The 81,994-nt window shown below is 69.7% G+C and carries 73 protein-coding genes and 1 tRNA gene; 36 read left to right on the forward strand and 38 right to left on the reverse strand.

All coding sequences use genetic code 11. The features are described from left to right. Nucleotides 1-197: 197 nt before the first annotated feature. Nucleotides 198-797, reverse strand: coding sequence for a TetR/AcrR family transcriptional regulator (locus CCN37_RS20850; protein ID WP_086823691.1), 600 nt, complete (start codon nucleotides 795-797; stop codon nucleotides 198-200). A 95-nt stretch (nucleotides 798-892) separates the two neighbouring features. On the opposite strand from CCN37_RS20850, the gene CCN37_RS20855 reads away from it, so the two are divergent. Both CCN37_RS20855 and CCN37_RS20860 read left to right on the forward strand, forming a co-directional pair. Continuing rightward, nucleotides 893-3,949, forward strand: a complete 3,057-nt coding sequence (locus CCN37_RS20855; protein ID WP_086823694.1) for a bifunctional cytochrome P450/NADPH--P450 reductase — start codon at nucleotides 893-895, stop codon at nucleotides 3,947-3,949. 103 nt (nucleotides 3,950-4,052) lie between these two features. Continuing rightward, entirely contained in the window at nucleotides 4,053-4,334 is a 282-nt protein-coding gene (locus CCN37_RS20860; protein ID WP_143261712.1) for a DUF6355 family natural product biosynthesis protein, read from the forward strand. Here CCN37_RS20860 and CCN37_RS20865 read toward each other — a convergent pair. The 3 genes from CCN37_RS20865 to CCN37_RS20875 all read right to left on the reverse strand — a co-directional run bounded on the left by CCN37_RS20865 (nucleotide 4,291) and on the right by CCN37_RS20875 (nucleotide 10,210). Continuing rightward, nucleotides 4,291-7,383 (reverse strand): type 2 lanthipeptide synthetase LanM family protein, encoded by a 3,093-nt coding sequence (locus tag CCN37_RS20865; RefSeq protein WP_086823702.1) that lies wholly within the window; start codon nucleotides 7,381-7,383, stop codon nucleotides 4,291-4,293. The two genes, CCN37_RS20860 and CCN37_RS20865, sit on opposite strands and share 44 nt — an antisense overlap. Nucleotides 7,384-7,450: 67 nt before the next feature. Continuing rightward, nucleotides 7,451-7,672: a hypothetical protein gene (locus CCN37_RS20870; RefSeq protein ID WP_086823704.1), complete on the reverse strand. Its 222-nt coding sequence runs from the start codon at nucleotides 7,670-7,672 to the stop codon at nucleotides 7,451-7,453. 63 nt (nucleotides 7,673-7,735) lie between these two features. Beyond that, nucleotides 7,736-10,210, reverse strand: coding sequence for a M14 family zinc carboxypeptidase (locus CCN37_RS20875; RefSeq protein WP_086823706.1), 2,475 nt, complete (start codon nucleotides 10,208-10,210; stop codon nucleotides 7,736-7,738). Nucleotides 10,211-10,414: 204 nt separating this feature from the next. Here CCN37_RS20875 and CCN37_RS20880 point away from each other — a divergent pair, with 204 nt between their 5' ends. The 3 genes from CCN37_RS20880 to CCN37_RS20890 are packed head-to-tail and all read left to right on the forward strand — an operon-like array spanning nucleotide 10,415 to nucleotide 13,786. Further along, nucleotides 10,415-11,176 carry an ABC transporter ATP-binding protein gene (locus tag CCN37_RS20880; protein WP_086823708.1) on the forward strand — a complete coding sequence of 254 codons (762 nt, stop codon included), beginning with the start codon at nucleotides 10,415-10,417 and terminating at the stop codon, nucleotides 11,174-11,176. Further along, nucleotides 11,161-13,053, forward strand: coding sequence for a hypothetical protein (locus tag CCN37_RS20885; RefSeq protein WP_086823710.1), 1,893 nt, complete (start codon nucleotides 11,161-11,163; stop codon nucleotides 13,051-13,053). Before CCN37_RS20880 ends, CCN37_RS20885 begins: the two co-directional genes overlap by 16 nt. Before the next feature lie 16 nt (nucleotides 13,054-13,069). Continuing rightward, a complete protein-coding gene (locus tag CCN37_RS20890) occupies nucleotides 13,070-13,786 on the forward strand; it encodes a hypothetical protein (RefSeq protein WP_086823712.1) in 717 nt (238 codons plus the stop codon). Here the strand turns inward: CCN37_RS20890 and CCN37_RS20895 are convergent. Next, nucleotides 13,773-14,462 (reverse strand): DNA alkylation repair protein, encoded by a 690-nt coding sequence (locus tag CCN37_RS20895; protein ID WP_086823714.1) that lies wholly within the window; start codon nucleotides 14,460-14,462, stop codon nucleotides 13,773-13,775. The genes CCN37_RS20890 and CCN37_RS20895 overlap by 14 nt on opposite strands. Beyond that, nucleotides 14,459-15,013, reverse strand: a complete 555-nt coding sequence (locus CCN37_RS20900; RefSeq protein WP_086823716.1) for a TIGR03086 family metal-binding protein — start codon at nucleotides 15,011-15,013, stop codon at nucleotides 14,459-14,461. Before CCN37_RS20900 ends, CCN37_RS20895 begins: the two co-directional genes overlap by 4 nt. 164 nt (nucleotides 15,014-15,177) lie before the next feature. On the opposite strand from CCN37_RS20900, the gene CCN37_RS20905 reads away from it, so the two are divergent. Together CCN37_RS20905 and CCN37_RS20910 are read left to right on the forward strand one after the other, a co-directional pair. After that, nucleotides 15,178-16,707 (forward strand): MFS transporter, encoded by a 1,530-nt coding sequence (locus tag CCN37_RS20905; RefSeq protein ID WP_086823808.1) that lies wholly within the window; start codon nucleotides 15,178-15,180, stop codon nucleotides 16,705-16,707. 120 nt (nucleotides 16,708-16,827) lie between these two features. Then, a complete protein-coding gene (locus CCN37_RS20910; protein WP_143261713.1) occupies nucleotides 16,828-17,199 on the forward strand; it encodes a hypothetical protein in 372 nt (123 codons plus the stop codon). Nucleotide 17,200: 1 nt separating this feature from the next. On the opposite strand, the gene CCN37_RS20915 is transcribed toward CCN37_RS20910, so the two are convergent. Further along, nucleotides 17,201-17,713 (reverse strand): DUF4240 domain-containing protein, encoded by a 513-nt coding sequence (locus CCN37_RS20915; protein ID WP_086823720.1) that lies wholly within the window; start codon nucleotides 17,711-17,713, stop codon nucleotides 17,201-17,203. 19 nt (nucleotides 17,714-17,732) lie between these two features. Further along, entirely contained in the window at nucleotides 17,733-18,023 is a 291-nt protein-coding gene (locus CCN37_RS20920; protein WP_086823722.1) for a hypothetical protein, read from the reverse strand. Between the two features lie 450 nt (nucleotides 18,024-18,473). On the opposite strand from CCN37_RS20920, the gene CCN37_RS20925 reads away from it, so the two are divergent. Then, a complete protein-coding gene (locus tag CCN37_RS20925; protein WP_168200768.1) occupies nucleotides 18,474-19,919 on the forward strand; it encodes an immunity 49 family protein in 1,446 nt (481 codons plus the stop codon). Here the strand turns inward: CCN37_RS20925 and CCN37_RS20930 are convergent, their stop codons facing one another. Then, nucleotides 19,920-20,708 (reverse strand): TSUP family transporter, encoded by a 789-nt coding sequence (locus CCN37_RS20930; protein WP_246843207.1) that lies wholly within the window; start codon nucleotides 20,706-20,708, stop codon nucleotides 19,920-19,922. Next, on the reverse strand, nucleotides 20,701-21,756 hold the full coding sequence (locus CCN37_RS20935) for a low specificity L-threonine aldolase (RefSeq protein WP_210408132.1): 1,056 nt from the start codon (nucleotides 21,754-21,756) through the stop codon (nucleotides 20,701-20,703). Before CCN37_RS20935 ends, CCN37_RS20930 begins: the two co-directional genes overlap by 8 nt. Before the next feature lie 402 nt (nucleotides 21,757-22,158). On the opposite strand from CCN37_RS20935, the gene CCN37_RS20940 reads away from it, so the two are divergent. The 4 genes from CCN37_RS20940 (at nucleotide 22,159) to CCN37_RS20955 (ending at nucleotide 28,524) form a co-directional block, all read left to right on the forward strand. Continuing rightward, on the forward strand, nucleotides 22,159-22,893 hold the full coding sequence (locus CCN37_RS20940) for a hypothetical protein (protein WP_143261715.1): 735 nt from the start codon (nucleotides 22,159-22,161) through the stop codon (nucleotides 22,891-22,893). 100 nt (nucleotides 22,894-22,993) lie between these two features. Then, entirely contained in the window at nucleotides 22,994-25,171 is a 2,178-nt protein-coding gene (locus CCN37_RS20945) for a TerD family protein (RefSeq protein WP_086823728.1), read from the forward strand. A gap of 132 nt (nucleotides 25,172-25,303) precedes the next feature. Further along, complete coding sequence (locus CCN37_RS20950) at nucleotides 25,304-28,033, forward strand: LuxR C-terminal-related transcriptional regulator (protein ID WP_086823730.1); 2,730 nt, start codon at nucleotides 25,304-25,306, stop codon at nucleotides 28,031-28,033. 122 nt (nucleotides 28,034-28,155) lie between these two features. Beyond that, the gene (locus tag CCN37_RS20955) at nucleotides 28,156-28,524 is read left to right on the forward strand and encodes a YciI family protein (protein ID WP_086823732.1); all 369 of its coding nucleotides are present in this window, start codon (nucleotides 28,156-28,158) and stop codon (nucleotides 28,522-28,524) included. Nucleotides 28,525-28,535: 11 nt separating this feature from the next. Here the strand turns inward: CCN37_RS20955 and CCN37_RS20960 are convergent, their stop codons facing one another. Further along, the gene (locus CCN37_RS20960) at nucleotides 28,536-29,312 is read right to left on the reverse strand and encodes a CPBP family intramembrane glutamic endopeptidase (RefSeq protein WP_086823734.1); all 777 of its coding nucleotides are present in this window, start codon (nucleotides 29,310-29,312) and stop codon (nucleotides 28,536-28,538) included. A gap of 134 nt (nucleotides 29,313-29,446) precedes the next feature. On the opposite strand from CCN37_RS20960, the gene CCN37_RS20965 reads away from it, so the two are divergent. From CCN37_RS20965 to CCN37_RS20980, 4 genes are all read left to right on the forward strand, one after another. Beyond that, nucleotides 29,447-30,559 carry a sensor histidine kinase gene (locus CCN37_RS20965; RefSeq protein ID WP_143261716.1) on the forward strand — a complete coding sequence of 371 codons (1,113 nt, stop codon included), beginning with the start codon at nucleotides 29,447-29,449 and terminating at the stop codon, nucleotides 30,557-30,559. Continuing rightward, complete coding sequence (locus CCN37_RS20970; protein ID WP_086823738.1) at nucleotides 30,556-31,191, forward strand: response regulator transcription factor; 636 nt, start codon at nucleotides 30,556-30,558, stop codon at nucleotides 31,189-31,191. The genes CCN37_RS20965 and CCN37_RS20970 overlap by 4 nt, the downstream gene beginning before the upstream one ends. Continuing rightward, nucleotides 31,188-32,150, forward strand: coding sequence for a sigma-70 family RNA polymerase sigma factor (locus CCN37_RS20975; RefSeq protein ID WP_086823741.1), 963 nt, complete (start codon nucleotides 31,188-31,190; stop codon nucleotides 32,148-32,150). The genes CCN37_RS20970 and CCN37_RS20975 overlap by 4 nt, the downstream gene beginning before the upstream one ends. Nucleotides 32,151-32,237: 87 nt before the next feature. Then, on the forward strand, nucleotides 32,238-33,071 hold the full coding sequence (locus CCN37_RS20980; RefSeq protein WP_086823743.1) for an SgcJ/EcaC family oxidoreductase: 834 nt from the start codon (nucleotides 32,238-32,240) through the stop codon (nucleotides 33,069-33,071). 23 nt (nucleotides 33,072-33,094) lie between these two features. Here the strand turns inward: CCN37_RS20980 and CCN37_RS20985 are convergent, their stop codons facing one another. Further along, nucleotides 33,095-34,348 carry an NAD(P)/FAD-dependent oxidoreductase gene (locus CCN37_RS20985; protein WP_086823745.1) on the reverse strand — a complete coding sequence of 418 codons (1,254 nt, stop codon included), beginning with the start codon at nucleotides 34,346-34,348 and terminating at the stop codon, nucleotides 33,095-33,097. Between the two features lie 90 nt (nucleotides 34,349-34,438). Here CCN37_RS20985 and CCN37_RS20990 point away from each other — a divergent pair, with 90 nt between their 5' ends. After that, nucleotides 34,439-35,440, forward strand: coding sequence for a YafY family protein (locus CCN37_RS20990; RefSeq protein WP_086823746.1), 1,002 nt, complete (start codon nucleotides 34,439-34,441; stop codon nucleotides 35,438-35,440). On the opposite strand, the gene CCN37_RS42410 is transcribed toward CCN37_RS20990, so the two are convergent. Both CCN37_RS42410 and CCN37_RS40925 read right to left on the reverse strand, forming a co-directional pair. After that, nucleotides 35,441-35,617 carry a hypothetical protein gene (locus tag CCN37_RS42410; protein WP_168200769.1) on the reverse strand — a complete coding sequence of 59 codons (177 nt, stop codon included), beginning with the start codon at nucleotides 35,615-35,617 and terminating at the stop codon, nucleotides 35,441-35,443. Continuing rightward, complete coding sequence (locus CCN37_RS40925) at nucleotides 35,581-35,907, reverse strand: ArsR/SmtB family transcription factor (protein ID WP_371504673.1); 327 nt, start codon at nucleotides 35,905-35,907, stop codon at nucleotides 35,581-35,583. The genes CCN37_RS42410 and CCN37_RS40925 overlap by 37 nt, the downstream gene beginning before the upstream one ends. 451 nt (nucleotides 35,908-36,358) lie before the next feature. On the opposite strand from CCN37_RS40925, the gene CCN37_RS21000 reads away from it, so the two are divergent. From CCN37_RS21000 to CCN37_RS21015, 4 genes are all read left to right on the forward strand, one after another. After that, nucleotides 36,359-36,697 carry a lactococcin 972 family bacteriocin gene (locus tag CCN37_RS21000; protein WP_086823748.1) on the forward strand — a complete coding sequence of 113 codons (339 nt, stop codon included), beginning with the start codon at nucleotides 36,359-36,361 and terminating at the stop codon, nucleotides 36,695-36,697. An 80-nt stretch (nucleotides 36,698-36,777) separates the two neighbouring features. Further along, on the forward strand, nucleotides 36,778-38,742 hold the full coding sequence (locus CCN37_RS21005; RefSeq protein WP_086823750.1) for a hypothetical protein: 1,965 nt from the start codon (nucleotides 36,778-36,780) through the stop codon (nucleotides 38,740-38,742). 36 nt (nucleotides 38,743-38,778) lie between these two features. Next, a complete protein-coding gene (locus CCN37_RS21010; RefSeq protein WP_086823752.1) occupies nucleotides 38,779-39,450 on the forward strand; it encodes an ABC transporter ATP-binding protein in 672 nt (223 codons plus the stop codon). After that, a complete protein-coding gene (locus CCN37_RS21015) occupies nucleotides 39,447-39,803 on the forward strand; it encodes a hypothetical protein (protein WP_086823754.1) in 357 nt (118 codons plus the stop codon). Before CCN37_RS21010 ends, CCN37_RS21015 begins: the two co-directional genes overlap by 4 nt. A gap of 4 nt (nucleotides 39,804-39,807) precedes the next feature. Here CCN37_RS21015 and CCN37_RS21020 read toward each other — a convergent pair whose 3' ends face one another. Next, complete coding sequence (locus CCN37_RS21020; RefSeq protein ID WP_086823756.1) at nucleotides 39,808-41,244, reverse strand: HEAT repeat domain-containing protein; 1,437 nt, start codon at nucleotides 41,242-41,244, stop codon at nucleotides 39,808-39,810. Between the two features lie 310 nt (nucleotides 41,245-41,554). After that, on the reverse strand, nucleotides 41,555-42,031 hold the full coding sequence (locus CCN37_RS21025; protein WP_168200770.1) for an EF-hand domain-containing protein: 477 nt from the start codon (nucleotides 42,029-42,031) through the stop codon (nucleotides 41,555-41,557). A gap of 163 nt (nucleotides 42,032-42,194) precedes the next feature. On the opposite strand from CCN37_RS21025, the gene CCN37_RS21030 reads away from it, so the two are divergent. The 3 genes from CCN37_RS21030 to CCN37_RS21040 are packed head-to-tail and all read left to right on the forward strand — an operon-like array spanning nucleotide 42,195 to nucleotide 45,170. Next, complete coding sequence (locus CCN37_RS21030; RefSeq protein WP_168200771.1) at nucleotides 42,195-43,253, forward strand: SDR family oxidoreductase; 1,059 nt, start codon at nucleotides 42,195-42,197, stop codon at nucleotides 43,251-43,253. Then, complete coding sequence (locus tag CCN37_RS21035) at nucleotides 43,250-44,932, forward strand: fatty acyl-AMP ligase (protein ID WP_086823762.1); 1,683 nt, start codon at nucleotides 43,250-43,252, stop codon at nucleotides 44,930-44,932. The genes CCN37_RS21030 and CCN37_RS21035 overlap by 4 nt, the downstream gene beginning before the upstream one ends. Further along, complete coding sequence (locus CCN37_RS21040; RefSeq protein ID WP_086823764.1) at nucleotides 44,925-45,170, forward strand: acyl carrier protein; 246 nt, start codon at nucleotides 44,925-44,927, stop codon at nucleotides 45,168-45,170. Before CCN37_RS21035 ends, CCN37_RS21040 begins: the two co-directional genes overlap by 8 nt. Before the next feature lie 68 nt (nucleotides 45,171-45,238). On the opposite strand, the gene CCN37_RS40035 is transcribed toward CCN37_RS21040, so the two are convergent. The 3 genes from CCN37_RS40035 to CCN37_RS21050 all read right to left on the reverse strand — a co-directional run bounded on the left by CCN37_RS40035 (nucleotide 45,239) and on the right by CCN37_RS21050 (nucleotide 47,199). Beyond that, nucleotides 45,239-45,397, reverse strand: coding sequence for a hypothetical protein (locus CCN37_RS40035; RefSeq protein WP_168200772.1), 159 nt, complete (start codon nucleotides 45,395-45,397; stop codon nucleotides 45,239-45,241). Between the two features lie 685 nt (nucleotides 45,398-46,082). Next, the gene (locus tag CCN37_RS21045; RefSeq protein ID WP_168200773.1) at nucleotides 46,083-46,499 is read right to left on the reverse strand and encodes an Imm1 family immunity protein; all 417 of its coding nucleotides are present in this window, start codon (nucleotides 46,497-46,499) and stop codon (nucleotides 46,083-46,085) included. A gap of 49 nt (nucleotides 46,500-46,548) precedes the next feature. Next, a complete protein-coding gene (locus CCN37_RS21050; protein ID WP_086823768.1) occupies nucleotides 46,549-47,199 on the reverse strand; it encodes a DddA-like double-stranded DNA deaminase toxin in 651 nt (216 codons plus the stop codon). 217 nt (nucleotides 47,200-47,416) lie between these two features. Here CCN37_RS21050 and CCN37_RS21055 point away from each other — a divergent pair, with 217 nt between their 5' ends. Together CCN37_RS21055 and CCN37_RS21060 are read left to right on the forward strand one after the other, a co-directional pair. Then, on the forward strand, nucleotides 47,417-48,379 hold the full coding sequence (locus CCN37_RS21055) for a LacI family DNA-binding transcriptional regulator (RefSeq protein ID WP_168200774.1): 963 nt from the start codon (nucleotides 47,417-47,419) through the stop codon (nucleotides 48,377-48,379). Further along, nucleotides 48,372-49,523 (forward strand): MFS transporter, encoded by a 1,152-nt coding sequence (locus tag CCN37_RS21060; protein WP_086823772.1) that lies wholly within the window; start codon nucleotides 48,372-48,374, stop codon nucleotides 49,521-49,523. The genes CCN37_RS21055 and CCN37_RS21060 overlap by 8 nt, the downstream gene beginning before the upstream one ends. A 108-nt stretch (nucleotides 49,524-49,631) precedes the next feature. On the opposite strand, the gene CCN37_RS21065 is transcribed toward CCN37_RS21060, so the two are convergent. From CCN37_RS21065 to CCN37_RS21090, 6 genes are read right to left on the reverse strand one after another with little or no spacing between them, the layout of a single operon-like run. Next, the gene (locus CCN37_RS21065; RefSeq protein WP_086823774.1) at nucleotides 49,632-50,009 is read right to left on the reverse strand and encodes a hypothetical protein; all 378 of its coding nucleotides are present in this window, start codon (nucleotides 50,007-50,009) and stop codon (nucleotides 49,632-49,634) included. A gap of 33 nt (nucleotides 50,010-50,042) precedes the next feature. Next, entirely contained in the window at nucleotides 50,043-51,968 is a 1,926-nt protein-coding gene (locus CCN37_RS21070; RefSeq protein WP_086823776.1) for a hypothetical protein, read from the reverse strand. After that, entirely contained in the window at nucleotides 51,968-53,080 is a 1,113-nt protein-coding gene (locus tag CCN37_RS21075) for a VWA domain-containing protein (protein WP_086823778.1), read from the reverse strand. Before CCN37_RS21075 ends, CCN37_RS21070 begins: the two co-directional genes overlap by 1 nt. Beyond that, the gene (locus CCN37_RS21080; RefSeq protein WP_086823779.1) at nucleotides 53,077-55,344 is read right to left on the reverse strand and encodes a DUF5682 family protein; all 2,268 of its coding nucleotides are present in this window, start codon (nucleotides 55,342-55,344) and stop codon (nucleotides 53,077-53,079) included. The genes CCN37_RS21075 and CCN37_RS21080 overlap by 4 nt, the downstream gene beginning before the upstream one ends. Next, nucleotides 55,344-56,432, reverse strand: a complete 1,089-nt coding sequence (locus CCN37_RS21085) for an AAA family ATPase (RefSeq protein ID WP_086823780.1) — start codon at nucleotides 56,430-56,432, stop codon at nucleotides 55,344-55,346. Before CCN37_RS21085 ends, CCN37_RS21080 begins: the two co-directional genes overlap by 1 nt. 16 nt (nucleotides 56,433-56,448) lie before the next feature. Continuing rightward, nucleotides 56,449-59,022: a WGR and DUF4132 domain-containing protein gene (locus CCN37_RS21090; protein ID WP_086823781.1), complete on the reverse strand. Its 2,574-nt coding sequence runs from the start codon at nucleotides 59,020-59,022 to the stop codon at nucleotides 56,449-56,451. Nucleotides 59,023-59,115: 93 nt separating this feature from the next. On the opposite strand from CCN37_RS21090, the gene CCN37_RS39115 reads away from it, so the two are divergent. The 3 genes from CCN37_RS39115 (at nucleotide 59,116) to CCN37_RS21100 (ending at nucleotide 62,915) form a co-directional block, all read left to right on the forward strand. Continuing rightward, on the forward strand, nucleotides 59,116-59,328 hold the full coding sequence (locus CCN37_RS39115) for a hypothetical protein (RefSeq protein ID WP_143261717.1): 213 nt from the start codon (nucleotides 59,116-59,118) through the stop codon (nucleotides 59,326-59,328). A 605-nt stretch (nucleotides 59,329-59,933) separates the two neighbouring features. Further along, nucleotides 59,934-62,372 carry a hypothetical protein gene (locus CCN37_RS39120; protein WP_143261718.1) on the forward strand — a complete coding sequence of 813 codons (2,439 nt, stop codon included), beginning with the start codon at nucleotides 59,934-59,936 and terminating at the stop codon, nucleotides 62,370-62,372. 258 nt (nucleotides 62,373-62,630) lie between these two features. Beyond that, nucleotides 62,631-62,915, forward strand: a complete 285-nt coding sequence (locus CCN37_RS21100; RefSeq protein ID WP_086823783.1) for a hypothetical protein — start codon at nucleotides 62,631-62,633, stop codon at nucleotides 62,913-62,915. Nucleotides 62,916-63,174: 259 nt separating this feature from the next. Here CCN37_RS21100 and CCN37_RS21105 read toward each other — a convergent pair. The 3 genes from CCN37_RS21105 to CCN37_RS21115 all read right to left on the reverse strand — a co-directional run bounded on the left by CCN37_RS21105 (nucleotide 63,175) and on the right by CCN37_RS21115 (nucleotide 64,857). After that, nucleotides 63,175-63,248 (reverse strand) — tRNA-Pro (locus CCN37_RS21105). A 96-nt stretch (nucleotides 63,249-63,344) separates the two neighbouring features. After that, a complete protein-coding gene (locus CCN37_RS21110) occupies nucleotides 63,345-63,767 on the reverse strand; it encodes a hypothetical protein (RefSeq protein WP_086823784.1) in 423 nt (140 codons plus the stop codon). Beyond that, nucleotides 63,757-64,857, reverse strand: a complete 1,101-nt coding sequence (locus tag CCN37_RS21115) for an adenylate/guanylate cyclase domain-containing protein (RefSeq protein WP_143261719.1) — start codon at nucleotides 64,855-64,857, stop codon at nucleotides 63,757-63,759. The genes CCN37_RS21110 and CCN37_RS21115 overlap by 11 nt, the downstream gene beginning before the upstream one ends. Before the next feature lie 220 nt (nucleotides 64,858-65,077). Here CCN37_RS21115 and CCN37_RS21120 point away from each other — a divergent pair, with 220 nt between their 5' ends. The 4 genes from CCN37_RS21120 to CCN37_RS21135 all read left to right on the forward strand — a co-directional run bounded on the left by CCN37_RS21120 (nucleotide 65,078) and on the right by CCN37_RS21135 (nucleotide 71,870). Further along, entirely contained in the window at nucleotides 65,078-65,887 is an 810-nt protein-coding gene (locus CCN37_RS21120) for an SDR family NAD(P)-dependent oxidoreductase (protein WP_210408135.1), read from the forward strand. A 617-nt stretch (nucleotides 65,888-66,504) separates the two neighbouring features. Then, a complete protein-coding gene (locus CCN37_RS21125; RefSeq protein WP_143261720.1) occupies nucleotides 66,505-69,837 on the forward strand; it encodes a transglycosylase domain-containing protein in 3,333 nt (1,110 codons plus the stop codon). A gap of 317 nt (nucleotides 69,838-70,154) precedes the next feature. Beyond that, nucleotides 70,155-71,447, forward strand: a complete 1,293-nt coding sequence (gene aspS, locus CCN37_RS21130; protein WP_168200775.1) for an aspartate--tRNA(Asn) ligase — start codon at nucleotides 70,155-70,157, stop codon at nucleotides 71,445-71,447. A 9-nt stretch (nucleotides 71,448-71,456) separates the two neighbouring features. Next, complete coding sequence (locus CCN37_RS21135; protein WP_086823789.1) at nucleotides 71,457-71,870, forward strand: hypothetical protein; 414 nt, start codon at nucleotides 71,457-71,459, stop codon at nucleotides 71,868-71,870. Here the strand turns inward: CCN37_RS21135 and CCN37_RS21140 are convergent. The 5 genes from CCN37_RS21140 to CCN37_RS21160 all read right to left on the reverse strand — a co-directional run bounded on the left by CCN37_RS21140 (nucleotide 71,867) and on the right by CCN37_RS21160 (nucleotide 75,239). Further along, nucleotides 71,867-72,391, reverse strand: a complete 525-nt coding sequence (locus tag CCN37_RS21140) for a hypothetical protein (protein ID WP_086823790.1) — start codon at nucleotides 72,389-72,391, stop codon at nucleotides 71,867-71,869. The genes CCN37_RS21135 and CCN37_RS21140 overlap by 4 nt on opposite strands. Continuing rightward, nucleotides 72,388-72,744 carry a DUF6114 domain-containing protein gene (locus CCN37_RS21145; protein ID WP_086823791.1) on the reverse strand — a complete coding sequence of 119 codons (357 nt, stop codon included), beginning with the start codon at nucleotides 72,742-72,744 and terminating at the stop codon, nucleotides 72,388-72,390. Before CCN37_RS21145 ends, CCN37_RS21140 begins: the two co-directional genes overlap by 4 nt. Continuing rightward, nucleotides 72,744-73,346 (reverse strand): DUF6230 family protein, encoded by a 603-nt coding sequence (locus CCN37_RS21150; RefSeq protein WP_086823793.1) that lies wholly within the window; start codon nucleotides 73,344-73,346, stop codon nucleotides 72,744-72,746. The genes CCN37_RS21145 and CCN37_RS21150 overlap by 1 nt, the downstream gene beginning before the upstream one ends. A 145-nt stretch (nucleotides 73,347-73,491) precedes the next feature. Beyond that, on the reverse strand, nucleotides 73,492-74,358 hold the full coding sequence (locus tag CCN37_RS21155; RefSeq protein ID WP_246843209.1) for a trans-aconitate 2-methyltransferase: 867 nt from the start codon (nucleotides 74,356-74,358) through the stop codon (nucleotides 73,492-73,494). Next, nucleotides 74,355-75,239: an NAD(P)/FAD-dependent oxidoreductase gene (locus CCN37_RS21160; RefSeq protein WP_086823795.1), complete on the reverse strand. Its 885-nt coding sequence runs from the start codon at nucleotides 75,237-75,239 to the stop codon at nucleotides 74,355-74,357. The genes CCN37_RS21155 and CCN37_RS21160 overlap by 4 nt, the downstream gene beginning before the upstream one ends. 78 nt (nucleotides 75,240-75,317) lie before the next feature. Here CCN37_RS21160 and CCN37_RS21165 point away from each other — a divergent pair, with 78 nt between their 5' ends. Next, entirely contained in the window at nucleotides 75,318-75,908 is a 591-nt protein-coding gene (locus CCN37_RS21165) for a helix-turn-helix domain-containing protein (RefSeq protein ID WP_086823797.1), read from the forward strand. 201 nt (nucleotides 75,909-76,109) lie between these two features. Here CCN37_RS21165 and CCN37_RS21170 read toward each other — a convergent pair whose 3' ends face one another. From CCN37_RS21170 to paaI, 3 genes are all read right to left on the reverse strand, one after another. Further along, nucleotides 76,110-76,706: a TetR/AcrR family transcriptional regulator gene (locus tag CCN37_RS21170; protein WP_086823798.1), complete on the reverse strand. Its 597-nt coding sequence runs from the start codon at nucleotides 76,704-76,706 to the stop codon at nucleotides 76,110-76,112. Then, on the reverse strand, nucleotides 76,699-77,949 hold the full coding sequence (paaK, locus tag CCN37_RS21175; RefSeq protein ID WP_086823816.1) for a phenylacetate--CoA ligase PaaK: 1,251 nt from the start codon (nucleotides 77,947-77,949) through the stop codon (nucleotides 76,699-76,701). The genes CCN37_RS21170 and paaK overlap by 8 nt, the downstream gene beginning before the upstream one ends. Nucleotides 77,950-78,014: 65 nt before the next feature. Next, a complete protein-coding gene (paaI, locus tag CCN37_RS21180; RefSeq protein WP_086823800.1) occupies nucleotides 78,015-78,389 on the reverse strand; it encodes a hydroxyphenylacetyl-CoA thioesterase PaaI in 375 nt (124 codons plus the stop codon). Nucleotides 78,390-78,507: 118 nt separating this feature from the next. On the opposite strand from paaI, the gene CCN37_RS21185 reads away from it, so the two are divergent. Together CCN37_RS21185 and CCN37_RS21190 are read left to right on the forward strand one after the other, a co-directional pair. Continuing rightward, the gene (locus CCN37_RS21185) at nucleotides 78,508-79,674 is read left to right on the forward strand and encodes a thiolase family protein (RefSeq protein ID WP_086823802.1); all 1,167 of its coding nucleotides are present in this window, start codon (nucleotides 78,508-78,510) and stop codon (nucleotides 79,672-79,674) included. Between the two features lie 11 nt (nucleotides 79,675-79,685). Next, a complete protein-coding gene (locus tag CCN37_RS21190; RefSeq protein WP_371504685.1) occupies nucleotides 79,686-80,534 on the forward strand; it encodes a 3-hydroxyacyl-CoA dehydrogenase family protein in 849 nt (282 codons plus the stop codon). A gap of 84 nt (nucleotides 80,535-80,618) precedes the next feature. Here CCN37_RS21190 and CCN37_RS39125 read toward each other — a convergent pair whose 3' ends face one another. Next, nucleotides 80,619-80,939, reverse strand: coding sequence for a hypothetical protein (locus tag CCN37_RS39125; RefSeq protein WP_143261721.1), 321 nt, complete (start codon nucleotides 80,937-80,939; stop codon nucleotides 80,619-80,621). Between the two features lie 85 nt (nucleotides 80,940-81,024). After that, complete coding sequence (locus CCN37_RS21195) at nucleotides 81,025-81,792, reverse strand: GntR family transcriptional regulator (RefSeq protein ID WP_086823806.1); 768 nt, start codon at nucleotides 81,790-81,792, stop codon at nucleotides 81,025-81,027. Between the last annotated feature and the right edge of the window lie 202 nt (nucleotides 81,793-81,994).

An 81,994-nucleotide genomic window follows, 5' to 3' on the forward strand; every position in this document is an offset into this window, starting at 1 on the left:
ACCGTGTCCACACACCATCCTCACCCACAGTAAACTGCCATCATGCACCCCACCCTCCCGCTCGCCTCATCGCGCGCCGGAGTGGTCTAGGCCTTCCCGTTTCGTACTCATAGCGGGATTTGGGAGCGCTCTCTTTCCCGGGTTGAGTACGAAACGGGTTTTGGGGTGCCCGGGGGACGTTGAGGGTCAGCGGGGGCTCAGATGTGGCCGAGGGCCATGGCGACCGAGGCGGTGATGAGGTGGGTGAGGGACGCCTCGTGCACGTCCAGGTCGTCCAAGAGGAGGCGGTGGGTCATGAGGCCGTCGAAGCCGGCTAGGAAGAACCGGGCGACGTCCTCGGGGGGGTGGGCCAGCTGGACGCCGGTGCGTTCGGCGGCGCCGGAGACGATGTCCGATGCGGCCGCGAGCACTCCGCGCAGGTGCTCGCCGACGCTCTCGCGCAGGCCGGGGGAGCGCACGGCGTAGGCGCTGAGTTCGACGAGCAACAGGCCGTGACCGGGGTTCTCGCGCACGGCCGCCCACAGCTCGCGCGCCATCGCCGTCACCGTCTCGGGGAAGCTCCTGCCCTCGGGCTCGGCCGCGCGGACGCGGGCGATCAGCTCCTCGGAGAGGTGTTCGAGGACCGCGCGGTACAGCTCCTCCTTCGAGCCCAGCGTGTAGTGCACGGTCGCCTGGGCGACGCCCAGTTCGGCGGCGACGGCTCTGGTGCTGCCCGCCGCGATGCCCTCGCGCGCCATCAGGTCGATGGCGGCCTTGATCAGCTGGGGGCGGCGTTCGGCGGCGGAGACGTGGGCCATGCGCTCATCCTAACCGTGTGAGTCGAGCGACTTTGTCGATCGACAAAGTCGCCTGTACGGTGGGTGTCGCAGCCACGCGGACCCAGGAGGCCGACATGACCGTCCCGATTCCCGAGGGCCCCGCCCTGCCGCTGGTCGGCCACCTGTTCTCGCTGCTGGGCAAGGACCAGCTGACCAGCTCGATGGAGCAGGCGCGCGAGCTCGGGCCGATCTTCCGGGTGCGGGTGCCCGGCAACGAGGTGGTGATCGTCTCCGGCGCGGAGCTGGTCGCCGAGCTCTCCGACGACACGCGCTTCCGCAAGAACGTGCACACGGAGCTGGAGAACCTGCGCGACATCGGCGGCGACGGCCTGTTCACCGCGTACAACGACGAGCCGAACTGGCGCAAGGCGCACGACATCCTCATGCCCGCGTTCTCGCTGGGCGCCATGCGCGGCTACCACTCCGCGATGCTCAGCGTCGCCAGGACGCTGGTCGCCAAGTGGGACCGGGCCGAGCACGTGGACGTCGCCGCCGACATGACGAGGCTGACCTTCGACACGATCGGCCTGTGCGGCTTCGGGCAGACCTTCGACTCCTTCGCCTCCGAGGAGCCACACCCCTTCGTCGCCTCGCTCTCCGACGCGCTCGCCCACGCGCAGGCGCAGAGCACCGCGTTGCCCGGCGCGAAGTACTTCCAGCGCGAGAAGGGGCGCAAGTACCAAGCGGACCTCAGGCTCATGCGCGAGGTCGTCGACGGCGTCATCCGCAGGCGCCGGGAGGCGGGTGACGAGCGCACGGACGACCTGCTCGGCCGCATGCTGCACACGACGGACGAGGTGACCGGGCAGCCGCTGGACGACGTCAACATCCGCTACCAGACGATCACCTTCCTGATCGCCGGGCACGAGACGACCAGCGGCGCGCTGTCCTTCGCGCTGTACTACCTGGCCAAGCACCCCGAAGTGCTGGCGAAGGCGCAGGCCGAGGTCGACGAGCTGTGGGGCGAGGACCCCGACCGGACACCGGAGTTCGCCGACGTCGGCAAGCTCCGCTACCTGCGCCAGGTGCTCAACGAGGCCATGCGGCTGTGGCCGACCGCGCCCGCCTACGGCGTGGAACCGTTGCAGGACACGGTGATCGGCGGCAAGTACAGCGTCCGAAAAGGACAGACGCTGCTCGTGCTCATCCCGCAGCTGCACCGCGACCCCGCGTGGGGCGACAACGTCGAGCTGTTCGACCCCTCGCGCTTCGCGCCGGAACTGGAGGACTCGCGCCCGGTCCACCTGTACAAGCCGTTCGGCAGCGGTGAGCGGGCGTGCATCGGGCGGCAGTTCGCGTTGCACGAGGCCCTCCTGGTACTCGGTCTCGTCGTGCACCGTTACCGGCTGGTCGATCACGCGAACTACCAGTTGAAGATCAAGAACACGCTCACCATCAAGCCCGACGGCTTCACCCTGCGACTGCGCAGGCGCACTCCGGCCAAGCGGCAGAGTGCGCCCGTCAAGCACGCGGAGAGCACAGCGGTTGCCACGGCCAGCGGGCGGCTCACCGTGCTCTACGGCTCGAACCTGGGAACCTGCAAGGAGATCGCGAAGGATCTCGCCGAGCAGGGCGCTGACCGCGGCTACACCACCACGATCGCGCCGCTCAACGACGCGGTCGGGAAGCTGGAGGGCCCGGTGCTCATCACCACGGCCTCCTACAACGGCAAGCCGACCGACGACGCCGCTCAGTTCGTGGAGTGGCTGGGCACCCTGGAGCCCGGATCGCTGGCAGGACTGGAGTATGCGCTGCTCGGCGTCGGCGACCGCAACTGGGCGTCGACCTACCAGCGGATTCCCACGCTCATCGACGAACGGCTCACCGCCGCCGGAGCCAGCGCGCTCCTCCGCCGGGGTGCCGCCAACGCCTCGGGTGACTTCGCCTCCGACGTGAACGGCTGGACCGACGAGCTGTGGCGGACTTTGGCACCGGGTTCCACAAAGGACTCCGGCCCCCTCTACATGGTCGAAGACGGGCCGGAGTCCGTAGTGGGCGACATCGCGAACCGTTTGGGCCTGAGTTCCATGGAGGTCGTGGTCGCCGAAGACCTTGTCGACCTGGACCACCCGCTCGCCCGCGCCAAGCGGCTCATCCGGCTGCGCCTGCCCGACGGCGTCAGCTACCGCACGGGTGATCACCTGACGGTCCTCCCGGAGAACCCGGCCGAGTTGGTCGCCACCGCCGCCAAGCGCTTCGACCTCGACCTCGACCACAGAATTCGCCTGCGCACCACTGGGAAGGGGCGCGCCGCCCTGCCTGTCGGCCGCAGCATGAGCGTGCGCGAACTGCTCACCCACTGCGTCGAACTCCAGGAACCCGCCACCGCCGAGCAGGTCCGCGTCCTCGCTGAGCACACTCAGTGCCCTCCGGAACGCAGTGCCCTTGCCGCCGGGCGCACCGTGCTCGACCTGCTCGTCGAGAACGCGAGCTGCGAGCTGCCGTTCGCGCTGTTCCTCGAACTGCTGCCCGCGCTGCGCCCGCGGCACTACTCGATCTCCTCGTCCGCGCTCGCCGACCCCGGCACCGTCGACCTGATGGTGTCGCTGCTGACCGGGCCCCACCGTGACGGCGACGGCCAGTTCACCGGCATCGCCTCGCACTACCTGCACTCCGTCAAGGCCGGAGACCTCCTCCAAGCCCGCGTGTCACCGTGCCGTGAGGCGTTCCGCCTGCCCCAGGACCCAGCGACTCCCGTGATCATGGTCAGCGCGGGCACCGGCCTCGCCCCCTTCCGTGGCGCGATCGCCGACCGCGCGCATTCCGGCCAGCACGGAAACCTGTTGTGCTACTTCGGTTGTGACCACCCCGACGTCGACTACCTGCACCGCGCCGAGCTCGAAGCCGCTGAGGCCGCGGGTGCCGTCAGCCTGCGCCCCGCCTTCTCGCAGACTGAGAAGCGCTTTGTCCAGGACCGGATCACCGCCGAGGGTGAGGAAGTGCTCAGCCTGCTCGACGCCGGGGGCCGGGTGTACGTCTGCGGCGACGGCCGGAACATGGCCCCCGCCGTGCGCGCCGCGTTCCTGGCTCTGCACAAGGAGAAAACTGGTGCGAGCCCGGAGGAGGCCGAGGCGTGGCTGGCCTCGCTGACCGACTCCGGCCGCTACGTCGAGGACGTCTGGGTTGGCTGAGATCACTCTGAAACCCGTTGACACCCCGTTCGCACGTCCATAATTTCGGACTGAAATGTCAGTGGGGCAAATCTATTCGGAAATCGGTGGCAATCTCATGCGTGTGTCGTATCGCGTCGTCTCGGCCGTCGCTCTCGCGGTCGCGGCCACCGCGGTCTGGTCGTTCCAGGCGTCGGCGACCGACGGGATTCCCGGTTTCTACAAGAAGAACGGCAAGGCCTGGTACAACCACGTCACCACGGACAACAGCAGCGTCTACGTGACGTACCGGCTGCACGACGGCGCGGAGCGCACGGTGTGCCTGCCTGCGGGGGCGCACGTCCTCGGCCCGGCGGAGGAGATCACCAGCGCTTGGTACGCGGGAAAGCCGGTGGGCACAGGGTGAGCACGGCGGGCACCTGGTCGGGGGCGCCGAGGCGGAGCAGGCCGAGCCCGATCCCGGCGAGCCCGTTCATCAGCCCGGGCGTCTCCACTCCGCCGGGCACACCGCACGCCCAGCCGTTCTCCGCGAGGTCGTCGAGCACACCGCCCGCGATCCGATAAGTGCGCTCCAGCAACGCGTTGTCGCCGAGGACGCGCGCGGAGTGCAGCAGCAGTTCGAGGTTGCCGAGCGAGCCGTGGCACAGCGAATGGTTGAGGTCGAGGCCGTTCGCGGTCGTGGTGGCCACGGCGACGTCCAGTTCCGCGCGGACCTCGGGCGTGGGCAGCACATCGAGCGCGTGGGCCCTGGCGAGGCCGACACCGGGCGCGCCGTGGCACCACGCGGTCATGAACGACAGGTCCGACACGGCGCGCAGATCCGGCCAATTGGCTTCACTGGGCGAAAAAACGGACCGTTCGTAGTCGAATGCCTGCGAAGCCGCGTGCAGGTAGCGGTCATCGCGGGTGACCCGGAACAAGCGCAGCAGGGCGTGGGCGACACCGGAAGCGCCGTGCGAGAAGCCCGCGAGCGGTGCGGGGTCCCGGTCGTCGCGCCACGAGAACCCCGTGGTGCAACGCGAAGCCAATTGGTCGCCCGCGCGAACAGCGGCGGAGAGCACGCGAGGGCGCACCTCGCGCAGGCCGAGCAGCACGCACAAGAACCCGGCGAGGCCGTTGATGATGTCGAAGCCGGTCGCCCGCTCGGAAAGCCGCAGTGCCAACGCCTCGGCCTCGTCGAGCAGGTCGTCGCGTCGCCAGAGCGCGCCGAGGTGGGTCAACAGGTAGACGGTTCCCGCCTGGCCGTCGAACGCGCCCGTGCCCGGAGCGTCGGACGCGCGAACGGCTTCGAGCACGCGCTCGGCGGTCGCGGTGTGCCGTGGTTCTCCGGTGACGTGGCCGAGGTAGGCGAAGAACAGCGCGAGCCCGGCCAGCCCGTCGTACAGCTCGCCGGTCAGTTCCCGCAGCGACCACGCGCGCTCACCGGCCAACGACAACCCCAGCCAAGAAGCCTCGTCCAAGCGCACGTGGGCGAGGTGATCACCGACCCGCGCCGCGGCCCCGACGAGCTCGGCGCTGCACGCGGGACGAGCGCGTTCGTGGAGCGCGCGCTCCGGCCACTGCGCCCTTCCTTCGCCGAGCGCGAGCGTGGCGAAGGAAGCGCGGATGATCCACGTCTGCCGTCGAACTTGGCTGGCGTCCAACGACTTCACCCGCTCACGTGCCACGTCGAGCACGGCGACGCCCAGCAGGCCGGGGTGCCGGTGGCCGTCCGCGCACCACAGATCGCGCGAGCCCGGCTGCGCGACGAAAACGGGGATGTCGCCGCGTTCGAGATCGCGGCGCTCGCAGTGGAAAACGGCGTTCAGCGCGGGGTTCTCGGCGGCGGAGGTCCACAGGTTGTCCAGGAAGCGGTCCCGGGCGAGGCCGTCGCGCAACAGGTCGGGGTGGGTGGTCTCGATCAGCATGGAGCCGTAGGTCTGCGTGGCCCGCAGGACGCAGCGCACCTCGTCGCCGCCGAACTGGGCGAGCGGACCGTCCTCGGCGAGGAGTTCGTTTCTGTGCGGCGTGATCACGGCGCACATCTGCGTGAAGCCGTCCACGACCTGCTCGATGTGGTCGGAGGAGTCAGCCGCGGTGTCGCCGAGCCTGGCCACGTTGTCCCCGGCCGGGATCTCCACGCTCTGGTACACCACGCGCATCCGATCGGTCCCCGCGTCCTCGACCGTGGCGACATCGGCCGAGCTGCGTCCGCTCGCGCCGGAGGAGAGCCCGGAGAAGTCACCCACCTCGTCGTCGCGCCGTTGCGGCAGCAGGCCGGTTGCCAGAACCGAAGCCCGCGCGTCACGGGGCTCGGCGGCGCCGGACAGGAGTTCGCCGGTGGGGTGGAACAGCGCCTCCAGGTCCACGAGCACGGGGTGCTCGCCGTCGGCGATGATGTTCTCGTAGTGGAAGTCAGTGGCGCACAAGCAGTGCAGCAGCGCGAGGTAAGCGCCCTGGCGGTGGAAGAAGCGCTCGACCTCGGCACGCGTGTCACACCCCCGCGCCGACACGAACTCCACCCAGCCGTGGGTTCCCTTGTCCAGCACGGTGAGCACGCGGAACGGGTGGACGGCGCCCTTGGAGTTGCACCACGCCAGCAACTGCTGGAAGTGCACGTCAGTGGCGAGCGAACGTGGCTTGTGCACGAGCCGCTGTCCGCCTTCGAAGCTCAGCATCGCGACCGAACGGCCACGTCGGTGCACATCGCCGGCACCCGAGTCGACGACGGTCAGCAGCCCGGGATCGATGCCGCCGAAGAACGTCGTGACGAGGTCGGCGCGGTCGGCGGCGAACCTGCCCAGTAACTCGATCGCGGCCTCGGCCCAGTGCCGAGCGGTGGTCACGACATCCCTTGCCAGCACGGGGTATTCGCGCAGCAGAGCCAGGGACGCGCTCCGGTCGCGAAGACTCTCGGCGAACGCGCGGAACCCGTCTTCCGAGGGCAGCCTGCCTTCGAGCCCCGCGACGTGCAGCTCCAGGATCACCGTTCGGGTCAGCCTCGCCATCAGCTGGCTTCCCAGGTGACGCAACAGGGAGTGCTCCACGGCGCCCGGATCGAGCACGTCGCCGAGTTCGTCGAGCCGGGAGCGCACGCGCGCGGCGGCGGCCTCGATGACCGGCTCGACCGCGTACAGCATCAGCGAGGCATCGTCGTGGACAAGCCGATCGAGCAGGCGCCCGTCACGCGGGCGGTCGTAGGCGTCGAAGAGATCGACCACCCACGAAGGACTGTCAGACAGCCGTTCCCGCAACGAATCGGGAGTTTCGGCGAGCAGCGCACGAATGTCCACTTCGGACATTGCATCCTCGGCGAGCCGTTCCGCGAAGCGCTTCTCGTCGCCGTCGAACACCGGCTGCGCGAGCCACCTGCCCACCCTGCGGGCCAGGACCTCGTCCTCAGCAGGGACTTCGACGGGAGCGGGCAGCCGCTCGCGCAGCGTGCACGCCCGGTACCAGTCCGGATCACTGGTCATGATCGCTCCCTTCCAGACGAGGCGGTGCCGGTGAGCCAAGGCCCACCGGCACCGTCTTGTGGCGTCGTCAGCAGAAGCCACCGATGATGCCGGGCTTGCGCCGCGTGGTCACCGTGCAGCACCAGAGGCTGTCATCGGTGCGCATGCCCGCGAAGCTGCCCGCGCCGCGCAGCGCCGAGTCCGGAACACGCACGTCACCCGCGGGGTTCAACAACCCCAGGGCGACCTCGCCGAGGCTCGCCCGGTAGTCCTCGTCCTTCAACGCGCGGACCGTGTCGACCTGTCCCATTTCCTGCCTCCTTTGTGTCCACAATGGAGTAACCGTTCCGATTGCCGGAACGTCTTGGGGGCGTCACCGTGGCAGCACCAGGGCGAGCGGGCGCACTCCGGCCTCGCTCAGCCGTTTCGGCAACCTGGACGCCCACGGGTGTTGACGGCGCTCGAAGCTGTCGCGGTTCTCGATCAGGAACGTCGTGCGTCCAGCGGTACCGCGTTCGGCCCACCGCGCACCGAGTTCGGACAGCACGGTCCGAGTCGCGGCTACGCTTGCCGAAGCCACGGTGACCCGGAAGCCGCTCCGCGTCTCGGGCAGCTGCCGCGCTGCTCGTTCGGCAGCCGCTGTGTCGCCGCGAGCCACCGCGCTGCGCGGGTCGGCGGAAGGCCGCAGCACGGCGTTGCGCAGCAGCTTGGCCATGCCGTCGGTGAAGGCGCGGAAGTTGGGCTCTCCGCTGAACAGCGTCACCCTGCCGCCGCCGAACGGCTCATCGGTGAGCACCGCCGTTCCGCCCAGTTCGCTGGCGCCGACCTCATGCCCGGAGACGAACCAGTCCGGCGAGCCGTACGGCGGGTAGGACGCGACGACGAACGCGGGATTTGCCGCGCGCAGCACCAGATTGCTGTCATTGAGGTGCCACGTGGTCGAAGGCGTGCCGCTACCCAGCGGATGGTTGGTGTCCACGAGCACGCGGATCAACGCGCCGGGAACCTCGCCGGTCGGAGTGGACAGCGAGGTCGAGGTGATCCCGAGCAGTGCGGCGAGCTGGGCGGTCCCACCCCAGCCGACGTAGCGCCCGCCCGCGCTCACCCACTCCCGCAGCGCGGCGCGACCGGCTTCGCCCAGGATGTCGTGGGACACCTGCGCGGGAGCGTCGGGAACCACCAACACCTCGATCCCGCGCAGGCTCTCCTTCGTGACACCCTGACCGGGAACCGTGCGGAACGGCATTCGCCACACGCGTTCGAGGCGGTGGTTGAGCCAACCCACCGATCCGAGCACCGGGTAGTCCGGCGGCAGGAAGCGCAGCACACCGAGCGCTGGCGCCTTCGCGGGCGGCGCCTGCGGCTCCGGAAGCAATGGGATCGGGTACGCGATGGGACTCAGTTCCGCGCCGGAGAACGCGGCGTCGACGCCCGCGAGCAGCGGAAGGCTCCACGAGGAGATGTCGGAGAAGACCGGTGGTGTTGCGTGGTTCTGCTCGCCCAGCATGGCCTGCACCCAGTGCTTCGCGGGCTGGGCCAGCGGAATCCAGTAGCTCCCGGCCGGAACCGTCTCGGCGCGCGCGGGCCTGCCGTGGAGGCGCAGGTCGGGCACCCGCAACGGCGCGGCGAGCTTGTGGATCTCCACCCCGCGCTGCTGCAACCGCCACACGACCTCGGCCGTGGACTCTCCAGCGAAGAGGAAGTAGTTCCGTACCAAAGGGAACCCAGTACCTTGAAGGTGTCCGCGCTTGCCCTGCTCGAACGCTTCGCGGTGCGCGGAGTTCCACGCGCGCAGCAGTTCCACAGGCCGCGCGGCCACCGTCGCGAGCGACATCCACGAGGCCAGGTAGTGCTCGCCGACGCGGTCCGGAACCGGGCTGTCGAGCCCCTTCTCCAGCGTGATGCCCGCCGCGAGCCCGGCGATGCTGTTGGCCGCGTCCAAAGTGCCGGGGTAGAGCAGGTCGAACTCGCGCCCGGAGAACAGGTCGATGCCCTGCCTGCCGAACTCCTCGGCGACGGCCGGGCCGAGCTTCGACTCGCGCGCGAACGCCGGGACCTCGTGGTGGATCGGAGCGGCGTAGGGCGGCGCGAAGTAGCTCTCGCCCTCCATCTCGTGCAGGTCGAGCGCGGCGATCGGGGGCAGCTTCGCCATCGCGGCGGTCACGGCGCGCGTTTCTGGCTGTGTGAGGGCGAACCAGTCGCGGTTGAGGTCGAATCCGTAGCTGTTCCAACGGTCGCCGGTCGCGTAGCCCTCCGGGTTCTGCACCGGGACGATGACCACCACGGTCGTGCTGACGATTGCGCGAGCAGCGCAGTCGTCACGATCGGCCAGATCGCGCAGGACCCGCAGAACCGCGTTGGTGCCACCGGGTTCGCTGCCGTGGACGCCGGCGGTCAACCACACCACGGCGGGCGTGTCCTTGACCAGCCGTTCGACGATCGCTTGCGGAGTGCGAGGATCGCGCAGCAGCCGCAACCGCTCGCCGATCGCCGCGATCCCTTGCGGCGTAACCCTTTCCGGTTCGCCGACCACCGCGTACCGCAACGGCTTCCCGCTCGGGGACTTGCCCAGCGTCGACGCTCGCACGCGCGGACTGGCCGCCGCCACCGCGTCGAGGTACCGATCGGCTTCCGTCAGCGTGAAGGGCCGATCGGTGAAGTCGACGCCGAGCACCGCCTTCGGCGCCGGCACGTCGCCGCGATAGCGGGGCGTCGTCGTGACCGGGTGGCAGGGGCTGTCCGGCTGCGCGGCTCGCGCGCTCGTGGTGCCCAACGAGAACGTCAGCAGTCCAGCACCGGCGAGCACCGCTCGCCGCCGGATCGTCGGTTCGTGTCTGCCTTCCAGCACTCAGCCCCCTCGATGATCTGCACGACGGTACCCATCCGACGGCGATTCGACCCGGAGGGTTCGGTCAATTCGAAGTGATTCGGACTGGAGTGAATGTGATTCGCGATCGCGTTGCTCGTCTCGCAGTGTGGTAATCGCGCGGCCGCGGCGGCACGCGTTGTTTAGTGTGGTCAGGATGTCTGGAAGTGGTGGGGAGAGAAGCACGTGACCGCATCCGCCGCCCTGGAACTCGCCGGTCTGGTGAAGGTCTTCGGGTCGAAGACGGCTGTCGACCACGTGGACCTGGTGGTGCCGTCAGGGTCGTTCTACGGCCTGGTCGGACCGAACGGCGCTGGCAAGACGACGTCGTTGCTGATGGCCGTCGGCCTGCTGAGACCCGACGGCGGGCACGCGCGCGTCTTCGGCGTGGACGTGTGGCAGGAACCCCTGCGCGCCAAGGGGATGATCGGTTTGCTCCCGGACGGGTTGGCGATGCCGGAGCGACTGACCGGGCGCGAGTTCCTGACCTACTGGGGACTGCTGCGCGGCCTTGACCAGTCGACCGTGGCCGCGCGGGCGGGCGAGCTGCTGGCCGTGCTGGACCTGGAGAGCGCCGAGAGCACGCTGATCATCGACTACTCCACGGGAATGCGGAAGAAGATCGGGCTCGCCGCCGCGCTGCTGCACGGCCCCCGGCTGCTGGTGCTCGACGAGCCGTTCGAGGCGGTGGACCCCGTCTCGGCCGCCACGATTCGCGGCATCCTTGAGCGCTTCGTCGCGGGCGGCGGCTCGGTCGTGTTCTCCAGCCACGTGATGGTCCTGGTCGAGCACCTGTGCTCGCACGTGGCGATCATCGCCAAGGGGCGGGTCGCGGCGGCGGGAACGCTGGCGGAGGTCGCCGGGCCGAACGGTCTGGAAGCGCGCTTCGTCGAGATCGCGGGCGGGAACACCGGTGCTGGGGACGGGCTGTCGTGGTTGGCGTCCTGATCCAGCTCAAGCTCCGGTTGCTGCGCAACAGCTTCGGCGGGGCGCAGGCGCTCACCACGGGACTCGGCGCGGTCTTCGGCCTCGCGCTGGCCGCGCTCGGCGTCTGGATCGGCCTGCTCGACCTCGGCTCGCCCTCGGTCGTCGTGGACCTGCTCTGCCTGCTCTTCGCGCTGTGGAGCCTCGGGTGGGTGATCGGCCCCGTCTTCCTGGGCGGCAGCGGCGGTTCCCTGCCACCGGAGTTCTTCGCCTCGCTGCCCCTGCGACCACGACGACTGGCCTCCGGTCTGCTCGCCGTGTCGTTCGTCGGCGTCGGCCCGGCGGTGACAGCCGTCGCGTTCGCCGCCGGGATCGTCTTCGCCGCGCGCTTCGACACCGCGACCGTGCTCGTCGCCGCCATTGCGATGCCGCTGCAACTGCTGCTCGTGGTCGCGCTGTCGAAGGTCGTCGTCGACCTGGTCGGAGCGGCGATCACCTCGACCGCGCGCGCTGTGGTGTCCGCGCTGCCGTGGGCGATCCTCGGCGGCTTCGTCGCGCAGTCGTGGCTGCTGCTGCCGTTGGTGTCGCGGATCGACGGGTTCGACCCCGCGCTCTCGACCGTCCTGCGCCTGTTGCCCTCGGGCTGGGGGATGCTCGCCGCCGAGTCGGCAGCAGAACAGGACTGGCTGAGCGCGGTCGCGGCACTCCTCGCGCTCGCCGTGCTGTTCGCTCTGCTCGTTGTGGCGTGGTCGAAGCTGATCGTGCGGCGCACCACCACCGTGCTCACCGTTCGTCCCGCCACCGCGCGCAGCGCCGACGACGGGTTCGGGCCGCGATCGGGTCTGCTGCGGTACCTGGTGCCCGCTTCGGCCGTTGGCGCCGTCGCGGCCAAGGAGATCCGCACCACCGCGCGCGATCTCAACCGCGCCTTGCTGCTGTCGTACTCGGTGGCCTTCGGCCTGTCCGTGACGCTGGTGCCCCTGCTCGTCGGGGAGCGCGGCTACCTCGCCGCGGCCGGTGTGATCGTGGCGCTGGTGGCCACCACCGGTGCCGCGCAGCTCTACAGCAACGACGGCACGGCGTTGTGGCTGACGCTGATGGCACCGGGTACCGAATGGGCCGACGTCCGCGGTCGTCAGCTCGCCTGGCTCCTGCTCGTCGCGCCCGTCACCCTCGTGCTCACCGTGGTCGGCGGGCTGCTCAGCGGCGCGGAGTGGATCTGGCCGTGGACGCTGTCGCTGCTGCCCGCGGCGCTCGGCGGCGGAGCCGGGATGACCGTGCTCGCCTCGGTGTACGCCCTGGTCCCGCTGCCCGATCCGCGCAAGCGCGCCAAGGGGGCCGCGGGCGGTGACGGCTCCACCGGCCTCATCGCGTGGGCGGTGCTCCCGCTCTGCCTGCTCACCGTCCTGCCCGCGGCGGTGTTCCCGTTCATCGGCACGCTGACCGACAACGCGGCGCTGAGGTGGGTCGGAGTTCCAATTGGTATCGCGATCGGTGTCAGCTGGGCGGTCGGTCTCGGCAGGATGGCGCACAAGCGACTGCGCGTGCGCGGACCGGAACTGCTCGCGCGCATGCGCAGCGGTCCCACAGCCGCACTGCGCAGCTCTGCCGAGGACAACGCGGTGCCGCAGCGACCCGTGCCCGTTGGCAAGGCGGTGCTGGCGTGGCTGCTGTACGTGGGTGGCTTCGTCATGCTGGTGGCCCAGGTCGGCGTCGCCTCGATCCTGGCGGCCAACGACGTCGCGGTCCGAACGTGGTTCGTGGCCCTGTATCTTCCCGCTGACCTGCGGACCGCCGGGCTGATCGCGCTCGCCGTCGTCGGTGTGCTGGCCGTCGTCGGGGGCTGGCTGCTGACGAAGGTGCACGACAAGCCCGAGCGGAAGAAGTTCGGTCTGCCCTGATCTGGAGGAACCCCTGATGCTGTCGCCGACCGAGCAGAACGATCTTCTCGCCGAGATCGCCCGGCTGCTCACGACCGTGATGCCGCCGAGCTTCGAGCTCGCCGAGCTGAACGGCTTCGTGCTCGCGGGCACCTCCGGCTACCAGTTGCTGGTCGACAAGGGCGACCCGGAGAAGATGCGCCGGATGCAGGTCCCCTACGGGCTCGACCAGGTGATGCGCGAACTCCGGCGCGGAATGTACGACCCCGAGCGGGGTTCCTGGTACAGCTTGATCTTCGAGCTGTCCGGGGACGGCAAGTACTCCGTGCGCTACAACTACGACCGTCGGCCCAGCAAGTCGATCCTCGACGACGAGTTCTCCCGCGACCTCTCCGGCTTCCCGCGCGCCGAGGAGCACGTCCCGGAGTGGCTGAAGGAGCTGATGTCCAAGGCCTCCAACGTCTTCGGCCTGGTGCTGGACACGCCGGAGGTGCCCAACCCGCACCGCGTCGCCGAGGCGTTCCGCGATGCCGGCTGGACCACCGAGATGAACGCGGACACCGAGTACGCGCTCACCACCGACTGGGCGCGGCTGAGCACGAAGAACACCCACCCGTTCGTCAGGTTCGCCGGGCGGGCCGAGCTGTCCCGGATCGCGGAGCTGCGCGCCGTGCTCGCCGCGTTGCCGTGGCGCGCGGAGTTCGAGACCTACGACGACCGAGGGCTGCTCATCGAGGAGTTCAAGCCCGCTTGAGCAGGTCGGCGCGCACCGCCGCCGGCAGCTTCTCGGTGGCGTAGCGGAGCGTGACGCGGGGAACCGAGTGCCCGCGCAGGAAAGCGACGAGCCGGTCCTGGTCGATCTTGCCGACCTCGCGCAGCGCGGTGCCGACGGACTTGTGGATCAGCTCCTCCTCGTCGTCCAGCAGCAGTTCGGCGATGCTGAGCGCGTCGTCGACCTCGCCCTGCCGGATGAGCCAGAACGTCGCGGTGATCGCGGTTCTGCGCTCCCAGGTGTCCGACGAGCGGGCCAGCGCGTGGAGCGGGTCGCGCGGCTTGTCGAGCAGGTACCAGCCGATCACCCTGGGCGCCGCGCGGTCGACCAGGTCCCAGCTGTCGATGCGGTCGTGCCGACGCAGGTAGAGCTCGTACAGCTCGCGGCGCTCGGCGTCGCTGATCCGCTTGCGCCTCGCCTTGAAGTCCAGGACGCTGACCGCGCCCATCCGCGCCTCGTAGTACGGCGAGTCCAGCAGCATCTCGACCTCGCTCAGCGGCATGTCGACGAACTGGGCGGCGGTGTCGAAGAGCGTCTTCATCCGGACGCCGATCACCGCGCCGCCGCTGCCCCGGAAGTGCCTGTCGGTCTTGGCGCGCTCGGCGTCGGACTGGAACGCGCGCAGCGTGCTGAGGAAGGACTCCGCCGTCAGGTTCACGGACGCCAGGCGGGGTCGCGGCCGATGAAGGCCATCAGCCGGTCCTGCGCGGGAGCGTCCTCGGCAACCGGCATGGCGGCGCCGAACTGACCGCTGTCGCGCAGCACCTGCTCCATCGGCGCCATCCCGGCCAGCGCGGCGGCGCTGCGCTGCTCGCCCAGCTCCGGCTCGCGGCCCAGTGCCTTGGCCAAGTCCCACGAGTGCATCCAGACGTCCGCCGTGTAGAACCGGTCGATCGCCGTGTCCACCGGCAGGTCGCCGGTGTGCGGGTTGCTCAGCACCCGACCCGCCGGTTCGTCGAGGATCGCCTGGACGTCGGTGACGTGCTGCCTCCACGCGGCGGCCGGGTCGGCGTCCACGTCCAGCGCCGGGAGGTCGATCCCCGCGCCCTTCAGGAAGCCGCGCGACCACTCCACGAGGTGCTTCACGACGTCGACGGCCGCCCACTCCGCGACCGGGCTCGGGCGCTGCCAGTCGTCGGCGGAGGCGGACTCGACCAGGTCGGTGAACCGCGCCGCGTCCTGCGCGTGCTGCTGGGCGGGGCTGGTCATCTGGGCTCCCTTGTCCTCAACCGATGGGTTGAACAGCAAGGTAGATGGGGGTGTGACCGTTGTCAACCCGGTGGTTGCGGAAGATTTTCCGCCCGCGATGTCGATTCCGGCCAGCGTGGTTCGACGTAGTTGTGACAGGGCCGGACGAGCTGTGGGAGTTGACGATGAGGGCAGGACGACGTGAGTGGTGGGGGCTGGCAGTGCTGGCGCTGCCGACGCTGCTGCTGTCGCTGGACATGAGCGTGCTGCACCTGGCGGTCCCGCACCTGGCCGCCGATCTGCGGCCGAGCGGGACCGAGCTGCTGTGGATCATCGACATCTACGGCTTCATGATCGCCGGGTTCCTGGTCACCATGGGCACGCTGGGGGACCGGCTGGGGCGGCGGAAGCTGCTCATGATCGGCGGCGCGGCCTTCGGGCTCGCCTCGATCGCGGCGGCGTGGGCGAGCAGTCCGGAGATGCTGATCGCGGCGCGGGCCGTGCTCGGGATCGCCGGGGCGACGCTGATGCCGTCCACGCTCGCGTTGATCAGCAACATGTTCCAGGACGCCAAGCAGCGCGGCACCGCGATCGCGGTGTGGATGAGCTGCTTCATGGGCGGCATGGTGATCGGCCCGGTGGTCGGCGGAGTGCTGCTGGAGCACTTCCAGTGGGGCTCGGTGTTCCTGATGGCCGTGCCGGTGATGGTGCTGCTGCTGGCCGTCGCGCCGAAGCTGCTGCCGGAGTACCGCGACACCACCGCCGGGCGGCTCGACCTGGCCAGCGTGGTGCTGTCGCTGGGCGCGATCCTGCCGTTCGTCTACGCCCTCAAGGAGATCGCCAAGGCCGGCGTGTCCGTGGTGCCGCTGGTCGTGCTCGCCGTGGGCGTCGCGGTCGGCGTGGTGTTCGTCCGCCGTCAGCGCGCGCTGGCCGACCCGATGCTGGACCTGGGGCTGTTCCGGGTGCGGGCATTCAGCGCCGCGGCGAGCATCGTGCTGGTCGGCGCGCTCACGATGGGCGGCGTTTTCCTTCTGGTGAGCCAATACCTGCAGATGGTCGCCGGGCTGTCCGCTGCGGAGGCCGGGCTCTGGTTGGTGCCGCAGGCCGGTGCGGTCGTGGTCGGCTCGATGATCGCGCCCCGGCTGGCGCGGCGCTGGCGGCCGGAGTTCGTGCTGGGCTTCGGCATGCTGATCGCCGCGGGCGGCATGGTGCTCTTCACCCAGGCCGACGGCCCCGGCGGTGTGGCGTTCGTCGTGGTGGGCATGTCGATCGCGGGCTTCGGCATGGGGCCGCAGGGCGTGCTGTGCACCGAGATGGTCGTCAGCTCCGTTCCGCCGCAGCGGGCCGGTGCCGCGTCGGCGATGTCGGAGACCAGCGCCGAGTTCGGGATCGCCATGGGCATCGCGGTCTTCGGCAGCATCGGCACCGCCGTCTACCGCGACCAGATCTCCGTCCCCGCAGGCGTTCCCGCCGAGACCGCCGCGCTCGCCACCGACAGCATGGCCGGAGCGCTCCAGGCGGCGAGCGCGCTCCCCGCTCCGCTGGCCGAGGAAGTCCTTGCCACCGCTGGGAACGCCTTCACCGCCGGGCTGCACACCGTCGCCTGGATCGGCGCCGCGCTCGTCGTGGTCTTCGCGGTCGCGGGGATGATCGCGCTGCGCAAGCCCCGTCGGGAGAGCGTCGCCGAGCCGGTCTCCGTTCTGCAGAACAGCTGATCAAGCAACGGATTCAGGTAGCGGTGAAACCGTTGTCGCAGGTCCTCGACGTGCCGTTCGGCGGGGGTAACGTCCCCGCCGTCCGGGCACGACAGGACCTGCGAACTTCGGGGAGTGACAATGTCCTTGCGCACGAAGGTTTCCGCTTTAGTTGTCGGATTGGCAACCGTTTCCGGGATGGTCGTCGCCGCACCCGCCGCGTTCGCCGAGGGATGCTGGACGGACCACTACGGCAACAGGACGTGCACGGCCGAGCCCAGTAGTGGTGGAACCGTCAGCCTCCACCATTACGCGGGCAGCAACCAGATGCAGGGCAAGGACAGCTTGAACCGGCTCGTCCACCTCGACCGGTACCGCCGGGATGGCAGTGGGTGGGACGGCCCGCTCGGTATGCGCAACGGAACGACCGACGCGTTCCATCGCGCGGGTACAGCGTGGCGCGCTTGCGTGAACGTGGGCGGCGGCCGCTACCACTGCACCGTCTGGGCCTGATTCAGTCCTCGTAGAGCGCGGCCAAGCGTGGCAGCGGGTACTCCTCCGAGGCATCCTGGTCCAGCTCCGGGTAGCGGATGGTGAAGGCACCAGTGGGAAACGCCTCTCCGGTCACCGCGAGGTGAGCCTCCACGGCGATGCCCAGCGCGTCCTCGCACTCCAACTCCTCCCCGTCGTTCGCGGCAGCGCGGACGACGGGGAGCTCCGCCAACGTGTCGGGGTCGGCGACGGCTCGCTCGAACACCTCGCAGCCCTGCGTGATCAGCCACCCGCGGAAGTACTCGAAGCCGTCGTCGGAGGTCCCACCGTTAATCAGCCGCGCGGCGGCCAGCAGCGGAGCGCGGTAGGAGAAGGCCATCAGGTCCCACAGAACCTGTTGGGCGGCAACGATCTCGCCCCGAGGAAGGGTCGCGATCAGGGTGCTGGCGCCAGCGGCGACCGCGTCTGCGTCCGCCGGGTCGCCGACCTGCTCCCTGACGTCGTCGATCAGCTGCCAGAACTGGTGAACGTCCACAGGGAACAGTGTGCCAGGGTCAGCGGGTGGTCAGCGCCGAACGGGCGGTGGAGATCACCTTCTCCGACAGGTCCTTGGGGATCTGCTGCTCGCTCTCGATCAGCAGCACGCTGGCGGTGTTGGCGTTCAGGAACGCGGCCACGGCGGTGATCCGCATCGAAGGCGGCATGCACTTCCCGCCCGGAATGGCGACGTCGATCGTGGTGACAGCGGCGTCCGCAGTTCCTTGTGCCACCTGTGTTCTGCTGCGCTGGGGCGCACTCGCGGTGCCGCCGGTCTCCTTCGCGAAGGCGTCTGCCCGCTCCGGCATAGCCGTGGTAGCTGGGCTGGCCTTCGCAGGAGTGGAGCCCGTACAGCGTTCCACCGAGCACCGCCACCTTGCCCCGGAACTTGGAGCGGTCCGCTGGCTCAAGCTTCCAGTCAGCGGGCGCGTCGTAGGCGGCGGGCTCCGCGAACGACCGCACGCCCTGCCAACCGGGCACGACGGCGGGCACCGTCTTCAGCAGGAGCCGGTGTGCTCGTCGTAGCCTGTCCTCCGGTGCTGCCACCCTGGTTCATGAGCACGAGCGTGGTCGCCACTCCTGCCACGGCCAGCACGAGCGCGACCAGCCCGACGATCAGCGGGGTGCGGCCGCGCCCGGTTCGGGGAACCTCGCCCGTTCTGCCACATCGACGATTAGAATCCGCGATCACAGCATTCCGGGACGAGGAGAACATGGGCAACCAGTCGCCGCTAGACCCGTTGGAACAGAAGGAAAAGATGGATCAGATCGACGGCCTGCTGAAGAGTGTCGAAGGCGATCCGCTCCAGTTGGACGCGGTGCTGCGGACGTCGTCGGCGGTGCTGAATCTCCACGCGGACGTGGCTGCCACGGCGCTGCGCGCGGGCTACGCGATCTTCGCGGCGGCCATCGCGACGGACGACGTCACGGTGGAGGTCGGCGGGCGCGAACTCGTCCTGGCGGCCGGGTCGACCAAGGAGATCGCGAACGCCGACAACTGGCTCACCACCTGCTTCCTCGGCATGGTCTGCCGCGATTCCACCGTGCTGGAAACCTTGATGAACAACCACATCAAGGGCAATGCCGAGGTCGACGCGATGCAGTCCTACCTGCGCGAGGGCCGGGCCGCCAGCAGGAAGTCCGAAGATCCGACGATCAAGGCCCTGTCGTGGTTCCTCGGCAACCAGCCGAAGTTGTTCGCCGAGGCGCTGACGCGAGCGTTGGAGGACGCGACGGGAGGCCTCGCGCTCGGTCCGCTCGCGGTGGCCTGCGCTGCGTTCGATCAAGGCTTCCCGATCGGGATCGATTCCGGCCTCCTGCCGAAGGACATCGTCGAACGCAAGTGGCGCAACGAGAATCCGGTGCCGTCGCTGGCGGCCGTGAAGCGGACGTGGCGCATCGTCGACCGGCACGAGGCCGACGCGGGCGTGGCCGACCGCGAAGGCGACGCGCTGACCGCGGAGCTGAACGAACTGATCGAGCGGGACCCGGGCCAGCTCCACGTGATCGGGCCGAAAGCGTTGCAGGAGACGGGATACCACCTCATCAACGATGAGCACGGGGCCTGGATTCACACCTGGGACAGCCTCACGCTGGCCATGCAGGCCTACTACGGCATCTTCGTGCGGGCGATGAGGCCCGGGGAGACGTCGGTGCGCCTGCGGGACGACGCGGTCCTGCTCCCGGCGACCGGTGCAACGCCGCACACGAACGCGGACACGTGGCTCAAAGCCATGTACCTCAGCATGATCTGCCGCGACCGCAACCGCGTGAACGACCTCTTGCGGGTGCCGGAGGAGCTGCGGCGCAGCACCGGCACGGACCACGACGAGGCCGTGCACGAGTGGGTCAAGGTGCTGTACGGGTACTGGTACGGCGGCTACAGCATGTCCAAGAGCTCGCTGGAAGCCGTGCCGCAGGACGACGACCTGCTCTACCCGACCGCCGAGCTCTTCTACCAGATCTCCGAGGACGACCAGACCGGGTTCACCGACTCGCTGGCGCGGGCGCTGGAGCGGCACCGGCGGTACTGGACGCGGACCGATGAGCTGGCGAAGGAACCGGAGGGTTTCTTCGCGCTCGCGCCGCTCGCGCTGGCCAACCGAGCAGTGGACTCGGGCTGGCTCCGCGTCACCGTGCGCTCCTCGTATCTGCCGCTGACGCTGCTCAACGGCGGCCGGATCGGTGAAGGAGCGCCGAGGTGATCACCCGAGCAGCTTGACGCCGACGGTGGCGATCAGCGCGATCGCCACCGCGAGGAACACCCGGCGGATGAAGGTGGCACCCCGGCGCACCGCGATCAGGGTGCCCACCACGCCGCCGACGACGTTGCAGACCGCCATGGCGATGCCGAGCCCCCAGAGCACGGTGCCCGCCGGGATGAAGAAGAGCAGCGCGCCCAGGCTGGTGGCGACGTTCACGACCTTGGCGATCGCCGAGGCGCTGAGGAACGAGTGACCGGCGAGGCCCACCAGGAGGAAGACCAGGAACGAGCCGGTTCCCGGCGCGCCCAGCCCGTTCCAGAACCCGATGGCCGCACCGCCGAGCACCGCCACCACCGTGCGCGTGCCGTGCGTCCGCTCGGCCATTCCCAGGTCGGGGTTGCGCACGGTGTGCACCACGACGAGCAGGAGCGCGACCAGCACCACGACGTTGAGCGCGGCGGCGGGAAGCGCTGACGCGCAGGCCGCACCGGCCATCGCCGCGAGGAAGCCCGCCGACGACATGCGCGCCACGGTGCCCCAGTCCATCGGCGTCTTCCGCGAGTAGGTGAAGCCGGTCGCAGCCGCACCGATCGTGCCGACGACCTTGCTGGTGGCGATGGAGTGGATCACGTGGCCGCCCGGCATGACCACGAGCAGCGCGGGCAGCTGGAGCAGGCCCCCGCCCCCGACGATCGCGTCGACGGCGCCCGCCAGCAGCGCCGCCGCGCACAGGAAGAGCACGCCGACCCACGAGACGCCGCCGAAGTCCAGGCCAGCCAGTTCAGGCAACGGCTACGGGCCCCTTCGCCCGCTCCGCCACCGCGAGCAGCCGCTGCGCCGCCGTGCGGATCGCCGCCTCGTCGATGCCCAGCCGGGTCATCGCCCGGACGCTGGTCGGGGTCCGCACCGCCAGGAGCACTCCCTCATCGGCGGCAACGCGCACGAACTCGCTGGCGGGCAGACCGGTCCCGGACACGTCCACCACGAGGACGTTCGTCCGCACCGCGCCGAGCTCGACGCCGAACGCCGGGTGCTGCCCGAGCAGTTCGCCCAGCAGCCGCGCGTTGTGGTGATCTTCGGCAAGGCGTTCGACGTTGTGCTGGAGCCCGTACAGCGCCGCCGCCGCCATCACCCCCGACTGGTGCAGGCCGCCGCCGTAGGCCGAGCGGTAGGCGGTGGCCTTCTCGATGAGTTCCGCCGGGCCGGCCAGAACGCTGCCGAACGGGGCCGCGAGCCCCTTCGCGAAACACATCGAGACGGTGTCGGCGGTGTCCGCGAACTCGGCCAGCGACACCCCTGAGGCGACGCTGGCGTTGGCCAACCGCGCGCCGTCGAGATGGATTGCCAGCGCGGCGTCGAGGGTGTGCTGCCGCAACGCGCGCAAGCTGCCGAGCGGGACCACCCGTCCACTGTGGAAGTTGACGGTGTTCTCCGTGCACACCAGCTTCGGCGCGGCGTACAGCGGCTTCCGGGCCTTGCGCCGCAACGCGAACTCCACCAGCTCCGGGGTGAGGACACCGTCCGGACTGTCCACTGTGTTCAGTGCGACTCCGGCGAGACCGGCGCTCGCGGCGCTCTCGTAGAAGTTGACGTGGTACTTCGTGTCCGTGATGACCTCGTCGCCGGGGCGGGTGTGCACGCGCAGGGCCAGCTGGTTGCTGAGCGTGCCGCTCGTGGTGAACAGCGCGGCCTCTTTCCCGAACAGCTCGGCGCACCGGTGTTCGAGCCGCCGCGTCGTCGGGTCCCCGCCCCAGACGTCGTCGCCCACCTCGGCGTCGGCCATGGCCTTGCGCATCTGGGGGCTCAACTGGCTCAGCGTGTCGCTTCGCAGGTCCACTCGCGCAGACTCGAACAAGAAACCGTCCTGACATCTCGACGCCTGAATGGCCGAATGGCGTTTCGCGAGCCTAGGCAGGGGCCTCTCGCCCTCACAAGCGACCGGACGACGGTTCAGTCTCGGTTGAAACTTGATCACTGGGCAGCCTCAGCTCCGGGACTTCACGGTGAATCACTGAGTAGTTCTGCTCATTATTTGTCGCACATTTGCAATTCGCGTCGCGCGGTGCCCATCATGTGCGCCATGAAGAATGAGAGCCGATTCGCGAGTGTGCTCGGGGCGCCCGTGCGACTCCAGGTTTTCCTCCTGGTCACCGGGCTGTTCGCAGGCTGGGCGTTGACCGGTGACAAGTCGTCGCGGCTTCCGGAGGGAACGCGGCCGGATTATTTGGTAAGTCCTCTGATGAGTAATCCTGTCGTGGATGCGGTGCTCGGTTTCGGTGCCGTGCTGTTCATCGCCGCAGTGCTTTTCGGTGTGCTGCGGTTCCAGGAATTGGATCGCCGGTGGTACTCGCTCCTGCTCGTGACGCTGGCGATCGGCGGCTACCTCGGCCACGCCGCGCGCATCGTGACCGCGGGCGGGATCGGGGTGAACCTCGGGGCGATCTTCGTGCTCTGCGTCGAGCTGCCGATGATCGGCGTGGTGGCCGCTGTGCTCGCGGTGCGGACCTCACGACTGCTCCGCGCTCCTGACACCGGCGCCGAGCAGCACCCGGCGGGGGCTCCGCTGCGCTCCCAGGTGCACCTGGTGGTCTCCGGCGCGTTCGCGGCCTGGTGGCTGGTGGGGGACCTGAGCGCGAACGTGTCGCCGGGCGCGCGGCTGGACTACCTGGTGCCGCCGCTGCCGGTGGTGTCGCTGACCCCGGCCATCGACGTGCTGGTCGGCAGTGTGGCGCTCGCCCTGGCCTCAGGGACGCTGCTGGTCACCGCCACGACATCGGCGCGCAGCCGCTGGCTGGGCCAGTTCCTCAGCGCGTTGGCGCTCGGCGCGGTGCTCGGCTTCTTCTTCCGCGTCCTGACGGCGGGCGGGATCGGGGCGAACATCGGCGGCGGGCTCGTGCTGCTGCTGGGGCTGCCGCTGCTGGTCGCCGCCGCCGGTGCGCTGGCGTGGCGGACGACCCGCCTGCTCCGCGCCTGACGAGCGTCCCTGGTCCCGGTGACACGGCCGGGAAAATCGTTCCCGCTCGTTCGTCGGCGGTGGCAGGCTTGCGACCCTCGTTCGACGACAGGACACGCCCGTGCTCACCCAGACGATCATCCGCAAGACCCTTCGAGTCCCGCGCAGCACCGCCGCGTCCGGCAACGGCTCCGCCCTCGCGCGACAGATGGACGCGGTGCTCACCCGGGTCGGGTTCAAGGCGTCCCAGGAACTCTTGGAGCACCTGTCCGGTCTCAAGCCGCGAGCGGCGAAGAGCCTGGCGCTCAACGTGATCGAGGCCGTGCGCGGGCTAGTCGGTGATCACGTGAGCCACAACAGCTACTTCGTCGACTTCCCCGACGGAGTGCCGGACACGGTGGAGTTCTGGGTGAGCTGCCTGCGCGAAGCGCTCATCACGTCGGGCACCGGAGCACCGTCGCGGCGCTCGGACGCGCTCGCCTTCCTCAGCGAGGGCTGGGTCAGGCTCTTGGACCTGCCCAGCTACGGCCGCTACCGGCACACCCACGCCGAGCTGCTGGCGGCCCACGACGAGCTGATTCCCTCGGTGAAGGACCGCCTCACCGTCCTGCACCTCGGCGGCACCCTCGATGCCGAGAAGCACGCGCTGTTCACCGAGCTCGCCAGCTCGGTCACACCCTTGGGCGAAGCCGACCTGGACCTGTTCGCCACCCTCGCCGCGGACTGCGCGGGCGGCGTCCTGCCCGAGAACATCCCGGTGCGGGAGAACCGGGCCGTGGTCAACGCCGTTCGGTTGGCGGCCCGGCTCCCGTTGGTCGCGGTCGACACCGTCGTGGACGTCCTGCGCGTCGCCTGCCAGGCGAGCGGCGGTGACCCCACGCTGGTCGAGCCGACGAGGTTTCGCAGCTTCACCCGAGCCGAGCGCAGGTCGCTGCTCGCGGCCATGGAACGGGTCGTCGCGGACAACTGGGGCAAGCTCAGCGATGTCGCCCACTACGCGGAGAGGTTCAAGCGACTGGGGGAGCGCCTGCACCCCGGCGAGCACCAGCAGTTCCCGCACGCGCAGGACGTCTTCGCCGTCGCGCGGGGCGAGCGGAGGGTGCGATCGCTGGCCGGGCGCGCCGAAGCGGCCTTCGCCGAGGGCGATGTCCTGGGCGCCGCGACCGTGCTCGCGACCGCACCCGGGCACCTGATGCGGTCGCTGGACCGATTGCTGCGCTGCGCCAACGAACCCGGCGATCTCGACCGAGTCTTTGAGGTGGTGGCGGGTGCGCTCGGCGCGGTGTCCGGGCGCGTGCTCTGCTCGGTCCGCGAACACCTGGGCAACCGGACTGCGCCTGAGACCGCACGGGTTTTCATCACCCGCAGCCGACGCGCCTGGACCACGCCGGACCGCCGCGCGCCGCTGCCGGACGGGGTCATCGAGCGCGCCTGCGCGATGATCGATGCCGAACTCGCGTCGCGGCTTCCGGAGTACGAACACCTGGTGGTCGACCCCGCCGTGCTTGACGTCGCGTTGCCGTTGTCGGGCAAGGCAAGTGAGGACGGGTTCGCTGTCATGCCGCGCGGTTCCCGCACCCGCGTGGACGGACAGGTTCTGCGGTTCTTCACCTACTGGCGCCAAAACGGTCAAGCCACCGACTTCGACCTGTCCGCGCTGCTGCTGGACGAGGAGTTCCGTTACGTCGGGCACGTTTCGTGGACTCGCTTGCGCAGCAACGGCGCGGTGTACTCCGGCGACATCACCAGCGCGCCCGGCGGTGCGACCGAGTTCATCGACATCCCGTTGGACACGGTGGACGCCGCCTACGTCGTGCCACAGGTCGACATCTACTCCGGCGAGGGTTTCGACGAGGTGGCGGAGTCGATGTTCGGGTGGATGACCCGCGACCGCAGCCAGAAGGGCGCGCCGTTCGACGCGCGCACGGTGCGGACCCGTTCGGAGATGCGCGGCACCGGGCGCGTGGCGCTGCCGATCCTCTTCGGCCGCAACGACGACGACGGCTGGACGGCGACCTGGCTGCACCTGTACCTGTCCGGGTCGCCCCGGTTCAACCAGGTCGAGGGGCACCAGGTCAACACCAGCGCGCTCACCCGTGCCGTGGCGCGGCGCGACCACCTGACGGTCCGCTATCTCGTCGAACTCCTGCGCCGCAAGGCAGGGCGGGTCACCACGTGGACCTGGGACTCCCACTGGGACGGGCCGGTGACCTTCCTGGGCGTGCACGAGCCCGAGGGACTGCCGGCGGGGTCGACGGTGATCACCCTGGACCGGCTAACGCGATTGATCCCGCGCTGACGCTTGGCTAGGCTTGTGACGCGAGGCTATGAAGGGACTTCCTTCTCCCCTTTCGATGGCTACTAGTACCTTCGCTTTCCTCGCTTCACCGTTCCGGACTCAGCGCGGGCAACGCCCATCTAGGGTGACCGCATGTCGCTGGTGGGAAGGGATGCTGAGTCAGCGCGGATTCACCGCATGCTGACGAGTGCGCGCGGCGCGCGCAGCGGCGTGCTGGCGCTGCGCTGCGCGGCGGGCATCGGGAAGTCGGTCCTGCTCGACCACGCGGTGTCGATCGCCGAAGCCGAAGGCATGCGGGTGATCCGCGGTGCCGGGATCGAGTCCGACTCCGAGCTGGCTTACGGGGGCCTGCACCAACTCCTGTTCCCGCACCTCGATCGGCTGGGCGCCCTTCCCACGCCCCAGGCGACCGCGCTGCGGTGCGCTTTCGGCCTGGCCGAAGGAGACGACGCCAACCGGTTCCTGATCTCCGCCGGAACCCTGTCGCTGCTCGCCGATCTCGCTGAGGACCGCCCGCTGCTGTGCGTGGTCGATGACCTGCAATGGCTCGACCAGGGCTCCGTGGAGGCGCTGCTGTTCGCGGCCCGCCGCTTCGTGGCCGACCCGATCGCGGTGCTGTTCGCGGTCCGCGACACGTCGGCGCCGTCGGTGATCGCGGGCGTGGAGGTCCTGGACCTGCCCGGCCTCGTCGCGCCCGACGCCGCCCGGCTGCTCGCCGACCACGCCCCGGAACTCGCCGAGCGACTGCGGAGCAGGGTGCTCGCGGAGTCCGGCGGCAATCCCCTCGCGATCATCGAACTCGGGTCGGCGCGGCTCGCGGCCCGCGACGTCGACGAGTCCGACCCGGCCGAGCAGGTCGGCCCGCTCCCGGTGACCCGCCGCGTGCAGGAGGCGTTCCGCCACCAGATCGTGGAGCTTCCCGACCCCGCCCAACGCGCGCTGCTGGTCGCGGCGGCCGACACGACGGCGCCCGTCGCGACGATCCTGCACGTCATCGAATCCCTTGGTGGCGCTGCCAATGACCTGGCGCCCGCCGAACGCGACCGGCTGGTCCGGATCGACAGCCGAGTCACGTTCCGCCACCCCTTGGTCCGCGCAGCCGCCTACCAGGACGCGCCGCTGCACCGGCGGATCGAGGTGCACCGCGCGTACGCCGAGGCGCTGCGCGCGGACGCCGATGCCGACCGCCGGGCCTGGCACCTCGCCGCCGCGACCACCAAACCCGACGAGGTGGTGGCCGCCGAACTCGAAGGCGTCGCGGAGCGGGCCTGGCACCGAGGCGGCGCGATGGCGGTGTGCGCTGCCTACGAGCGCGCCGGTCGACTCAGCGCAGATCGGGAGCTGAAGGCCCGGCGCATCGTCCAGGCCAGCCAGGCCGCGTTCGACGCGGGCAAGGCCGACCGAGCTGCTCGGCTGGCGGCCGAAGCGCTCGCGCTCACCACCGACATCGGCGTCCGGGCCGATGCCATCTACACCCGTGGCGCCGTGGAGTACGAACGCACTTCGCCGCGCGCCGACGCGGAATTGACGCTCGAAGCCGCCGCGTTGGTGCGCGACACCGATCCGGAGCGCGCCGCGCTCACGCTCTACGAGGCCGTGCACGCCGCTCGGCACGGTGCGGCGCACGACCTCGTGCAGCGCGCAGCGGAACTGATGCGCGAGTTCACCCCGCCGAAGCACTGGGTGCCTGTCGTCGCAGCCCTTCTCGGCTGGGCGGAGATCTTCGCCGGACGTCCGGAACTGGCCGTTGGCCCGATGCGCGATCTCCACACCGCCGCGCGCGGCGGCGACGGGCACGACCTGATGCATCGGATCACCGCCGGGTTCGGCGGGCTCATGATCGCTGACGAGGACGACGTCATCGCCGAGACCGAGGACATGCTGGCCGCTGTGCGGGCCAGCGGGGCGTTGGGGTGGGTGCCGTACACCCTGAACGTGCTCGCGGTGGCACGGCTGCTGCGCGGCGAGTTCGCCGACGCGCGCGCGTGCGTGGCGGAAGGCGTTTCCGTCAGCGACGAGTTCGGGAACACGACCGAGAGCCTGGCCCACCGGTCGGTCGAGGTGTGGTTGCACGCCGTGTCGGGCGATGAAGCACGCTGCCGGGCCCTCGCCGAGGAAGTGCTTCTGCGAGCCCGATCCCGGCACCGGGTCAACGCCGAGATCGCGGCTTGGGGGCTCGGGATGCTCGACCTTTCCGCGCGGCGGTTCGGGGACGCGCTCGACCGGCTTGAGCAGGTGGCCCAGGGGCCCGCGAGCCGCGACCTGTTGGTGCGGTCGGTGCCGGATCTGGTGGAAGCAGCTGTGCGCGGCGGTATGCCCGATCGCGCCCACGAGCCTCTGGCGGAGTTCCGGCACTGGGCTGAGCACGTCGACCGCCCGGTCGCCACTGGGCTCGTCCTGCGGTGCCAGGCTCTGCTTGCCGAGGACGCCGATGCTGACGCTCTGTACGTCGAGGCGCTGCGGCTCCACGAGCAGCACGGCGGCCCCTACGAACGCGCTCGTACTCAGCTGGTCTACGGCGAGTGGCTGCGGCGCCGTCGTCGCCGTGCCGAAGCCCGAGGCCATCTCGCCGCGGCGGTCTCCGCGTTCGAACACCTCGGCGCGCAGCTCTGGGCTGAGCGTGCGCGCGGCGAGCTGGCCGCCTTCGGCGAGCGGAGCGACGAGCCTCAGCGCAGCGGCCCGCTCACCCTGTTGACCCCGCAGGAGTTGCAGGTCGTACGGCTGGCCGCGGACGGTCGCACCAACAAGGAGATCGCCGCGCAGCTCTTCCTCAGCCCGCGGACCGTCGGCCACCACCTCTACAAGGCGTACCCGAAGCTCGGCGTCACCGCCCGCGCCGAGCTGGCCCACCTCGTCCAGTGACCGATGCCGGTCATCGGCTTCGGCGGACACCAGTCACGATGACTGATACGTCAGCCACGAGCCCCGCCTAGCGTTTCGGTCATCAGCACAGCGGCCATCGGCCGAAGGACGAGGAGACGACAATGACGAAGTACTTCCTGAGCCTCCCGCACGACTCCGCCGAGGAGCCGACGATGGAGAGCATGGACCCGGCCGAGCTGCACGAGATCATGGCCGCGGTCGGTGCGTTCAACACCGCTGTCCAGGAGGCGGGCGCGTTCGTGACCGCCGGAGGCCTTCAGCCGCCGTCGACCGCGACCACCGTGGACTACACCGGTGACAGCCCCGTCCTCACGCCTGGCCCGTTCGCCGAGGCCAAGGAGTACCTGGGCGGCTTCTGGATCATCGAGGCGGAGAACGACGACGTCGCGATCGAATGGACCAAGCAGGCTTCGCGCGCGCTCCGGAGCCGGGTCGAGGTCCGTGCGCTCCAGGAAGCACCGCAGGGCTGAACAGCGCGTCATCAGCGACGCGACCACCACAGCGCGCAGGCTCCGGCCAGGAGCAGGACCACACCGTGCAACACGATCTCCAGCGAGTACAGCCCCGGGTTGGTGTCGGTGAACGCGCCACCGACGGTGTTGTGACCGGTGTGGAATCCGACCGCGAGCCAGATCGTTCCGCTGGCCGCACGGCAGGCGGCGAGCGCGAAGCCGAGGCAGCAGGCCATCAGCGTGTACAGCACCTGCTGCCCGAACGACGTCGTGCCGCCCGAAGAGAAGATGTGGAACGAGCCGAACACCAGCGCGGAGGTCACGACCGCGGTCGCCATCGGGCGTTCGCGGAGGACGGTGGCGAACAGGTAACCGCGGAAGAGCACTTCCTCGGGGAGGGCTTGGCCGAGCATCGCCGCCAACAGCGCCAGGAACAAGCCGTCAGGACGGAAGCCGGTTCGCCACTCGGCGGCGCCCATCACGACGTAGACGGCATTCGCACACGTCATCACGGCGGCGGAGATGAGGACGCCGAGCAGCAAGGGCCCGATGGCGCGGTTGAGGGTGATGTCGAGAGCGGCCCAGGGGCGGCGGTCGACGAAGCGCTGGAGGCAGTAGGCGATCAGCACGGCGGCGCCGGACATGACCAGCAGGCTGGCGTAGCCGACCGCCTGCTTCGGTAGCCCGATCGCCGCGAACAGCTGCGCGGCCGATGGCACCACGACCATGACGGCGGCGAGGAAACCCATGAGTGGCAAGAAGATGCGCACTCCCCACGGCAGGCGTGCGCGGTGCTCGTCGATCATGGCGGTGACGGTAGGGCGGCGCGTTCCACCGGCACATCGACCCGAGGGCACGGGCCATCCATGACCGCGGTCATGGATGCGGTGCGCCCGTGGTGTGACGCGGCGCGGCGGTGGTGGCTCTACTGTCGTTGCTCGTGAGGCCCCTGTCGTTCAGCGTGGTGTTCTGGGTCGTCGTCGCGGTTCCGGTCGTGCGCTTCGCCGCCGGAACCGGTGGCGGGCGGTTCGGCCCGCTGCCGCAGGCGCTCGTGCTCGCGGCGCTCGTGGCGGTGTGGCTGACGTTGCCGTGGGAGCGCACTTCGAACCGGAAGTACCTCGGCGCGGTGTTCTTCGCGCTGTCGCTCACCGCCGCGATCATGGGCGGCTACGGCGTCGAGGGGCCGCTGATGGTGGTGGCGCTGGCGAACATCGTGTTCCTGTTCGGGCTGAGGGCCGGCGCGGTGCTGTCGGCGCTGTTGCTGCTCGGCCTGGTGCTGAGCGTTCCCGCGATGCCCGGCGGGACTTGGACGGCGGCGCTGGCGCAGACGGTGTCCCTGGGCACCATGATCGCGTGCATGCTCGGCCTGGCCTCAGCGGTGACCGAGGCGCGGACGAGCAGCGAGTTGCTGGAGCGGGCTCACCGCGAACTCCGCAGGCACGCCGACCGGGTCCGTGAGCTGACCGTCGCCGAGGAACGTGCCCGGATGGCGCGCGACCTGCACGATTCCACCGGGCACCACCTCACGGTCATCAAGGTGGGCTTGGAGAACGCCGAGCGGTACCGCGACCGCGATCCCGAGCAGGCGTGGGCGGAAGTCCGCCAGGCCAAGGAGTTGACGGTCGAGGCGTTGCTGGAGGCGCGGAGGTGGGTGCGCGCGCTGCGTCCGCTCGCACTGGACGGAGGGCTCGGTGGCGCGGCGCTCGCCGAGCTGGCCAGGTCCTTCGACGGCACCGGCATCACGGTGCGGTTCGTCGTGGAGGGAGCGGAACGTCCGCTCGGCCCCGACGTCGAGCTGGTGCTCTACCGGATGCTCCAGGAGGGGTTGACCAATGCGCTGCGCCACGCGAACGCCCGCAGTGCGACAGCGACGTTGTGCTTCGAGGAGGAACGCGTGGTGTTCGAGGTGCGCGACGACGGGACCGGAGCCGACGCCGAGCCCGGCTTCGGACTGTCCACTTTGGCCGAACGAGCCCGTGCGGTCGGCGGCACGCTCGTCTCGGGCAGCGCGGCGGGCGGTGGTTTCTCGGTGCGGGCGGAGCTGCCGACGTGACCCCGGTGCGCGTGCTGGTCGTCGACGACCAGGTGCTGATGCGGCAGGGGCTGACCAAGCTGCTGGAGATCGAGGACGACATCGAGGTGGTCGGCGCCGCCGCCGACGGAGCCGCCGCGCTCGCGCTGGTCCCGGCCTGCCGCCCGGCCGTCGCCCTGGTGGACGCGCGGATGCCGGGCATGGACGGCGTCACGCTGATCGGCGAGCTGACCGCGCGGTTCCCCGGCGTCGCCGCGCTCGTGCTGACGACCTTCGACGAGGACGACTACCTCTTCGGAGCGATCCGCGCGGGCGCCCGCGGCTACCTGCTCAAGGACACGCCGCCGGAGGAACTGGTCGCGGCGATCCACAAGGCGGCCCGTGGTGAGAACGTGCTCGGTTCCCCAGCGGCGGCCCGGCTGATGGCCGAGGTGCGCGCGACCGCCGCTCGTCCCTCCACAGTGGACGAATCACTCACCGCGCGGGAGCTGGAGGTGGCGCGTCTGGTCGGCGCGGGCGCGACCAACGCGGAGATCGCCGCGACGCTGTTCATCGCCGAGGGCACGGTGAAGAACCACGTCTCGGCGGTGCTGCGCAAGCTCGTCCTGCGCCACCGGGTCGAGCTCGCGCTGAGATTCAGCGGCCGCCGATGACCCGTCACTCAGCCGAAAACCTCGCGTTCGGGAAACTCATCGAGCCCTATCGCGCGGAACTCCATGCGCACTGCTACCGCATGCTGGGCTCCGTCCACGACGCCGAGGACGCGCTCCAGGACGCGCTGGTCCGCGCGTGGAGATCACTGGAGCACTTCGAGGACCGCGGTTCGATCCGACCGTGGCTGTACAAGATCGCCACGAACCGGTGCCTCACCCTGATCGAGCGCCGCGCGCGGCGGGACATCCCCACGGACCTCGGTTCGGCCGGGCCGTTGACCGAAACGACGGCGTGGTTGGAGCCGTATCCCGACGATCGGCTGGACTTGGCCTCGCTCTCTCCTGAAGCGCGCTGCCTGACGCGTGAAGGCGTGGAACTGGCCTTCGTCGCTGCCCTCCAGCACGTGAGCGCGCGTCAGCGAGCGGTCCTCGTCCTGCGTGAGGTTCTCGGGTTCTCGGCGCGAGAGGTCGCCGACCTGATGGACACGACGGTCGCGTCGGTCAACAGCGCACTGCAACGCGCACGCCACACCCTCGACGAACGTCGGCCCGCCATGAGCCAGCAAGCGACGCTGCGCTCCCTGGGCGAGGAACGCGTTCGAGCGCTGGGGGAGCGGTACCTGGCCGCGTGGGAGCGCGGCGACGTCGACGCCATCGTGGAGCTGCTGACCGAGGACGCCAAGTACTCCATGCCGCCGCTGGCGGAGTGGTTCCAGGGGCGCGAGGCCATCGCGGAGTTCCTTCGCGGCGGGCCGCTGACGACCAGCTGGCGCTTCCTGCGGGCTCGCGCCAACGGGCAACTCGCGTTCGGCACCTACATGTGGCAGGCGGAGAGGTCGCTCTACGTCCCGGCGGGTGTCGACATCCTCACGCTGAACGACTCCGGGATCGCCGAGGTCGTCTCGTTCCTGACCGCGGACTTCAGCTCGTTCGGCCTCCCAACGGAACTGCGCGGCTGAATGTCGGCGAAGGGCGATGAGTTCGGCCGCGTTCGCGGGTTGTACCGGGTGAGAGCACCAGCCCCGAAACGGAATGCGAGCCGAACGATGGGCACTGACGAACAGCAGATCCGGGACCTGATCGAACGCTGGGCCGCCGCCGTGCACGCGGGCGACATGGACGGCGTCCTCGCCGACCACGCCGACGACGTGGTGATGTTCGACGTCCCGCCACCCCACGACGGCGTCCGCGGCCTCGACGCCTACCGCCGAACGTGGCCGCCCTTCTTCCTCTGGCAGGCACAGGGCGCTTCGTTCGAGATCGTCTCCCTCGACGTCACCGCCGGAGCGGACACCGCCTTCGCCCACGCCCTGCTGAGGTGCGGAACCCCGAGCGAACTCGCCGAACAGCCGGAGAACCGCCTTCGGCTCACGTTGGGACTGCGCAAGGAAAAGGGCCGGTGGGTCGTGGCGCACGAACACCACTCCTTCCCGCACACCGACGACACGGTGAACGGCACTGCTGAGCGCGAAGTGCTTGCGGTGCACCAGAAGTGGTTCGACGGTACCGCCGCCAAAGCCCTCGACGAGCTGATGTCCCACATCGCCGAGGACGTCGTCTCCTACGAGCACGACGAGCCACTGCAACACATCGGCGTCGAAGCCGTCCGCGAGGTCTGCAAGCGAGGGCTCGACGACGCCCCCGGCGCTGTCAGCTGGGCGGTGCCGGACCTCAAGATCCTTGTCCGGGGCGACATCGCGGTCGCCTGGGGGCTCAACCGCATCCGCGCCGAGTCAGCCGATGGCACGACCGAGGAGAGCTGGTCGCGGGGAACACGCGTCTTCCAGCGGACCGACGACGACTGGCTGCTGATCCACCAACACCTGTCGTTCCCCCACGACCCCCGCACCGGCGAGGCGAAGACGACCCTGCGGCCCTGAACCGGACCTCACCTGGCCCGTACTCATCCGGTCGCGGGTTGGCGGCGGAGTCGGGTCGCCGCGGCCACGAGCGGGCACAGCGCGGTGGTGGCCAGGGCGCCGAGGGTGCTGTCGGTGGCCAGGATCAGCCGGACGGTTTTCATGGCTGCCGACAGGACTTCGGCGCCGCGCTGGCGCACCTGCGCTTCGTAGCGGCCGATCACCTCCGGGATCGTCGTGGTGGTGTCGGTGAAGGTGTCCAGGTGGGCGAGCAGGTCGGCTGCGTCCTGGATGGCCGCGCCGGCGCCCATGCCCGCGGTGGGCGGGGTGGCGTGCACGGCGTCACCGAGGGCGGTGATGCGGCCCGCGGCCCAGGGCGCCAGGTCGGCGGCGCGGGTCGAGGCGGCGTTGAACCGGAACGCGGCCACGCTGTCGGGGTCGGCGCGCGCGATGACCTCCAGGGTGTGTCCGGCCCACCTGTGGCTCCGGAACCGGTCGAGCAGAGCGGTTCGCAGCGCGGCTCCGCGCAGCTCGCGCAGGGCGTCGGTGCGGGCGGACTCGGGGAACATCGCTCCCCAGATGTAGGTCGGGCCGGTGGTGACCGACATGCTCAGCTCGGGCGCGTCGAGGGCGGCGTTGCCGACCGGGTCGAGGAACCCGACGTAGAGCGCGGCTCCGCGTGGGCCGATGCCCATCGTCGAGCGCGTTCCGAGCCGGAGCTGCTCGGCGCCGGTGAGCGCGCTGCGCCTGGTGCGGCCGGAGAACCCGATGATGCCGGCCGGACGGTTGGTCGGGGCCGCCGCCAGGTGGCGGGCGACGACCGAGTGGGTTCCGTCGGCGCCGACCACCAGGTCCGCGGAGACCGACGTCCCGTCGGCGAAGTTGACCTGTGGGCCGCCGCCCTCGTCGGCACCGACACCCACCACGACCCGCCCCAGGTGCAGGTCCTGCCCGACCGCGTCCGCCAGCAGCGTGCGCAGCGTGATGCGGTCGACGTCGATGCTCGCGCTGCCGGACAGGTCCGGGCCGTGCCCGAGCACGCGCCCGCGGTAGTCCCAGAGCACGTCCCGCTCCCGCAGGCGCAGCGCGGACGCCGAAGCCAGCAGCCTGCGCACGACCTCCGGCGCGACGAGCCGCCTGAGCGCGGACTGGGCTCGCTCGTCCAGGGTGATGTGGTAGCCGCCGGTCGCCGCGACATCGGCGTCGCGATCGAACACCGCCACCTCGTGACCGCCGCGGCGCAGCCCAGCTCCCAGTGCGAGTCCGCCGATCCCGCCACCCACAACGACAACGCGCATTCCTGCCTGCCTTCCCTCGTCGGCTGTTGACGCTGACGCTGCCATCAGTAGTGGACACGGAATGGCCAGTACTGGTGGCACGATGAAGCGATGGCGACAACGTCACACCGAGCGCTGCGGCTGCTGTCCCTGCTCGGCTCGCGCGGGACGTGGCCGCTGCGGGATCTCGCCGCCCGCCTGGACGTCAGCGAACGCACCGTGCGGCGCGACCTGGAAACGCTGCGCGAACTCGGGTATCCGGTGGTGACCGTTCGCGGCCCAGCTGGCGGCTACCGGCTCGGCAACGGCCACACCCTGCCGCCGCTGCTGTTCGACCACGACCAAGCGCTCGCGATCGCCATCGCGCTGCAGACCGCTCCCAGCTCCGTGTTCGGCATGCACGACGCCACCGCCAGAGCCCTGCTGACCGTGCAGCAGGCCATGCCGGACACCCTCCGCGCCGTCATGGAATCCCTGCGCCTGACCAGCTTGCGCAACTACTGGGAATTCCCCGCGCCGCCGATCGACCCCGCCGCGCTGGCCACCGTGGGCACCGCCGTGCGCCTGCGCCACGTCCTCGTCACCGAGTTCCTGCGTCCCGACGGAACGCGCCCTGCCCCCGGCGAGCCGGACTTCGCGGCAGCCCGTCGGCTCGAACCCCACCACCTGGTCGTGTGGGCGGGGCGGTGGTACCTCATCGCCCACGACCTCGACGAACAGCGCTGGCGAGTGGACCGGGTCGACCGGCTGCACCCGCGTCCCACCGGCCGCGGCTTCGCACCCCGCGAACTCCCCGACCGCGACCTCGCGCACTTCGTCATGAGCCACCACGACCGCGGCGACACCCCCGCGACCTGGGAGTGCACGGGCAGCGCCCGTCTCAACCTGCCCGCGCACGTCGTGGCCCGCTGGGCGCCCGGCGGTTCCGTCGTCGAACACCTCGACACCCACCACTGCCGACTCACCCTCGGCGCCTGGTCCTGGGCGGGCGTCGCCGGAATCCTCGCCACCTTCGACACCGACCTCACCGACCTGCACCCGCCCGAACTCCGGCAAGCCTGCCGGACCATCGCGCGCCGCTACGCGGACCCCGGGCAACCGCGGCGGACGTGATCAGGGCAGGCGTTCGCCGGTCTCCAGAAGGGTTTTGAGCCCGGACAGGATCGTGGGCCAGCCGTGCGAGACCGATTCGCGCACCTTCCCGGCCGGGCTCGGGGTAGTCGTCGGCGACCTTGAAGGTGTGCGCGAGCAGATCAGCGAGCCGGGGCGCCAGTCGGAGACGAGGTGCACGCCGTAGTACTGCTCGGTGAACTCTCCGTTGGTCGAGCTCGCTCATCCTTCGGCCGCCAGAGCTTTCTTGAGGGTGGCGAGGGCGTTGAGGCGGCGCTTGTGGTACTTGCCGAGCCAGCGTCTTCGAGGATCGCGAGGTGCTTGGCCACCGCCTGGCGACTCAGCCCGGTCGGCGCGCACAGCTCGTGCAACCGCTGGCCGTCGCGGGCGTGCAGGGCGTCCAGCAGCGAACGCCGGGTCGGGTCGGCCAGGGCCTTGAACACCGCGTCGTCGTCCGCGCCACCGCTCATCGGCAACCTTTCAGTTCCCTTTCTGGGCGAACGACAGGCAACCACGCGGTTGCCTGTCAACCGGTGCGCCGGCGGTGCTGGTCGCCGCGTCCCATCGTGTGCGCCACGCCTGCCTCGCAAGGAATCGGTCCGCCAGTGGTCACATTCTCGCACTGATCATTTCTGGGATCGATTTCATCGTTATCGAGAATGGCTCAGTAAAATTGCTCAAATTGGACCGTCACTCGAATGGAGTATGGCTCGAATTTGGCGCGAGGTGCTCGAATATTGCGGTATCCGGTCGGGGCGTGGGGCGCGGCGGAAATGGGGAGAAGTGTAGTTTCTAGATCGTTTTAATGTGTCCTCTCGCCCTCTCTGTCCGGGAAGGCCGGGTCTGATCACCCGAGGTGGCCCACTGCAACGGCACGCGCCACGTGGGTCCGTGGGAAACGGATGAGGGGAATCGATGAAAATGACCACAGCGAGACGCTTGGGAAGAGCGGCCGTGGCGGGCGTCGCCGCACTGACGCTGACGCTCGGCGCCAGCGCGCCCGCGATGGCGTGGCTGCACCCCGGCTCGACGACGCAGTACCCGTCCGAAGGTGGCACGTGGCAGTACGGTTTCTGGAACGTCAAGGTCCGGTCGTACTACTACCACGCGAGCAGGTGCCACGGCTCGACCGTGGAGTACAACGGCGGCAGGCAGCGGAGCGTGGACACGGCCGCCGGGCGCACGTCGTCGGCGACCAAGGGCGCGGTCAACCAGCCGTGGGCCAGCGACCGGTACTGGTACCGGACGTCCTGCGGATAACGGTTCGGGGTGCGGAGACCGCGATCGGCGTTCTCCGCACCCTCTCCTTGTCCACCTGAGGAAGAAACGCGAGAACAAGCATGACCCAGCGTGTCGTCGCGGGCGCCTCGGCGGTGTTGTTCATCCTGCTCGCCCTGGTAACGCATCTCATGGTCGATATGCACGACCGCGCGTTCCCGGTGGAGCTGGGCCCGGCCAGTTCGATCAATCTGGACTTCGGCGAGTCCGGGCTCGGCGAGGACGCCGCCATCGAGTTGTTGCGTTCGTGGAACGCCAGGGCGGAGATCGGTCTGCTCAAGCAGACTGCGGATCTTGGCGGCGATCTGCGCGGCAAGGTTTTCATCGAACTGAACGAGGCGCGGACGGCGCCCGACACCATCGGGTGGTACGGCGACGAGCCGCGAGCGCGGGTCCTCGGGTCGCAGGAGATGGCGACGGCGCTGCCGAGCGGAACCTATCTCGTCACCGGCCGGGTGGACCGGCTTCCCGAAGTCATCGGCGATTTGCAGCGGCACGGTGTCACGGTGTCGCGCACGGACCCGACGCTCGCCCAGGACCTGGCAGGCCTGTACCGCCTGCGCAGCCTGGCGATCGCCTTCGCCACCGGATGCGTTCTGCTGGTCACGCTGGTGCTCTACTGGCTGTCGGCGAAGTCCCGCGGCCGTTCCCTGCGGGTGCTGGGCGGCACGTCCGTCGCGCGGGTCCAGGTCGTCGACATGACCCGTTTCCTGGTCCTGGTAACCACGACGTGGGCGGCCACAACCGCTCCGGCGGTCCTGGTGGTCGGGGTCTGGAAGGGGTGGGAGTACACGTCGCTGTTCGCCACCCGGATGGCCGCGCTCGGCGGGCTGATGCTGGTGCTGGTGCTCGTGACGGCCGCGGTGCTGAGCGCGATCGCGACGCCGTCCGCGGACTCGATCGCGCGGCGGATGCCCGCGTCGCTGGGCATTCGCCGGTCCGCCAACCTGGTCAAGGCGGTGACGTTCTGCTTCGTGCTCCTGGCGGTGGGGCCCGCCTGGTCCGCGGTGACCAACGCCTCGGCGACCGCGCGGGAGATGGGCCAGTGGAACCGGCTGGCCGACCAGGTGCGCATGAGCTTCCAGGGCACCAGCGAAGCGGACTTCCAGCGGCTGATGGCGCCCTTCGGTGACCTGGTGCGCGAGGTGGACGCGCGGGGCTCGCTCGCGCTGAGCCACCTCACCGTCGACCAGCCGGACGCGTTGCCGGGGCGGCGGTGGGACTCCGTGCTCGGCCGGTGGAAGGGATTCGCGCTGGTGAACCAGCGCTGGCTGGACCTCATGCAGCCGGAGCGCTCCGGGGCGGCGCCTCGGACGGAGATCTCCAGAGCTGCCCTGCCACGGGAGTTCGTCGACGAGTTCGCCCTCTCCCTCGACCTGTGGAAGCGGCCTCCGGAGCCCGCCGCGGCCGTGCTGGAGCGGTTCCGGTTCCTCGACTCGGGACAGCAGTCGGTCCCGCTGGCCGAAGCGGGGGGCGAACTCCTGTTCCGCGACGACATCCTGATCGTCGTCGTCCCCGATGTCTGGTCGACCTTCGACGACAGCTTCCTGGTCAGCACGGCGTCGTCGGGAAACCTGCTGTTCAGCGGACTCGACCAGACGCAGGCGACGGTCACCGCGCACGGCGTCGGCAAAGAGGTGAAGGTCCGCCACGCCGCGGCGGACGGGATTCTGCGAGCCCAGTTCGCGGCTTACGACGCGTGGCTCGGGGTGGTTTCCCTGATCGGGCTGGCCGTCGCGCTCGTGGTGGCCGCCGCGATCAGCGCCTACGTCTCGGCGTTGCTGGCGGCCAGGAACGACTTCGCGCGGCGGCTCGCGGGACACGGCTGGACACGGGTGATGGCGGGCAGGCTCGTTCCCGAGATCGCGCTCGGCGCACTGGTGGCGGCAGTGCTTCTGCTCCTCCAGCCACCCGAACACGTCCTGCCCGTGCTCGTGACATCCGTGCTGCTGATCGCGGCGGCGCCGGTTGCCCACGTGCTCGCCGCCAGGCGGGCGTTCGCCGACGTTGGCGCCCGACGCCTCTGACGACAGCCGTTACGACCGATTTCCGAGGAGAGACCAGTGGACATCGAAGCGGTGGACGTGGGTGTGCTCATCGACGACCGCGAGATCGTGGCGGGGCAGTCGTTGACCTGCCGCCCGAACACCATGACCGCGCTGGTGGGGCCGAGCGGGTGCGGCAAGACGACGCTGCTGCACTGCGTCGGTCTGCTTCAGCGCCCGACGTTCGGACGGGTGCTCGTGGACGGTGCTGACACCAGCTCGTGGAGTTCCCGGCGGGTCCGCCAGTTCTGGCGCGACAACGCGGCTTTCGTGATCCAGGACTACGGGATCGTCGATGACGAGTCGGTCGCCTACAACGTCACTATGTCGGCGACCCTGTTCACCAACCGGCTGCGCGCGGACCAGTCGCGTTTGGAGGCCGCGCTCGACCGGACCGGGCTCGCTGGCCGCGGCGGCGACCGCGCTTCGCACCTGAGCGGCGGTGAGAAGCAGCGGTTGGCGATCGCCCGCGCCATCTACAAGGACGCCGCTGTCGTCCTGGTCGACGAGCCGACCGCCTCGCTGGACAGCGCCAACCGCACCCTGGTCGTCGACCTGTTCGCCGACCGCGCAGCCGCGGGGTGCACCGTGATCATCGCGACCCATGACGAGGAGATGATGGCCGCGTGCGACAGCCTGCACACCGTGAGTCGACAGCGCAGCGACACCACCGCGAAGGTGGCCCGATGAACCGCAAACGAATCGTGCTGATCGCCGTGGCGCTGGTCGCCGTCGTCGTCGCCGTGCTCGCCTGGCTGGGAGTCTTCAACCGCCTGTTCGGCGACGGGTACAGCGCTCCCGCGTGCGAGCAGTTGCCCACCAGGGCCGAGGCGACCCAGGCGATGTCCCGCAACGGCGGCCTGGCGCAGAAGCTGGCCGCGGTCGGTCCGGGAGTCGAGGTCGCCGTGAGCACTCCCTGTTCCGACTCGAACCGAGCGCTGGTCGTGGTCCGGGTCGGCACCGGCGAGGAGGAAGCCGCTGCCCGCAGCGTGCTTCGGGAGAGCGATGGCTTCGGCGTCCCCGCGACCGTCGAACGGCGATAGCGAGTCAGGTGCTCGGTATCGCCGCTGCGGCGGCTGACCGGACGGCCGGGTGCGAGTCGACCAGGGCGTCGGCGAGCAGCGAACGCAGGCCAGGAGGAGCGGTTCGCCCCAGAGCGGTCGCGGCGTTGGCGCGGACGCGTGGCCTGGGGTCGCGCAGGGCCTCGGTCAGCAGCGGGAGCGTCTTCGCGTGGGTGATCCGCCCGAGTGCCGCGGCGGCGCGGGAGCGGACCAGCTCGTCCTCGTCGGTGATCGCGGTGGTCAGCATCCAGAGGGAGGCCGGGTCGGCGTGTTGGCCGATGATCCAGACGATGACGCGGCGGACGAGCGGGTCGGGGGAGTGGCTCGGCAGGTGGTGCCGTGTGCCGATGCGGGCGAGGATTCGTCCGGCGAGCTTGCGGACGCGCCGCTCGTCGGTGGTCATCAGCACCCGCACCACGGTGGGCGCGACCGAGTCGTCGGCCAGGCGAACCAGGCCGGTGAGGGCCGCGTGGACGTGCCGACCGTCGCAGGCGGCGGCCAACCGGCCGAGAGCGCGGTGGTCGCCGTGCCTGGCCAGGACGCGGAAGGCCCGCGCGCGAACGACGGGGTGAACGTCGTCGGTGGCTTTGAGGGCGGCGGGCGTCGTCAATGGCCCGCCGATCCGGTTCAGGGCCAGCAGGGCGCCCTCGCGAACGTCGGGCGAACTGCGGTCGAGCAGCGCCGCGATCGCAGGTGCGGCCTCCAGCGCTTCGAGCTTGCCCAGAGCTTCCAGTACGGGCAGCGCTTGGATGTCATCGGACTCGCGCAGAACGCCGATGAGCGGTCCGGTCGCTTCCGCGACGCGCAGGTTGCCGAGCACTTCCGCAGCCGCGAAGCGGCCCGGGCGGCGGTGGCGGAGGTGCTCGATCAGCACCGGGGCAACCCGACGTTCACCGGCCCGGCTCAGCGCGCGGGTGATGTCGTGCGCCGCGCAGTGGTGCAGCTGCCCCAGCGCGTCGGCGAGGACGTCCAGCCGTCTCGGGTCGCTGGTCTCAGCGATGCGCTGGGCGGCGGCGCGGCCGAGCCAGGCCCGATCGCCGTCCTCGTCGTTCAGCAGCGCCACCAACAGGTCGAACACCTCGTCCGAGGACTTCGCGGTGAGGCCCTCCAAGGCGGCCTGGACGACGGTGGCGGCGGGGTCGGACAGGGCCTGCACGAGGATCGGCTGATGAGCGGGATCGCGGCCGGAACCGAGGGCGCTGATCGCGATGGTGCGGACCGTGGTGTTCGGATGGGCCGCCAGGGTGGCCAGCCAAGCTGATCCGGTCTGGTCGGCCACAACCGCGCGCGCGTGCTGGGAGAACGCGTTGTGCGCCTCGGCGCGTGCCTCCGACCAGACTTCCGGATCGTTCGGTTCGAGCTCGACCAGCCGGGCGAGGAGCGCCTGGCCGACAGCGGTGACCGAATCCCGATGTTCACCCATGACGCCAGTGTGCCCAGCCACGCCACCGAGATTCGCCGTCCCGCAACGGGGCCAGGCGCAGTACCGGTCTTCTCGGCACCGTTGGGCCCCAAGACACCGATCGGAGTGCGGCTTCCGCGCCGTGGCAGTCGCCGATCAACGTGGCGCCCTGGTGTGGCGATCAGGGACAGGCAGGACCGGCTCGTTTCGTCGACGCCGTCGACATCGACTGGGATCGCACCCTTTGGCGTGACCAGCCGCGGGTCGCTCGGTGCACCGCCTCGACAGTGCCGGGTGCGGGACGCGACCGCCCGCACCCGGCAGGCCGAGTTCAGGCGGCGATCGGGCCGAAGACCCAGTTGCCCTTGGCGTTCTCGTCAGCGCTGCGGAAGAACTGCTCGTTGGCGAGGTGCAACTCGTCCCGGCTGAGCGTGCCGTTGCCGTCCAGGTCGAGCCGGTCGAACGCCGCGCTCCCGGCTTCCTCGGACAGGCGGAAGGCGCTGGCCATCATCCGGACGTACTCCGTCCTGGTGATCAGCCCGTCGTCGTCGACGTCCATCAGGTCGTAGAAGGCGTCCGCGATCGGCGCGATGTGGGTCAGATAGCCCTCGTCGGCGGTGGTCACGAACCGCTCCATGCCCGTGGAGTACTCCTCGACGTTGACCCGTTCGTCACCGTCGGAGTCCATCGGAAGTGTGACCGTTTCCCACAGCGTGTTGTAGCGGTCGCGGACGAGCTGGCATTCAGGTGAACCAGGCGCATATCCGAACGCCGCGACCAGGCGATCGGCGGATGCGGTGTAGTCCATTCTGTCAATGGTCCCGTCGTCATCGATATCCAACAGAGCGAAAAGATGAGCCAGTTTGCGTCGTTGCAGTTCGTTGAGCATGTTTGTAGTTCCTTCTTCGGGGGCGTTAGTCTGACTGGAATGGAGGGTACTGTCTGCGGTGCCGACGTCGGAAGGTTGTTTTGTGGCTAACCATGTGGTAGATGGCGCCAACGGCTTTGTTGGCTCTCATCTGATCGGCGCTCTCGTGGCCAGGGGAGATTCGGTCATCGCATTGGCACGTGCCAGTGAAGAAGTGTGCCGGAGGAAGGTGGCCGATGCGCTTGCCACGCTGCACCTTGACCCCGGCCTGGTGTCAAAAGTGCAGTTCAGAGCGTTCTCGCTGGCGGAGCCCGACCTGGGCCTTCCCGTGTCCGACGTCTTCGCCGAACCGTGCACCTATTGGCACAGTGCCGCCCTCATCACGTTCTTCCCGCGCCGCGAGGACGAACTCCGCGCCGTCAACGTGGAGGGTTCGGATAACGTGCGGGCAACGTTTTCGCGACACTCTTCTCCGGGCTCCAGGTACATCCACGTCAGCACGGCGTACCAATGCGGAACCGCTGAGGGAAAAACCATGGAGGGCTGGCCCGAATACGCTCGTCCGGCAGCGTTCAGAAATGACTACGAACACTCGAAACGGACGGCCGAGATCCAACTGTCTCGCACGAGACTAGCGCGGGACGGAGACGTTCTCGTCACCCGATTGGGCATCATGGTTGGGCATTCGGGTACCGGTCGGGCGTTGTCCGATCTGGGCATCTACGACTTCCTGAGGGTCATCGCCATGTTCGCGAGGCGCACCCCCGGTGAACGAGTTCGCTTTGTCTGCCACCCGAACGCGACGCTGCACCTGACGCCGATCGACGGCACCGTGGACCGGTTGCTCGCGCTCGCCGACGGCCCCTTCGACCGGCCCGTCCGGCACCTCGTGAACAGGGTTGCGGTGCCGGTGGCCGACCTGTTCGCCGTCATCTCCGCGCACCTGCCCATCGAGCTGGTCGCGGTCACCGCCGCCGACGTGGCGGCCGAGCCCTTCGGCAGGTTCGAGGCGATCGTCAACATGCGGTGCAAGTACACCTCGCCCTACCTGCGCTTCGAGTACGACTTCGAGTGCCACGACGACGCCTCACCACCACCCGTCACGCCTCGCGTCCTGGACCTGCTCATCTCCTGGTACGTCCGAGAGGGGCTGCCCGCATGACGGACTTCGTCACGGGCTTTCGCACCCGTCCGCGCCAGGACCGCACGCTCACCTACCTCGCCGATGGACGGCAACCGGTCGAGCTGACCCACGCCGAACTCGACAGACGAGCCAGATCGGTGGCGATCTGGCTGCGCAGCACCGGCCTCGCGGACCGACCGGTGCTGCTGCTCTACCCGGCGGGGCTCGACTTCCTCACCGCGTTCCTGGGCTGCCTCTACGCGGGTGCTGTCGCGGTGCCCGCGCCGCTCCCGATGTCGGCGGCCTCGCGGGTGGACCGCGTCGACCGGCTGATCGAGGATTCCGGCGCGCGCCTCGTCCTCACCAGCGCCGCCCATGTCGAGGCGCTGAGCCACCTCTCGGCCAAGACCTTCGACGACACCTCGGACCCGGACCTCTGGCAACCGGCCGAGGTGCGTCCCGACACCCTCGCCTACCTCCAGTACACCTCGGGATCGACCGGACATCCCCGCGGCGTCGAAGTCACGCACGGCGGCCTGACGCACAACCTCGAACTGTTCGCCAAGGTCAGCGGGGACACCCCCGTCCGCAGGATCGCGGGTTGGTTGCCGCACCACCACGACATGGGCCTGGTCGGACTGCTGTTGCAGGCGCTGCACGCGGAGGCCGACCTGGTCCTGCTCTCGCCGGAAGCGGTGATCGCCCGCCCGATCCGCTGGCTGCGCGCCATCAGCGACCACCGGGCGGACTGGACCGTGGCGCCGGACTTCGGCTACTCGTGGACGACGCGCAGGGTCGGCGACGCGGACCTCGCGGAGCTCGATCTCTCGTGCCTCACCATGGCGGTCAGCGGTGCGGAGCCGATCCGGATCTCCACCCTCAACGCGTTCGCCGACCGGTTCGCCCCAGCCGGTTTCCGCCGCAGCGCGCTGAACCCCGGCTACGGCCTCGCGGAGTCGACTCTCGTCGTCACGTGCACCAAGCGCGGCCGTGGACCGACCGTGCGGACCTTCACCCCGAGGTCTCTCGCGGCTGGAAAGGTCGTTCTCGCGCCGGAAGGCGATGGCGTGCCGCTGGTCGGGTGCGGGGAGCCGGACGGCGGCATGGCGGTATGCGTGGTGGACCCGGCCACGACGCAGGAGGTGCAGGACGGCACGATCGGCGAGGTCATGGTGGCGGGCCCCAGTCTCGCAGCGGGCTACTACCGCGACTCGGCCGCGACCAGCGCCACGTTCATCACCAGGCCTGACGGTCGCTGGCTGCGCACCGGTGACCTCGGGATGCTCTTCGAGGGGCAGCTCTACGTCACCGGTCGGCTCAAGGAACTCCTCATCGTCAACGGCCGGAACCTGTACCCGCAGGACATCGAGATCGCCGCGCGGGAAGCGCACCCGGCCGCCAGCAACGGCGCTGCCTTCGGGGTGCAGGACGCCGACTCCGGAGAACACGTCGTTCTGGTGCAGGAGATGCGCCGCGCCGCACAAGGCGACCCGGGCGAGTTCGCCGCCGCCGTTCTCCATGCGGTGACAAGCCAGTTCGGCGTGTCCGCGAGCATCGTGGTCGTCAAGTCGAACGCCGTGCGCCACACCACGAGCGGCAAAGTGCGGCGCAAGCACATGCGCGAGCTGTTCCTCGACGGGTCGCTGCCCGCACTGCACAGCGTTCTGACCCCGGCGGTGGCCGCCGCCGCGCGAACCTTGGAGAACCCCCATGGCTGACGAGACGGTGGACACCTGGCTCGTGGAGGCGGTCGCGGGCTACTTGGCCGTACCCGCGTCCCAGATCGGCACCGACGTGAGGTTGCAGGCGCTCGGCCTGGACTCCGTGCACGCGATGGCGCTGTGCGTCGACATCGAAGACCGATGGGGGGTCCTCGTGGAACCCACGCTCGCCTGGGACCACCCGACCATCGACGCCATCGCGGCGCATCTGAAGGGCCAGCTCCACCGGGAATGACGCGCCGGTGGCGGGCAGTCCGGCACGGGAGCGGGAAACAGATGTGCTGTGGTTCCCGCGATTGAGTGTCAGAACTCGATGATCTCCACGCCCATGTCGGGGATGCCGCCACCAGCCGGCAGTTGGAGCCTCGACGGGTAGCCGCGGTTGATGGTGTAGCCGTACTCCGTGTTGCACTGAATCCGGCAGTAGGTGACCTTGACCCGGTACTTCTTTAGGCCGTGCACGTCGCCTCGGCGTAGGAGATGCTGTCGTGCCATCCCTCGCGCCCCGGCGGGGCGCCTGGATCGACATCTCGCTGGCGACGGCCGTGCCCGGTGCGCTCACTCCGATCGCGATCGCGATGACGGAGAGCGCACTTGTTGCGCAGTGCGTGAAATCGCTCGGCATGCGTCCTCGGGTGTGGTCGCGACTGACAGGTTTCGCCCCCCGCGCTCGATGAAGCGCGCGACATCACCGCCGACCGGATCGAGGTGCTGCGACGACTCTGGGACAGCGCGCTGGCGTTGCAGGGCGACACGGCATGTGGCGGTCGCCGTGTGCTGGAGTCTGCGTTGCTGCTTTCCTCGTTGCGCTCCAACGGTTTCAGCGAAGTCGACGCGTTGCTGGTCGATGCCTGCTTGGACCCACAGGACATTGCGGAACGAGCGGTCGAGCTCGCCGCCGCGCTGTCGATGACGGTGAGCTCGGCTTCACCGACGCGCACTTGTTGTCCGCGAGGGTGATCCACGCGCACGCCTGCGGACGGCCACACGCGGTTCCAGGAGCGGAACGGGACCGACCCAGCAGTCGATCATGTCGAAGGTCTCCTCGTGGCCAGCGCTTCCGAGCGCGGTCATCGTGTACCCGGCAGGCAACGGCGTACTGCCCCTGTTCCCTGCGCGAAGGCAGAGGCTGTGTCGTACGCCGGGGTCAGCGCATGACGGCCTGCCAAGCGACGGAATCTGGGCGCTTGCCAGTGACGGCGAACTCGTGCACCGCGGCGAGGACTTCCTCGAGCAGGACCTCGGCGTTGCTGGGGTAGTAGTGCGCATTGTGCATGTAGTCGTAGAAGACCTCGCCCTCGCGGTCAGTGTCAGCTGAGAGGGTGAACCACAGGCCGCCATCGTCGCCGCACTGGATGAGCGCGAGGCGGGGGTCGCGGCCGACTCCGACGAGCATTTCGATCTCGGGGATCTGGTCGCCCTCGACGTCGCACTCGCGGAAGACACTCAACACGATGGGCTCGCCGCTGGTGGCGTAGTGACGGAGCAGCGCCTCCAACCCGGCGGCATCACGCACATCCGCGCCCGGCTGCTTGACGTCGTACCAGACGTGCGCGATGGTCACGGCGCGTTCCTCCTGAAGGTCTTGCGGTAGCCGTCGGGGCCAAGCACGGTCAGTTCCTCGTTGGGCCGCAACAACTTCGACAGCAGCCGGTCGCAGCCCAACGGGCGGGGCACGGCTCGTTGTTCTGCACGAGGGTCGCGGCGCTCCGCCCGTTGCTGCGCATCCACAGTAGAGCCTTGAGCTCGACATGCAGGGCGATGCCCAGCGGCCGTCGGAGTCCAGCCGCGACGAGCATCTGGTCGATCAGACCGGACTCGGAGTCCTTGCCGGAGACGAGCGATCCGACGCGGGTGCCGTCGGCATCGATCAACTTCCCGTGCGTGGTGCGAGGTGAGCGCTCAGCGGAGACCGGCGGCGGCAGTTCGGAGCGGGCTCGCCTGATCGCTTCGTCCATGCTCGGTCGGTCCACGGGGTCCCAAGCAGGCGGCGGGCTGGCGGTGGCGGTGCCGCCAAGTCCGGCGATCCAGGTCTCGACTCGCGCGGGCAACTCGCGCAAGACCAAGCGCACGGCCCGCAGGTCGTCCTTCGCTGCTTCCAACAGCGCGTGGACTTCCTCGCGCGCGGAATCGGGGCTGCCCTCGGTGACGTGGTACCAACTGGTCGCGGCGTCGTCGACGGCGTCCTCGGCGACATCGACCAGGCCGAGCGGGAGCTCGGCCACGGCAGCACGTGCGGCGGCGACGACCTCGGCGATGGACACGCATCGAGGCTGCCTGTGCCGGCGGGGTCGCTGGCGGGATTGAGCGAGTTCCACTTGATCGGCGCAGCTACCGTGCTCTCAGTCCGAGCCCGCCCTGCCGATGCGCGATGTGAACGATCGGCCCTTGCGCCGCCTGACAGCCAAGCTAGTGTTACGTAGTACTCGTGCTGATCCCTGTGAGGTGCCGATGATCCGGAGAAGGCCGACGAGTCGAGATGTGGCGAGGGAAGCGGGGGTCTCGCAGACGACGGTGTCGTTGATCCTGCGGGGTGCCGACTCCGGGAGGGTGTCCCCGGCGACCGTGCGGCGCGTGCGCGAGGCCGCCGAAGCGCTCGGCTACCGGCCCAACGAGGCGGGGCGGTCCCTGCGTGGCGTGCCATCGCGGCTGATCGGGCTGGTCGTCCAGGACGCGACCGATCCCTACTTCGCCATGGTGCTGCGTGGAGCGGCCGACTCGGCGTGGTCCTCCAGGCACATGATCGGCCTCGTCGAGGGACGGGGCGTCGACGGCCTCTCCGAGGTGGTGGACGCGGTGCTCGGCACGTGGATGTCGGGCGTGATCGTCTGCGCGCCCACACCGGATGAGTTGGCGGTACTGGCACCGATCGCTGACCGCGTAGCGGTTCTCGAACATCCCGCGCGGGCGCCGTGCACTGTCACGGCCGTGGTGGACTACGACGTCCGCGCGGGGATGGCCGAGGCCGTCGGCCACCTCCACTCGCTCGGTCACACTCGCGTCGGGCACGTCCGCGCAGAGGGGAACGCCACGACGTTCGTCGAGCGCAGGATTGCCGTTCGAGCTCGCTATCGCGGCCCGGAACTCGTTGTGCCGCAACCTTTCGACACGCCGGTCAGCACCGAGCGGATCACCGAGTTCCTGCGGTCGAACGCCGACCTGACCGCGATCGTGTGCGATACCGACGTCTTGGCCGCGAAGGTCTACGTCGCCGCCCAGCGGTGTTCCATCCCCGTTCCGCAGCGCCTCTCCGTTGTCGGGTTCAACGACAGTCCGCTCACCACCGCGCTGGAGCCCGCGCTGACCAGCGTCGCGCTTCCAGCGGAGCGGGCCGGGCACCTGCTCGCCCGTTCGCTCATCGATCCCGGCCACCGCCGTCCGCACGAGCTGTTGGTCCCGACGCTGACGGTGCGCGCTTCCACGGCCCGCAACGCCGATGGCTGAGCGTCCTCGACTGCTCGCCACCCTGCTGGGAGCCAGCACGATGACGATCATGGCCAGCGCGACGATCACGCCTGCGCTGCCCGGCATGGAACGGCACTTCGGCGCGGCCACGCACGTCGAGGTGCTGGTCCGGCTCGTACTGACGCTGCCAGCCGTGGTGATCATGGTCGTCGCGCCGCTGCTCGCGCACCTCAGCGCCCGGATCGGCCGCGTGCGCGTGCTGCTTGCGGGCCTGGTGCTCTACACCGTCGGCGGGGGCTCGGGTCTGCTGGTGGGGTCATTGCCCGCGCTCCTGGTGGGCCGCGCGGTGCTGGGCGTCGGCATCGCGGCGATCATGACGACGGCCACCGCGCTTCTCGTCGATCACCATCCACCCGCCGAGCACGGCCGAGTCCTCGGCTTGCAGGGCGCGGCAATCGGATTCGGCGGTGTCATCGCCATGCTGGTCGGCGGCGCGCTTGCCGAGCTGGACTGGCGTGGTCCCTTCGCCGTCTACCTGCTCGCGGTACCGGTGCTGGTCCTGGTGTCGCGCACCGTGCCGGAGGCTCCGAGCGCCGTGCGGGGCCCTGACGGGAAGGGCGCGGGCTCGCCGTGGACGCCGCCGCTGCTCGGACTGTACGTGCTGACCTTCCTCAGCATCACCGCCTTCTACACGGTGCCGACTCAGGCGCCGTTCTGGCTGGCGGAGATCGGCGGCGCCGGTCCGGCTGTGACTGGTGCGCTCATCGCCGCGCTGAACCTGATGATGGCCGTGGTCGGCCTGAACTACGGCAGGCTGCGGGCTCGGTGGGACTACCGGGCGCTGGCGGTCGTGGTGTTCGCTTCCTACGCCGTCGGACTGGTGCTGATCGGTACGGCGGTCAACCTCTGGATGGCGGCGGCGGGCATGGTGGTCGTCGGTTTGGGCGTCGGGCTGAGCAATCCGACACTGAACGGTTGGACGGTCGCGGCGGTGGACCCGGCGGCGCGCACGCGGGCGCTCGGCCTGCTCACCTCTGTGCTGTTCCTGGCGCAGTTCACCTCACCGCTGATCGCGCAACCGGTCGTCGACGCGACGGGGCTCGGCGGCACCTTCGTCCTTGCCGGAGTGCTGGGCGCCGCCGTCGCGGTGGTGTTGGTTCTCGTGGCGGTCCTCCGCCGGTGAGCGACTGATCGGATCGCGTCGCCGCGGCTAGACATGAGATCTCGCTACCCGTAGTACGTCTTGACGAACTTCGCGACATGCTTCTGTCGGCAGGGGCCTGTCCAAAGGTCACGGCAAATCGCCACCAGCGCGGATGTCGTCCGTCACCGGTTGATCACCGATCCACGTGGCCATGAAACAGACCAATGCCGCCGCAAGGGTGTCCGGGTCTGCGGAGCGGGTGGGCCATGTGCAGCGCGAGCTGTCCGCCGTCGCATCCCCGGTCCCGTCGCTGGCGCTGGTGGCGGCGGGCTGGTGGCGTTGTGCCGCAACGAGTTTCGCCCTCTCATCGAGAAACTTCGAGCGGGCGTGGCGGAGCTGGAGATCTTCGGGCTGCGTGGCGGCGCAGGTGTCTCCACAGCGGAGCGCGGCCCCGGGACAGAGCGCAGGCAACAGCGCCGTGGGCAGGGCGGCTCCGGCCACGCCGAGCAGGTTCGCAGCAGACATACCCGCCAGGCGTTCAGCGGGACCGAACGATGCTCACCGCCTCTCCGCCGTGGTGGTCAGGCGCAGGTGCGCGGTGAGGAACGCGGCGGGGTCGTCGCGGCCGAGCGACGCGGACAAATCCGTGAGCTGACCTGCGGCGATGTGGAGGCCGACCCTTCTCAGGCCGGTGGCGGCGTGCTCGATGCGGGTGCGCAGGCCGGGCGGTGCGTGCCGAAGGCCGCGGTGCGCGACCTCGGCGCAGGCGGTCAGCGCGGTGTCGAGCGCGTCGGTGAGCGGGTCCGGTCGGCGTTGCTCCGCCGAACGCAGCGGGGTGGCGGGGCGCGTGGCGAGGTCGGGGACGATCACGCCGTCGTCGGTCATCACCGCGAGGGGATCGAGCACCAGGCCGCCGCCGCTGCGGCGCAGTACGGCGCTGATGAACCTGGGATCGCTGCTCAGCGCTTCGACCAGTGCGTCGAGCGCTGCCGGGCAGGCGGAGCGGTGCCGCGCGGAGACCCTCGCCGTCGTGCCGTGCGCGTCGGCGATCACCGCGTCGACGCGCTGGTCACCAGGGCTGTAGGAGATCGAGCGGACCTCGCAGACCTGCACGACGCGGAGGAGTTCCGCCGCGACCCGGGGGCGGATCAGCCTCGGCGGCAGGTCCGCCAGCTCTGCGTTCAGCGCGGCGAGCTCGCGAACGAGCACGGTGTCGGGCAGGTGTTCCCAAGCTGTGCCGAGCGGGGTGATCGTGGTCTTGGCGACGCGGTTCGAGGCGATGCGGACGACCCGGCCGGGACTGCGCGATGCGGACTCGGACACGAGGTTGGCCGTGGCCAGCGCGCTCAGCGTCGAACCGGCGACGCGGCGACCAGCGAGGTCGGCGCCGGTCAGCTCCTCGTCCTCGGTCAGCTCCCATCGCTTGCGCAGCACCAGGATCGTGCCGGAGTCCCCCGACGCGAGGAAGACCTCCGCCGTGCGCTCGTCGGTCGTGCCGCCGATGCGGCAGCCGAGACTGGTGAGGCGCACGCGGCGCAGCGCGGTCTCGGCGGCTTCGTCGGTGCCGAGCACGCGAGAGCGCAGGCTCGCGCCGCCGTTGGTGACCGCGAGCCGCCGCGCGTGCAGCTCGGTCAGCAGGTCGGCGAAGTGCTCCGGGCGGTAGCGGGCGCTGCGCGAACGATACGCGGCGAGCTGGTCGAGGAGGTCGTCCACCGCTGCGGCCGGCCAGTGCAGTGCTCGCGCGCGGAGGTCGTTCGCGGCGCGCGCCAACGCCGCGTCGAGCACCGAGCTGGCGTGCATCGCACCGTCCAGCACAAGGTCGTGGACGAGTTCGGCCACCAAGTCCATGTCGGTCGTCTGCGAGTGCGCGTCCGCGACACCCCCGACGTCCAGCTGCGCGTCGTCGCCCAGCGCTCGTTCGTCCGCGGCGCGGAACGCCCAGACCGCGAGGGCGATCAGCTCGTCGCGCTTGGCCGCGTTGGCATCGGTGTGCGCGAGGCCGATCTCACCCGGCACCAGGAAGCGCACGGTGCAGGAAGGCAGCTCCACCGAGGCGACCGGATCGGCGGCGGTCGGCCTGCGGACTCGGGCCGGGTAGCCGGAGCGGTGCAGGCGGCGGGCCGCCGCCATCGTCCTGGCACCGAAGTGTTCCGTGAGGAGATCGTCGTCGAGATCCCCCGGCGACCACGGCGTGACTTCCGGAGCGGACTCGAACTGTCTTTGGTACGCGAGGACGACACCGATGGTGTGACGGCACACACCGGGTGCCGAACAGCTGCACGACGAGGCTTCCAGTCCACTGTGGATGGTCAAGGTGACGCGGGCGCCGTCGGGGAACTCACCGAGCACGGTGCCGTCGTCGGCGAGGGTGAGGGCTGGGGTGAGCCCGGCGTCGAGTTCCTTCGCGGCGCGCTTGACCAGGCCGCGGTTGGCAAGCGCCGCAAGGGCTTCCGGGGTCAGCGCCAGCAGGTCGGCCCGCGTCATCAGCCCATCCGCTCCGCGACGAAGGTCGCGAGCTGCCCCGGTGTCATCGCGCCGACGTGCGCTCCGACGTCGGCCAGGCGCTGTGCGAGGGCGCGGTCGTAGTCCGGGTTCGCCTCCTCGTCCAGCGCGGCGAGGCCGAGCACCTGGGTGCCCTGCTGCACCAGCTCGCGCACGGTCGCGACCAGGCGGTACTCGTCGCCGCCCTCGTAGAAGTCGGTGATCACCGCGACGATCGCCCGGCGCGGGTTGTCCACCAGGCTCGCCGCGTAGTCGACCGCCTTCGCGATGTCGGTGCCGCCGCCGAGCTGCACCTTCATCAGCAACTCCACCGGGTCGCTCACCTCGGCGGTCAGGTCGACCACGGCGGTGTCGAAGACGACGAGGTGGGGCCGGAGCCCCGGCAGCCCCCACAGGCAGGCCGCGGTGACCGCCGAGTGGATCACCGAACCGGCCATCGAGCCGGACTGGTCGACCACCAGGACGAGCTGCCACTGGTCGATGTGCCGCCGGGTGCGCGAGGTGAAGCGGGGCCGTTCGATGTACAAGCGGCGCTGATCTGGTTGGTAGTGAACGAGATTGGCTCGGATGGTGCGGTGGAAGTCTAGGTCGGCGGCGCGGCGGAACAGGCTCGGCCTGCGCGAGCGGACGCCGGTGAAGCAGCGTCGCACCTCCTTGGCGAGGCGGCGGGTCAGCTCCTCGACCACCGCCGCGACGATCCGCCGTGCCAGCGCGAGGACCTGTGGGTTCATCAGGTGCTTGGTGCGCAGCACGGCGCGGAGCAACGTCGCGTTGGGCTCGATGCGCTCCAGGACCGCCGGATCGGTGACGACCTCCAGGATCTCGAAGCGCTCGACGGCGTCGCGCTCCAGCCGCTCGATCGTCTCCTTCGGGAACAGGCGGTGGATCTCCTCCAGCCAGTCGAAGGTGGTCAGTCGCGAGGGCCCGGAGCCACCCCGCACATCCCGCTTCGCGCGCTCGGGATCGCGACCGTAGAGCCATTCCAGAGCGGCATCACGCGCCAGCGCGTCGCCCTGCGGTGTGTCCGTGCACGCCTCGGCCGGCTCGCCGAGGATGAGCCGCCAGCGTTGCAGGCCCGGGTCCGGCGCGGTCATCTGATCTCCAGTCCTTCCCTGGCGAGCACCGCGCCGACCTGGTCCTCCAGGGCGGCGGCTTCGGCGAGCACGAGCGGATCGGCGGTGGTGCGCAACAGGGATCGCGCCGAACCGCGCATTCCCCTGCGGTCGAGCAGGCCGCGGGCGATCGTCTCGCGCTCGCGGGGTGGGAAGAACTCGAAAGCCTGGCGCAGCGCGGGCAGTGACAACAGGAAGTCGTGCTCGGTCATCTCGGTGACGAGCCGGTCGAGCACGGCCAGCACGCCGTTCTCGTCGGCCAGCACCTCGTCCCTCGCCAGCGCGAAGAGCCCGGCCAGCCAGTCGCCGAGCGTCTTCGGCCCGGCCATGCCCAGCACCGCGCGGGCCGGATCGCCTTGCGCGCCAAGGGACCAGCTCAGCCCGTAGGCGGCTCCGCGCAGGTCCGGCGGTGTCTCGGTGTCCGCGCTGACCCGCGTCGCGACCGCGAGCGCCGCCGCACGGTCAAGGCCGAGGGCGGTGTCGGCGTGCAACAGCGCGTCCCTGGTCGCCGCCAACGCCCTGAGCCTGGCCGGGTTCGCGGGCGCGGGACCACCGCGCACCGCTTCGGCCAGCCACAGCACGCGGGTCACCGAGGCGGCGATCACCGCGCCCAGCGCCGGGCTCCTCGCGGTGCCGAAGAGCCGGTCGTGCCGCCAGAGGCCGAGCGTCGTCGCGAGGACCTCGCCCAGCGCGGCCAGCTCGCTCGAGCCGGCGATGACCTCGGCGACGGTGACGATGACTCGCTCGGACAGCTCGGTGACGCCGCAGAGCACGGCGTCGAAGAGCACTCCGGCGAGCAGGCCGACGTCGGACTCGGCGTCGGCGAAGCGCTCGTCCAGCACCGCCGCGGCCGCGTCGGCGAGAGTGGCCCCGTAGACGGCCGCCTCGATCAGCGCGGGCAGTCTCAGGTCGGACGGCGTGCTCGTCCAACACTCGCGCAACACCGGGTCCGCGCCGGTCAGCGGGCCCGAGTCGCGGGTCAGGCCGGGGACGCCCAGAGCGCGAAGGCAGTGCAGCGCGCGGCTCCTGGCCAGGTCGCGGTCCTTGGTCAGGTCGAGGTCGAACCTGCCGTCGCGGTCGAGACCGAGGCGCTCCAACTCGGCGGTGACCTCGTGCACCAGCGGCGGTGTCGGCGTGTCCGGGTGCAGGCGGCCGACGCGGTTCCCGCTGAGCGCGGCGACCATCTCCACCACGACGGGATGCGCTCCCGGTGCGAGCGGTCCGCGTCGCGTCCACGGCAGCGGTTGGTCCAGCGCGTCGGAGACCAGGGCACCGACCAGGCCGTCCAGGATGTCCGTGCGTGCGGGGTGCTGGTGTCCGCGCAGCCGCGCGAGCCCTTCGGTGAGCGCTCGCGCGGCGATGAGGTCGGCCGTGGAGACAGCCTGTTTGCGGTGGCGCAGGCGGGAAACGACCGCCTCGACGAGCGCGTCGGCGGCGCCCTCGGGGCCGCGTTCCCACAGGTGCTGGTAGTACTCCGGCGAGGGCATGCCCGACTGGTAGCCGTCGAAGGCGTCGAGTCGCTTGAACGAGTAGGGCACCAGGTAGCTGTCCGCGATCGCGCCGTCCTGCGGGCGCGGGACCTCCGGCCAACCCGTCTCATCACTGTCCTTTGTGGACAGTGTGCGCAGCGCTGGGCGGTGGAATCCGCCGGTGACGACAACGATCGGTCGATCCCCGGCCTCGGTCATGGCCGCGCGCACCCACCGCGCCATGTACTCCTCGCGCGCCGCGTCGGCCTCGTCGGCGGCGGATTCACCGCGCAGGAGGTCGAAGTAGGTCGCGAGGCGTTCAGCGAGGCCCGCGCCGGGTTCCGCTTCGACCAGGTGGTCCCACAGGGTGTCGACGTTGTCCACCGCGAAGCTCTCGCAGAGCCTTTCCACCACGTCGGTGTAGCGCTGTTCGGCGTCGGCGTAGCGGTTGCTGCGGTCGGCCAGCGCACTGTGCCAGGCCGGGAGGTCGATGAAGCGGACCTCCGCCCCCGCCGCGCGACCGGCGGTGAGCGCCACCCACTCCGGCGAGTACTCGCAGAACGGCGTCCACGACAGGTGCGAGCGCCCGCCGCCGCGGTGGTAGCTGAACACCGCCACCGGCAGGGTGTGCGGCAGCAGCAGCTCACCGAGTCGGTCGTTGACGTCGGCCGGGCCCTCGACCAGCACGTGCGCCGGGCGAAGGGCGTCGATGGTCTCGGCGACCAGCCGCGCGCAGGCCGGGCTGTGGTGGCGGACGCCGAGCCAGGTGACCGCCATCAGCCCGGCAGCAGGTGGCGCGCCTCGTGCAGCGCCCGCCACTGCTTCCCATGACGCCGGGGCACCTGCTGTTCGAGATAGCGGCGCAGGCGCGCCAGGTCTTCGCCGCTGTCCTTCGCCGCCGTGCCCGCGAGGCACTCCACGATGTCGGCCGGGGTGCCCGCCTCCCCGCGCAGGTACCACCCGCGCAAGCCCACCGCGTGCGCCACCGACACGGCCTCGGCGGTGCTCATCACCGTGCTGAGGCGGTCCATCGACTGGCCGCTCTCGGTGGTGCCGGTGCGAAGCTCGCGGAAGGTGGAGACCAGCACCTCCAGCACGTCCCGGCGCGGAGCGACCGCCACCCCGGAGCGGTGCAGCAGACTGGTCGCCTCGCGCTGGACCAGCTCCAGCTCGGTGTCGAAGTCGGCGATCGGGAAGACCGTCTCGAAGTTGAAGCGGCGCTTGAGGGCCGCGCTCATCTCGTTGACGCCGCGGTCTCGGGTGTTGGCCGTGGCGATCACGGTGAAGCCCTCGCGGGCGAAGACCATGCCGTCCGGGCCGGGCAGCTCCGGGATCGCCACGACGCGTTCGGAGAGCAGGGACAGCAGCGAGTCCTGCACCTCCAGCGGGCAGCGGGTGATCTCCTCGAAGCGGACCACCTTGCCCTCGGCCATGCCGCGCAGCATCGGCGCCGGCACCAGAGAACGCGCTGACGGGCCCTCGGCGAGCAGCAGCGCGTAGTTCCAGGAGTACTTGACCTGGTCCTCGGTGGTGGCCGCGCCGCCCTGCACGGTCAGCGTGGACTCGCCGCAGACCGCCGCCGCGATCAGTTCCGAGAGCAGCGACTTCGCCGTGCCGGGCTCGCCGACCAGCATCAGGCCGCGGCTGGTGGCGAGGGTGACCAGGGCGCGGTCGATCAGCGAGGGGTCGCCGACGAACTTGCGGGTGATCCCGGCCCGGTCGTCGCCGACCACGAAGCGCCGGGCGGCTTGCAGGCTCAGCGCCCAGCCCGGTGGTCGTGGCGCGGTGTCGGCCTCGCGCAGCCGCGCCAGCTCGTCGGCGTGGCGGATCTCCGCCGGTGGTCGTTGCAGGGTCTCCGCGTGCACGGGTGTCGTCTCCGGGTCAGGTGGTGGTGAGTTCGGTCAGCTCGGCGAGCACTTCGGAGGCGGTCACCGGGTCCAGTTCCGCGAAGCCGCGCACCCGCCGGTTGTCCCACGCCCCGTCCGCGGTGTCGTTGACCCAGATGTCCTCGATCCGCTGTTCGGGGAACATCTCCAGCATGCCCACCGTGATGCCCGGATCGAGGTTGATCACCACCGCGCCGCCGGGGACAGCCCGGCTGATCCAGGGTTCGATCCCGTTGTCCTGCGGCATCGCGCGCTCCCAGCCGCGCCGTTGCAGGCCGACGATCCGGCCGGTCGGCACGGCGATACCGTGGAAGCGCTTGAGCGCGTTCGCGGTGAGCTCCTCAGCGGTGAACGCGTGGACCGCCCGGCCGAGCTGCGGGAAGGGTTGCAGGATCTCGTAATCCGCGAAGACCTCGGCCCACGCCTGCAGTGCGTCGCCGAGGTGCAGCGGGTGCGCGAGGCCGATCTCGACGGTGTCGGCCAGCTCCAGCGCGTCGTCCCCGACGTCGGCGAAGGTGCGGTCCTCGGCGAGGCGGAACGCGGTGCCGAGCTGGTCGCCGTCGTAGCTCGCCCACACCAGCCTGCGCGCGATGTGCCACAGCAGGGGGTGCGCGACGAAGAGCTCCTGGAACTCCGCGAGGGTCCAGCGCCGTCCGCGCACCATCGCGGCTTCGAGTCGCCGGATCTGGTCGGCGGCCGTGGTGCGCACGTCCTTCTTCAACGTGGCGAACCGCTTGTGCGCCAAGGGGGCCAGCTCCTGGTCATCCTTCGCGCCGGGCTTGGGCAGGTCCTTGCGGCGCTTGCCGTCCGCGTCGGCGACGAAGGGCTTGAGCTGCTCGTCGAAGCCGACGACGAAGCCGCGCGGGCCGTAGTCCAGCGTCATGCTGCCGTCGGCGTCGAGGCCGAAGTCCGGGACGAGCCGGTCGGCCAACTGCTCCGCGCTGAGGCCGAGCTGGTCGGCGACCTCGGCGATCTTCTCCTGGGCGCGGGTCTTGAGGCCCTTGAACTTCGCCCTTTGCGCGACGGCGTTGAGCTGCGTCAACGCGACGTCGGTGCCGATCTCGGCGAGCACGTCCAGTCCCGCGACCGCGCGGTGATGCCCGCTCTCGCCCGGCCAGGCCAGGATCAGCGGCTTGAGCCTGCGCACGGTGTCGTCGTCGCCGATCGCGCCGAGCACGGTCAGCGCCCAGGCGTCCTTCGCCGGGGTGCCGTCGGTCCGCCAGTGCTCGAACAGGGTCCAGCCGAACTCCGCGAGCGAGGCGGGATCGCAGATCTCCTTGAGCACCGCGACGCCCGGGTAGACGTCGCCGGGCCTGGAGATCGCCAACATCATGATCGCGCTGTTCGCCGCCGCGGTCGGCAACGCGGATCTCCGGTCGCGCAACAACAACTGCGGCAGCACTCCGGCGTGGGCCCAGGCGGCCAGCTTCGGCATCTTGGCGGGGAGGACGTCGAGGGGATCGACGGCGAGCTGTGCCGCAACCGCCTCCGTCGCCTCGGGGCCGTACTCGCGCGCGACGTCGAGCACGACCGAGTTCCCGGCGCGCTTGGCGATCAGCTGGAGCGCGGTCTCTGCGGCCCGGCGTTGCGTCGCATCGGTGCCGAGCGCGGCGGGGACCAACGCGCGCACGGCGGACTCCGAATGCCGGTCGAACCAGGCGGTCGCTGTGGTGCGCAACGACTTCAGTCGGACGAGCCACTCCGCCATGCAGACGGCGATCTCGCTGTCGAAGTAGGGCGCCAGGAAGCTGGCCCAGTGGGTCGGTCGCGCCCTCGCCAACACGAGAACCAAGGGCAACGCGTCCAGCTCGAAGCGCGCGATCATCCTGGCCGCGAAGTATTTACCGCCCTCGTGCTCGGTGGGGCGCCAGTCCTTGAGCAGCGGTCGCGCGATCTCCTCCGGCGCGGAGGCGAACAGCCGGATCGCCACCCACAGGGGCACGTCGCCCTCGTGGAAGTCGCGCGCGGAGAACGCCCAGCCCCCGTTCTGCTGGTACTGGGACGAGTTCTCCCATTGCTGCCGCTCGTCGTCGATCCACACCACGTGCCGCTCGGCGGGCGACTGGAGACCGGTGATCACGATCGGCTCGGCCTGCTCGCGCTTGACCGTCCACGGTGGTGAGACGAGCACGCGCGGTAGGCAATCCTCCGACGCGTCCTCGACCTGCGGCGTCACCTCGGCCGCGGTGCTGAGTGCGACTGCCGCGGCGGGCTCCAGGGGCGGGAGCACCTTCTCTTCCAGAGCAGGATTTGCCAGGACATGGCTCTGCACGACGACGGTGTCCTCGTCGGTCGACACCGGCGCTGGTTGTGGCTGCGGCCCTGGTTCGGGTGCGGTGGGCTCACCCGCCTCGCGGTAGCCCTTGCGCTCCTTCTCGGCGATCAGCTTCTCGGCATGGCTGCGCGCGGCCTCGACCGAGGCCAGTTCCTTGGCCTTGACCTGGCCGTTGGTCCCGATCCGACCGAAGCGCACGATGACCGTCGCACCCGCGCGTTCGAGCTCCCAGAACTTCTCCGAGCCGCCGCCGACGAACTCCCACCGGCGTGCCGCCGTACCGAGCTGATCCATGTCGCGAGACCATACGGAGGGGGTCCGACAACGTCGGCGAAGCAGGAACGCAAGCTTGATCAACTTCCCGCGCAACTACTCAGTCCGTCGGCGATGACGAGTGAGCTGACGGGGCAGGACCGGGTCGAACTCGACCTCGGGGCCGTGGTCGGCGCGGCACACCTTGGCGTCGGTCCCGGCAAGAATCATGAGGGCAAGCGCTGGCCGCCCCGGTTCAATGCCTGTGTGACTCTCGTCGTGACCAGCGAGAGAAAGCCGAACGCGCGACGAGGCGAAGTTCTGCGCCCCCACCTCGAAGTCGTGTGAGGGGCATGGTCCCCAAGTGGTCCCCGAGCCGTCCCAGAGATGATCTTCACCAAGATCGACTCCGGGAACGAGAAGAGGCCGCCTCACCTCAGCTGTTGCTGTGTGAAACGACCTCTCATCCGACCGTCGGGACGACAGGATTTGAACCTGCTACCCCTTGACCCCAGAACATCGGGGTTGGACTTCCCACAGCTCAACGCATGCGAGACTGCCGCGCGCGATGTTCGTCGAGTAGGGCGTTGTTCAACCGCGTGCGTTGCGTGTGGTCCCCAGATAGTCCCCAACACGCGGTAGAAGGAGAGCGGCGACCGTGCTGCCGTCGTAGTTGCGATAGACAAGCTCAGGGGTCTCGTAACACCGTGAACTTGGTCGGCAGCTGATCAACTTGACGCTCTCTAAGGCGTCGGGACGAGCCAACGGACGCGTAGCGCCGCCGTGCAAACCGCTGAACTGCAACTGGGCTTGGCCCCCCATGCCTCTACTGCTCGTCGGGCCAGGGATTCCTGCAAGGCTGCAGCCAGCTGATGTGCATAGACCTATGATTCGCTGGTCCGGACGGGTGGATAGCGAAGAAATCGGAGAAGACCGTCCTGCGGTGGACCAGGATGGCTGGCGATGACAACCAGGACGCTCATCTCATGACCGGTCGAGGTGATTTGACCGACGCGTGGCTGCGCCACGACGTGGCCCGCTTCCTCTGGGACCTGCTCGAACAGGACGAGTTCGCCGACGAGATCCAACGCCTGGCATTGGACCCGCAGGACGTGGTGAAGGCCATGGCGAGTGATCCCGTCATGATGGAACTCGGTCGCGGCACCTACGGTCCCTTGGAAGATCGACACGAGGCACTTGAACAGTTCAAACGGACGAAGCCTGAGCAATGGACTGGCGGGTGGCGTCCCAATCGATCGCAGCGACGCGCACTGTACGCCTCGGCCGCCATTCTTGCGGCGCTGATCCTGCAACTCGTTTTGGCGGATGAGTGGCTGCCGAAAACGTTCGCCGCAGTTGCCGTTACTGTGGCCGGTAGCGCTTGTTTTATCCTTGCATTATTTGGACTTCCTGACAATGCTATTTCCCAGCTTCGGTGGATGACAGAATACGTTCATCTCACGGTCAAGCTGCCTGCTCGATGGTGGTCCCAACGTCGCGTGCTTCGCGATCGTGTCATCGTGCCGGAGTTGAGGAAGTGGTTGCACCGGCAAGCAAAGACTTCATTCGCAGTAGAACTGTGCTTGCGAGACGCCAGCGGGTTGTCCCTTCCGCCGACAGGATCCACCCTTGTAGAGACGGCGGCTGTTCAAGCGTGTACGCGAGAGGTGAACCGGGAGATGCCGGGTGCAGTTGGACTGGCCGGATCCCGAGGTGTAGGAAAAAGCACGATTATTGAGCAAGCTGCACGCAATGGGTTTACTCATGAATCTCGTTCGGAAATGTTGGGTGTAATAACCAGTGCGCCTGTTCGGTACGACTCTCGAGACTTCGTGCTACACATCCATGCCTGCCTCTGTCGTGCCGTTATCGACCATCTTGTCGAGTACGGAAAGCCGACAGGGAGCGAAACGGAAAGGCACTGGTGGAAGCTGTATCGCTCCCACATCCGACGCGCCTACCTGAGCTCGGTGGTCAGTACTGCAGGGCGCGCGGTGCTGCGGCTGGCGGTGGCATTCGGCTTTGGTGCGATCGCCTGGGGATGGCCCCATGACTACGGCCTCGCCATTGGGCGAGGTGCCCTGGCATTCGTCCAGGACGTCTGGGCGTCTCCGTTGGCCGTGTTGCGCAACATGACGTGGCAGCAGGCCGCTGCCGCAGTGTCTGTGTTCCTCGCCATCAGAGTCGGCTGGATGTTGCTCAGAAAACTCCTCTGGCCGCCGGTGGCCGGTGCGGCGCTCGGCACATGGCGCCTCTTCTTGCGAAGCAGCGACCGCAAGTCACCGGATTACTCGGCTTTGCGTGATGTGGCCGAGCAGCACCTGCGCGCGATCCGATTTCTGCAGACTCACACCAACGGATGGTCAGGCAAGGTCGCCGTCCCTCTGGGCTCCGATGCGGGAGTGACGCGCTCACTCGCCCGCGCAGAGCAACCCTGGACCCACCCGGAAGTCGTTGCCCGGCTCCGGGACTTCCTTTCCCTGGTCGTGGACGTGCTCCAGTTCGGCCCGGCACGGACGAGCGGAGTGGTGGTGGCCATCGACGAGCTGGACAAGATCTCCGATCCCGATGAAGCACACCGGTTCCTCAACGAGATCAAGGGAATCTTCGGTGTCAAGCACTGCCTCTTCCTGGTCGCAGTCTCCGACGACGCTCTCACCGCGTTCGAGCGACGCGGTATCCCGGCACGTGATGCCTTTGATAGCGCCTTCACTACGATGATCCATGTCCAACCGTTCACCCTCGACGAGTCACGCACATGGCTGGCGTTACGGGCGCTGGGCATCCCCGAACCCTTTGTCTGGCTCTGCCATTGCCTGTCCGGTGGGTTGCCGCGCGAGCTGGGACGCGTCGCGATCGCCCTGCACGATCTTCAGGGCGCCTACACTCATTTGGCCGAAATCACCCACGCCCTGATCCGCCAAGACCTGAGCCTGAAAGCCAGAGCCTTCGCGCACACCGCGGTCTCTCTGGGACGCACCGAAAAGGATGACCCCTCCCAGCCTCACACTTTGATCAAGAATTTGCAGGAAATGCAGACAACTAACCTCATGAGCCTCGACGATCTCGCAGATCAAATCTGGTCATCTGAAGGCAGTGCGCCGGTGAACGAGTTCGACAGGCTGCGCAATGAAGCTGCCTGTTACCTCCTGTTCTGCCACACTCTAGTCGTGCTCTTCCATGACGAACTTAAGCCTGGCGATCTCCGGCTCTGCGGGACCTCTAGCGCATGTGCCACAACCGAGCCTGCGGCCGTGATTGCGCAGTTGGCTTTAGTGCGGCAAACCATGGCCGTCGACACGTTGTTGGTCCGCCTACGGCTCGCCGAGTTTCGAGACAGAATTAAGCCCGCCTTCTCCCATCGCATGTCTTCGTGGAACGTCTCGGGGTGAACACAGCTTGGGCTGGTTAAGGAGCGCTCCACCAACGCAGGACCTGTGATCGCAAGAAGCAACCACATCGCGGAGGTTTGCCGTCGATGGGAGGAGAGGGGTAAGGGGCCGCGGCTCTTTAAGCTGCGTGGACCGAGCGGCTGCACCATGATCAGATTGCCGCCGCCAGGCACGTAGCGCTCCCAAAGGTCGAGATCCTTCGAGGGGCTAAGCCCAAGCGTCCACCGTCGGCAGACAACAGAAGCTCGTCGCGCGACTGTGCTGTCCTTTCGCAGCCCGGCCATCGTCGACAGCGTCTCCTTCACCTACCTCATCACTCACGCAGCAGACAGCGGCGGCGAGCGCCGCTTCGAACTCGGCGCCACTGGGCACGGCCCGAGCGGCTCGCGACTCGCCCAGCGCCTCAGCCAGCACATCCGCGACTGGAACCGCGACCGGACAGCTCAACCACGCATCCTCGCCGCGCCCTACACGTTCCCGGAGAATGAGCTTCCCGACGGGATGTTCATCACCAAGCAACACGTGCGACTCGGCCTGGCGTGAACGCGCGCGACGTTCGGAATTTCAGGAAGGTGCTCCTGCGCCGCGGTTGGCGGGCTGGCTCGGCGACCCGCCAACCGCAGGAAGCTCGCCCAACTGCGGTACGCGCTGGCGGCGGTGAGCTTGTCAAGAGTTGAGAAGCGGCATCGGAAGTCTAGCGAGTCAAGGGGTCAACGAGCGGCGTGCTCGACCTCGAAGTCCGTGCCAAGATCAAAAAAGAAGGCTCTTCGCAGTGTCTGACCTGCGAAGAGCCTTCCGACCGTCGGGACGACAGGATTTGAACCTGCGACCCCTTGACCCCCAGTCAAGTGCGCTACCAAGCTGCGCCACGTCCCGGTCTGTCTGCGCTCTCTCAAGCGCTGGAGAAAGATTAACGCACGGCTGATCAGGTTCCTAATCGGGGGTTGTCAAAGCTCTGACCTGCGGTGTTGCTCAGGGTGGGAGGAGGGCGGCGCCGACGGCGAGCACGGCGAGGGCGAGGGTGGCGAACAGCAGGTCCACGGCGAGGCGGACGCGGCGGAACTTGAGGCGGGCGATCCGGCTCAGCGCCCGCCAGCGGCGGTCCCGCCAGGCGGCAAGGTCGGAGTCGGTGATCTCGAAGACGCCGGGCACGGTGGTCGGGCGGATGACGAGCATCAGGCTCACGACAGCCGCGGTCCAGGGGAGCAGGGCGGACAGGCCGAGGACGGTGGTCGCCTGGGTGATCGAGTCGCGGCCGAGGTTGGCGATGGCCACGCCTGCGGTGACGGTGAAGGTCGCGATGAGCAGCAGGTCGCGGGCCTTGCCGTCCAGGCGCTTGAGCTCGTCGCGGACGTCGGCGAGTTCGGCGGCGAGCACGTCGGGGTCATGCGGCACCGGAGGCGCCCTTGTTCAGTTGGCCGGACAGGCCGCGCGGGTTCGGGCGGATGACGAGGGTCGCCCTGTCGCCGGGGCGCAGGCGGCGCGCGGCCTCGCCGAGGTGCACGAACAGCGTGAGGGTGTTGCCGCGCTGGTCCTTCACGGCGACGAAGCCGTAGCCGCGCTCGGCGAAGACCTTGGTGAACTCGGCGGTCACCCGCCAACCCTCCTGCACGAGCGCGCCCGCGACGGGGCGGCCGTTGGGGCGCAACGGTTTGATGGGCACGAAGCGGACGGTCTTGCCCCGGACGAGGTTCTCCTTCGGCACGGCGAGGAACCTGCGGTCGACGAAGTACTCGCCCCGCTCGGTGCGCAGGGAACCCCTGCCCTTCTCGGCGCTCCACTGCTCGACGGTGCCCTGGAGGACGCCGTCGGTGGCGGGCGCGGGGACGTTCTGCGAGTGCCGCAGCGTCGCGTTGCGCGCCCCGAACTCGCTCTGCGACCAGATGATCTCGTAGTAGCTGACGCGGTGGCCGAAGCCCTTCAGGCCCACCTCGCCCGCGAGGTGGTACTCGTTGGTCGGCCTGTCCAGCGCGTGCCCGATCTCGGAGCTGATCCGCGTCATGTCCGCGGCGTGGAAGGTGTTGGCGTCGATCCACACCGCGTTCGGGGCGGCGGCCGAGGACAACCGGGACGCGAGGTCGGCGGTGCTGCCGATGACGTCGGTGGTCTGCGCGGGGGTGCGGTACTCGACGATGTGCCCGGTGGCGATGCCCACCGTGCACTGGCAGTTCTGGATCAGCGAGGTTTCCTGCTGGAGCCTGCGCAGCTGCTCCTGCAGGCGGATGCCCGCCCGGATGGCGTTGCCGCTGCCCGCCGCGTCGAACATCGCGAGCACCCCGTCGCCGAGGTACTTCACCACCTCGCCGCCCTCGTGCTGGACCGCCTCGGTGACGATGTCCAGGAACTTGCCGATGGTCGGCAGCCAGTTGACCTCCGCGGTCCGCTCCTTGAGCTTGGCCGAGTCCACGATGTCGGCGAACATGATCGTCTTGCGCGGCCGGTCACCGCTCCTGAGCGCGTCGCTGAACACCTCGAAGTACCTCACTGCGCCTCCTCGGACTCACCTCAAGGGTGATCGAGAAGGCCCTGGCTCGGCACCGCCCCGTCCCGCACCGCAAGGAAACCGCGTCCTGCCCGAGATATGTCCACAGTGGACTGCCCGAGGGGAGGCGGCTCTCCCGGGTGCGCGCAGGAACAAAGATGTGCGCAACGGACACGAAAGTGCCGTCTTTCCCCGTCCGGTGGGGAAAACCCAGGATGGAACCGTGAAGACAGTGATCATCAGCGGTGGGACGAGTGGAATGGGCCGCGAGACGGCACTGCGCCGGCTGGACAGGGGCGACAACGTCATCGTGATCGGCAGCAGCGAGGCCAAGGGGCGTGCGCTGGTCGAGCAGGTGTCGAATCCGAACCTCCACTTCCTGCGTGCGGACCTCTCGTCGGTGGCCGAGGTCGAACGGGTGGTGCGCGAGGTGTCCGACCGGCACGAGTCCGTGGACGCGCTCGCCCTGTTCGCCAACCGGGTCAACGCCGAGCGGGTCGAAACGGCGGACGGCCTCGAAGCCACGTTCGCGCTGTACTACCTGAGCCGGTACCTGTTGAGCCACCGGCTCCGCCCACTGCTCGACGCGAGCGCGCACCCGGTGATCGTCAGCGTCGCCGGGGTCGGCGTCACCGCGGGGCGCGTGCACTGGGAGGACCCGCAGCTGACCGCGAAGTACGGGCAGGTTCGAGCGCAGTTGCAGGCGGGGAGGGCGAACGACCTCCTCGGGGTGGCCTTCGCGGAGGAGGGCGGTGGGCGGGCGCGGTACGTGCTGTACCACCCGGGCTTCACCCGGAGCGGCTTGGACGGCGCGTCGAACCCGGTGGTGCGCGGGGTGATCAAGGTGGCTGCCCGGCTCTTCGCGCGGTCGGTCGCCGAGTCCGTGCGCCCGGTCGTGGACTGGATCGACCGGCCGCCGACCGCGCCGCTGACCGCCGTCGATCGCGGGCGTCCGGTCGGCACGGCGCTGCGCACCCTCGACAGCGCGGATGCCGCGCGCCTTGCCAGGTACACCGAAACCCTTGTGCAGTAACGAAAAATGATCGAAAGCGGTGAATTCACGGGGGTCGCCTCCCTTCCGTCATCAGTGATAGCCGGGGGGTGTGAATCCGTCAAATCCGCATCGTTGCCGTGACTGTCGGACCCCCGGTCTACCTTCGCCGTGATGACTCCACCGAGCTGCCGGACCGGCGGTTCGCGTGCCGGACGGGACGGGAGGAGCTCCACTGTGGACGGTGTGGTGCCGCGTTCGCCGCCGACCGCCGCCGCCGGGTCGGGGCGTCGCGGAGTTGACAGATGATCTTTCGCGCTGTCGCGGCGACGCCGGCGCCCGGCGCGCGGGAGCGCCGACCGCTGTGCAGGGCCGAGCGGGTCGCGTCGTGCGGGGACCATTCGCGTCCTTTTCCTCCCTATTCGTATTTCGGTGAGAGGAATGGTTGGTCTTTGCCTGAATAAATGGAAGTGGGGCAACCTCGCGGATCGATGGCCCCTGCCTGCGGCTTTGTCGCCGGTGCAGGCCGGGACACGAGTCGGCGAGGCCGTGTGGCAGGCTTTTTGCGCTCACGTTCGACGACGGTGTGCAGGTGGAGGTCGGTCAGTGACCCGGGCCGGGGTGAGGGACTGGGTGGCGTCGGTTGTGGAGGCTGAGGCGTGAACGACGAACGCGACCGGGGCGGCTATCCGGGCCGCCGTGGCCAGGCGCGGTCCGGACCCGAGCACCCCACCGAGAGCACCGGCTTCTGGAGTCCGGAGTGGGACGAGGACGAGGCCCAGCCCTCGCACGACCCCCGGCGACCGGAGCAGCACCGCGGTCAGCAGCCGAACCGCGCGCCCACCCCGCCACGGGGCAATCCGGTGAACCAGCCGCCCGGCCGAGCCGGTTCGCGGCCGCCCGGCCCCGGCGGACAGCGCCCCGGCCCCGGCGCGCCCGACGGGCGCGGTGGCGGACAGGTACCGCCTCGTGGCCAGGACGCCGCTGGTGCGCCGAACCGCTCCGGCGACTCGCGCAACGGCTCCGGAGGACGGCCGAACGGGCCCGGTGGCCCTCGGAACGACCCGGGAGCGCCGCGTGGCGGGCCCGGCGCGGGTGTTGCCGGGGCCGCGGCGGCCGGTGGCGCGCTCGGTGCCGCCGGTGGCCCTCAGGGCGGTGGCCCGCGCGGTGGCGGCCAGCAGGGAGGTCCGCAGGGCCCTGGGCCGAACCGGGGACCGCAGAACGGCGGCCAGCAGAACGGCGGCCTCCGCAATGGCGGGCCGCAGAGCGGTGGTCCCCAAGGGGGCAGACCCCAGGGTGGTGCTCCCCAAAACGGGCCGCGCGACGGTGCCCCCGGCATGCCGAACGGGCAGGGAGAGCCGCGCGAGGGCGCTGGGGCGCTCGGCGCGTGGGATGACCGAGGAGCCGGTCAGCGCGGGCAGTACGACGCCACGAGCGTGGTCCACCGCGGCGGGAACGGGATGGCGCCGGGAACGGAGCTGATCCCGGGACCCAACGGGCCGAACGGCGCGCGCCCCGGCAGCGGACCGCGCGGGCACAACGACCCCACGAGCGTGGTGCACCGCGGCGGTGCGCCCGGCGGCGACGGTCCGCCCACCACGGTCTTACCGGGGGGGAGGGTGCGTCCTGGCGCTCCGGTGCCGCCGAGGCGGGACCCGGGTGACGCGCCGACTGAGTTGATCGAGCCGGAGACGGAGATCATCGACCTCGTCGACGACGAGGACGACTACCCGCGCGAGCCGCAGCTGCTCACCCACCGCGAGCCGGACGACGACGAGTACGACCAGCACGCCGAGGACGGCGACGAGGACCGCGAAGACGACGACGAAGCAGCGCTCACCGAGGAGGAAGAGCGCAAGCTGCGCAAGAAGAAGATCTGGAAGCGCGTCCGCCTCGGCTGCTACATCGCGGCGGCCGTCGGCGTGATCGGACCGGTCATCGCCTTCGTCATCACCTACTTCCTCGTCTCCATCGACGACCCGAAGGACGTCATCGCAGCCCAGGAGAAGACGGTCACGCTCCTGTTCTCCGACGGCGAGAAAGAGATGAGCAAGCTCGTGCCCCAGGGCGGCACGCGCGCGTACGTCTCGCACAACGACGTCCCCAAGATCGTGCGCGACGCGGTGACCGCGACCGAGGACGCGTCGTTCTACACCAACCCCGGTTTCGACGTGGTCGGCATCGCGCGCGCGGTGCTCAACCAGATCACCGTCGGCGTCGGCGGCGGCTCGGGCATCACGCAGCAGTACGTCAAGGTCTCCACCGGCAACAAGGAGAACAGCCTCAGCCGCAAGTGGAAAGAGCTCGTCAAGTCGTTCAAGATGAACAACGAGCAGACCAAAGACCAGATCATGGAGGCCTACCTCAACACGATCCCGTTCGGGCGCGGCGCGCTCGGGATCGACGCGGGGGCCAGGGCGCTGTTCGGCAAGAGCGTCAAGGAGGTCACCGACCCGGCGGAGGCCGCGCTGCTGGCCACGGTGATCCAGGCGCCGTACCGGTTGGACCCGGAGAAGAACCGGGCGGAGACCGAGCAGCGCTGGCGCAAGCACGCGCTGCGGCGGATGGCGGAGAACGACTACATCACCCAGGCGCAGGCAGCATCCCTCCCGTTCCCCAAGACCGTGCCGCGCGCGGAGGCGATGAAGCGCAACCCGGTCTCCGGGCCCACTCTGCACATCCAGGAGCAGGTGATCGCGGAGCTGGAGGGGATGGGCTACACCGACGACAAGCTCAAGCGCGAAGGGCTCACGGTCGTCACGACCATCGACTCCAAGGCGCAGCAGAGCGCGGAGGCCGCGGTCGCGAAGTACATGAAGAACAACAAGGAAGGGCTGCGCTCCGCGCTCACCGCCGTTGACCCGAAGACCGGTGGGGTGCGCGCCTACTACGGCGGCGAGAACGGCACCAGCACCGACTACGCCGACTCGTTGCAGGAACCGGGGTCCTCCTTCAAGCCCTTCGTGGCGCTCGCGGCGCTGCAGAAGGGGATCGGTATCGGCACGCCGTACGACGGCACCTCCGGTATCGAGATCGCGGGCAAGGCGCGGGCCAACTCCGGCAACAAGAGCACCTGCGGGACGCAGTGCTCGATCCGGGACGCGATGACGCTGTCGGTCAACACGGTCTTCATGAAGATCACCGCGGACCTGAACCCCAAGCGCGTGGTGGACGCCGCCTTCTCCGCGGGCATTCCCGAGTCGCAGCGCGCCGGGCTGGTCGGCACCGACGGCTTCCCGGACATCAACATCGCCATCGGTGGTGGTGACACCCGCGTGCGCCCGAGGGACATCGCCGGCGCCTACGCGACCTTCGCCGCCGACGGGGAGACCCGGCCGACGCACTTCGTCAGCAGGGTCATGAAGGCCGGGCAGGACGTGCCGCTGTGGGACGAGAAGGACAAGATCACCGCGCAGAAGAAGCTCGACTCCAACGACTCCGACAACAACAAGCAGTTGGCGCGCAACGTCACCGAGACGATGGTGGACGTGGCGAAGTCCTCCAACCTCGCGCTGAGCAAGAACCGGCCGGTCGCGTCGAAGACCGGTACGCACGAGAAGGACAAGACCGAGAACGCCAAGGCGTGGATGGTCGGCTACACCCCGCAGATCTCCGCGGCGGTGTGGGTCGGCAAGGACGGCTTCCAGGCCATCCGGGGTGACTGCTGCGGGGTGCGCAACCACCCGATCTACGGCAAGGACGAGCCGGGGCACATCTGGAAGGAGTTCATGGACTCCTACCTCAACGGTGTGCCGGTCATCCCCTTCCCGAAGGCGGACCCGATCGGCCAGTACGACGACCCGGTGACCACGACCACCGCGCCGAGCAGCACCACGCCGATGACCACCACGCCGCCGTCCGGGTCGAGCTCGCCGAACTCACCGTCGGCCCCGCCGTGCACGACGAGCTTCTGGACGCCGACGTGCCCGTCCTCCAGCACGAAGAAGACCACGACCTCGCAGCCGCCACCGGAAGAGGGCGGCGACAGCTAGAAATTCGCGCGCGAACGGCGCCGGGGACGACCTATCCTCGGCGCCAACGCGTTGACGGAGACGAGTAGCCGGGGGAGCACGCGGGCGGGCAGAGAGCCGCTGGTAGCTGGGAAAGCGGCCCCGCGCCCTTGGCGAAGACCCTCCTGAGCGCGGGGAGGAACGGCGTCCGCGCCCCATGCCCCGCCGGGTGGCCCCCGTGACCGGGCCGCGACGAGTCCGCCCCGCCTCGCGGTGGGGCGGAGAAGGTGCGGTGGTACCGCGAGTCCCCTTCTCGCCCGCGCCCCCAAGGGATCGCGCGCACACCAGGAGTGTGGATGATGATCTCACGTTCTCTCGCCGCCGACCTGCCCACCCGCATCGGCGAGCGCGTCCGCCTCGCCGGGTGGGTGCACCGCAGGCGCAGGCTGAAGTCCGTCACGTTCGCCGTTCTGCGGGACCGCTCCGGGCTGGCCCAGGTGGTCCTGCCCGGGGAAGCGGAGGCGCTGCCGCCCCAGGAGTCCGTCGTCGAGGTCAGCGGCCTCGTCGTGGCCAACCCGAAGGCGCCGGGCGGGGCCGAGCTGGTCGAGCCGGTGATCACGCCGCTCGGCGAGCCCGCTCGGCGGCCGGTGTTCGACCTCTACCGCCCGACCGTCCCGGCCGCGCTGCCGACGATCCTGGACAACGCCCCGATCGCGTTGCGCCACCCCGGTTTGCGCGCGCGGTTCGAGATCGCCGCCGCGGGTGTCGCCGGATTTCGGTCCACTTTGGACAGACTTGGGTTCGTCGAGACGCACACGCCCAAGATCGTGGGCTCCGCGACGGAGTCCGGGGCGAACGTCTTCGGCATCGACTACTTCGGCCGCCGCGCCTACCTGGCCCAGTCGCCGCAGTTCTTCAAGCAGGCGCTGGTCGGGGTGTTCGAGAGGGTCTACGAGGTGGGGCCGGTGTTCCGCGCCGAGCCGCACGACACCACCAGGCACCTCGCCCAGTACACGAGTCTGGACGCGGAACTGGGCTTCATCGAGGACCACCGCGACGTGATGTCCTTGCTGCGCACCACGATCGCGGGCATGGTCGACGCGACGGCCGAGCGGGCGGGCGCGGCGCTCGACCTGCTCGCTGTGAAGCTTCCCGTTGTGCCGCAGGAGATCCCGGCGGTGCACTTCGCCGAAGCGCAGGAGTTGATCGCGCGGCACGCGGACGAGGACCCGCGTGGCGAGCCCGACCTGGCGGCCGCGCACGAGCGGTGGCTGTCGGAGTGGGCGCTGCGCGAGCACGGCTCGGAGTTCCTGTTCGTCACCGGCTACCCGATGGCGAAGCGGCCCTTCTACACCCACCCGGAACCCGGGAACCCCAGGTACTCCAACAGCTTCGACCTGCTCTTCCGAGGGTTGGAGCTGGTGACGGGCGGGCAACGGCTGCATCGGCACTCCGACTACCTGGCCGCGCTCGCCGAGCGGGGTGAGAGCCCGGAGTCCTATGCGGACTACCTCGCGCCGTTCGCCGGTGGGATGCCGCCGCACGGTGGTTTCGCCATCGGCTTGGAGCGGTGGACCGCGCGCGTGCTCGGAGTGTCGAACATCCGCGAAACCACGTTGTTTCCGCGTGATCTCACCAGGTTGTCGCCTTAGCCTGCGGTCGTGACCAGCTATGACCGTCGCGGATTCGCGTTGGCCTACGTCGAGGCGCTGAGGCCGCCTCTGGGTGCCTCCGACTCGGAACGCGACATGCCCAGCGGCATGGGCGCGCTGTTCATGCTCTTCCGCAGCACGGCGGTCTCCTGCAGCGAGGTGCGCGGTTCGGGCTTCCTCGAAGCGGGTCTGCTGCACGAGCAACTGGAAGAGGCTGGGGTGCACGAGCGGGTCACGGCCGACCTGGAGCGCGTCAGCGCGTGCGGCACACAGCTGCGCGCCGCGTACCTGGACGTACTGGAGAGCCTGCTCGTCGCCATGCTGGGCGATCGGGCGGACCGGGTGGTCTCCGAGGCGGAGCTGCACGCCATCGGGGTGAGCACGACCCGGCCCGACCCCTTCGACTACGACTGGGATCTCTAGGAACCGTCGACCTCGTGCAGGGTCGCCGTGCGCGCGGTGACCCGCACGTTGTCGGCGGTGACGTCGGTCAACCTCAGGTAGGGCAGTGGGATCGGGATCATCGGCAACCCGTTGCCGAGCGTGACCGGGATGATGCCGAAGAGCTTGCCGGACAAGGAATCCGCTGTCAGCGCGACGGTGTTCATGCGGGCGCTGCTGACGTGGAACTCGGTACGGCCCTGCGCGGTTTCCAGAGTGGCGTCGACGATGTCCAGCGACTCGGTGTCGATCCCGACCGAGGAGCCGAGGCCGGGGTTGATCGTGCGCGCGGTGACTTCCTTGGCGCGCAACCGGTTGCGGGTGTGGCGCTCGCGCGCGGGGGCTTGCCGGAGACAGGCGGCGAGGATGTCGGCGGCGGCGCGCTCGTCGGCGCTGCCGGGCTGGGGCACGGTCTTGGGGAGTTCTTCGATCGCGCAGCTCGGTTCGCTGTGAGCAGGGACTGCGGTGGCGGCGAACAGCAGGAGCGCGATGCCGGTCCTCACCGCGTTTCGCCGGACTGCCAGGCCAGCGCGAGGGAACCGGAGACGAGGGCGAGGAGCATGCCGACCAGGAACCCGCCGAGGTTGGCCACGAGGTAGGCGACGAAGGCCAGCAGCAGCACGCCCGCGCCGATCACCCTGGAGCGGTGCGGGTAGCGCCACAGCGCGAGCCCGCCCGCGATGAGGCCGATGGCGGTGAGCAGGGAGCCGATGCCACCGATGCCTTGCACGAGCAGGAACTCGTAGCCGGTGACCGGCAGCAGCACGATCTCGGCGCCCGCGGCGACGGCGAGCAGCCCGGCCGCGAAGGGCCTGCCGCCGCACCAGGTGGTGAAGCGCTGGTCGAGGGTGGTCATCAGAAGCACTCCTGGCGGCCGGCCTTGACGGTGATGCTGAGCCCGGTCATCCGGAAGGTGCCCGCCGTGGTGGTGCTGGCGTTGGCCTTGAGATCGCTGATCACGATCTTCTCGGCCTGGTGGGCGTAGTCGCCCGCGCGGCCGGTGATCCCGGTGGCGCCGTCGAGGCGGGCCGCGTCCACGCCGAGGGTGAGGTTGGTGGCGGTGGCCTCGGCGCGCATCTCGCTGAGGTTGAGCACGAGGTCGCGCGCCTCGACCGGCTTGTCGCCCCCGGCTTCGGCGCGGATGGTGACCGCGCCGAGCGGGGTGGGCACGAGTGCGGAGAAGCACAGGCCGCTGACCAGCGCGGAAGCCATCCCGGTGACCGCCATGGGGGAGCGGGCCGCCGCGCCGAGGCCGACGAACTGGGCGAAGCCCTTGCCCTCGACGCGTTTCGCGGAGAACTTGAAGTTGGTGCCGGACAACGCGAACGAGGTGGGCAGCGCGGCGCTGGCGGTGGCGTAGACCAGGCCGCCGGCCAGCGCGAGGCTCACGGTGACGATCACGGCGAAACGGGACCAGCGGGTTCCTCCGGCGCGGCGGGCCGGGGCGTCCTCGGTCATGCGGGACCTCGCAGACGGGCAAGGGGGACAAGGGAAACCGCTGAATACTAGGGCCTCACCCCTGAGCGGTGGACACCTGATCAGGGGTCTACCGGAAAGGGTGGTCCGACCAGGTGCTTCCCTGTGCCGGACCACCCCGGTCAGCTCACTTCGTGGTGGCCAGGTAGATCGTCCTGGCGCCGAGGACGAAGGCGTCCTTGCGGTTCAGCACGCCCGCGGGGTCCTCGGGGTCGAGCAGCCGGGCGAGCGTCGCGGAGTCCTCCTCGGACAGCCGGTCCGCGCCGAAGTCGCCCCACCGGGTGACGATGTCACGCATGTACGCACGGGTGCGCTCGTCGATCGGCGCGGGGTGGTCGACGAGGAAGCTCCTCGTGCCCGCGTGCCGCATCCCGGCCCGGCCGATCATCGCGGCCCAGTCCTCGACGACGTCGACCTTGTCCGCCAGCTCCTCGCGCATCTCGGCGAAGCCGGCGCTCACCGCCACGTCCAGCCTGGCCTGGAAACCGACGCGGCCGATGCCGATGTCGCGCGGCAGGAACCGGAACGGCAGCCCGCCCTCCATCAGGGCGAGCACGCCGCCCGGCCGCAGCATCCCGGCCAGCTGGGCGAGCGCGGCCTCCTGGTCGCCGAGGTGGTGCAGCACCTGGCCGATCCAGATCACGTCCGCCGTGCCCAGCTCGCCGAGATCGTCCGGGAGCTGGGCGTGGCGGGTGCCGATCCGGACGCCGAGCCGGTCGGCGCGCGCCTGTGCCAGCTCCAGCAGCGCAGGGGCTCCGTCGACCGCGACGACCTCCGCGTCGGGGTAGAGCCCGGCGAGGTGACAGGCCGCGATGCCCGGCCCGCTGCCGATGTCCAGCACGCGCTCCGCCTTCGGCAGAATCCCTTGCAGCCACTGGAAACCCTGCTCGACGAGCGGGAACATCACCTCCCCTTCGAGCTCCATCGCGGCGCCGCGCGCGTTCCAGTCGAGGTGTTCGTGGTGGTTGTGCCCGTGGTGCTTGTGCCCGCTCACAGTCCGTGGACCCTTCTCTCCGGTGCGGCCTCGTCCAGCACGAGGTCGCCGTTGACGTACATGCCGACCTTCGCGCCCTGGGCGGCCGCGACGATCACTTGTGCCATCGGGTCGACGACGTTGCCCGCCGCGTACACGCCCGGCGCGGTGGTGCGCCCGTCTTCGGTGTGCTCGGCGCCGAGCTGGGTGAGCAGGGTGTCGTTGGCGGCGAACACGGTCGGGACGAACAGCGCCGACCGCTTGACGCACGAGCCGTCGGTCAGCTCGACCCCGACGAGTTCGTCGTTGTCCACCAACACCTTCACCACGTCCTCGTCCACGACGCGGATGCCGCGCGCGAGCAGCTTCTCGCGGTCCTGCTCGGCCAGCTGCGAGCCGAAGTAGGTCACGTCGGCCGACCACTGGCGCAGCAGCAGCGCTTGGTGCGCGCCCCTGGGGTCGGTGCCGAGGACGCCGAGCGGCTGGTCCCGGACCTCCCAGCCGTGGCAGTATGGACAGGCCGCCACGTCCCGGCCCCAACGCTCGCGCAGTCCCTCGATCGGGGGGAGTTCGTCGCGCAGACCCGTTGTCACCACAAGCCTCCGCGCCGACACCGAGTCGCCGTCGGCCAGCTCCACCACGAACCCGGCGCCGTCCCTGCGCGCGGACACGGCTCGCCCTCGGCGGATCTCGCCGCCGTAGCCGACGACCTCGGCCCGGCCCACCGCGAGCAGTTCGCCCGGCGGCATCCCGTCCCTGGAAAGGAAACCGTGCATGTGCGCGGCGGGCTGGTTGCGCGGCTCGCCCGCGTCGACCACCAGCACGCTCCTGCGCGCCCTGCCCAGCACCAGCGCCGCGCTCAGTCCCGCCGCGCCGCCGCCGACCACCACCACGTCGTGCATTCCGACCACCTCCTGAGCCGACAGTGCGCCCGAGACAGCGGTCTTGACAAACTTTGTTGCTGATTCTGCAATTATGGAATGGACGCGGTCGAAGCGGTGCTGAACGAGGTTGGTCCGAAGCTCAAGCGGGTGCGCAAGGAGCGCGGAGCCACGCTCGCCGCGCTGTCCAGGGCCACCGGGATCTCGGTGAGCACGCTGTCCCGCCTGGAGTCCGGGCAGCGCAAACCCAGCCTGGAACTGCTGCTGCCCATCGCCCGCGCGCACAAGGTCCCGCTGGACGAGCTCGTCGGCGCGCCCGAGGTCGCCGATCCGCGCATCCGGCCCTCCGCGGTGCTCCACGGCGACATCACCGTCTACCCGCTGACCCGCCAGCCCGGCGGTCTCCAGGCCTACAAGATGATCATCCCGCCGAGCCGGGACACCCCGAGCCCGCGCACCCACGAGGGCTACGAGTGGTTCTACGTGCTCAGCGGGCGGCTGCGCCTGGTGCTCGGCGAGCACGACGTGGTCATGCGGACGGGGGAGGCGGCGGAGTTCGACACCCGCGTCCCGCACTGGTTCGGCTGCGCCGGGACGCGGCCCGCCGAGATCCTCAGCCTCTTCGGGCCGCAGGGCGAGCGCATGCACCTGCGCACCGGCTCGCGCGACCGCCGCGGTGCAAAGCCCTGAACGACCCGTTCAGGTACTCCAACGCACCAAACGACCCGTTCAGCGCGCTCAACGCACCAAACGGGTCGTTCAGGGCTTGGGAGCGCCCCCAATGGGTCGTTCGGGTACTTCGAACGCACTGAAAGGGTCGTTCGGGGAGTTGAGGTACCTGAAGGGGTCATTCAGGGCTTCAGCGTGGGCGGCTTAACGGTGTGCGTGGCGTCAGTGCACGCGGAGGCCGGAGAAGGCGAGGGTGCAGACGGCGTCGGCGAGGGCGTCCTGGGTGATGTCGCCGCGCGGGCGGTACCACTCGATCACCGAGTTGATCATGCCGAAGAGCAGGCGGCTGGTGACCGAGGGGTCGATGTCGGAGCGCAGGTCACCGTCGGCGGCCGCCTGCTTCACCAGGTCGGTGACGAGCTGGTCGAACTCGCGGCGGCGGGCGAGCGCGGCGCGTTCGACCTTGGTGTTGCCGCGCACGCGGAGCAGCAGGGTGACGAACGGCAGGCGCTCGACGAGCACGGCGACGCTGCGCCGCACGACGTGCTCCAAGCGGTCGATCGCCCGGCCCTCCTGGGAGCGCGCCTCCAGCGTCACCGCGAACAGGCCGTCCAGCGCGCGGTCCATGGCCAGGCGCAGCAGCTCCTCCTTGCTGGTGACGTGGTGGTAGATCGCGGACTTGGTGATGCCGAGCCTGCGCGAGAGCTCCTCCATGCTCGTGCCGTCGTAGCCGCGCTCGTTGAACAGCTTCACGGCGATGGCCAGCAACGACTCCAGGTCGTAGCCGGGCCGCCCGCGTCGGACGCTCTGCTCAGCCATCGTGCCGCCGATCGATCACGCGCCGCAGCTTACCGACCGAGCGCTCCAATGTGGACGGTTCGACGATCTCGACGTCAACGGTGACGCCGACGCCGTCCTTGATGGCGCGCAACAGCTCGGTCGCGGCGCCGGGGAAGTCCTGGCCCGGCGCGGATTCCACGCGCACGGTCATGTGGTCCATCCGGCCGCGCCTGGTCAGCAGCAGCTGGAAGTGCGGGGCGAGGCCGCGAGTGCGCAGCACGATCTCCTCGATCTGCGTGGGGAACACGTTCACCCCGCGCAGGATGATCATGTCATCGCTGCGGCCGGTGACCTTCTCCATGCGCCGCATGGGTCGCGCGGTCCCGGGCAGCAACCGGGTGAGGTCGCGGGTGCGGTAGCGGATGACCGGCATCGCCTGCTTGGTCAGCGAGGTGAACAGCAGCTCGCCGTGCTCGCCGTCGGGCAGCGCCGCACCGGTGGAGGGGTCGACCACCTCGGGGTAGAAGTGGTCCTCCCACACGTGCAGGCCGTCCTTGGTCTCCACGCACTCGCTGGACACGCCGGGCCCGATCACCTCGGACAGGCCGTAGATGTCCACGGCGTGGATGCCCATCCGCTGCTCGATCTCGGCGCGCATCTGCTCGGTCCACGGCTCCGCGCCGAAGATCCCGGTGCTCAGCGAGGAGGTGCGCGGGTCGATGCCCTGCCGCTCGAACTCCTCCAGCAGCGTCAGCATGTACGACGGCGTGACCATGATGATCTCGGGCTCGAAGTCGGTGATGATCTGCACCTGGCGCGCGGTCATGCCGCCGGAGGCCGGGATCACGGTGCAGCCGAGGCGTTCCGCGCCGTAGTGCGCGCCGAGCCCGCCGGTGAACAGGCCGTAGCCGTAGGCCACGTGCACCTTCTGGCCGGGGCGCCCGCCCGCCGCGCGGATGGAGCGGGCCACGACCTCCGACCACATGTCGATGTCGCGCTGGGTGTAGCCGACCACGGTGGGCTTGCCGGTGGTGCCGCTGGAGGCGTGCAGCCTGCGCACGTCCTCCTGCGGCACGGCGAACATGCCGAAGGGGTAGTTGTCGCGGAGGTCTTCCTTGGTGGTGCACGGGAACTTCGCCAGGTCCTCCAGCCCCCGGCAGTCGTCCGGGTGCACGCCCGCGTCGTCGAACTTCTTGGTGTAGAAGGCAACGTTGCGGTACGCGTGGCGCAGTGTCCACTGTAGACGTTCGAGCTGGAGCGAGGTCAGCTCGTCGACCGACATCCGCTCGGCGGCGTCCAGGCTCGCCGGGTCGGGGGCGGGACCGAGTCCGCGTTGCCGTTCCAGGGTCACGACGTTCCTCCGATCACCCGGCTGCGGCCGCGGAACTCGGCGATGAGCCGATCTCCGCTGTGCACCGAGACGTCGTAGATACCACTGCGCCCGTAGCGCGCCCGCTCGGTGGCGACGGCGGTCAGCTCCTCGCCCTCCTTGGCTGCGGCGACGAAGCTGATGTCCGCCCCGGCGGCGACGGTGACCGGGCCGTGGCTGTTGCACGCGAAGGCGAAGGTCGAGTCGGCGAGCAGGAAGACGTGCCCGCCGTGGACGATCCCGTGCCCGTTGACCATGCCGGCGGTGATCCGCATCCTGGCCGTCGCATGGCCGATCCCGGCTTCCACCAGCTCGATCCCGGCCGCGCGCGAGGCGTTGTCGGCGTCGTACATCCGCCGGACGGGGTCGGGCACCTGCGGCTGTGACACTCGCTGACCTGCCTTGCTGGCTGACCGACTGTTCGGTTAAGAATGTGGATCTGGAATCGGGGTGTCAAGAGCGGAGGACGGCATGTCCGAGGTGTTCCTGGTCGACGGCGTCCGGACCCCTCAGGGCCGCTACGGCGGCGCGCTCGCGAAGGTGCGGCCCGATGACCTGGCCGCACTGGTGGTCGGCGAGGTCGTCCGGCGCTCCGGAGTTCCCGCAGACGCCATCGACGAGGTGATCCTCGGCGCGGCCAACCAGGCGGGCGAGGACAACCGCAACGTCGCGCGGATGGCGGTGCTGCTGGCCGGGCTGCCCGAACACACGCCCGGCTACACGGTGAACCGGCTCTGCGCCTCCGGGCTGACCGCCGTCACCTCCGCCGCGCAGGCCGTGCGCGCTGGTGAGGCCGATGTGGTGATCGCGGGCGGCGTCGAGTCGATGACGCGCGCGCCGTGGGTGATGGCCAAGCCGGGGACGCCGTGGGCGCGTCCTGGCCAGGTCTTCGACACCTCGCTGGGCTGGCGCTTCACCAATCCCGGGTACGACGCCAAGACCACGCTGTCGATGGGCGAGACGGCCGAGGAGGTCGCCGCGCTCGACGGCATCACGCGCGCCGACAGCGACGCCTTCGCGCTGCGCAGCCACCACCGCGCCGTGGCGGCCGTGGACGCGGGTCGCTTCGACGCGGAGCTGGTCGCGGTCGGCGACGTCACCGCCGACGAGGGCCCGCGCCGCGAGACCACTCTGGAGAAGTTGGGCAAGCTGCGCACCGTCTTCCGCGAGGACGGCATCGTCACCGCCGGCTCGTCCTCGCCGCTGTCCGATGGCGCGTCCGCGATCGTGGTGGCCAGCGCGGAGGCCGTGCGCCGGTACGGGCTGACCCCGCGCGCCCGCGTGGTCACCGGCGCGAGCGCGGGCGTGTCCCCGCACGTCATGGGCCTCGGCCCGGTGCCCGCGACCGAGAAGGCATTGGCGCGCGCGGGCTGGGGGATCGGCGACCTGGACGCGGTGGAGCTGAACGAGGCTTTCGCCGCCCAGTCGCTCGCGGTCGTGCGCCGCCTCAAGCTCGACGAGGAGCGCGTGAACGCCGATGGCGGCGCGATCGCGCTCGGGCACCCGCTGGGCTCGTCCGGCTCGCGCCTGGTTGTCACGCTGCTCGGGCGGATGGAGCGCGAGAACGCCCGCCGCGGCCTCGCCACCCTGTGCGTCGGCGTCGGCCAAGGCACCGCCCTGCTCGTGGAAGCGTTGTAAGGAGAATGGCCATGGGACCGAAAACCGTTGGTGTGATCGGCGGCGGCCGGATGGGCGCGGGCATCGCCCAGGTCTTCGCCGCCGTGGGCGCCGGGGTCACCGTCGTGGAGGGCTCCGCCGAGGCCGTCGCCGCCGCGCGGGACCGCCTCGCGACCGGGCTGCGCAGGGCGCACGAGCGCGGCAAGCTCGACGGTGAGCCCGCCGACGTGCTCGCGCGCGTGGTCTTCGTGACCGAGGTCGGCGCGTTGCCCCAGGACGCCGAACTGGTCGTCGAGGCCGTGCCCGAGGTGATCGGCCTCAAGCTCGACGTCCTCGTCTCCGCCGAGCAGGCCGTGGGGGAGGGCACCGTGCTCGCCACGAACACCAGCTCGCTGTCGATCACCGAGATCGGCACCGCGCTGGACCGGCCGCACAACTTCCTCGGCATGCACTTCTTCAACCCCGTGCCCGCGTCCACGCTGATCGAGATCGTCAGCGGCCCTTCGACCGCGCCCGCGACCACGGAGCGCGCCCTGGACTGGGTGCACGCGCTCGGCAAGACCGAGGTCCTGGTCAAGGACTCGCCCGGCTTCGCGACGAGCCGCCTCGGCGTGCTGCTCGGCCTGGAGGCCATCCGCATGCTGGAGGAGGGCGTCGCCGACGCGGAGTCCATCGACCGCGCCATGGAGCTCGGCTACCGGCACCCCATGGGGCCGCTGCGGTCGACCGACCTCGTCGGCCTCGACGTGCGCCTGGCGATCGCCGAGTACCTGCACAAGACGCTCGGCGAGCGCTTCGCCCCGCCCGCGCTGCTGCGCGAGAAGGTGGCTCGCGGTGAACTCGGCCGCAAGTCCGGTCGCGGTTTTCACGACTGGACCTGAGACGACTGGAGCTGGGCTCTTCCCAGCCCACAAACCCCACCCGCAGGGGTCTCTAACAACCACGAACCCGAACGTAGGGGGCGGTTAGCGACTGCGGGGAGTGGGGTTCGGTGGTCTTGAAGGCTGTCCAAGCTGACCGGCGTTCGCGGCGGCAGTCTGTTTGCTCGGCTTGTGCGGACGCGGTCTAGGGATCAACTTGTTCCGCCGATGAGCAACCAGCGTCCAGATCCCCAGCTGGTCACGGGTGATCATGCTTGCCTGCTCCAGCTTCACCAGTGCCGTGTCGATCTCCTCATGGGCGGCCCGCCCTCGCAATGACTCGTACAGGCCCAGCATTCCCCAGGTGCCGCGCGGCACGGTCTTCAGGCAGCTGATCACGGCAAGATCGATAACAGTGAGTTCCACGGAAACCTCGACCTCTCGCCAACTTGAATATGCAAGTTACGCTAGCGTGCGCAGCCTGGGTATGCAAGCTGTGCGGGTTGTCGCTCTACGGCAGTTCGATGACGTACCGGAACGAATATCGGTCGGTGGGCACCAAGGAGTCGAGTACTTCGAGCGGGCGCCCGAGCTCGTCGTAGGCCGTGCGCAGGACTCGCGCGACCGGCACGCCGTCCGGAATTTGCAGGGCCTCGGCCTCGGCGGGCAACGGCAGCCGGATGTCAAGATCCTCGACGAACCGACTCAGCCGACTTCGCAGTGGCCCCTGTGGGTCTTCGATGATCGAGTGCACACCTCCCCTGATGAGGCGCTTCTCGGCGACGGCTGTCCCACGAAACAACTCCGCCACGTAGTAGCCGTCGCAGAACTGCATGGGGCTGCCGTCAACAACGAACAACCTCCTCCGGACGATCACTGGTGTGTGCACGCTGATCGCGAGCCGGTCGGCGATGTCAGCGGGTGCCGGGCACTCCGAGACGTCGAGCAGTTCTTGCGTGGCGTGATGGCCCTGCGCGGCGGCCTCCGCGTTGAAGTTGCTCAGCCCGCCTTCTCGGTTCGCGCGATAGTTCGTGCCTGTCAACAGCATCTTCACGCGCGGTCGCGGTCGCACGAACGCTCCGCGTCCTTGTTCGGAGACGACCAGTCCTTCCGATCTGAGCAAGGCGATGGCTTTGCGAACCGTGGCTCGTGTGGTGCTGTGTTCCTCGGCCAGTTGGTTTTCCGAGGCGAGCTGGTCGCCGGGAGACACGCGGCCACTGATGATGTCCTCTCGCAGTACCCGCGCGATCCGTCGAAATGGCGGCAGACTGGTTGACATCGTGCCCCTGGCTCTTCTGTTCGGTGGGACTGGTTGGCCCGGCAAGAGAGTACGGGCGGAGGGGAATCAGCCCGTGTAGGACCAGCCGGTGATGGCATCGACATCGACCCGGATCACCGGTCCGGTCGGCGGGTTCTCCCGGTACTGGGGGTACTTGTGGCACAACCAGGCCACGGGTTCGGCGCGATCCGGCTCTGTCGCG

Source organism: Allokutzneria sp. NRRL B-24872, assembly GCF_002155965.1.
GTDB lineage: Bacteria > Actinomycetota > Actinomycetes > Mycobacteriales > Pseudonocardiaceae > Allokutzneria.

Coding starts and splice junctions, on each gene's coding strand:
- CCN37_RS21000 (WP_086823748.1), top strand. CDS start 36,359: ATGACCACAGCGAGACGCTTGGGAAGAGCGGCCGTGGCGGGCGTCGCC.
- CCN37_RS21035 (WP_086823762.1), top strand. CDS start 43,250: ATGACGGACTTCGTCACGGGCTTTCGCACCCGTCCGCGCCAGGACCGC.
- CCN37_RS20905 (WP_086823808.1), top strand. CDS start 15,178: ATGAGGGCAGGACGACGTGAGTGGTGGGGGCTGGCAGTGCTGGCGCTG.
- CCN37_RS20990 (WP_086823746.1), top strand. CDS start 34,439: ATGGCGACAACGTCACACCGAGCGCTGCGGCTGCTGTCCCTGCTCGGC.
- CCN37_RS20980 (WP_086823743.1), top strand. CDS start 32,238: ATGGGCACTGACGAACAGCAGATCCGGGACCTGATCGAACGCTGGGCC.
- CCN37_RS20950 (WP_086823730.1), top strand. CDS start 25,304: ATGTCGCTGGTGGGAAGGGATGCTGAGTCAGCGCGGATTCACCGCATG.
- CCN37_RS21040 (WP_086823764.1), top strand. CDS start 44,925: ATGGCTGACGAGACGGTGGACACCTGGCTCGTGGAGGCGGTCGCGGGC.
- CCN37_RS20870 (WP_086823704.1), bottom strand. CDS start 7,672: ATGGGACAGGTCGACACGGTCCGCGCGTTGAAGGACGAGGACTACCGG.
- CCN37_RS20940 (WP_143261715.1), top strand. CDS start 22,159: ATGAGTAATCCTGTCGTGGATGCGGTGCTCGGTTTCGGTGCCGTGCTG.
- CCN37_RS21160 (WP_086823795.1), bottom strand. CDS start 75,239: ATGCACGACGTGGTGGTGGTCGGCGGCGGCGCGGCGGGACTGAGCGCG.
- CCN37_RS21025 (WP_168200770.1), bottom strand. CDS start 42,031: ATGGACTACACCGCATCCGCCGATCGCCTGGTCGCGGCGTTCGGATAT.
- CCN37_RS21005 (WP_086823750.1), top strand. CDS start 36,778: ATGACCCAGCGTGTCGTCGCGGGCGCCTCGGCGGTGTTGTTCATCCTG.
- CCN37_RS21190 (WP_371504685.1), top strand. CDS start 79,686: ATGGGACCGAAAACCGTTGGTGTGATCGGCGGCGGCCGGATGGGCGCG.
- CCN37_RS20900 (WP_086823716.1), bottom strand. CDS start 15,013: ATGACCAGCCCCGCCCAGCAGCACGCGCAGGACGCGGCGCGGTTCACC.
- CCN37_RS21060 (WP_086823772.1), top strand. CDS start 48,372: ATGGCTGAGCGTCCTCGACTGCTCGCCACCCTGCTGGGAGCCAGCACG.
- paaK (WP_086823816.1), bottom strand. CDS start 77,949: ATGTCGGTCGACGAGCTGACCTCGCTCCAGCTCGAACGTCTACAGTGG.
- CCN37_RS21165 (WP_086823797.1), top strand. CDS start 75,318: ATGGACGCGGTCGAAGCGGTGCTGAACGAGGTTGGTCCGAAGCTCAAG.
- CCN37_RS20910 (WP_143261713.1), top strand. CDS start 16,828: ATGTCCTTGCGCACGAAGGTTTCCGCTTTAGTTGTCGGATTGGCAACC.
- CCN37_RS20985 (WP_086823745.1), bottom strand. CDS start 34,348: ATGCGCGTTGTCGTTGTGGGTGGCGGGATCGGCGGACTCGCACTGGGA.
- CCN37_RS21080 (WP_086823779.1), bottom strand. CDS start 55,344: ATGGCGGTCACCTGGCTCGGCGTCCGCCACCACAGCCCGGCCTGCGCG.
- CCN37_RS21185 (WP_086823802.1), top strand. CDS start 78,508: ATGTCCGAGGTGTTCCTGGTCGACGGCGTCCGGACCCCTCAGGGCCGC.
- CCN37_RS20890 (WP_086823712.1), top strand. CDS start 13,070: ATGCTGTCGCCGACCGAGCAGAACGATCTTCTCGCCGAGATCGCCCGG.
- CCN37_RS20960 (WP_086823734.1), bottom strand. CDS start 29,312: ATGATCGACGAGCACCGCGCACGCCTGCCGTGGGGAGTGCGCATCTTC.
- CCN37_RS20855 (WP_086823694.1), top strand. CDS start 893: ATGACCGTCCCGATTCCCGAGGGCCCCGCCCTGCCGCTGGTCGGCCAC.
- CCN37_RS20975 (WP_086823741.1), top strand. CDS start 31,188: ATGACCCGTCACTCAGCCGAAAACCTCGCGTTCGGGAAACTCATCGAG.
- CCN37_RS21075 (WP_086823778.1), bottom strand. CDS start 53,080: ATGACCGCGCCGGACCCGGGCCTGCAACGCTGGCGGCTCATCCTCGGC.
- CCN37_RS21150 (WP_086823793.1), bottom strand. CDS start 73,346: ATGACCGAGGACGCCCCGGCCCGCCGCGCCGGAGGAACCCGCTGGTCC.
- CCN37_RS21020 (WP_086823756.1), bottom strand. CDS start 41,244: ATGGGTGAACATCGGGATTCGGTCACCGCTGTCGGCCAGGCGCTCCTC.
- CCN37_RS21090 (WP_086823781.1), bottom strand. CDS start 59,022: ATGGATCAGCTCGGTACGGCGGCACGCCGGTGGGAGTTCGTCGGCGGC.
- CCN37_RS40925 (WP_371504673.1), bottom strand. CDS start 35,907: ATGAGCGGTGGCGCGGACGACGACGCGGTGTTCAAGGCCCTGGCCGAC.
- CCN37_RS21170 (WP_086823798.1), bottom strand. CDS start 76,706: ATGGCTGAGCAGAGCGTCCGACGCGGGCGGCCCGGCTACGACCTGGAG.
- paaI (WP_086823800.1), bottom strand. CDS start 78,389: ATGTACGACGCCGACAACGCCTCGCGCGCGGCCGGGATCGAGCTGGTG.
- CCN37_RS20850 (WP_086823691.1), bottom strand. CDS start 797: ATGGCCCACGTCTCCGCCGCCGAACGCCGCCCCCAGCTGATCAAGGCC.
- CCN37_RS21070 (WP_086823776.1), bottom strand. CDS start 51,968: ATGACGCGGGCCGACCTGCTGGCGCTGACCCCGGAAGCCCTTGCGGCG.
- CCN37_RS21015 (WP_086823754.1), top strand. CDS start 39,447: ATGAACCGCAAACGAATCGTGCTGATCGCCGTGGCGCTGGTCGCCGTC.
- CCN37_RS20865 (WP_086823702.1), bottom strand. CDS start 7,383: ATGACCAGTGATCCGGACTGGTACCGGGCGTGCACGCTGCGCGAGCGG.
- CCN37_RS20955 (WP_086823732.1), top strand. CDS start 28,156: ATGACGAAGTACTTCCTGAGCCTCCCGCACGACTCCGCCGAGGAGCCG.
- CCN37_RS21065 (WP_086823774.1), bottom strand. CDS start 50,009: ATGTCTGCTGCGAACCTGCTCGGCGTGGCCGGAGCCGCCCTGCCCACG.
- CCN37_RS20920 (WP_086823722.1), bottom strand. CDS start 18,023: ATGCCGGAGCGGGCAGACGCCTTCGCGAAGGAGACCGGCGGCACCGCG.
- aspS (WP_168200775.1), top strand. CDS start 70,155: ATGATCTCACGTTCTCTCGCCGCCGACCTGCCCACCCGCATCGGCGAG.
- CCN37_RS39120 (WP_143261718.1), top strand. CDS start 59,934: ATGGCTGGCGATGACAACCAGGACGCTCATCTCATGACCGGTCGAGGT.
- CCN37_RS21195 (WP_086823806.1), bottom strand. CDS start 81,792: ATGTCAACCAGTCTGCCGCCATTTCGACGGATCGCGCGGGTACTGCGA.
- CCN37_RS39115 (WP_143261717.1), top strand. CDS start 59,116: ATGACGAGTGAGCTGACGGGGCAGGACCGGGTCGAACTCGACCTCGGG.
- CCN37_RS21145 (WP_086823791.1), bottom strand. CDS start 72,744: ATGACCACCCTCGACCAGCGCTTCACCACCTGGTGCGGCGGCAGGCCC.
- CCN37_RS20925 (WP_168200768.1), top strand. CDS start 18,474: ATGGATCAGATCGACGGCCTGCTGAAGAGTGTCGAAGGCGATCCGCTC.